The organism is Candidatus Nitrosopumilus sp. bin_6a (genome assembly GCF_054095695.1).
In genome coordinates this window covers 1-108,734 of the sequence record NZ_JBSWSR010000004.1, presented here as the reverse complement: position 1 = coordinate 108,734, position 108,734 = coordinate 1, and the positions used below count along the sequence as shown (strand labels likewise).

The window sequence follows — 108,734 nt, the reverse complement described above, 5'->3', positions numbered from 1 at the left end:
CACCAGACAAATGCATTTGCACATTATGGATATTAGATTTAACGGAACTGCTCCAAAACCCTCTGAAATTCATGATATCTTTACAAATGAATTTGGTGTTGCAACCCTATGGACTGCAAAGGGGACTAAAGATGTAAGGGATTATGCTCAGAACATGGGCTTTAACTTTACAGATACTAACATGATCCACATTCATGCAAACATGACTACCTCTATTGGTGACACTGTGCAAATGATGTATTCTGATGATCAAACAGGCATTGTAATTCCTGAAAACCATATGTTAATGCAAGCAATGTTATTTGGAAAATCCTATTCTGAATCATTTGCACATACAGAATCCATCTTTCACATGAAAGAGAAAAAAGAAAAATTACAAAAACATTTTGCTAAATAGTTTTACTGTTTAATTCGCTCTATTCTTATTTTCACTGGAAGATTTTTTACAACCTTCTCCACAATTATTCTTAGTTTTCCTAATTCTAATTTGTCTCCTTCTTGAGGTATGTCTTGTAATTTTTCATGCAATAATCCGTTTAGCGTACTATAGTCATCTCCCTCTGGCAATTCTGATTTGAAAATCTCGTTGATATCTTCGATTTCAATATCTCCTGTTGTGATTATTGTATCTTTATCTATAGAGTGATATTTTGTTGATTCCGGTAAATCTGTTTCATCTTCAATGTCTCCAAGAATCTCTTCAATCAGATCTTCTAATGTCACTAATCCTTCTACTCCCCCATGCTCGTCTATTACTATTGCCATGTGTGTTTTTCTTCCTTTCATTTCTCTTAACAGTGAGGTAACCATTTTTTCTTGTGAAACAAATACAGGATTTCTTGAAATTTGTTGTAATGTTTTCATCTTGTTGTCTGATTCAAGCTCTCTTAACACATCTCTTACATGAATGAATCCTACAATGTCATCATGGGTTTCACCATAAATAGGAATTCTAGAATGTGAGTTTTGATTAATAATTGGAAGTGCCTCAAACAATAACATTTTTGCAGGAAGCGTCTGCATTTTCATTCTAGGAGTCATCACAGCACGAATTACTGTATCATCAAATTCCAATGCCCTATGCAACAAATCGCGTTCATGTGATTCTAATGCTTCATCTCTATGTCCTTGATCAATTATACCTCTGATTTCATTTTCTGTTAATGCTGGTGGATGGTAGTCGCTTCCAGTGATTTTGATCATCACTCGTGTAATTCTCTCCAATGTCCAAACAATTGGATACATTGCATAACTAAACATCAATAAAATTCCGCTTGAGCGTAGTGCAACTTTAGTGGCATTAGCATTACAATATGTTTTTGGAGTAACTTCCCCAAAAATGATAATCAAAAAAGTCATAATTCCTACGGCAATACCTAATCCACTGTCTCCAAATAATTTTATTGCGACTACAGTTGCCAATGCGGATGAACCTATGTTTACTAAATTATTTCCAAGATTTACAGCTGACATCATCCAACCTGGATTTGATTTGAGTTTTTGAAGTGCTTTGGATCCTCTTCTTTTTTCTTTAAGCAATTGCTCTACAGTAGCTTGAGTGGTTCCTACCAATGATACTTCTAATCCACTAAAAAAACCTGAAAGTCCTATTAATGCTGCTAATGCACTAAGCTCCAACCATAATTCTACCAAGATATGACCCTCATGAAATTTTTAAATTTACATATATTACTCATTTAGTTTTTTTGCACCATCTTTTGGTTGCAATATTTCTACAAACCTTGGATTTAACTCTTAACTTGTTAAAATCAATCTTTTTTAAATTAATTGTATGATTGAGGCTAATTTTTTGGAGGGATTGCAAATCTGTTTTCTGGATTTCTGTGATAGTCTACTGGTATCATTGCATCCTTTTGTCTTCCAGTGAGAATTCCTACTACTATGTCGTCTTTTTTAATTATTTCTTCATCAGTTAATTTTTTAATTCCTACAACTGATGCCCCTGATGCCATTTCACAATCAAAACCATTCAAACCTACAACTGACATACCATCTAGCATCTCAGAATCTGAAACTGTTGTAGCTACTCCATTTGTAAATTCTAAAGCTCGTAGACCTTTTAAGATATTTGCAGGTCTTCCAATCTGAATTGCTGTTGCTTTAGTTTTTGGTTTTAATCCTTCTTTATCCAAATGATCATAATATCTGGAAATTAACTCGGTATTTGGATTCCCTTTGTTCCATCTAAGTTCTTCTCCTTCAAATTTCCCGTTATACAAATCAGATAATGTACTTGCACCTTCTGAATTAATTACTGCAATTCTTGGAATTTTTTTAATCCATCCCCATTCATATAATTCCATTAGTGCTTTACCACAACTTGATGTATTTCCTAAAGCTCCTCCAGGATAAACAATCCAATCGGGAGATTCCCAATCTAAATACTCTAATGCTCTAAACGGAATTGTTTTTTGCCCTTCGATTCTAAACGGATTAATTGAGTTAACTGTATATCCATCATGATTTTGTGCATCATCTAATGATTGTTTTAATGCATCATCAAAATTTCCATCAACCTCTACAATTTGTGCTCCAAATTGATATGCTTGACTAAGCTTTCCTGGAGCAATTTGACCTGCAGGAATATACACATCACAATTCATTCCTTCATTTGCTGCAAACATTCCTGCTGATGCAGAAGTGTTTCCTGTAGATGCACAAACAATTTTTTTTGCACCAATCATTTTTGCATGAGTCACAGCTGTTGCCATACCATTATCTTTGAATGACCCACTAGGATTGTATCCTTCAGGCTGTAACCACAAATTATTATTTGAAATTCCAATGAATTCGGCAGCTTTTGACATGTGATATGGTTTTGATTGCCTGCCTTCTGCCCCGTCAAGAGATACTAGATATTTTGAACATTCCTCCAAATTCTCAGTATCTATTTGGCAAAAGTTTAGTAAATCTCTAAATCTCCAAACTCCACTTTCATTGAAAATGCTGCCTTCTGAATTTCTTCTTTCGTAAAATACTTCTTTGAGAGACGACGATGGTTTGTTTTTGTATTTTACGTCTAACATGTGTCCTTTCTCACATTGAACATTTGTATTTCCAATGGGGTATTCTAATCCGCATTGTGGATCAACACATTTTAGATAAGCATCGCCTTGCATCGTAATTACAGATAATCGGTGATAATTTAAAGGAAATCATGTAAAAATTGTTCAAGTTAAGGTATTTTTGCTAAACTTTAGATTAGATGGAATTTACTTGTAATCATGGTTTCTTACGGGGAACATTTGAAAAAGATTCTTTTACAAACTCTAGAATCATACAATTTTCTAAGGGAAATACAAGACAATCCTGGGGATTTAGATGTCATTAAGAAAGAACTGCTAAAAATTAACGGATTCGTTAAAGTGATGACAAACAATGTTGATGAGTACAAAATCCCTCTATCTGATTTTAAAAAATTAAAGTCTAAACTAAATCATTATTTAGAAAACTACTCCTTTGAACAAGAGATTGAAACTATGGCTTCGTTATATTCTGATGATGCTTACAGAATAAAAAACATGAGATTTAAAATAATTGAAGCCTTGGAAGATAAAAAAATGATTCAAAGCATGGAGGATTTGGTAAATCAACTATGACTAATGACAAAAAATGTATGATTTGTGGATGTCGTGATCATAAAATTTTTGGATGTAATAGACATGCAGCAAAAAAATGCAGTTGCTATAATAATGGAAATTAACTTTGAAATATTATTTTCTTTTAGGACCTGATCTTTCGTGAAAATTCAAACAACATTTACATTCTTTTTGTAAACATTCTGCCTCTTTGTGATGACCACAAATACCGCATTCACAGCTTTTTGACATAATATCCTTTATTCGATTTAGAATATAATTTATCCACCAATTTTTTATGAGTTTAAGGTCAAAATGAGACTATTTTTTAGATTTTGACTTTTTTACAGGTTTACCTTCTAATTCTTTTTTAATTTCTTCTGCTTTATTGTCTACTGCCTTGATTATTTCTTGTATTATGCCATCCAAATCACTATCTTCTGCCTCTGGTTCTACAGTACTTGCAATTTCATTGATCGTGGTAGATATTTCAGAGCTTACATCTTCAAAACTTTCAGGATCCTCATATGCCGCATTGTATAGATTTTTTAGGTTATTTACATGACCTATTACTTGTTCTGTTATCACAATTTTGTAATCTGTTCCATTGACGTCAAATTCTTTTGAACTCATAATGTTTTTTCAATATCTTTTGTTTATAATGTTTTCAGGTAAAAATTAATCATGCTGTATGTAATTTATGTTCTAAAATACTATGTAATCCAGTGCTGAAGCGTCACTGATCAATCTAGTGTGCTTTGAACCTACTATGTAGCCATTTTTGATATCTTCTGCAGGTATCCATCTATTTGTGGAAGTATAATGACGTTTTTCTGCCAATTCTCTTTCTATGGCTTCAATATCAAATTCAGCTTCTTCCACCTGTTGAGTGGTCAAGTGTTTTATAGTAACCAGAATTTTTGTTACTTTAACACGATCTCCAAACTTCCATTTTAATACAGGATTTTCATCAGACACTTCTAGCACTTTGATCTTCATTTGTTTTTTACCAAATGCATCATGGCTGATCAAAACTCTTTCATCAGTAAATTCTTCAAAACTTATTCTTGAATTAACTTCTGCATCTGAGACTGTCTCCAATAGAGATTCGGTAATCTTTTCAGACGATTCGGTATTGGCTCTTTCTTCAGACATACTATTGCTTTACATCTTATCCTTAATAACGATTTGAAGAAATAGTCTAGTTAGGCACTAGTTCGTTGCTTTGTCTTAAATGGCATTTTACATTCTTGTAGTGAAATCTCTTCTCTGACTCCATTAATCTTTGCAAAAAATTTGCCTTCATATGTGCAAACACAATCTGTTATATCTAGAGATTCATCCCAAATTTTGAAATATTCTCGTAGTTCTCTTCCTTCATACTCTCCAACCCCTATTCGTTTTTTTGATAAAAATTTGAATGCCAACAAAACATGTCGTTTTTTGTAAATATCAAATGTTTTAATCCATTCCAGACAACGCTCAATTTGATCTGCCGGAACTGGCAATGATGTACTAGTTCCAGACTTTGCCTCAATAGTGAATATGCTACTATTTTCAGTATTTACGGCTAAAACATCTGGCAATGCAATACTGGGGGATCCTAGCCTAAATGCTTTCCAATCCTTTGTACTGTTGAATCTTTTTACAATGGTATCTTCCCATTGATATCCTCTCTGTCTGCGCGTTCTTGCTGCTTTTTGATTATTTAGTATGGATTTTTCAGTGTTTTTTTGTTTTGTAATGGTTATTGATTCTAATTTTTTTCTCACTGGCATTTTATTCTCCTTTTAGATATAGTAAAGTAGGTAATTATACAATACCCGTTGAAATTAGTTATGTTATCTGTTTTTTATTAATGATAAAGATGATTTTGAACTCTTTTGAAAAGGAACAATAGGCTTAAGTTTTAGATGCATTAGGAAAAAACTTGTAGTTATTTGAAAGATAATTTCCTGACAAAAAAAACTCTGTTGTTGTTATTGAGTGGTGTTGGATTGGTTTTGTTTTGGAGAGGGATTTGGGAAGTGTCTTCAAACTACTTTTCAGAACATGTCAGTCTAATTTTGGGGTTGATAATTTTAATTGCAGTTGCAACCTATGAAAGAAGACAAATCTTTCAGTTTTTTGGTGCCGGAAAGTAGAAGACAGGCAATCACATAAATTCATCTGAAAATCAATAGGATTTTAGACAAATCCTTTGATTCGAAATATTCCTGATTTTGTGGGATCTTATGTTTAAATTTGGAGATGCAAATTGGAGTTGTATCTATTCAGATAGATACTGACAGTTGCAATTTACATAATTTTTTTTAACCTTTTAAAATCTAAAAAATCATGGAATCATCAAATGATTTGATAATTGAAAAGCTTCTAGAACAACGAGATTTGAATTTGAATATGTTAAAACATTTAGATTTTGAATTGATAATGGGTCCTACTGAAAAAGAAGTATGCAATATCAAAATGTTGCAAAATGATACAATTGAAGAATTAAAAAAAATTGAACAAGAAATTGCTTTTTTGACATCTGAAAAATTATAAAATCCAATGAGTTTATCAAACCCAAATAAAGTAAAACATTATGCAAGAACTTGTAAAAAATCTAGTTCGTATCAAACAGATTTTTGCAAAAGGATATGGGGGTAATTCTCACATTCAGGAGGTAATTCCAACTAAAATTTCAGATAAATTTCCAATAGATGTAGATATTTTGAACAATCTTCATGATTTTGCACTTAAAAATCCAATTTATCATAATCACTATGAACAAGAGATAGATGGAATTTCTTGTACTGTTTACGAGGGAGATATTAACGATTATTGGTTAAACAGCATAAAACACGGTTCAAGCTGTCAGCCATTTTATCCGACATGGATAATGTCTGCATTTGTTATGGTTCAGATGGCAAAGCAGTTGGGTTATTCTGAATTGGTGGATATTGGTTCAGGAGATGGACGAATAGCATTCTGTGGAAATATTTTAGAGTTAAATTCTCATAGTATTGAAATTGATGAAGTATTAGTTGAATTACAAAACACCATTTGCAAATCTACAAAACAAAATTTCAATCCTGTATGTCACGACGCATTAGAATTTGATTATTCTTCACTACATCTCAAAAAACCCATATTTTTTATTGGAGGACTTGCTCAAATGGGAGGAGATGTTTTAGCTACAAGTATTATCGATAAAATAAATTCAATTACTAATCTAAAAAACGATACAGGAATTGTGTTTGCAGGAACGAATACAAAACGCCAATTATCTGGTAATTTGGGAAATGGCGGTTGGAGTTCATTAATTGAAAGACATGATCTGAAAGTGGTTGATACTGTATCATTACCTACAATTTGGACATTTGATCAAGATGTTGAAACTCCGTACATATACACTGAATTCAAATAATCTCGAAAAAATAATTTCCATCATGAATTCCACATCTTGATATTTGTACTGATTGTCCTGTCTCTGGGACTGTGGGGGTTTTTGCCATTATTCTGATTGCATTTTCAAATTCAACCAAACAGAAATACTCATCATTTTGACGTGAAAATTCTATGATTTTACCCACAAACGTTCCTTCTTTTAGAAAGACTCTTCCAAAACAATGGTTGCAAAATTCTGATGGGGGCCACACAGTTTTTTTGCATTCTGTACATTCTGGAATGCAAAATATCCCTTCATTTAGTTTTGATTCAAAATTCATGTTTCTAAAATTAATACTGTTGATGATGTAGCTGCAGCTGACATGTTGTGGACTAGCCCTGATTTAGGATTGTCAACTTGTCTTTTACCTGTAATTCCTTGCAGTTGCTGTGTAATTTCAATTGTTTGTGCTATTCCAGTTGCACCTAGTGGATGTCCTGAACCAATTAACCCTCCTCGTGGATTTATTTTATAATTATCTGTACCGTGTAATTCATTAATTATTTGCATCCCGTTACCTTCCTCTGAAAATCCCATAGATTCTAATGCCATAGGTTCACATACAGAAAACGCATCATGGACTTCTGCAACATCTATGTCTTTGATATTTTTGTTTGACATTTTCAGTGCTGTTTGACTTGCCATCTTGGTTGATTCCATTGAAGTAAATGAACTATTTTTAGTAAAACCTGCAGATATTGTTTTTTGACCAATTCCTGTAATCCACACAGGTTTATCTGTAAGTTGTTTTGTTTTTTTCTCAGATGCTAAAATTATGGATGCACTTCCTGTACAAGGCCTTGAACAATCCAATAATCTGAGATCTTCTGTAAGTTTTTTAGAATTTATCACATCATTAACCGTGTATGTTTTCTTTGATAGAGCATTTGGATTTTCTTGTGCCTGTTTATGATTTTTTACAGAAACAATTGCTAATTGTTCATCTGAAATTGAAAATTTTCGTTTGTAAGATTTAGAAAATATGGATGCCCAAAATATAGGATGTTTGTATTCTCCACGAGAGTTATCCCATTCTAATATCTGTCCTGGACTATCATATCTTTCTGCACCCGAAATTAATACCATATCTGCAAGACCTGATGCAATGTAAGAATATGCTGATACGATGGAATTAGTACCTGAATTACAGAGACTCTCAATTGTGTGGGAGATCTTGGGCTGAATGCCTGACATTTCTGAAAGGATTGGAGACAAATATTTTGAATTGTTATTTGTAGACACTAGCACTGCATCTATCTCATTTTTGTTGATTTCAGAATTGTTTCTAAAAATCTCTTTTGTAGAATCTAGTAAAACTGATTCAATTTTTTTATCTCCCTTAGAGAAGGGTGTTATACCATACCCTGCAATACCAACTTTGTTCATATCAATCATCCAAAAATGTTTTTTTAAATAATTTAAAAGAACTCATTGTTTCTCCAATGGGATTAAATTGTAAAATAGGTTGTTCAATTCCTGCATCAATAAAATTTGTCAATTGCACTTTACATTGTTCAGGGGTTCCAGATATCGCTAGAGATTCAAGCATTGAATCAGTTACTAATTCATGATTTGATTTGAACCCTGACTTTTGAAATTCTTCAAAAATATTAGATGTTTCGTTTTGGAATCCATTTTTTGCTAAAAATTCTCTATAAATATTTCCTACAGAAATGTAAAATGCTACAGTCTTTTTTGCACGTTTTACTGCTTCTTCTGAATCTTCTGAAACACAAGTGATTAACTGACATGTGACATCAATTTTTTTCTTTGATTGCATTTTTGCAATTGTTTGTTTCATTTCATTTAGTGGTCTTAGATAAAAAATTACACCATCGCCTATATCCCATGTTAAATTCACCATTTTTTCATTTATGCCTGCAAGATAGATTGGGATTTTCTTTCTTTGTGGCTTGATAAGCAATGTAAAGTTTTTTAATTTGAAAATTTTTCCATCATAATTTACTGGTTCTCCAGATGTAACAAGACGAATTATTTCTACATATTCCCTCATTCTTTGTATTGGTTTTTCAAATTTGTAACCATGAAATGATTCTACAATCGGCATGCTGCTGGTTCCAAGCCCTATGATCAGCCTCCCACTAGACAGGGTATCTGTTGTGGCAGCACCCATAGCAATAGTAGATGGACTCCTAGAATAGATGTTGATAATTGATGAACCTATTTTTTGCGTGGTGGTTCTTGCTGAAACTGCACCCAACATGGAAAAATTCTCCATTCCCCAAGTTTCAGGCACCCAAATGGCATCAGTATTTGTTTTTGAGATTACTTCTGAGCACTGTAGCACCTCATCTATTGATAGTAGTGAGCCCAAACTGCATGCAATACGCATGAAATGCGTATGTCTTTTGGATATTCTAGTGTATCTGTTTTAGTAATAGGTTAATTTTGATTGAGGCGGAAGATTATCAGATCAGAACATAAACTATATCATTGAGTCAACAAACATTCTCAGAAAAACAGGAGAAAAAGACGACCTTTTGGGATTATGCAACTAAATATGCTTCTGTAAGTAAAGACGAATCTTTCGTAGAGGAGTTGGCGTATTGTATGGTTACCTTACACCGTACAGGCGCATAATTTGTAATTTTATTTAATTATTTTATCTATTTCTAAAGCACATTCTTCCATGTCTTTGAAAGAATCTACCGAATACCACTTCGCATTTTTGAATTTCACAGTGTTTAGGATTCCTTTTTTTGCATAATCTGGAAATACTGTTTTCTCAATATCTCCTTTGTTTGGAAGGTCTTTTAGAACTTCTTTTTTTAAATGGTAAATTCCTGCATTCATCCATGTATTCGAAATTTCTTTTTTCTCTCTAAAATTTAGTATCTTGTCATTATCTGTATCTAAAATTCCATATTTTGTTCTTAATTCAATTGCTGCAATTGCGTTTTCCTTTGTTGCAAGTTTTTTTAAATCAATGTTAGTTATCGTGTCTCCATTTATCACAAAAAATGATTTTTCATTAAACATATTTCCTGCTGTTTTAATTGCACCTCCTGTTCCTAAAGGTGATTTTTCTATTGAGAATTTTATTTTGATTCCTAAATCTTTCATGTTTAAATGATTTTCAATCATCTCCTGTTTGTATCCTGTACAAACAATAGCTTCAGTAATTCCAAATTTTTTTAAATATTTTAATTGCCATTCAATTATTGGAATATTTTTGATTGGAATTAGAGGTTTTGGAACATAATCTGTAATCGGTCTTAGTCTTTTACCTCTACCTCCAGCTAAAATAATTGCTTTCATCTAACTGGTTGTATTTTTTTCAGGTTTTATATTTTCAGAATTTACAAGATCTTCCATCTTTTTTGCAAATTCATTGTAGATCTTTTCAAGATCTTTTAATGGCATCTCGATTCCCAATAATTTCATAGTTTTGTTCCATGATTCAATATATTTTTCATCATCAAGACCTTTTCCCAATGTTTCAGCTATAGAATGAACTCCCTCTGTTTTACCTAAAGCGTAAATTGCAATGTCTTTATCAGTTAACATAACATCATTCACTCTCAGTCAAGTAGTAATGTAATTCAGTATAACACTCTACACAATATTCTGCAAAATCAGTATGATCACAGTCGTAGACTTTATTCACATTATTTTCACATTTTGCACAAGTTGGCATAATGTAATTCCTCTAAGATTTTTTTATCTTAATTGCACCTAATGCAATTTGGAAAATTGCTGGAGCAAATAACATTATAGGATTTCTTTCTACACCTTCTGGTGCAGGAGTTCCTACCATTGCAAGGCCTCCAATCAGGATTAAAACACCTGAAACTATAATCAATCCTCCTAATTTTTTTGATGGTTTTTTAAAAGACATGAAAAATGCGATTGTTGGTAAAATAATTGCTGGACCTCCTAGTCCTGCACCTCTTTGCATATCATCTAAGGGTAAAAATCCATCACCGTTTTCACTTCCCATAGTAACGGCGACATCTGCACCATACAAAGCAAGTAATCCGATAGATATTGCTGTAATTATGATGGATGTTTTTAGAAGCATGATTGGATTTGCTATTTACAACTAATAAATCTAATTAGAAGATTTAACTACTATTTTTGGCATCAATATCTGCAGCTTATTCAATAGATCATGAATTGATTCATTATTCATTCCAATAATGTTGACATGTCCTAGTTTTCTCAAAGGCTTTGAAATTTTCTTACCGTACATTTTCAAAAAGACTCCGGATTCAGATATCTCTAGAGGGAGATATTCTCCGGTAAACCCATCACCCCCCAAAATATTGTACATGATGGAATTGTGTTTTAATTTGGTACTTCCTAGTTCCATTCCAAGAATTGCTCTTAGATGTTGCTCAAATTGAGATGTTTCACTAGATTGCAGTGTATGGTGTCCAGAATTGTGAACCCTGGGAGCTATTTCATTAATCATTACTTCATCATTTTTAGTTACAAACATTTCAATGCCAAATATTCCTGCCCCTTTTAACACCGACATTGTTTTTTCAGCTATTTTTTCTGCCTTTTCTGAAATGTTTTTAGAAACTCTAGCAGGAGCTATTGTTTCTCTTAGGATATTTTCTTTATGAATATTTTCAACTAATGGATATGTCTTGATTTGTCCTTTAGTGTTTCGAGATGCAATTACTGAAACTTCCATGGTAAATGGCACGAATTTTTCCAAAAGTAGTGGTTGACCTTTGAAATAATCGTATGCTGTTTGGATTTTGTCTTCAGAATCAATTTTAAAATTACCTCTACCATCATATGCATCTCTACGTGCTTTTAGCATTGCAGGGATGCCGAATTTTTTCAATCCTGTTTTAACATCTTCAATATTTTTTATTTCAATAAATTCTGGAACAGGTATATTATTTTCTAGTAAAAATGATTTTTGTAAAAATTTATCTTGAATAATTTTCAATGTCTCAGGCGAAGGATTAATTTCCGCTTTATCCTCAACAGATTTTAAAACATCACTGTCTCCAGACTCTATTTCATAAGTAATGATGTCTGATTTGTTTGCAAGTTCAATGATTGCTTCTTTGTCTTTAAAATCTCCAATAATTTGTCTGGCTCCAACCTGTGCTGCGGGGCAATTCTCTGTAGGATCCAACACAATTATCTCAGAAATCTCATCAGGCATTTTTTTTGCAGCTTCTGTGATCATCATACCTAATTGACCTCCACCAATAATTCCAAGAATCTTTGACATTGTAATTTGGTATTTTTTGGATTAAAAATATCTAATGTTAGTACAAATAATTTATCAAATTTTTCATAATAGAATTGTTAATTACTCGCTAGTTTTTCCTAATATTATGGCTTATTCTAAAAAACCGCTAGTCGGAATTATCATGGGATCTAGCTCAGATAGTAGAATTATGCAAGCAGCAGCTGAAATTTTAGATGAATATAAAATTAAACATGAAGATCAAATTGTATCTGCACATAGAACTCCTGCCAGATTATCAGAATATGCTAAACATGCTGAAAAAATGGGATTTAAAATAATAATTGCAGGTGCAGGTGGAGCTGCGCATTTACCTGGAATGATTGCATCTCATACAACAATCCCTGTCATTGGTGTTCCAATACTTGTATACAATGATAAACACCCAAAAAAAACAGATACGACAAAATTTTCTGCGTTTGGGGGATTGGATTCATTATTGTCTATTACCGAAATGCCTTCAGGATCTCCTGTTGTTGCTGTAGGTATTAACAAAGCAGGAAATGCAGGGATTTATGCAATGAAGATGCTTGCAAACGAATTTCCAGATTTAAAAAAGAAATTAAAGCAACACAAATCCAATCAACATAATTCAGTTATGAAAGAATCTAATCAGTTAAAGAAACAAGGTCTTTCAAAATTTGCCAAAAGCAAATTTAAGTAAATTATGTTAATAATGTGAATTGAATATTTTTTTCTTTTAGTGCATCAATTAACAATTGAGCTTGCTCTCTACCTTGTGTTTCTAGACTTAATGTCACCCCTGCAGAACCTGCACTGATGGCAGAACTGAGTCTGTCATGAACTACCTCTACAATGTTAGCATTTGCCAAAGTAATTTCATCTACAATTTCTTTGAATGCACCTGGCCTGTCAGGCAATAAAATAGATAATTTGAGCAGGCGCCCCATTCCGGCAAGACCTTTGTCCACTATTTGTCCTAGCAGATACATGTCTACATTTCCTCCTGCCAAAACTGCTACTACCTTTTTTCCAATTGCCGGTTTTTTTGATATTAGATATGCTAAACTTGAAGCACCTGCAGGCTCTACTACAAATTTCATTCTCTCCATCAATAGAAACATTGCTTTGGTGATTTCTACATCATCAACTAGAACTATTTCATCGATGAGTTCTTTGATGATTGAAAATGTTAGTTGTCCTGGAACTTTTACCGAAATGCCGTCTGCTATGGTCCTTTCTCCCCCGCTAGCGGTAATTGATCCTTGTTTCACTGAATCATACATTGCTGGAAATGATTTTGATTGAACTCCTATGACTTTGATTTGAGGATTACTTTCTTTTATTGCAATTAATATTCCTGCTGCCAGTCCTCCTCCTCCTATGGGAAGATAAATTTCATCTACATCTGATAATTCATCTAAAATCTCAAGACCAATCACACCTTGTGCTGCTATGACTTGAGGATCATCAAATGCATGTATCATTGTAGCCCCTGTCTCTTTTGCTATTTCTTTTGCTTTGGACGATGATTCATCATAGTTTACTCCTTCCAAAATTACTTTGGCGCCATACCCTCTTGTTGCTGCAACTTTAGCTGGTGATGCATTTTTTGGCATTACAATGGTACAAGGTATTTTCTCTAACGCTGATGCAAATGCAACTCCTTGCGCATGATTTCCTGCTGATGCTGCAACAACGCCGTGTTTTTTTTCTTCATCTGATAATGATTTGATTTTAAAATATGCCCCTCTAATTTTAAAAGAACCTGTCTTTTGTTGAAATTCTGCTTTTAGGTAGATTTCCGAACCCGTCATCTCACTAAATGTTGGAGAATGAATAAGTGGTGTTTTCCTTATTTCGTGACCTCGTAAGGAATTTGCTGCAAGTATGTCATCATATGATGGATTCATTGGAAATGTTGCTATTGATTTACTGTATTTGACTTCTTCTATACAAAATTTGCATCTTTAGTCAAATTTTATGCGTAAATTATTAGGTATGGCTAAATAGTTGTAAACGGTTCTTCAAAATATATCCAGGAACCGGATCTCCCCTTTGAGATAATTTCTCATTTTCCGGTTTCTTGGTTTATGATTTAATGATAGTTTCTAATTCTGATAAACGTTTCAAGATATTTTCTTTAGTTGAATCAGACATCTTTCTTGGATCAAAAACTCCTTCACGGTTGCCGTTTTTGATAAATTCCAAATCTAGCGATAGTAAACATCCTTCTTCTCCTGCAACTAACCTAGGATCATCGATTAACACATTTGATGTTTGATAAGTTTCAACGAGCAACGAATCAAGTTCTGAGAAAAGTTTAGATTTTTTTTCAGATAGTTCTTGAAAATCAACATTTGCATCCTTTTGAATTTCTGCAAAAACTTTTTCTCTAAACTCATCATTTTCATAAAACACTTCAAATAATTTTTGATGATCAAAATCCTTGTAGCCTAATTCTTTTAGCTTATTTAGAACTATTTGATCACTGTTATCTGAGAATTGCTCTTGTTCATTTTTTGTCAGATCTACAATTTCAGATAGTTCTTTTTGACAATCAATCACTCTCTGAACTGGCTTGTAGTATAGTAAAACATGGAATTGTAATGATAAATGACCGGATAGCAAATAACTGCCTTCCTTAATCTCAAATTTTGTGAAGATTCTTCGGACATCTTGATTGTTAGTGATTGATACATCTTGTACAGACCATTCTTTTAATGAATCATTGATTTTTTGAAAATAATCTGAAATTAATTTTGGATCAAATGTTTTTTGTTCTGTAACTGTTGAATCTCCCATCATAACTTTCACATCGATCATTTTTGTAAAATCTATAATTTTTGGAAGAAATGCTTTTTGAATCGATTCGTTTTTTTCATTCAGCAGTTGGATGAATTCATGGGATGATCTTGAACCTAATCTCACAAAAAATAGAAAATAATTACACTCCTTAAACCTTCATCATTAAATCTAAATAGATTGGATGGGTATTATAGGCATGAATGCCTCTGATACTGCTTGTGACAATTGTGATGGAACTATCATAGAATATTACCATGATGGCTATAGGGGGAGAAGGGGTAAATGTTCTAAATGCAGTACAGATTTTCCCTTGGATTGAGATGAAAAATGGCTGAAAAAACTGAAAAAAAACAAGAATCAGAAAAAAAAGATCAAGGAATTAACGTAGTAGACATGTTGCTTAGTAAAAATAAGAATCAAATCTTAGATTCGGACACTATGATTTTAGAAACTCAAAAACGTGTTTGGGCAGCTCTCAAAAAAGGGTATGAATACAGTGGATTAATCGATGAATCTGAAGCATTTCTGAGAAAAAATGTTTTTTCAAAATTAGACATGGTTGTACTATATGTTGATTTGGTCGGATCTACAACTATGACATTAGAAATGCCTGCAGAAAAAATTGCTATCATCATTAGTTCTTTTTCTCAAGAAATGGCAGCAGTGATCAGACAACATCATGGTTATGTTTTAAAATTTGTAGGAGATGCAGTTGTAGGGTTTTTTGTTGGAGAAGGTATGGTTGCCTCAGATAATGCAGTAACCTGTGCAAAATCAATGATATCTGTAATTCAAAAAGGCATCAACCCTATTTTGAATCAATATGATTATCCTGATTTAATGGTGAAGATTGGATTAGATTTTGGTCAAAACATTGTTGTACGATATGGTGCAGATGTTGTAAACTCTCATGTTGATTTAATGGGACCTGCAATGAATATTGCAGCAAAAATTCAAAATTTGGCAAAACCCAACCAAATCTTAATTGGCCATGATGTCTATCGAAGATTACATCCAAAAACACAAGAGCAGTTTTCATTAATAGTTTGGAAAAAAGATGAATGGAAATATCGCTCCAGAATAACTGGCGACATTTATAATGTATATGAATTCAAAGGATAGTTTGATTTTATGATTATACTGTGAACTTGTCAGGACACTCTACATGTTCATAATGATGTTCTGTGAATTTTTCTTGGACCACATAGATTACAATTTTATGTAGATCTTTTTCTTCAATATCTTTTTTACATTTCAGACATGATTTCTTTGATTGATCCATCTAATCAGCGATCTAAGTAGGGAATCTATAAGGATCTGCGATCAGCTCAATTTGAGCTAAAATGCCTCAAGTTTAACTAAAGAGTATATCAAACGACTAAAGCAAGCCACAAATATAGCAAATATTGATGAATATTATGGATAGTTTAGTAACAAACCACCTTCGTGACCTTTATGGATTAAATCCAAACATCCCTCATTTAGCATTCCAATTTCCGAGATTACCACCAGGCTTGTCAAATCCCATGTTTAAAATTCAAGGAAATCCAATGAAGGAACAATTTTTGCAAGATGCGGATACAATGGCTCAAAAATTGCAAGGATTTCAACACATGTATCAGCAATACGCTGCAGGTTTGCTCAACATGAATTCAACAGTGATTCCGCCAGGACATCCAGCATATACAAGACAAAATTCTATCAAAACACTTCAAACTGAAAATGACAAACTATTAAAAGAAAATCTAGAATTAAAGAAAAAATTAGAAAAAGAAAATAACTCAAAATAAAATACTAGTTCTAAAAATCACGATTAGTCAATAGGCTTATTAATTTCAAAATATAGTTTGATCATGGTCAAAACTCCTGCAGAAAAATGGAAAGATACAGTCGTCAAATATAGAAAACAGTGTCAAAAAATTTTAGAAATATCTGACAGCATACGATATGCAGGTATTGTTAATTCTTATGGAAGAACATTAACTGGAATGATCAAACCCAACCTCAAGCCTCTGTTACAATCAGAAGATTTCAAAAATGAATTGTTTGTAATATCCACATTGATTTCACTTAGGAGAAATTCTGTCAGCACAATTGGAAAGTTAGAACATGTAGTATTACAACATCAAAAAATCACAATTCTGATTTTACAAAAAAATAATGTAACATTCTATGTGTCTATTGATAGAAAAGAAAAAGACTCAGAGAAGATTATCTCTTTAATTAAAAAGACAATCTAAGCTGGTGTGAATCCTTGATATCCGCCTGTTTGTTGATCTTTGTCTTCAAAGATAGGTTCAAACAATGAAATAAGATACTCATCAGGATCTAATATTACTGCATTTTTTCCTGCATCTTTTTCAACAATATCACGATGAATTGTGACTCCTTTTGCTTTTAATTCCTCAACTGCAGACTGTACATCACCTACAAGAAAACCGATGGTAATTCCATTTTCAATGGAACTTCCAGTGTGTTTTTCTGTCAATGATGCTGGATGTAAACTCAATAAAGCACCAGATGTACCCAAATCAACCCAAGACCTTCTTTGATTTCTGATAGGAAGACCGATGATTTCATGGTAAAATTGTAGGGATTTGTCAATGTCTTTAACTGCTAAAATAACATTGCCTACTTTTTTGATGTTCACAGGTATACTAACCAGAAGTTCTTTAAATCCATTGCGTCACTGCACTTCAACCATGGTTTCAGTTCTATCAACACCGCTGATTCTTTGTATTTGATTTGCCACTTCTTTAATCTGAACCAACTGCTCTACATCAATTATGGCTACTGCATCGAATTGACCGCTTGTTGGAAATGAATCTGCAACGGATGGGATTTTCTTTAATCGTGCAGCAATTAGTTTTTTTGGAGATTTTACCAAAATTATTGCTCTTACCATCCCATGTTAACCTCCACTTCAATTAGAGTTTCTGTCGTGACAATATCTTTGATTTTTTTAAAATCAATCACTGTGTTATTAATTTCATCAATATTCCCTTGTAAAAGAACACTGATGTCTGCTCTTCCTGCAACCACCATGATTTGTTTGATGATTTTTCTCTTTTTCTTGAGTATGGCAACTACAGAATCTACTTTTCCTGGTTTTACTGTGATTAAACATAGAGCACGCATGATTATACTACGTCATCCAATCTGATAAAGATTCCTAGTCAAAGGCTTCTTGAGAACGAGATTCTTCAAGATAAGCACGTCTTTCCTCATTGACTTTCTCTTGATCAATTTCAATATCATCATCAACTATGACAATACCCATATCTCCTGAGGACTCCTCAATACTGTTCTTAGTTTTAGCTTTTGTTGCTTTAGCTTTTGTTGCTTTAGCTTTTGTTGCTTTAGCTTTTGTTGCTTTAGCTTTTGTTGCTTTAGCTTTTGTTGCTTTAGCTTTTGTTGCTTTAGCTTTTGTTGCTTTTTTTTCAGGTGCTTTTTTTGTTACTTTCTTTGCTGATTTTTTTTCAACCATGAATGTCGAAAATCAAGAGGTAGGGTGGCTTTTAAAGATTATGCAGAATGAAATTTGCATAAAAACGATCACATATAATCGATCAACTAGACTATCTGAGTCAATAATTGACTCATGACTGGATTTATCATTAATTGATCTGTGCAATTACTATTGGAGGTGAAAAGACATAGCAACATTAGCAGATTATCAAACAATTGGAGATAGTGCATCATTGGTAAAAATAGGTGATCAGTCATTTACAATTACATTTGTAGAAGATTCTGATTATGCTCAGGGTGAAAATATCACTAAAGGAGTAAAGATCACAACTAAAGAAATGTTTGAGATAGACGGAAATCATTTTAACAAATTTCACACAACACGTGTAGCCATAGTTAATAGATTCAAAAATGAGAAACTCCGCGAAGATATCAACATAAAACAAATTCCACTAGGTCCTGTAAAATGCATCTCTGAAAAATCAGCATCTGGAAAAAATTTCTTTAACCTAGTAGATGCATAGTTGGAAACTCTAGAAAGGTTTTCCACCTTTTCTTTATTTCTGAAGAAAAAGGAATAAAATGAAAACCAATACTTGTAAGAGGAATTTCTACTTAATACTATTATAATTTTCAAAAATTACGGACTAATTATGGATAAAACAGTGCCGCGGGCGGGATTTGAACGCGCGACAGCCCGGTCTTCAGCCGAGTGCTCTCCCAGGCTGAGCTACCACGGCACTTAGAAAAAAAGGATAATGTTGAGGAATTAAAGTTTGTCTTTTCAGATCTTCCAAGGAATATCGTCTTTATTTTTTCGTTTATTGATTAGACGCCCCATTACAAAAAACAAATCAGACAACCGATTAAGATATTTGATACAGTTGGAGTTAATTTCGTCTTTTTCACTTAATAGAACTGTTTGTGATTCTGCTCTTCTCACCACCGTTCTTACATAATGCAATTGTGCTGCAGAAATATCGCCACCAGGCAAAATAAAATTGGTAAGAGGAGGCAACTCGGATTCAAATTTATCAATATGATATTCTAACTTTTCAATCATGTCTAATGATACCCTGTTTTTTACATCATTGAGATTGGGATTTGAAAGGTCTGCCCCTACAAGAAATAGATCGTTTTGAATTTCAGTTAAAATAGTTCTAATATCTTCATCCAGTGAATTACTCAACACTACACCTAGAGCCGCATTAGCTTCATCAACAGTACCATAAGAAATGATTCTAGGATGTGATTTTGATATCCTGTAATTTCCTTGCAATCCGGTATTGCCATCATCTCCAGTTTTTGTGTATATTTTCATCACCCTGTTATTTTTGAAATAACTATTATGTGATTCGGATTAACAATATGAAAATTCATTAGTAGAAAACATCTCATTTCATAACATCATGACAATTGATTTTTTCAAAACTGCTGCAAATCTTAAGAAAGTCAAAAGGCAGGGTTGGATAGATAAACTATCTCTAGAACACCCCGAATCAGTAGCTGATCATTCATACTCTATGGCAATAATGGGCATGATACTATCAGATATTGAAAATTGCGATTCTGAAAAAATCTTAAAAATGATTCTACTACATGATTTGGCAGAATCTGAAATTGGAGATTATACTCCAGGACAGATTGCCCCTGAAGAAAAAAGAAATCTGGAAGATAAAACATTTTGTAAAATTTCAGAGAATTTACCTGCGGACATAAAATTACAATACCAAAAAATCTGGGATGAATACCAAGAAAATAATTCGTATGAATCAAAGTTGGTACATCAGATTGACCGCTTGGAGATGGTCCTTCAAGCAACAATATATGAAAATGACGGTCATCGTAAAGAAAATCTATCCTCATTTATTGAATCAGCCAAACAAGACATTACAAATCCTAAACTAAAAGAATTATTTAGAAAGATTCTGGAAAACAATTAGAGATGTCTAATGCTGAAAAGGATGAATTAATTGAGGCACAAAAACAAGTGATTGGAATATTGTTTGAAGTAATTAAAAGACAGCAAGCCAATAGTGATCTTGATGAAGAATATTTTCAGATTATTTCAAAAGAGGAGAAAAATGAGATTCGAATCAAAGAGATTCAAAATGAAAGAGCAGAAAACGCAAAAATTGTAGGCAGATTGCTAGAACAATTAGAAATTTAATTTCCACAACTACAATCATCATCAGATATGATTCTAAGATGGGCTGTTTGTTGATATTTGTCTTGAATATAATTTGCCATATTTACAATTCTGACTCGGGGCTCCTTTGTAGTCCAATGTCCTTCATTTTCAAACCAAAACTCTATTTCGTCAAGATCATATCGCTCATTTTGCTCAACAAGACCTTTGAAGATTAATTTTATCTCCTCAATTTCAGATTCAGATAACTTTGATTTGTCCTCGACCATTGTAGTGATTTCATTTAATTTGATTATTACAGGATTTGTCAGCGGCATGTTTTTTCATACGTTCAGATTCTATAACAATCTTTAGAAGATAAATTGTTATAGCAACCTGATTAATTGAAAATTATGCAGTATTTTCAGGCTTTAAAATTAGGTCAGAAAAGGGTTGCAGAGGCCAGAGAATACCTAAACACTTTGACTGATGGCAAAGCAATGCCTGCACTAGCATTGGTAGACACCAAATCCAATGTATGGAATCCTGTAGGAGAGGAGAACCTCTATGCGTTTGTTGACGAATCATCAGGTTTTGTTTTGACTGATAGTAGTGGATACATTCTTGCACTGGTGGATAAAACAGGGTCATCAAAAACAATAGTTCAAGGAGTGACAAAGCAGCAAAAAGAGATTTTGGAAAAAGCATTTGAAAAAGACAATATTCCAAAATTTGAGGGCAAAGTAATCTTGCCTGTCTAGTCTCAAGAAAAAACGTAAGCTTTAGTTATGATATAGTATCCAGAAATAAAATGGGCAAATTCTCTCAAGAGATTGAAGTCGGAGGTCATTTGATTGACTCGTCAATTTTGACTAAGATCTTTGATAAAATTATGGATCTTCATGGGGAATTTGAGGTAGAAGAGATTGAGATTGGCAAAAAGAAAGGAGATCATTCTTTTGCACGATTACTAGTTACAGGAAAGAACCAAAAACATCTAGATGAAATTTTAGAAACAATTTATCGATTAGGAGCAGTATCAAAAATTCAACAAGAAATCAAGCTAAAAAAATCTCCAAAAAATTATGTAATGCCAGATGATTTTTACAGTACAACAAATAATCACACAAGTATTTTTTACAAAGGGAAATGGATACCAGTGGAAAACATGATGATGGATAAATGCATAGTTGTAAAAGGAAACAGAGCATTTTGTGTCCCAGTAAGAGATGTAAAAAAAGGAGACAGTATAATTGTAGGAGAAAGTGGAATCAAAATTACCCCTCCAGAGCGTCCAAGAGAAGGAGTCAATGTTTTTGAATTTATGGGAAGTTCAAGTTCCAGTGAGAGACCAACTCAACACATTGCAAAAAAAGTGGCCGATGATATTTACAATACAAAGAAAAAGGGAGGAAAAATCGTCATCGTCGGAGGTCCTGCAATTGTACATACAGGAGCAGATGATGCCGTATCTTATTTGATCAAGGCAGGATACATTGACGGAGTATTGGCAGGAAATGCATTAGCAGTTCACGATATAGAATATGCCACTCTGGGCACATCACTTGGAATGAATGTTCATGATGCAACACTTGCTTATCACGGGCATAGAAATCACATGGATACAATCAATGCAGTTTTCAAAGCAGGCTCTATTGCAAACATGGTAAAAAGTAAAAAACTGACCAAGGGAATTATGTATGAATGTGTGAAAAATAATGTTCCATTTGTTTTGGCAGGATCAATTAGAGATGACGGTCCTCTGCCAGATGTAATAACAGATGTTGCACAAGCCCAGCGAGAATACAAAAAAATTCTAAAAGATGCAAGTATGGTGATAATGATTTCAACTATGCTGCATTCTATTGCTACAGGAAACATGTTACCTGCAAATGTCAAAGTGATTGTAGTGGATATCAGCCAGCCAACCGTGACAAAATTAATGGATAGAGGCACTTGGCAAGCTATGGGAATTGTATCTGATGTGGGTGCATTTTTGCCAATGGTTGCACAACAAATCAAGAAAAAGAAATAATCAGGGAAACATTCTAGGATGCCTCAAAACCAAGTCAACTGGACAATTATGGACAGATAAAATAAATGTAAAAATATGACTGAGTGTAAAAAAATATTTTCTTAATTTATTTCAAACAGAATTTTTAGTAAAGGATTACAATGCGTTAGAAATTTTAAATTAGAATTTAACGATTTCGTATAATAAAACTGGATAAATTCTACGCTTTTCTTAAATTGAAAATTTATACATTCATTTTATTAAAAATGAAGAAATATCTCTCATATTCTCTAGGGCTGTTGTTTTTAGGGCTATTAGTCAATCCTGCATTTGGAGAAGTAACTAGTCTTTATACAAACAATGACTCATTTTTGATGGGAGATAAAATTGAATTTTCAGGTACTGTTGAAAAAGAATCTAATGGACTAGTAACAATCGTAATTCGAGATCTAAATAATGAATTTGTGTTGTTAACACAAGCAATGATAAACCATGATGACACTTTTGAAAAGAGTATACAAATAGGGGAAAAATTTACTCAAAACGGAATTTACAACGCAACAGGGTTCATTCTAAACATGACTAGAGGAGTCACCTCAGAATTTAGTGTGTCATTAAACGAATACAAAATAATTGATGAAGCGATTTTAAAAGAGATAGATGATAGTGTAATTGAGAATGCACAAATCACAATTCAAGAAAATGAACAAGATGTTCCATTGGAGAATGTAAAGATCATAAATAGAGATTTTGTTGATTCTAATATAGAACCATCTTATTACGTAAAAAGATATTATTCTGAGCCTGCATACAAGAGTTGGTTTGATAGGAATTATCCTGGACAAACAATTGAAGAAACCGTGGGATACACAGACAATGTAGAAAAAATAAAATCAGCAGTAAATGACATTATGGACAATAAAATTATTCCAGAAGCACAAGCATCGTCAATTGTTACATCTTACCATAATAGTGATGATTCCGATATTGCACAAATTACATTGATTTTAGCCGCATTAGGTATATTATTTGGAGCAGTGTACGGCGTTAAAAGACAAGCAGATAATAATTCAAGACAAATTTCAATTAACAGAAACAGTATAAGAATTCCAAAAATCATCCATCACAAGTTTGATCCTAAAGAGATTCTTGAGACAAGATTGGTCAAAGGTGAAATCACCTTGGAAGAATATGAAAAACTAAAATCAAAATTAGACTAGCTATGAAACAACTGTAGAACTTGGGGTTTCTTGTAAGAAATCCTTTCTCAATTTACCGAAAAAGTCAGCAATCATGTCAAGACCTGCAACTACTTTAGGAGCATTCTTTTTTACAAATTCAATTTTTTCTACACTGGATTTTGGTTTATTATCCAGATAATTTTGATAGACTTTTGCTCCATCATAGTCCACATATGCAATCCTTGCACTAAAATCAGTTCTCTCTAAAACAAGGCTATCGCCGCCAACTATTGCAGTGTGATAAGGGTGGACAATCAAAGATTCAGATAATTTTTGAGATGTAAAGATATTAGCTTTTTGCAAATCAGGGGCATATGAATTAAAATCAGCTAAAAGATAGAAAGTAGCATCAGGCTTTGTTACCTTTACTCCTTCAATTGCAGTAAGAGCATGATGAGTATATTCGCCCATTATTTGATGAATGTTTCTTGTAACTTCAAAATATTCATCCATTTCTTTACTGATTTCAAATCCTGCAACAGCAGCGTGTTGTATTGGAGTTGATACTGCAGTATATTCAGTTGCAAGAATTTTTTTAAACTGTACCCCAAGATTCTCAGCATGTTGTGGAAAAACAACATAGCCCAAACGATACCCGCCAGCAGCGTGTGATTTTGATAGACCATTTGTGATGAATGTTCCTTCAGGATAAATTTTTCCCATACTGACAAATTTTGAAAAATTGTATGTAGTTTGAGCATAAATTTCGTCAGAAATCACCGTAATGTTTTGTTCTCTACATATGTCAGCAATTTCCTCTAGCTCTAATCGGTCATACAATAATCCCGTAGGATTATTTGGATTGTTTAAAATCAATATCTTTTGTCGGTCTTGTAATCTTAATGCTAATTTCTTTAGATCACTTGGAGAGATTTTTTTGTTAGCTCTAGTAGGTAACATATGGTAATTTTTTTTGAGAAATCGAATTTGGGGAAGATAGCCCAACCATGCAGGAGTAGGCAAAATTACAGTCCCGTGTAAAATTTCTAAAAGATTAAAGATCAGTTCTTTTGTTCCAGGGCCAACATAGACTCTTTCAGGGGAGACATCCATGTTGAAATAATGTTTGTTATATTTAGAAATGGCATTTCGCAATTCAATAATTCCGGATATAGGGGCATATGCTCCTTTGTCAGCATTTTTGATTAATGCTTCCTGAATTAATTTAGGGACAGGAAAGGGGGATTGACCAAATGCAAATCCATAAAATCCAAAACTACATTCTGCATGAGGACAGTTTGAATGAAATTCTTGCAAAAAGGTGTTTAATTTGAGATTCTCAGGCATCTCAATGTCTTCTACCTGCTGATCAACTACAAATTTCAATAATACTACCAACAAGGACAGACATTATAAACAAATCTAGAAATAATCAATAACAAATAGATAGATTTCATCAACTCTTTTTTTCAATTTCATCTAGAATCTCAGGATTTTCCAAGGAAGACAAGTCTCCAAGTTCCTGGCCTAACAATTTGGATTTTAATAATCTGCGCATAATTTTTCCTGTTCTGGTTTTTGGAAGATCTGATAATTGAAAAAGTAGTTTCGGTCTTGCCAACTTGCCAATTTTTTCTGCCACATAATCAGAAATTTCAGAGACAGGTAATTTTTCAAAGACATCAGATACAAAAAACACTACAATTGCTTCACCAGTGATATCATCAGGAATTGCAATTGCTGCAGCGTCAGAGATTTTTTCATTGGATATGACAACATGTTCAATTTCAGCAGTAGACATTCGATGACCCGATACGTTAATCACATCATCAGTTCTTCCACGCATATACCAGAGATTATCCTCATCCACATAGACATAATCTCCATGAAACCAAACATCTTTGAATTTAGACCAATATGTTTTCAAATATCTTTCATCATCATTTAACAAACTTCGTGTCATGGCAGGCCAAGGGGATTTTATTATTAAATAACCATTTTTGCCTCTAACAGAATTTTGATTCTCATCTACTACATCCAAATTCATTCCAGGTACTGGAATTCCAACAGTAGATGGTTTTAGTTTCATTCCAGGAAAAACAGACAACATTGCACCACCAATTTCAGTTCCTCCAGAAAGATTCATGATTGGAATTTTTTTATTTCCAACTTTTTCATACAGCCACCACCATGAATCCTCATCAAGGGGTTCACCAGTGGTCGGAATGTTCTTGATTTTATCTAATGAAAATAATTTAGATGGTTCAATATTATTTTTTTTAAACAGTCTTACAGCAGTTGGAGATATCCCAAAGATTGTTGTACCATATTCCGATAACATCCTCCAAATTCTATCAGATGTTGGAAAATCTAATCCCCCATCATAAATCACAGCAGATGCTCCAATCATTAAAAGACCATAGACATTCCATACGAGGCCAGTAATCCAACCAATATCTGCAGGCCAAAATAGCGTATCTTGTGCCTGCAAATCAATAAGATATGCTGCCTGATGTCCAGCAAACACCGAAAATCCACCATGAGTATGAATCACACCTTTTGGTTTGCCTGTAGTGCCAGATGTATACAAGATAAACAAAGGATCCTCAGAATCTAAAATTTCAGTATCACAAAAATCACTCTGAGTAGATACAAGTTTGTCGTAAAAAACAATGTTTTCAGATTCAGCATATTCGTCAATTCCTTTGTATGGTATCAGTATTGTTTTTTCTACAAATGTATCATCAAGTGCAATTTCTATAGATTTTTTTTGAGAAACAGGTTTTCCTTTACGATAAAAACCATCTGAAATTATTAAAAATTTAGCATTACAATCTTTTAGTCGCACATGTAATGATTCTGAACTATATCCAGAAAAAATTACAGTTTGTATTGCACCTATTTTTGCTGCAGCAAGTATAGATAAAATCGCTTCTTCAATCATAGGCAAATAGATTGCAATGACATCACCTTTTTTTCCCCCCATGGACTTTAATCCATTTGCAAGTTTTGAGACTTTTGAATTTAATTCAGAATATGAAATTTTTGATTTTTCGCCATCTTCAGATTCAAAATAATATGCAATTTTTTCAGGAGATTTTTTAGCAAATTTTTCTACAGAAGATTTGTAAAGATTTGTTTTTCCGTCAACAAACCACTTTGACCATGCTATTCCTTTTGAATCATCCAATACTTTTGCGTATGGTTTATCCCAAACTACACCAATGTCTTCATCTACTGATTTCCAATACCACTCTAAATCATTTTTAGATTTATCAGATAAATCATTCAGTGTCAAAAGATTATGCTTTTTCATAAATTTGTAAATATTAGATTCATGGATTTGTTTTTCAGTTGGAATAAATTCAAAATCAGACAAGGTTTCCTTTTTTAGATTATGACACAGTAAAAAGATTTTTTCTTATGAAATATCTATCCCAAGACGTCTAGCGCATGCAATAGCTGATTTACCTACATCTTCATTAATTCCAAATTGAAGTAATTTTTCTGTCCACCCGGTTTGTATCCCCATTGTGTTTTCACGATAATATTCTCTTAAAATCGCGCCTATTTCATCATCTAATCTGTACCTAGTAGCATCATTCATGCCTGCTTGAAGAATGGTAGCATCAGATGTAGCCAGAATTTTGATAAATTCTATATTTTCAAGAGATATTTCAGGCATTAGATACCAATTTGTTTTTTTAATAAATTCAAAGTTAATGTAGGATCTGCCTTTCCCATTGTTTTTTGCATAACTTTGCCCACCAAATAATTAATTGTCTGAGGGTTTGACTTTGTTTGCTCAACAGCTTGTGCCTCTTCAGAGATTACCTGTGTTATAATTCCAGACAATTCTGATTCATCAGAAACATTTCCAAGATCTAGTTCTTTGATTATTATTGACAAATCTTTTCCAGTTTTCAGAATCTCATGTAATGCATTTTTTGATGAATTTCTAGATAGTTTGCCAGACTGTATAGAATCTGCTAGATCTTTTAAATGATGAGATGTCAATTTTGATGCTTCTCGTTTTTCTCTTGTGTCTACTAGTCCCATCAAATCAGTTGTGATGATATTTGCAATCTCTTTTGCATTTGATTCAGTGTGAGAGTCTTCAAATAAATCCGAATAATACTTGTCAGAAGATAACACATTAGCTACCTGTGCAGGAATATTGTATTTTGAAACATATCTTTCTTTTTTAGAGACAATGCTTTCAGGCATTTCAGAAATTAATTTTGTTTTAGTTGCAGGATCAATTGTGACCCATGGGATATCTCCTTCCAAAAAATAACGATAATCCAATTCCTCTTCTTTAGAACGGGATGATACGGTTATCTTTCTTTTGTCATCCCAATGACGTGTTTCTTGGATGATTTCAATTTCACGAGAATGCAAACTTTCTTGCCTAGTGATTTCAAAGTGCACTGCTTTTTCTAAATCATGAAACGAACCAATGTTTTTAATTTCAACTTTTTTTCCTCCTTTGATAGATACATTAGCATCTGCTCTCATCGCACCCTCCAAACTAGGATCTGCAACTCCAAGATTTTCAAGAATATCTGACAAAATATTTAGAAAATCTCGAACTTCTTTAGGAGTTTCAAAATCTGGTTCAGTTACAATTTCTACTAATGGTGTGCCTGCACGATTGTAATCTACTAGAGTTATCTGGTTTTTTGAAGAACTTCCTTCGTAAATTAACCTCCCAGGGTCTTCTTCTAGTTGGATTCTAGTGATATTGATTTTTTTGTCTCCCACCATTACCGAGCCAGTTCCACCGACGCTCGTATTCCCATAGATGTTGAGTTGTGTAATTTGGAAGTTTTTTGGCAAATCAGGATAGAAATAATTTTTTCTAAAGAATGCAATTTTTTCAGGAGTTGAGCAATTTAGAGCCATTGCAATAATTGTTGCTTTTTTTACCGCTTCTTGATTTAATCTAGGCATACTCCCAGGCAATCCAATACATATAGGACATATGTTTTCGTTGATTTCAAATCCACGATAGTTTGCTTTGCATGGGCAAAATAATTTGCTATTTAGATTTGTTAGCTGACAGTGAATTTCTAAACCAATCATGGTCAAAGTGGAACCTCCGGCAAACGTACAGTTTGCTCTAATGCATATGCTGCTTGAAGTAGTTGCTTATCCTGTAAGGTATTTGCCATCAATTGGATTCCGATTGGCAATCCATTTGAAATTGCAAATGGAACAGAAATTGCAGGCTTTCCTGTAAGATTTGCAGTTACAGTGTTAATGTCTACTAAAAATAGGGATATAGGATCATCTATTTTTTCACCCAACTTGAATGGCAATACCGGAACCGTAGGGGAAAGCAAAAGGTCAAATTTTTTAAACGCATCATTGATCTCGTTAGTAAGTTTACTTTTTACTTTTAATGCCTTTAAGAAATATTTTCCAGCTTGTCCTGAAGAGGGTACAAATCCTCCAATTATCATTCTTCTAGTTACCTCAGGACCAAAATTACGTCTGGCCTTTGAGATGTATGAATTAAACTCATAGCCTTCAAGTGGAAAATCATAACCGTATCGTATGTTGTCATATCTTGCAAGATTACTTCCAGCTTCAGTTGCAGTTATTGTGTAATATGCTGCAACTGAATATTTTACCATGTCAAGTGAGATCTCCTCACATATTGCACCCAAACTCTCAAGTTTGGAAATTGCATCTTTTGTTGCAGACAATATGGCAGGGTCTATTCCCTCACCAATCATTTCTTTGATGATGCCAATTTTTTTGCCTTCAATGCCAGAATCTATTCCTGATAGATAGTCTTCATTGTTGTTATCAATTGTAGTGTTGTCATTAGGATCAATTCCTGAAATCATATTTAGCATAAAGGCAGTATCTTTTACTGTTCTAGTCAAAGGGCCAATCTGCTCAATACTGTTAGCATATGAAATTAAACCAAATCTGCTAATCAACCCATAAGTCGGTTTGAATCCTACGGCAGAACAAAAACTTGCAGGATTTCTTACTGACCCACCAGTGTCAGAGCCAAGAGATGCAACACACTCAAATGCGCTAACAGATACCGCACTGCCACCAGAAGAGCCACCTGGAACGCAATCATTATTCCACGGATTTTTGCTGGGACCAAATGCACTAAACTCTGTAGTTAGACCCATTGCAAATTCATCCATGTTTACTTTGCCAATGAATATGGCATCTTGCTGTTTTAGTTTTCTAATCACAGTAGCATCATATGGCGCAATAAAATTTTCAAGCATTTTTGATGCACATGTAGTTTTAGAGTCTTTGATACACAGATTGTCTTTAATTGAAATCGGCATTCCGAAACAGTCTCCAACTTTTTTGCCCGACTTTATTTTTTTGTCAATATCTCTTGCCTGATCAACTGCTTTTTCATTTACAGACAAAAATGCATGAAGTTTATCATCCACATTATGAATCTGCTCTAAGGTTTTTGCAACAAAATCTTCTGCAGACATATTTCCAATTTTTACTTCTTGAATGTAATCAAGAGCAGATATTTTTAGATTCATGAAAACATCTTTGGTGCACGAACGTATGTTCCCTTGTAATGGTTTAGTTTTTCAATCAATTTATCATCAAATGGAATGTATTCATCTTTTCTTAAATTTGAAAGAGAAATTTCAGGCATTGAAATTTCTTCGGATTCTACTCCTGCAGAATCTAAAATATCAAAATAATCAATCATAGCATGTACTTTTTCAATAAACTCTTTATGATCATCAAGATCTATTCTCATTAATTTTGAAACGTGTTCTATTTCTTCTTCAGTTACCATGATGTTTCAGATATTAATGCATTATATTTAATCTAACAAAATACCAAGAAAAGGAATAGTTTAGGCATATGATGAGTCGGAGTCAGGGCAACTCCCTCCAGAACACATCTTTCCAAACATCAGGTATAGGTGATTCATTATCTCCTTTATTAGATGAGGTCATCTTCAAGAGCATTGCCAGTTGTTGTTGTACCAAAATAAATACGCAGTTCTTCACCAGGATCTATACTTTGATCAAGATCGATATATGCTGTAATAGTAGGAGAGTTGATGTTGCACAATCTACAATAAAGAATGTGTTTGGGGAATCATTGTTTATAATATTAATTCTCCACACATCAGGACATAATTGGAAAAAATGACTGGTAAAGTATTGAACAAAATCAAAAAATCCTCCTATAAATAAAATTTAGAATTAGCTCAAAAATTTATGGTGTCAATCTATCAACATCTCTAGGATAGAATGTAGTATCACGAATATTTTCAGTTCCAGTCAAAACCATTATCAATCGCTCAAGACCAATTCCACAACCAGCGTGTGGTGGAACACCATAATCAAAAGCTCCAAGATGATACTCAAATGCATCAGTTTTCATTCCTTTGTTTTTCATTCTATCAGCCAACTCATCACGTTTTTCAATTCTTGTACTTCCAGAAGACAATTCCAAATCACCATACATTAAATCAAAAGATTCAGAAACTTTGGGATTAGATTTGCTATCTTTTACATAGAAAGGTTTTGGGGCAAGAGGCCAATCAGTAATAAAGTAAAATCCATCTAGACCTATTTTTTTTAGATTTGAAGGATACAAGTCATCACCCCATTCTGTTTTTGCACCTGCCTTTTGCATTTTATCTACAAGGTCATCATAAGAATATCTTGGAATAGATTCGGGAACTTTGATTTCTGGAAATCCAGAATCAGGATTTTCTTTAGAATAATCATTTACAGTTTGAATTGAAACTTTGATGATCTCTTCAATTCTATTCATTACATCATTATAATCTACAAATGCTTCTTCCAGATCAATCGATATTGCTTCTGCCAAGTGACGATTAGTTCTGGATGGTTCGGCTCTAAAAATAGGAGCAATTTCAAATACTTTTTCAAAACTCATTGTTAATTGTTCTTTGTATAATTGGGGACTTTGTGCCAAGAATGCCTCTTTGTTATAGTAAAATATTGGAAATAGTGCAGCACCACCTTCAGTAGCAGTAGCAATCATTTTTGGAGTATTGATTTCAACAAAATTTTGATTGTTAAAATAATCTCTAATTGATTTTAGAACTAAACTTCGTGTTTTGAAAATATGTTGTAAAACATCACGTCTAAGATCAATGGGTCTCACCTCAAGTCTAGTATCAATATTTTTGACAGTTTTTACAGTAGGCTCAAATGGAGGAATTTTTTCAACTTCTGAGAAAACTCTCATATCAGTGGGTATTATCTCAAATCCACTTGGTGCTTTTTCAGATGCCTTGACGTTGCCAGTTATTGCAACCGAAGAATGTGCTTTCAATGAAGAAATTTTCTCGCGTATTTCATCAGGACAATCTCCTTTTTTTGCCACAATAGAAAGATCACCGTTTTTGTCACGAATTGTAGCAAAGCTGATGTTCCCATGACCCCGGACAGTCAATATCCAACCCATCACAGTAACTTTAGTGCCATCCATTGCAGAGGTAATTTCATTGGAATAATGAGATCTTCGTAAAGTTCCAAGCTCAGTTTCTATCATAATTTACATTATTCTTGATTTCATGGTGTAATTAATTTTTATACAAAATAATGGACAATTGTATTAATTTTCATAATGCTTATAGCCAGTAAAAAATTCACATCAAAACAAGATGAATTTCCTCATAGCACTGGTTATTGCAATATTCATCATTGTAGGAGTATACGTAGGATATCATGTATCTCAACAAGAAGCCCTTGAAGGCGGAGAAGCTCACAATATTACAGTAGAACTAGAAACTCTAAACGATAATTCAGAATCGGTGCAAATCTTACAAAATCCAGAAATTCGAAAAACAATCCTTTAGAAAGAGCAAAGTCGGATTTATATTAAATTATATCAATTATTGAAAATCATGGTACTTTCAAACAAAGAAAGGATGGTTGCAATTATTTCAAACGGAATAGCCGTTTTTTCATTATTACAGGAACGCGATGAATTGCCAAAAAATACGACAATGTATGATTTTGTGTTAAAAGTCATTCCAGAAAATATTAAATCAGAATTAAGTGTGGAACTGATAGACGAAGTATTCCAGTATGTAACCTCCGCACATAGTTCATAAAGTACAAAGTATTTACAAAAACAGTGACATCCATAGCAACATTAGGCTCTCATTGTTCTCTACAGGTTTTAAAAGGAGCAAAGGATGAAGGCCTCAAAACAATTCTTGTGTGTGAAAAAAAACGTGAAAAATTATACAAAAGATTTCCATTTATCGATGAATTAGTCATAGTAGATTCATTCAAAGAAATACTAGATGAAAAATGCCAGAAAATTCTTGAAGAAAACAATTCTGTTCTAATCCCCCATGGAACATTAATCGCACAAATGAGTTCTGAAGAAATAGAATCAATCAAGACCCCCATATTTGGAAACAAATGGATTCTAAGATGGGAATCAGACAGAGAAATGAAAGAAAAACTCATGAGAGAGGCAAAACTTCCTATGCCAAGACCCGTTACAGAGCCTAAAGATATTGAAAAACTGGTGATTGTAAAAAGGCAGGGAGCTGCAGGAGGAAAAGGGTACTTTATGGCAGCAAATGAAAAAGACTACAATACAAAAAGAAATCAATTGATTTCAGAAGGAATAATTTCTAAAGAAGAAACACTATACATTCAAGAGTATGCAGCAGGTGTTTTAGCTTATTTGACATTTTTCTATTCTCCATTAAAAGAAGAGTTGGAATTCTTTGGAGTTGATCAAAGACACGAATCAGATATTGAAGGGTTGGGAAGAATACCTGCAGAACAACAACTAAAATCAAACAAAGTTCCATCCTTTAACGTCATAGGAAACAGTCCTTTGGTTTTGCGAGAATCGTTATTAGATGAAGTCTATACTATGGGAGAAAATTTTGTAGAAGCTGCTAAAAGAGTGGTTGCACCAGGAATGAACGGACCATTTTGTATAGAAGGAGTTTATGACGAAAATGCCAAGTTCACATCGTTTGAATTTTCAGCAAGAATTGTTGCAGGATCAAATATCTACATGGATGGCTCTCCATATTACTCATTATTATTTAATGAAACAATGAGTATGGGAAAAAGAATCGCCAGAGAAGTAAAAACGGCTACAGAATCAAATCAATTAGATAAAATTACAACATAAAACATTGTTCAGATTTATTTTGTAATCACTTTCATTCCGTGTTGTGATTTTATGATGTATTTGTCTCTGATTTTTACACTAGCCCAATCTATGAACAGAACAGTTACTAGCACCACCAACATGAAGATTGCCGCTTTTCCATATTCAAAGAATTTGATATAATTGATGATGTAGAATCCAATTCCGCCAGCACCAACTAATCCAAGTATGCTAGTTTGACGAACATTGTAATCAAACATGTATAGCATTTGGCTTAACAAATGAGATGCAGATTCGGGGATGACTACATATCGTATAAGTTGCCACTTTGAGACACCGATGGAGTTTACAGCATCCATTGGATCAGAATCAATGGTCTCAATTGCCTCATACTGTAACTTTGCGACAAATCCAACTGTATACATGACAATTGCCAAAACACCTGCAAAAGTTCCAAGACCAACCATAATTACAAACAAAATTGCCCAAAGAATAGAAGGGAATGTTCGTATTGCTGCCAATAAAGCACGAACTGGAGCATAAACATACTTGCTGTTTAGATTTCGTGCTGCCAGCATACTAAGAGGTAAGGCTATTGCAGTACCCACCACAGTTCCAATGAACGCCATTTGAATAGTTTCAAACATTGCCCAAAGTGCTGTCGGAATATACTTTGGCTCTACAAGAAGCATCTCTTCTGCAACAATTGCAAGATTGGGTAACCCTTTAGCAAATTCTAAAGGATTAGCGTCCACATTATATGATGCAACTACAACTAGTGCAATGATAATTCCAATTATAATATTATTTTTTGGTGTCATCTGAATACATCTCCATAATTTCCTCAGTGTTCAAATCCCCTGTTTGAAAGTCAACAATAGTGTCACCTTCAACACCAATTTCTAGAATTTTTCTGCCTTCTTTAATTACTGCAACTCTATTTGCATATTCTAATGCCAATTGCATATCATGATGAACCATGATAGCAGTAAGATTCATTCTTTTTTGAGCATCAGCAATCAAATTCATTATTTCACGTGCAGTGACATGATCTAATTCTGAGACAATCTCATCAGCTAACAAAATAGTAGGTTTTTGCATGAGAGCTCTGGCAATAGCAACGCGACGTTTTTCCCCACCACTTAACATGTATGCTTTTCTGTCTTCTTTTCCAGACAATCCAACAAGAGACATTATTCGTTTTGCTTCTTGGATTTCAGATTCGGGAAATTTTTTAAATAAAGATTGTAGTTTGGTCAATCGAGGTAATGCACCAATCAAAATATTTTCAAGCACAGTGATGTTTTTTACCAATCCCAAACTTTGAGGGATGTAACCCATAGTATGCATCATTTTTTTGAATTTTTTATTATTCATGTTAGGTGTAACATAATCAATTTTAATCGTACCCTTACTTGGAATCATCATACCATTCATCAATTTTAGAAGAGTGGATTTTCCAGAACCTGATTGTCCAACAATGGCATAGTTTGTACCCCTAGATATTGAGAGATTAATTCCTTCCAATGCAAAATTTTTAGAGTCATATGATGTCCACACATTATTCATTTGGATAATTTTATTAGTTGAAATTAATGAAAAAGAAGGGTTTTGGGTCATCTGAATTTGTTTCATTTCGAGAATCCCGGGTTTTATTTGCTCTTGTCGTAATTTGATTTATCAAGAATCAACTGATCAAGTCCTGTCAAAGCATCAATAAAGTCACCAAACTCACCAATATGCATAGTTGTTGTGGTTGGGACTAGAGCTTCTGCACCGTACAAATCCTTCAAAATATGATTATTTTCATCATAATTGAGTTCGATCATTGCATCAACAAGTGCATTTTTGGTAGAATCTGACATGTCAGAGCTTACCATAAACACATGTGATGGAACAGGCCCAATGGTTGTCACGGGTCTCAACTTTGCTTGATCTTTTAATTCAAGATATTTTTGCGGAGCAATATCTGAACCAAATGCAACATCAACGTTTCCATTTAAGAGTAATTCCAATGCAGCTTTGTAACCGCCTGCAAATGTGTAACTTTCAAAGTTCTTTGCCAATGCAGACTCTAAAGCTACTATGTCATCTCCTTCGATGGAAACATAACCTTCGGTAACTAAAGTTCCCATAGGCCTAACAAAACCAGATGAACCAGTAATGCTAGTAAATGCTACTTTTTTGCCAACTGTATCTTCCAATGAATTGATTGAATCATTTTCAGCAAGAGCCCAAACAGTGGCCTGATAGTTTACTTTTCCTGCAACGAGTTCTGCCATCACTGCCTCAGCGCCAGTTCTTTGATGAGTTATCCATGCAGGGCCAGTATCCATAAAGGCTGCATCAATATGACCGAATCTCATTCCTTCAATGATTGTCTCATAATTTGTTGGAACTACGATTTTAACATCTATGCCAAGCTCAGATTCTAGGAATTTTTCCAGTTCTTGAGCCTTTGGAGTCAATTCATCAGCTTTTTCAACAGGAATGAATCCAATGGTCATGGTGTCAATATCCACAGTGTTAGATTCAGATGAAACATTGATGATGCCATTTTCCAACAGAAACGTAATTCCGTTTAGAAAAGTTTCATCATCCAAAGTACCATCTGCCCACCAGCCAGCATTTGTTTTAATCCATTCAGGAACCAAATTTTCTGCTTGTGCAGATTGAGTTAATGGTACAGACAATACACCAAATGCTGCAAAAGCAGCAATCAATGTCAATGTAATTTGTCGTTTCATGATTAACAAAAAATTAGGACAAGCTAAATTATTTAAAGCAAAGCATCATTCCAAACAATCATTCCAAATCTATAGAATGAGAATAAGCCGAGTCTTAAGATAGACAATCAAGAAGATTTTGGATTCGTAGTATTAGAATACAAATTCAAACTAGGCTCCAAATCATCCAAAGTGATTTCAACTTTTCCAATTCTGCTCCGGTACAACTTTATTTTTTTACCCTCTGGGGATATGATGAATTTGTCAACTTCTGCCAAGGCAAGTTCTTCTAATGTAGATAATGTTTTGTATACAGTAGAAAGTGAAATTTTTAATTCATCAGCAATTTGAGTGGCATCTTTTGATTGGTTTTTTACCGAAAATAGCACAGACCTTGTACAGACATTGCTTAAGGACTCGATAATTTTCTGCGTAATATCAAACTCTGATAATTGGATTATGGTAGGTTTTTGCAATCTTGTCACTCAGTTTGGAATTAAAGTAAGAACAGGTTCTGGCTTTCGTATAGAGATATCGGCTTTACTTATTCTGCTTCGATATACCTTGTATTTTCTGCCTTTATCAGACAGCATCCATTTTTCAACTTCAATTAATGTTAATTCCTCAAGATCAGTCAATTTTTTGTATACAGAGCTAAGAGGAATTTTCAGTTTGTCTGATAATTCGGCAGCAGTATTTCCCTTCTTTATTATTGAAAACAAGATTGCACGTGATTCAGAATCAGCTAGAGCTTCTATTACTTTTTGAGTAATATCATATTTTTTTAATTGGGGCAAAGTTAATTTTCGAGACATGTAAACATTTGAAATATTATTGATCTATTTAAACGAGTTGCAGTCATTCTCATTCTAGAGAGTTGGAACAATCAAGTGTAAGGAGTTGTTTCTTTATGAGATTCGAATCTATTCCAAAACAATCCCAAAATTATTCCAACGGATATCCAGAATGAAGAGACACCGAGTACAGACATCAATCTAAATTCATTTACAAAACTCATAGGAGCATTAATTTCATCAGGGTTTTCTGGCATTGCAAAGAAAACTGCAGATATGAAAATACCATAACCGACTAGAGAAATAATTTTTTTATTCTTTTCAAATCTCTTAGATAACTTGTAAAAAGCAACGGCACCTATGCCAGATATTGCAATAAAAGACAAATACAAAATTGCCCTCAGTACAACAGTTTCAGCATCGCCTACAGTTGGAGGATTTGCAGGATATTTGAGAAAAGGTATCAAGTATAAAGTTGCCCACATAATTCCTGCAAGTAATAGAGATTTTTTCACATAATGATTTCCAGGAAGGGAATTCTTAGATAATGCAAATACAATTCCAAAAAGAGACCCTACAGAAACCCCTAAAATTACCCCTGCAAGAATCTGGCCACTTTTTTGCCATACTCTATATCCTTCATATTCTACCCAAAATTCAGGAGTGTCTTCTTCTTCGCCAGATGCAAAGAGATTTTGATTTTCAATTCCAATAGCTTGATCAAGATAGGGTTCCACAATTGCAAAATTTACAGCTCCATGAACAAGTCCAGCAAGAGCACCTGAAATTAAAACAATTGTTAAAAATAGAACCGTTTTCAAAATTAATCACATCTAATGGCAAGGAAAGCCTGCTGCGTGTCTCATATCATGAGTCAATTCATGAATGTAAAGGTCAGTAAATGCTTGTTCACCATATACTAGACTAAAGATGTGTCCTTGGTCAAACCCAACAACAAATAATCCTGCTGCAAATACTATTGCTAATGCAAGAATTCCAAAAGCAGGAATTGTTGATTTAGATTTTGTTGTTAACACTGAACTATTCAATGAATTTCAAATTGTTCATAATTATATAACTTGTTGGATAAATTATCCAATTTATATAATAAATAATGTATTCTGAAACATGAAACAAACAATCAAAATCTTACAAAAAGTTGTAAAAAGAAAAGGATCTAGTAAGACATTATCATTTAGTATTCCTCATATTTTAAAATCAATTTTCCATTTGTCAAATCAAAAATATGTTAGTCGTTCAAATTTTTGTAAAGAAATTCAATTAGGAGAAGGTGCAGTAAAAACACTAATTGGACATATGAAAGAAGAAGGATTAGTAGAGACAATAAAATCAGGTACTTTCCTTACTAAAAAAGGACAAAAAGTTGCAGAGAAATTTTATGATGCAATTCCGGCACAAGGATTTCTAAAGAAATGCGATATTACTAAAGGGAAATTCAATTACGTTATTAGAATCAAAAAGGAATTTGCTTCAAATTTAGGAAACGGAATGCAACAAAGAGATTATGCAATTCTTTACGGTGCATCAGATTCATTAACTCTGAATCATGATAAAAATGAATTTTTCTTCATAGGAGATAAAATGAAATGTTTTGATAATGAAACTGAAGCAAAGAGGGATTTGATAGACAAAGTAAATCCAAATAACGGAGATGTCATAATCATCACATCGTCTGATGATAAATTTGTGGCAGAAATTTCAGCAATCAATACTGCAATATGGACAATAAATAATTAAAATAAGAAATGTTAAGCTAATGGCAAGGAAAGCCTGCTGCGTGTCTCATATCATGAGTCAATTCATGAATGTAAAGGTCAGTAAATGCTTGTTCACCATATACTAGACTAAAGATGTGTCCTTGGTCAAACCCAACAACAAATAATGCTGCTGCAAATACTATTGCTAATGCAAGAATTGCTAGTTTTGAAACACCTGTTTTTGAGACAGTTATTTGCCTTAATTCAGACATAAGAAACATGATTCTCTGTTTATATTAAAACTCTTGGGTGCTGAAAAAAATATCAAATAGTCATGAAAATCTGTTATTATGTGATCTTACAGATTGCTGTTTTCGATATCTTTTCTCCTAGAAAATTCATAAAATGGATCATTTAGGAATAAGGAAAGAGAGTAGTGGATACAAAAATAAAATTTCAGACATCATACAAGGCAAATTAATTGATCTGTATGGTGCAAACGGATACAAATCAATAATGCAAACAATGACAAAAATTTCTGAAAAAACAGAAGATGAAACAATTAGAAATTTTAGAATTATACAAAGCGTTTTTTGAAGGAAAAGAAAGAGAAGAAAAGAGGACAGAAATTAGGATGGTTTTACAAAATCCTATTTAAAAAATTAAGACATAAAAATTAGCGAAGATATTTACTTGAAATAAAGATTGTAACTGCATGGAAAAATTGTACTTGTTGACAATTCCTGTATTGATTGGAGTGTTCACAGGAATGTTCATGGCATATTATCCAGAATCTGAATCATATTCAAATCAAATTACAATAACAAAATTAATTGAAGGTGGGTCTCCAATAATGGGAAATTCAAACGCACCCATCACGATATTGGAGTGGGGAGATTATCAATGTACATTTTGTTACAAATTTCATCAAAATACTTTAGACATAATAGATGAAGATTTTATCAAATCTGGAAAAGTCAAATTAGTGTTCAAAGATTTTCCTCTAAACGGTCCTGATTCATTTTTGGCTGCAGAGGCCACATATTGTGCACAAGATCAAAAAAAATATTGGCAGTATCACAATGAACTATACACAAATTGGGCAGGAGAAAGGACAGGCTGGATTACTAGAGAATCACTCGATACATTTGCAATTACAGTAAATTTGAATTTGAATGAATTTAACAAATGTCTTGATGAACGAAAATATCAAGAAAAAGTAATTTTACTTCATGATTTTGGAAAAGAGATAGGAATTGATGCTACACCATCATTTCTAGTCTTCAATGGTGAAAAAGTTATCAAAATTAGAGGAAATCAACCATTAGAAGTATTTCTTAGAACATTTGATGAATTATGATTTTAAAAAATATCAAAAAGATATATTCGCAAATTAAAGAGTAATTTCAATGCCCAAAATTAACATCGAAAAACAAGATTCAGTGAAAATCTATAAAATTCGAAAAACACTAGAAGAGTTATCTCAAAAATCAGGCAGAGGTACTGAATTAATCACAGTATACATTCCAAAAGGAAAACAATTACATGAAATTATCAGCTCTCTTCAACAAGAGCAAGGAACTGCAGACAACATAAAATCAGACTTGACAAGATCACATGTGGTTGATTCATTAGGCAAAGTCATTCAAAGATTGAAGTTATACAAAAAAACTCCGGATAGAGGACTGGTGATGTTTTGTGGTGCATTACCCCCAGAAGAAGGAGGGCCTCTAGGAAGTGAAGTAGTCAAAGTTTGGGAAATTGATCCACCAAAAGATTTGAATCAGTATCTGTATCGATGTGATGATCATTTTCATGTAGACATTCTAAAAGACATGTTAAAGGACGATAATCTCATAGGATTTCTAGCAATAGATGCAAAAGATGCAGGGTGGGGATTACTACATGGAGATAAAATAGAAGTGTTATCTCAAACGGGATCAGGGGTTGCAGGAAAACATAGACAGGGAGGACAGTCTGCAAAGAGATTTCAGAAATTAAGAGAGATGGAGTTGAGTTATTTCTATAATAGAGTTGCACAGACTACACGTGAATATTTCATTGACATTTATCCAGTCAAAGGATTAATTATTTCAGGTCCGGGACCTACAAAAGAAGATTTCATTAACGGAAATTATCTAGAATACAGATTACAAAACAACATTATCAGTACAATCGATTCATCATATTCAGGGGCAGAAGGAATAAGGGAAGCTTTTGCAAAATCAGCAGACATTCTAGGGGATTTCAGAATGGTAGAAGAGAAAAAATTAGTAGAGGATTTATTCAGAGAAATTAATTCCAACACAGGCAAAGGATCATACGGATTGCAAGAAGTAATAGAATTTTTGAAAAACAATGTTGTTCAGACTTTGCTAATTACAGACAACACAAATCTCCACAGAGTTGAAGGAAAATGTAAAAGATGCAAACACCTTCAAGAAGAAATCCTTGAAAGACCTCTAGTAATTCCAAAAAAAACAGAATTTGTCAACAACCCATGTCCAGGTTGCAAATCAATGGAAGTAGAAGTTAATGAACAAGATATTGTAGACTATCTTGAAATATTGGCATCTAAAACAGGTACTCAACTTGAAGTTATTTCAGGCAGTGCAGAGCATGGAAACATGCTTGCAAGTTTAGGAAAAGTAGGAGCAATTCTAAGATACAATCCAGGACATGCTAAATAAGACTACGAATTTTTTCTGCTAGTTCTGAGAGTTCATGATCACTAGATATTTGTCGTTTAGTCCAAACGGTTCCTTTGCTATTGTATCTAGGAATAATGTGTATGTGGACATGGGGGATGATTTGTTTTGCAGCTCTGCCATTATTTTGTGCCAAACTAAATGCATCTGCTCCAGCAGCATCCAAAATGGCTTTGGCAATTCTTGGCACAAGTGAGAACATATTTCCAACAGCATCAGAAGTCATGTCGGTAATTCTTTCATGGTGTTTTCTTGGAATAACCAAACTATGCCCTACATCAATCGGATATTTGTCTAAAAATGCAACATGGTGTTCGTCTTCATACAAAAAATGCCCATCTCTCTTGCCATCTAAAATATCACAAAAAATACAGCCCATAGAATAAAACCAGTTCTAATTTTATTTATTGTTTCTAATTGACTCTGATCATATTTTATCTAGCCATGATTTCATTAATTATAGAAAGTAAATCCTAAAGATTTAATTTTCTTCTTTTCCACAATGCATGCATCTTTTTGAGGATAATATCTCAAACCACACAAAATCATGAATAAAGCCCTCTTTGCAATTCACATTGTCATTAGATTTGATAACATTACAAAGAGTCTGGTCAAAAACAGTCTCGATCAACATTAACTATTCAGAACAATTTATCAAAAACAGAAATGGTCTTTTTAAAAATCAGATTAAGATATGGTTGATGACGAATGGTTAATTAGGGTACATTTTGATGTGAAATTATCTAATGGGCCGAAAAGAGAGACGAGAGCGTGAAGTAAAACGTGAAAACTATGCTACAAAGCACTCAGCTGAGAAAAAGAAGCAGACATTAATTGCCATCGGTGTTTTATCCGTAATTGCAGTAATTGTAGGGTATGCAGGCTATATGTTTTTGAACATGACTGAGACAGCACCAGGAGGACCAGAAAATGCAGGAGCCTTGGGAAGTGAGCATTCACATGCAGCAATATTGGTGAAAATTTTTGGCGATACATTTGATTTTGACGGTCCAGCTTTTCAAATAAAATCATCTTGGATTCATTTTGAAGGAAGAGATGGAACTACAATTCACAAGCATGCAACGGGAGTCACTCTAGGATATCTCTTTGAAACACTTGCAATAGGTCTTGATGATCAATGTTATGTATTTCCAGACGGAAAGCAATTCTGTACAAATGAAGATTATACACTAAAGTTCTTCATTAATAGAGAACAAGTATCAGACATTAGAGATTATGAAATTCAAGAAGATGATAGAGTGTTGATTGTGTTTGGTGCTGAAACACCTGAAGAAATTGAGGCCTACTTGTTACAACTAGACAATCAAGAATTGATCAAATAAGATCAAGATTCATCTTTTGTGGTAAATGATGATGCACTTTTGTCAAACATCATATAATATCCACACATGCTGCATCGTAAAACTGTCAGTTCAGTTGTAAGGAATTCCTTGTCTTCAAAGCGTCCACTAAGTTTAACATTATCACCGGCAATTTCGGCTTTATTGCTCTTGCATATTGGACATTCAAGGGCTTTTTGTTCCATGAAATAATCCAAAACAGTTACAATTTAAACTCAATGAAAGTTTTCAATTAGAAAATTTCAATAAAGTCTAAATTATACCAATCAAAAATCAACATGTCATGGAAATATCTAGCAAAAATGTCGTAGATGGAACAGCACGTTCTCCACACAGAGCAATGTACAAAGCCATGGGTCTAGATGATAATGATCTTAGTAAACCATTCATCGGAGTTTGTCATACAGGTAATGAGGCAACTCCATGTAACATTTTATTGCCAAAATTGGCAGAAGAGGCAAAAAGAGGAGTTGCAGAAAATGGGGCAACTCCAAGAATGTTTTCAACAATAGCAGTAAGTGATGGAATTGCTATGGGACATGAAGGAATGAAATCATCTTTAATCTCCCGCGAAGTAATTGCAGATTCTATCGAACTAATGGTGAGAGCCCACCAATATGATGGAATTGTAGGAATTGCAGGTTGTGATAAAAGTTTGCCAGGCACAATGATGGCAATGGCCAGATTGAATTTACCTTCGGTCTTCGTATATGGGGGAACGATTATGCCAGGAATTCTTGACGGTAAGGAGCTCACAGTAGTTGATGTGTATGAGGCAGTAGGAGCATATGATGCAGGACAAATTTCCCTAGAGATGTTAAAAAATATTGAAAACACCGCGTGTCCTAGCTCAGGATCATGTGGAGGAATGTTTACTGCAAATACAATGGCATCAATTTCCGAAGCTATTGGTTTGGCATTACCAGGAAGTGCCAGTCCCCCAGCAGAAGATCAACGCAGAAACAAAATGGTATATGATACAGGTGCAGCATGTGCAAAACTACTAGAATTAAACATCAAGCCAAGAGACATTATGACGTATGAAGCATTTGAAAATTCAATTGTAATGTTAAATGCAGTAGGAGGATCAACAAATGGAATTTTGCATCTGTTATCAATGGCAAATGAAGCTGGAGTAAAATTGACTTATGATGATTTTGAGAGAATTAGAAAAAAGACACCACATATTGCAGATATGAAACCTGGTGGCAGTTATGTCATGAATAGTCTTGACAAAATTGGGGGAATTCCATTTGTTCTGAAAAAATTAGCTGCCAAAGGATTACTAAACGGAAATTGTATTACAGTTACAGGTAAAACCATTCAACAGAATCTTGATGCCATGACAATTCCAGAACCAGAACAATCAATCATTAGACCAATTGAGAATCCACTGCATTCAGTAGGAACAGCTGTAGTTCTCAAAGGAACTCTTGCACCAGAAGGAGCAGTCATTAAAACAGCAGGTGTAGAGATGACAAAATTTACAGGCAAAGCCAAAGTGTACGACAGGGAAGAATATGCATTTGATGCAGTAGCCAAAGGAGATGTGGAAGAAGGAGAGGTAGTGGTCATCAGATATGAAGGTCCCAAAGGAGGACCAGGAATGAGAGAAATGCTTGCAACAACAGCGGCACTTGTAGGACAAGGGCTAGGCAAAAAAGTAGCAATGGTAACGGATGGAAGATTTTCAGGAGGAACCAGAGGATTCATGGTAGGCCACGTAGCACCTGAAGCATATGTTGGAGGTCCAATTGCACTAGTAAAAGATGGCGATGAGATTACAATAGACACAGAAACTACTATAATTGATCTTCATGTTTCAGAAGAAGAATTGGCAAAAAGGAGACTCGAATGGAAAAAACCAAAGCCCAATTACACGTCAGGGGCACTTGCAAAATATGCAACACTTGTAGGCTCGGCAGCACATGGGGCAATCACATCTGCAAACCCATAGATGAACAATTTATCCACAAGCTTTATAGATCACGATCTACAATAAACATCAGAGATAACAGAAAGAAAAAATAACTTTTGCTTATGAAATTACTGTTGTCTACTACAGGTCTTCTCTAACGTTTCTATTGATCATACTTTAATTCCAGTGATCAGTTTTTGAGGATTAGTCAGGACAAAAAGCATCATCAAAACACTATTGCAAAAATGAAAAAATATTCTAACAAAAATCGCCAATTCTAATTAAATTTATTTTTTTTTAAACTCTTGACGTCTTTTTTCTGTCTATTGCCACCACCAATGTTATGTCCATGAGGTAATTTCTTAGTCATATCAATTATTTCTCTATAGTTCATGTATACCATTGTAGTTTCAATTCCAACAGGTTTCAATCATCTAGGATTTGAATCTAAATTATTTCTATTTCTTGTCACATAATCACCCTAGAAAAGAAGGGAAAGGTGATATCTATTTGTCAGATTTTGGAGGAGCTTCTTCTTTTTTTGGCTCTTCTTTTTTCTTGTCGTCAGCGACAACTGTTGTTGGGTTATTTTCTTGATTTGTCATGTCTATATAGATAGACACACTCAATATATACCAATGTATCAATCTTTATAGAAAAATAAAAAATCTATAGATTTTCAGGCATGAAATTTGTCAAATACATCAGTATATACCATAGAGAATCAAATAACAACATGTTTAAAAAAATAATTGAAAAAATGAGATTTGGTTCCTGTAAAACAAATACCGCAGACAATGTAGATGTAGTCAAAGAATCCGAAAAGAAACAAGAAGGTAATACAAAGTGAAATACAATTGTGCCAAATGCAGTTTTCAATGGGAAGGAACATCATATACTTTTGATAAGGTTCGAGAACATGAAAAAACTCATCTGCCAAAAAATGAAAACACGTCTAGTCGTTGCAATATATGAGTTGGCAAGAACTAGTATAGTTTCAATAAGAAACAAAATACAAGAATTTAAAATGAAATTGGATTTATTTAATACATTAATTTAATTTGGATGCTAAGAAAAGAGATAAGATGTCTAGAGATAAGGAATTTAAGATACAACTATCAGTAGAAGACATCAACAAATTAGATGATGTAATTAGAGGGATGAGCGATAGTTCAAAATCTATTGAAAAATTAAATGAACTGAAAATTAATACCAAAAACAATCAAAGCACAATCAAGGGACTAAGGTTACTTAATGTATGTACAAATTGTAAAAATAAATTTATTCCAAAAAATAGCATGATTAATGAAAAATTATGTAAATCATGCTTAGAAAAATAATCTAATTTTTCATATTTTTTAACAAAACAAAATTTAGTGCGAACAGATTAATGGAATTGTAGAAATTATGTTCATTTTATTTATGAAATTAATCCATACCAATTACAACATCTACAGCAGGAGTTAAGATGCAAGAGAAGTATGTTCTATCTCTTTCGACATATCAACAGGAATGAATTTGTGACACCGTGTACACTCGTACATATTTTTAAGGCCTGCCATCTTGACTTTGGCTTCATGAGAACATATCTCTTGAGACGTAGTTTGGTATGTCAAAAGAATCTAAACATCCTGCAGGTTTGAAAGTATTCTTTCAAGATCTTGTTTTTTATATCTGAGACTCTTGACGGTTACATCACCTTTAACAAGTGTTGTCGAAAATTTTTCTAACATAAGTTTGTCTTCATTAGAAAGACCTGATTGTGTGATTATTCCATCAAGATCATGATATTTTTGAGAGATTGTTTTTGTGTTTACTTTTTCATCTATGTTTTTTACCAATGAAATCTGATCTGTAAGTTCATCCCTAATTTCATATAGTATTTTTATGACTGAACTTTCACCAATTGATGGATTCTCTTGCTTTCTTTTTATTCTTGCAAACAGATTTTTCAGCATGAATCATAGAACATCTCTTGCTTATTAAGCCAAGAAGTGGTTGACTAGAGTCCGTATCAAATCAACTAGTCTGTATCGGATAAGCAAGATGCAGTATAGATAATCATGTTAAAAAGACTAGTTACAAAATTGAAAGGAAATCAAAACAAGACATCAAAAGACGTAAACACAATCAAAGAACATGAAAAAGAGATGGACCATAATAAAGTATAACTGTAGAGTTTGTAAATACAAATGGGAAGGAAATACTGATACTTTTTACACGGTACTAGATCATGAAAAAACTCATTTGAAAATCAACAAAATTATTTCAACTGAGGTGAGAACATAATGATTACAATAAATGATTTAAAAATATGTGAAAATTGTGGCAACGTGTTTTCAAAAACTATACTGTCTAAAATTGTATACCGTTGTCCTGCATGCAATGTGTGGAAGAAAACTATTGAAGAATAAAATCAAATTCGTCACAGTAAAACTCAAAAAAGAACCACCACGGGGCCGACTCCCATCCGATTTACACTGATTTTTAAAAAGGCAAGATTTGATAAAAATCAAAATTTTGTGCCTAACAGGTTTACTTTTTTGTATATGGCCTATTACATGTGAGTGTATCAAGAATTTACCCAAGGATTATAGTTGAGTTAAAAATCAGTGAATAATAATTATGGATATTTACTCAAGCAAATTTGCCATTATTGTAATAATCGCATTGGTCAGCATCCTTGCATTGCAGGTTATGACAAATAGCAACAACACATCTCAGTTAATTGATTCAGAAACATGCGAGATATACGTGATAGACTCTCATATTAATGCAAAAAAATATCTGAATGAATTTGATCAAAAATGCCTAGATTTCAAAAATCTAAACCCATAGAAAATTAATTAATGAAAATAGTTTCAATAAGACATGGAAGGCCCATCAGAAATAAATTCTGTTTTTTGGAATGAAGAGAAGAAATCTTGGGATTACAAATTAATCAAAGTAGAAGAATACTTTGGATTTACAGAATGTCAACAATGCAGAAAACCAATGTCACATAATGTAAAAACTGGGGGGGAATTCAAAATGGTATATGTCAGATGTGCTTGTGCAGATAGAAAGTAATTGTTCAAACATTATCCATTCCTAAAACATCATAGTATGCCTTTGGGATCATTTGTTGTCCTTTAAAAAATACATTGTTTACTGCAGTATCCAAAACATATGTTTTTGCCCAGTCGTCTTCACTTCTAATCGAACGACCAAATCCTTGCAATATTTTTGTAAGAGTTTGAGAGGTATACCACAAAGGGAATTTATCCATTTTTGCCCTTGTTCTTTTTTCAGTGTAGTTTGGATATGGAACCTTGGCGATGATCTGGAATCGGGATAAATCATCTTTCAGATCAACTCCTTCCCATAATGAAGAAGAAAGCAAAACGCCTGTAGGATCAGTAGCATGTTCTGAGATTACCTCATCTTGTGTTTTCCCATCTTTGTTTTTACTGTGACAAATTCTGATTCTTTGAGTGTTTTTAGGAGACAGATATCTAATAATTTTTTGACAGCGAGGTATAGATGAAGTTAAAATTAATCCTCGCTCATCAGAATGCTTATCCATAATTCGGTCAATCGTTTTAATTACTTCAAGTTCATCCTCTTCAGTAGAACCATAACTCAATCTTCTAATGTTAAGAAGTTCAATGCTTCTATTTTCTATAGGGAATGGAGATTTTGGTGTATCAACAAATGCAACATCATCTTGTCTCAATCCCATGTTTTCACAAAAACTCGACTTGTCTATAGTGGCAGACATGAAAATCTGATATTCTGTTTCAAAAAATGAATTTGCAAATTTTGAGACATCTATAGGTTTTACAGAAATCGTTCTGAAATTACCATTCAAATCTTTGACAGGATTATTTACAATAAAATTATCCTTGTCAGACATAATGTCGATTTTTGCTTGGGCAGATCTGTCATGTCTACGCTCCAATCCCGTAATTAATTCATAATCAGGATTATTTTGAAAGGCAGCACTTTCTTTGATATCCTTTATTTTTTTGGCATAAGAAAAAGCCATATCGTCAGTTAGCTGTATCATTGAATCTAAATCAGTGAAATCATATTTTTCTGAATTGAGATTACATTCATCTACTTGACCACTAAAAATATCAAATCCAACAAACTGAATTATTTGGTCTTCAATTTTGTGAGCCTCATCAAATACAGTTATTTTTCTATCAAGGTATTCTTCAAAGAGTTTTTTGTTAAATTTCATGATAGTAAAAAATGCATGGTAATTCCAAAGAGAGTGTTTTGAAACTAGGGCATCGTACTTTTGCATATAATAATGACAAGAGGGGGAATCCTGAGTATTTTCTTCAACCTGATTTATGGTAGGCTTGAATTTACAAACTTCAAAGACTTCTTTTCCATTTTTGTTGACTCTTTCCTGGCATTCACCCTTATCACAAGTCAACCCCCATCTCATCGCTCTTCTTTCATTGTCAACTTTTTCTGAAGCCATTAATTTTAGACAGGGAAAATTTTGTTTTCCTTTTACTGGTTTTAAAAACGGAATGTCTTTGATGTATTGATCTTGAAGATGTTTTGATGCAGTGACCGTAAAAGAACTATCAAAATAATTAGAAACAGTTGCCCCTACAAGAGATTTGCCAACTCCTGTTGGAGCACACAGAATGATTTTTTTGAATCCAGACTTTAATTTTTCTTCAATTTGTGATAGAATTTCTTTTTGAATATCTCTAGGTGTGAATTGATCTGGAAATTTTTCTAATAAAGACAGGATTACATCTCTTCATGTTCAATATTAAAAGCATGAAGGTTCTTGTGATATCATTGTATTTGTAACTAATTCAATGTCTAGGTTTTCTTTAAAAAAGATCATCGATCAAAAATTCCAAATATAGTTATTATCAATATTAAAAAAATTGACATGGGATTCAAAAAAGGAATTCACAAATGCGTAGAATGTGAAAAGAAAAAGAAAACAAACCCAGAAGACACAGGAATGTGCAGCAAATGCGGGGCAGCAGAAACACGTTTAGAAAAAACAATTTACAAAGAATTACTAGATGATGGTAGTTTCCCATAATTTGACATTATGAATTAAAACATGAAAAAATAAGGACGTCAAATATCTAACAATTTCTGTTCCAATTGATCCATGTTTTCATCTCCACATTGATCCGCACTCTGAGTGGCACAGAATTCTCTTACTTCGACAAATGCATCAAGACATGATTGTAATTCTTCAGAATCAAGATTATCTTTACTACATGCAATCATCATTGCTTCATAGTTTATCGCAAATTGCTCTAACATCCATTTTTGTGTATCCATACTTTCCAATATGTCAAAATCAGATACACTAGTTCCAAAATAAATTATCCCTGCAAGTAGGGGGAGAATTAGAAGGAATTTTAATTTAGATTTCATAATCGTGGACATTATCTTGAAATTCACTAGACCATATTTATACATCAAAATTTAGAACACATATGATCTTAAATACAAATTTCGTTATACTAGATTAGTGTAAGTGAGAGAAAAGAGCGTCGAGACGTCATTCTCTCCTTTGACACGAATTTTCAAAATTGTTAAGAAATTATGTGATAATCACAAATCGGTACTCAGTGTTTTTAATGCAAAATGTCCACACTTTGGACATCGATGTTTTTTCAATAATTCTGAATGACTTTGCATGGACTTTTTAGAATATGTTATGTGTTCCCCGCAATCTTCACACATTCCAGGTATGTCTCCTTTGGGAATCATGTTTCTCTAAATTCTGAGTTGACTTAAGCTTGTCTATTCCCGTCTCATTAAATTTATTTTTGGACTAGGCATTATATTATCAATATAAGGATTGATGATACTTGATATCAAAAAGAGAAACTTGTTTAATATCTAGTATCAACAAGATAAGATATGGAATTATTAGATGACAAAATGCGAGTGTGGACAGATAGTGCGCAATACGTTAAACCAAGCCCAGGAGTATATGTTCTGTATAATAGAAAAAAAGATCCAATATACATCGGATATACAGACAATCTAGAAGAAACATTTGCAAATTATGTGAATACTGAATTTGATGGAAGTGAATGTATGCAAAAAACTTCACTGTACCAAAGAATATTTGATGAAAATCCAAAAGAGGTGCAATTAAGATTGATTGAAGAATTCAAGAAAGAGACTGGAGAGATTCCCAGCTGTAACTCAGAGATCAAAATTGAGACACATTAAAAATTACACTGCATTGCAATGTAGTCTTACTTGATTAATATAAAAAATCACCATGAATTTTCATGTCAAACGCAATAATATATGCCGGTATTGCAATCGGAGTAGCTGCATTGGCAGGAATAATGGTTTATGCACACGATAACCAAGAGAATTATCTTCGAGATGATGCAGTACTGGCACCAGCTGCAGAACAAGGGGTCTTTGAATCAGAATTGGGAATGGTCAAATTGAACAAAGAACAATGGCACGAGGATCCTTTCGGAGATCTTGCAGCAAAAGTTAAAGCAGAAAATGGTAGATAGTCTACTTTAGATTATCATCCATATTATTTTCAAAATTCTCAGATATTAAATTTAGAAGAGTAATCTAGGAATGAGTTTTAAATTCTTCAAGTAAAGCAATTTATCTTAGATATCCGTATTACAGCAATGCATCAATGTTATTACTGTGAACAATTATTTCAATCAAAAGAAGAACTATACGAACATGTAGAAGTGCATTCAGATATCGAACGAAACAAGGAAATAATGGATAGGAAAAAACAGGCTCAAAAAAAATAAACGTTTTAGAATAGACAAAAAAAATAGAGCAAAGGAAAGACTTTTTCCAATTCCTGAGTGGATATAAGAATTAATTTAGCATGAGATATGGATTGGGTTGAAAAAATATTACAAAAATCATGCGACAGAACACTTACCAGAGGAGAAGTATTGCATAGTCTTTTTCACATGATCGAGGTTAATGAAACTACACTAAACCACATACAAACAAACAATACAGATTTCGGTCCAGAACTTGAAGAATTAAAACAAACAGAAATCAGAGATTTGGAATTTCATTTAAAATATTATAGAAGTTTAGTGAATTACATTAATTCGATTCCTGAAAATAAAATAATTGAAAATAGAACTTAATCATCCCAAGATACAGTATATGACACTAATGTGAATTGATTTGATTTTCTTTTTTTCATTCCCCATTCATTTGGAGTGTGGCTAAAATTAAGATCAGGCAGTTCAGACCACTTGAATTTTGGAATCTTTGCAGTTTCCATAACTAAAATTATAAGATAAGCATATAAGAAATCAGACTACACTGCAATGCAAATTATTGTTTTAATTGTTTAAACGTCAAATCATACTCAAATTGGCGTTCAGTATCAACACCATAGTTTGTTTCCTTGTGATATTGTAAAGATTTTTCATCGTATAATTGTTGTAGTTTTTCTACCTCTGCATTAATCATTTTTCCAGAATCTTCTTTTGCAAACTGTTTTCTTTGTTCTTCATTTTTGCCTCTAGTCGGAAAATATTTTCCGTTGAATTGTTCTTGTAATTTGAACATGTTTTCATTTTTAATCAATTCAGCAAGATCAAAATTTCCTTGTTCGTGATGTAATAACGAATCAGAGGCTTCAGTTAATCGCACCCAAGAGAGTAATGGATTAAACTCTGCAAAAAGGCGAATATCCTCAATAAGAAAAACTATCTGATCATCAATTTTTTCAGAATTTACAGTCCAAGTAAATCGGTATTTTATGACACTGTGAGAATCCTCAAAAACTGCAGGATTGGATTCGGCTTGAAAGTCAGACCATTTTAAAGCAAAATCAGGAGACCATTGTAATGTGTTGTCAGCCATGCCAAAGTCTAGTTCATTAAGAATAAAATTATTCGTGTGTGGTTTGAGATTAGTTTGCAGTATTAGGCATACAGATACAGGCAACACTGACATTTAGAAAATCATAGGTTCAGACATATCAAGAATTGAAAATGGATCATTTTTTCAACCCTTTTTGATAAGAATTCAAGACATGTTTTATTTTAAGAATTTTTGAAGACATCAAGCAGTAAGAATTACGAAAGCAAGGTGATTGCGGGTTTGATATCCACACGTAACCCCCAAAGGGCCGATGAAAATGGATAGCAAACTTGCTTGCTTTCTTAATTCCAAACTATTAATTTCAACAAAAACAAGGGATTTTGATGATGACAAAATTTTACATATGGATGGGAATTTCAGTGACTGCGTTAGTTGTAGGATTGGTTTTATTGTTCAGTTAAGAAAAGATTTCAAAATTATGACAATACAATTTAAAATCTGATTAATTTTTTCAATAATATGATTTTGTTGCTCAACATCAATTGCCAGTTTTATCTATGACTAAGTTTCATTTTGGATGAGAATTTTTTAAATAGTCAAATTTTTCTGAATTAGAAAATAACAAAGGATTATTTTTCAATAGGTTTGAAATATTTTGAAATGCAGGACATTCACAATCCACCGAAAATAATTCTTCACATTTAGGGCATTGAATCACAACATGTGTTCCCCAATCACATTCTATATCGTCAATAATCTCAAAATAGACATTTTCATTACATGTACAAAGTAATTGATTTTGAAATTTTTCTTGCTTGTTCACACAAGGGTTAATCTTGAATTAAATATAATTTATTAATAATGTAATTTTCATCAAACTGTATTAATTTGACGGAATGTCCTACATGTAAGCTTGCAATGGAATCTCACTCAACAGATGAATTGATGGAATGTTGTATGAAACAAGTAGGAGAGGGGTTATCGGAAGAAGAAACAGGTATTTGCCCAAACTGTAAACATAACATAAAAAAACATTCAAGTAAAGAATTAGCAGAATGTACACTTGAATTTCTGAAATCTGGAATAAGTAACTAATTAAGATAAGAATAAACTATGGAGAAGAACAGGAATCGTATTGAATCAAACTACACGAAACCTAATTGCAGAATTCTCACCAATGTGGACCAATAGAGAGATTTGGGAATTTGAACAAATTAACGAAGAACTCACATTTGATGCAGTATATGCAGAACCAGGAAAATTTGAATCGTGGAAATCAAAACTATCGTATTCTGATTCAGAAATTCGAGGCATGGTTGTTAGAACATTTGAGAATTTTTTGGACGGAAAAGAGTTATGGATTGCAAATAAAGACAAGGGAAAATTAGAGAAAAAATTTGTCGCATACCTTATGTCAGTCATAGTAGATGTGATGATAGAAGAAGAAATTTGCCTTGATTTTAGAATGGAGAATAATTGTTTAGTGACAACAATTGATGAAAAAGCAGATGTGATAGACTGTAAGGAATTTTTTGAGGAATTTTATCATTTGGCGACAGGGTTCAATTTTGATATAGACACAGGAATTCCAGAAGATGAAACAGAGGCTGAAATCTATCTCACCAGATTGCAAGAAGAGTTTGATGAGAAAATGAAAAGCAAGTTAGGAGATAAATATATGCCAGGTAACAATGATCCGGACACACTTAATGCTAAGGAATAAAACAAGAGAATAGAAAAATAATGTCAGAGAGAAAACCATACAGAAATTTCAAAAAAAGAGAACCTAGTTTGACTACAGAGCAAAAAGTCGAGCAATTTGTTTTAAGAAATTCTAAAAATGGTTATTTTACAAAAGTTTCAACCATATCATACAAATTTGAAATTTCTGAAGACAAGGCATGGAGTATTGTAGGAGAATTACTTTCAAGCGGATTATTTGATTCAATTCATGATGAATATTCTGGAGAAATGAAACTGTGTGAAACTGGAAAGACATATTCAATTTTAGATTTGGAAAGAAAAAGAAAAAGAGACAAATCAAGAGAAATTAAAAAACATTCTAAAAAAAAGCCAACACAAAAAGAAAACTCTTAATTTGAATTTAATTTATAATTAAATTATGGACGATGATAATTTACCTGTACAATGTCATCCAATTTTAAAACCAAAAAAGAAAAAACAAGAGGTAAAAAATGATTCAGTGTAAATTATGTGGTACTCCTTTAGGAAAAGAACCTACAACTGAAGAATTAGAATCCCATTGGAAAAAACATCATAATTGGCATTGGAAAGCAAATAAAGATAAATCTCCTCAAGAGGCATTATTAAAAAAACGTTAACCAATGTCTTGGAATAGCAGTCGTTTATAGCATGCCTTGACTGCTAAACGAAGGCGTCAATAATTATTCAATCTCAAGATATAAAAAAAGAAAGATGTATTTTTCAAACATTTGTTCAATATTGATGAAAAAATGAAATTAATTTTCAGAGTTGGTATCAAGTCATTTATCAATTAAAAACGAGCATGAATTTCATGGATGGTGTATCAAATTGAATGAGGACTTTGCAGAGTATACAGAGTGCATCACATGCAAGCAAGCATTGATCTACTGTGACTGTAATTGTCCATACTGTGGGAAACGTGAAGAGTGTAATTGTGAAATATCACCATTAACAATTACACCATAAATCATTTTTTGAGTAAGATTATTAATTGATGAAAATATGAAATTAAAAATCAATGTTTACAGAAATAATGATGCTAGGAGGATTGTTTTGGTCAGCAACATACATTCTCATAATTAAAAGAGGATTCAAAGACAAGACATTTGGAATGCCCATGGCAGCACTTTGTGCAAATATTTCATGGGAGGCAATCTTTGCATTTTATTCACCACATGACGCTCCACAACTTTATGTAAATTATATTTGGTTTTCTTTAGATGCAATAATTGTTATACAATTTTTAAAATATGGAAAAAGAGAATTTCCAAATATTCCCAAATGGCAATTCATTGCAGCATTTGGATTAGGATTATCTATTGCAATACCAATGATTTTGGGAATTGGTCATGAATTTGCAGATACAAATGGGGTATATGCGGCATTTGGACAAAACCTAATGATGTCAATATTGTTTGTAACAATGTTAATCAACAGAAAGGGGATTAAAGGTCAGTCATTTTATATTGCATTATTCAAAATGATTGGGACTGGGCTGAGCAGTTTTGCATTTTTCACATACAGACCAATTGCACAAGAATCAACATTGTTGCAATTTTGGTTTGTCTCAATTTTCGTATTTGATTTAATCTACACAGTTGGAATTTATCGCAAATGCAAAAAGATTCAAAATCCATTTAAGAGATTTTAAAGATTAAAATTATTTATCAATATTGACGAGATTTTTACAGGATAAAGGGTCATAGAAAACATTATTTTAAGAATTTTCAGAGTAAAGCACATGTCACTGGATATTAACTGGAAAAATAATTTTTACGGGATTTCCTGGGCATATGAAAAAGATAGACTTGTCATATCAACTGTATTTGAGGATAAAAAAGAAGCAATTCAGATTGCCAAAGAAATCGAGGATTGGAGTGACAAGTTTACCAGACTGACAATAATTGAGAAGGATAATGACGAGTTTGCAATTTGTGTGTATCAGGATCCACAAATTTCAAAAAATGACAGCCATTTAGGGTTATTCAGGACAGGGATGAGACAAAGCGGGGGATATGAGCAGGCAAAACCAATGATTGTTGAAAAGCCACCACTATTACAAATTGCATATGCTGCAGATGTTAGAGACATGATGACATATGAGCAAATTTCTAGACTAGTTCCAATGCGAAAATGTCGCATAATATCTGAAAAAGATTTGAAAAAGCAAGAATACTATTACGAAAAAACTGCAAACTCTCAAAATTAAAAAGGTGAGATTCAAAATCAAATTAAGATTCGAATCATCACCAATTATGGTCGGGTAGTATGATTAATACAAATTCAATATAAAGAATCACTAATTGTTACTAAGAAATTACACTGATGAATTGTTCATCTCTGTTAAATAGAAATTTTACCAGAAAATACATGCAAGAAAATAATAATAAATCAAATTGGGAAGAAGTGATAGGACTATCATGTCTCATATCAGAAGAGTAATCATCTAAGCCATATTCCATCATCAGCACAAAATATTTAGAGAAAAAGCTAAAACTACCAGGAAATAGGCATAGAATTCCAAGCCTGTTTCATAATTTGCAATAATCATTTAATGGGTCATCTAGTTATGAAATTTATAATAATTTTAGATTATAAAGAATAAATCCTATTTTGAATAACCACTGACATGCATTGTGATGATAAAAGAACTCTGCATATCTTAAAAGAAGAGATCTACAAATCTTGGGAATTACTTGAAAAGTCAGGATTCAAAGAACAGCAATTATTGGAGGAATTTGGGAATATTGTAACAGAATATTTTGAATACAAATCATCTCAGAATAAAAATCAAAGTTAATTTTTCATACAATTTTTAAGCATTATTTTGACATAAAAAATAATCAAATTGACAATGTTAGATCATACCAAAGAATGCAAGTACAGGATGGATAACGACATGCCGCATACTAATTGTCATTGCCAATGTCATAAAATAATCATGGCAGAGTCTTTGAAAATGCAATCAAGGACTTTTTGATTCAGGATCAAAACTATCAACAATTTCCGTTACGCTTGTAAGTATGGTTTCTTTGATTTGAGTTTGAGTCATTCCAGATTTGTGCATTAGTTTCATTTGATCCATCAAAGAAAAATGAACCCTGCCTTGAAGATAATCAATCAGTCCGAATCCTTTTTTTGGGAATTCAGTTACAAACATATCGTGTTCAGATAATTCTTCAGATTTTTTACTCACAGTACAATTTCATAAAAACCAGTTATAAAATTTCCATAATTTATTAGTCGATATCAAATGGAAACATCATGACAGAATTTGTCCATAAACCATATGACAGAATTTACGTTAGAGACATGATTAAACTCAATCTAGATGATCTAATAGGCATGATGTCATCATTAGAAGCAGCAAATGCCTACTGGGTTGACGGAGTGCTATTTGCCAGTTTTGCCATGACAGAATCAGAAGAGTTGGCTAAAAAAGAGATGCAAAATGAAATGTTCTTGGATAAAATTATTTTTGCAGTTTATGACAAATATACAAAGACCGTAAAATCATCCACCAATCTTGAGATTGGAGTTCTAAATATGCAAAAAAGTAATTTGTATAGAGATTTGATTAAATGGCTAAAAACACAGCCAATTTGGGATGAATAAAAATTAGGATTGATTCCATGAAGGATAGCCACCTTCCAGGGTAACTGCATTAAATCCTTCTTTTACTAGTTCATCAGCTGCAATGTTTCCTCTATAACCAGTTCCGCAATAAGTACAGATTTTTTTGTCCTTTAGATCTTCAATCTGTTTTTTCTTTGCATTTCTAATGCTCAGTCCCAAAGGCATGTGAATAGAGTTCTCAATTTTTCCACTTTCAAGTTCATCAGACTCTCGGACATCAATTATCACAAAATCATTTTTTTGTGATTTTAGATCATTTGCAGTAATTTTGTTTGCCATGAATGATAAACCATTAACTATAATTTATTTCTGTATTTTAATTTGAAAGCAATGAATGGTCCATGTTGATCATCATACATTTGAAGTGAATTTGCTCTTCAGTCAGGTATCCGCATTCATGACAAAAAAATTGATTTGCCTCATTACAAATCTTACATTTTGTATTAACTTCTAGTTCATGCCCACAACGTCTGCATGAATCTTGTTTCATAAGTTAACTTTCATTGAATAGGATTTAAACGGTATGAAAATTAGATTATCCTAATTAGCTTGTGCTAATATGCCAAGGAAAGCAAATTTTTTACAATAAACAATTTGATTTAAAAATCATTTATGGCAGTCACATGTACAACTACTTGGAATACATCTATGATTAATGCAATCTTTACAGCCTTTGCTCCTACCGCTTTTTACTCTTAACCATTCTTTATCCATGCTATAGAACCCTTTGATTCTATAAAGACAGTGAACTTAAGGATGTTGTAATTTATCACAGCAAAAGAATCGGAAAAAATCAAAAAAATAAGGGCCAATACGCTTAAGTTAACAATTCTTACAGTATCAGTATGTCATTATTTTGCAAGCAATGTAACAGTAGACGATTACCAGAACGCCATGAAGCAGAAAAACAGACTATGTGGCTATGCAAAAAATGTAAAAATTTTGTAGGTATGGATGATGTCATCATACGTGAACAAACAGATAAAGAAAGAGAGGAAGTGAGAAGAAAACAAGAAGAATTTGAAAAAACCACTCCTCTTTCAAATGAAAAAAGGGTAAGAAGAAAAGGCGTTAATTGATAAATATTTTTGAAAAATGTAATTTTATTAATTATTTTGAACTAAATTTTCAAGGGATAATCCGTAATATCCATTATCTGCAGATTTCAACGTATTCATCAATTCCATTTTAAGCAATTGTATTTCTTTTTGAGTTTTCATATTATTGAAATAGGAAACCTAAGAGATAACCATCTCCTTTTAATTTCTACAAAGCAACAGCTCGGGATCAATTCATTTTTTTATAATATAATAATTAAAATCAAGCAATATGCTTAAGTTTACAGAAAATTCAAAAAAATAATGAATTTTGATCCAAATTACAAAGCAACACTATTGATTTTAAATGATATAGAGTCAAAAGGACTAATTCAATTTAACAAAGAATATCACGATGAAGAATTTTTTAGAAATTTTATGCAAATCAAAAAAGCATTTTCACATTCAATTAGTGAATTAATTTCTAAACTGGATTCATTTCAAACTAAACAAGACGAGATTAATCTTTTTTTGACTTTTTCTGAATCATCTTATATCAACTTACATTTAGACGCAATAAAGAAATTTCTGAAAATAATAATAAACCCATTAAAACTTGAAGACGGTTTTAATAAAAACACCACATTAGAACAAATGGTAGAAAAAATCTGTAAAAAAATGAATTATTCTGAAAAAATGGAAAACGCCATACATGGATTATTTTTGTTGAATTTCAGCGATGCAGTCACTCAGCAACAGTATAGAATTTTCAAATCCGGGGAAATGATAATTCATCCAGATAATGAAAAAATGAAAAACATATTGAATATCAAAGATTTGACAGACAGATCAATGCAAGCAACAGAGATTCTCGAGGCCATGTTTGATTGGTCAAACGGAAAAACACGAACTATCAATGAAAAACCAGAAATGCTAGATGAAATAGTCAAAGACCTGACAAAGCAAGTACAAGCGTTAGACAAAAAACTCGATAAATTAGCCTAAGTTATTGCAAACTATTCAAATAATATTTCTCTACACGCTCTAGCATTGGTTGAACATAATCATCACACGATTTGATAAATTCTTGTCTAGTGTTCTTTTCACTACTAACTAGAATCACAACTTGGTTGATTTTACGGCCTGTTACTTCCTGAAACATCTGAGCATAGCATGTAGTTTGTAAATAATATTCATACATGTATTCATCAACTTGAGGCTTTCTTTTTGTTTTATAATCAATAATTGAAAGTTCTCCATTGTATTCAGCAATTAAATCACTAGTTCCTGCCACTTGCAATTTATCTGAATACATTCTTTGTTCTATACAAGTTACATCAGAGATATTCTCCAGAAAGGGTTTGAGATTATTAAAATGAGCAATAGGCAGCAAGTCAAATTCTTCTAAAGATAAATTATTGCTCAAATAATCTTCAATAATTTTATGTGATTGTGTTCCCACATCCTGAGCTTGTTTGGTTATGTATTCATGGGCAGGCTCATTTTCTTTCCAAATCGCCAATCCATTTTTTTTATGCTCAGGTGCAGTAGCAGACAAAATCGTGCTAATTGAAGGATAAATTTTATCGAATTTTGTCTGGTACCAATGTCCATCTTCTCTGTCCAAAAGCACAGGCTCCCTAATCTTTAGCATTTGTGCAAAATTTACCAATAAAAATTTCAGAGATTAGCAGTTATTGAATCATTTGAAAAAATACAGATCATTTCATCATTTGTTTAAATTTTTCAAATTCAGATCTAGTTTTTACAAATTGATCAGTAACTATTCTTCTCAAACTAAAGAGATTTTCCATTTTCTCATTGATGATGAAAATAGATTCATCGAAAATTACACAATCTATGAATTCATCATTTGGATAAACAGTATACTCAAAAAAATCAGTATTAGTTTGTATTTTTAGTTTGAATCCCATTAACAATCCCAAATCATCATGCTTGTTCAAAAAACCCATCAAGCAAGCCTTAAGACTAGGATCGTTTGGAAGAGACGTATATCGGGGCTCATTGTCAAGATTTTTATCAATTATGCAAGCAACAGGCTTGCCTTTAGTATGCAAAACAGTAGAATCGTGTGTTAATACAAACTCCTCAGGGTTTGTCATTTTATCTAACGGCATAACAAAACTTTGCAGATTTTATTAATAATTTTTTAATAAAAATTCAAGATTCTTCTTGGTCATCAGGCTCATTAGCCTTGTCTCGAACCTTTTTCATTACACAAAATTTACTCAGTGTTTTTTTCCATCCCATATGATACATACACAATACAGAGTCTTAAGTATGTTTGAAGAGATCTGATTGGTAATCATAGAATATCATATGTTCTTTAATGGTAAATGAATTAAAGATTTCATTCATGAAATTTTGTCAAAATTGTGATACCAGATTGGTGCAGAGTTACGAAGATGTTGGAGGTCCATGGGTATGCCCAAAATGCAATCCAGAAAAAATTCAGATCAAAACTCCAACATATGGAGTAAATTACTCTGGTAGAACAAAACAATGCTCCAAAGGATGTGGTGCGGAAATTTACTGGGATGAAGGATTCAAGTCAGACAGCGGAAAGTTCATTCCAATTGATTCAAGAACAGATGAGCCACACAGATGTGAAGGTCCAGCAGAATCAGGAGAATATTTTCCAGACGAAATTAAAAAATATGCAAGACCAGAGAAAAAAGAAACAGTCACAAAAATTCCAATACCACAAAGTATTCTTTTTGACATAAACAAGATTCCAAAATCACTAATCGACAATGACTATATCATAAGAGAAATAGTTCAAGGTCACAAAGAAGAGTCTCTTGCGCTTATTCACTACGAAAGATTGATTGCACCAGAAGCAGATAAAATTCCAATAGAGTCCTTAAAGGACATACTATCAGAAAACATCATCAAAGGATTAGAAAAATATGGATTCACAGGACTTTTGCCATTTCAGGAAGAATCCATTAGGGAAATTCTCAAAGGAAACAATTCAATAATTTCAGCTCCGACAGGGGCAGGGAAGACAGAAGCATTTGCCATACCTATTCTTCAAAAAATTTCAGAAGATCCAACACCAGGAGTTTTCACTTTGCTAGTATACCCACTAAATGCACTAATTGATGATCAAGTATCAAAAATATCAAATTTAATTCGAAAATGCAAACTAGACAACAGAGTGGGAATATACTCCATTCACGGAGGTCAGAGCACAGAATACAAAGACATGATAATCTCAGATGCAAATGAAAAATCATTAATCATTGCAACAAATTTTGATTTTATCAATTATCACCTAATTTTACAAGATAAGAAATGGAATGAATTATTCAAGAATGCAAAAATCATAGTAATGGATGAGGCCCACTCCTATACGAGTTTTCATGGATCAAACGTATACCACGTTCTAAAAAGAATGAAGCGATACATGGGCAAAGTTCAATTCGTAGGGTCATCAGCAACACTAGACAATTCAAAAGAATTTTTTTCAAACATGTTTGATTTACCTGAAAGTTCATTTTCATATATCAAAAGCGAATTTAGAAGAAAGCAAAACATGCACATGTTTTTCATAATGCCTAGAAAATTTAAACAGAGGACAACAATGGAGATGATATCATCCATATGTTACAAAAACAAATCAATCCAGTTAGTTTTTAGCAATTCTCATAATGATGCTGAATTTCTTGCATCCAATGTTGAAAATGCAAATGATGGAATAAGAATTCAAATTCACAGAGGAGGGCTAGATCAGAGAGACAGAAAATTATACGAATCTCAAATGAAGGCAGGTGAACTTGACGTTCTTTCATGTACTCCAACATTAGAATTGGGAATTGACATAGGACATGTAGATGTGGTAATATCAGCATTCAAAAATGAATTTGATTCATTTATTCAAAGAATTGGAAGAGCGGGACGTATGGGTCAGAAATCATATGCCATATGTGTATTTGATCCTGATGATGCAGCATGTCATTATTTTGCACGCCATATTGATGAATATCTAAAACAAGATCATATCATACCAATCAACAAGAAAAACCCCATCATCTCTGACAAGCATGTAGAGTCAGCAGAGATAGAAGAAATATCTGCCACAGAATCAGATAAATCTCAATTTTTTGATTTTGCAAATAGCATTAACTTACGTGGGGCATCAGGAGAAATTAGCATTTATTATAATTCTAGAAAAATAGGTACCAGAGGAGTTCCTGTAGGATATTATCAACTACATCAAAAGGCAATTTATCACTTTAACAAGCAAAATTATGAAGTAAATTCTCTAATTAAATCTCAAAACGGGGCAAGAGCATACCTTGTAAGATCAAACGAAAAAGGCAAGAGGACAATGCCTATTGTCAAAACAAACATCATTCAGACCTCCGAAGGCAAGGCAAAGCATAGAGATATCACAGTAAAGGATAAAAAAATATCTTTAAGATATGGAATAATTTCTCTAGACAGAACAATTACGGGATATATGAAAGGAAACTATAACGAATCAGCAGACAAATTCACAATGCATAATGGAAGTAGCATATCGGGCTGGAGAAATTTCCACTGGAAATCAAAACACTCAGCAGTAAGCATAACCATACCTTCAGAATTCCTATCAAAATCAGTCCCAAATTCCAAGAGTCCAATTGCCAATGATTCCAGAGTGCATACTATTGCTCATGTACTAGTAAACGCAAGCAAAATCTTAACAAAATCAGAATCTAGCGACATTGATTCATACTATGACAAAGGGATAATCTACTTGTACGACAATTCATCAGATGGATTTAATGGGTGCAGTAAAATTGTTTTTGACGAATTTGAAAAAGTTCTCAATACATCTTTCTCTTTGATAAATGATTGTGATTGTTCAACAGAAAAAAATCAGGATGAAGATTGGGGAGGATGTCCCAAATGTACATTTACTACAGGTTATTGTCAAACCAAAAATAAGGAACTATCAAAGAAAGGAGCAAAAGAATTTCTTATGGCTTTTCAAAAAGACTAGAGGTTTTGTAACAAGGAATTCAAGTCGAAGTTCATTTTCAGTTAATCCAAATTTTTTTAGGGCAGATTTTATTGAATCTGAAATTTCATTGTTTTCGGCATCAATAGTTTCTGAACCAACTAACGCCATGTATCATATTAACGAAATTTCATAATTGAACATTTGTCTCATTTAGATATGACATATTCATTGTAATGAATAATGTACATCACAGAACAAAACAATACCATTAGGCAATGTTTTTGCAATTATAGAATACCCATCCTGTAGACCCTTTCCACAAACATAGCACTCAACTTTACTGACTGAAGTTGATATTTTTCGTGTTTTGAGAATCTGCAAATTATGCATGATTATCATACGATCAGCTAGACTATAAAGGTACCGTACTATACCGTAACATATGCAAGCCTAAAAATCAATAATTTCACATAAAAACAAACAGATCAGAATCACCTCATCACTTTAAATAATAAACCACCAGAATTTTGTTTATGGGTGGACACCTTTGGAAAGACTCAAGCAAAAGTAATACCTCTAGATTTATCTGAAAACCAATTTCAAATTTATAATAAAATTTCAAGAAACTATTCACACTCATTTCTCTTTGAATCCCTTACAGGTCCCGAAGTCCTAGCTGAAACTTCAGTAATGGGTTTTGATCCTAAAACAATTCTCAAAGGATATTCAGATAAAGTAGAAATTATTGAAAACAATGAAACTAAAACCATTCAAACGACAGAGCCATTTACAGAATTAAAAAAATTATTAGGAAAATCAAATGATCAAAGTTATAGATATCTAGGAGGTGCAGTAGGAGTAGTAAACTATGATGCAATAAGACTAGTTGAAAACATTGCAGATACTCACAATTCTCCTCAACCATTAATGGAATTTGGGATTTATGATGATGGAATAATGTACGATAAAATACATGAAAAACTATTCTATTTTTATCATGATGAGAACAGATTTGATAAATTAGTGATAGGCGAAGATTCTTTTGGAGAATTTCATTCAAGCGAAGTAACACCGAACATGGGAGAGAGAAAATATTCTGAAATAGTAAACAAGGCAAAAAAATACATCCATGACGGAGATATTTTCCAAGTTGTATTATCTAGAAAATTTGCATTTGACACATATGGAGATGATTTGACATTATACAAGACACTAAGAAAATTAAATCCATCTCCATACATGTATCATCTAAAACAAGGAACAAAAACAATCATAGGAGCATCTCCAGAAATGCTAGTAAGAATTACAGATGACAAAGTAGAAACATTTCCAATTGCAGGAACCAGAAAAATTACAGATGATGAAGAGAAAAACAAGACATTAGCGGAAGAACTAATCAACGATGAAAAGGAATTAGCGGAACATACCATGCTAGTAGATTTGGGAAGAAATGATATAGGCCGAGTATGCAAATATGGAACCGTTCATCCAGAATCACTAATGGAAATTAAACAATTCAGTCATGTACAACATATTGTTAGTCACGTTGTAGGTAATTTAGCACCTGAAAACGATATGTTTGATGCGTTTCAAGCAGTATTTCCAGCAGGAACCGTGTCAGGTGCGCCAAAGGTCAGAGCCATGCAAATCATTGAAGAATTGGAAACGGAAGCCAGAGGACCATATGCAGGTGCAGTGGGTTATTTTTCTTACAACGGATGCTGTGATTTTGCAATTGCAATCAGAAGCATATTCATCGAGAAGAACAAGGGATTTGTCCAATCAGGAGCAGGTATAGTTTCAGATTCAATTGCAGAAAATGAATTCAAAGAAACAGAGCACAAGGCAGGAGCTATGCTTCAGGCATTAAAGGAGGCATCTAGTTGAAATTTTTGATTATAGACAACTATGATTCATTTGTATACAACATTGCTCAATATTTAGGAGAACTTGGAGTAGAATGTGATGTAATACGTAATGACAAAATTACATTGTCAGAGATTAAAGAAAGAAAGTATGATGCGATAATTATATCTCCAGGTCCAGGCACCCCTGAAGATAGAAAATACTTTGGAGTATGTTCAGATGTAATCAAAAATATGGGAGAAAAAACTCCAATTTTAGGAGTTTGTCTTGGACATCAAGGAATTATAGATGCATTTGGAGGCAAAGTAACTAACGCAGGATGTGTAAGACATGGAAAGACCAGTCCAGTAGATCATACAAATTCAAAATTATTTACAGGTGTAAAAAATCCATTTAGAGCAACCAGATACCATAGTTTAGTCGGAGACAAAACCGTAATTCCAGACATTTTAGAAATAACAGCAACTGCTTCAGATGATGGAGAAGTCATGGCAGTTCAACATAAAGAGTTCTTGATTCAAGGGGTGCAATTTCATCCAGAGTCGATAATGACAGAAGATGGTAAAAAAATTCTAAATAATTTTATCAAACAAGTAAAGGAGAGAAAAAATTGATTTCAGAGTTTATTACAAAATTACAAGAAAAAACAGATCTAACATATGATGAAATGAATCAAGTGATGACAGATGTACTTTCAGGAAAAACAAACGATATTCAAAATGCAGATTTTCTATCCAGTCTCTCAGAAAAAGGAGAAACAGATGATGAATTATTAGGAATGCTTGATAAAATGCAAGAATTTTCACTCAAAATTGAGCCTAAAAATCAAGGGATAGTCATAGATATGTGTGGAACTGGAGGAGACAAACTTCAAACATTCAACGTCTCAACTACAGCATCATTTGTAGTAGCAGCTGCTGGAGGGATTGTTGCCAAACATGGCAACCGTTCAAGTTCAGGGGTTTCTGGAAGTGCAGATATTTTTGAATATTTTGGATATGATTTGAATTTAGAACCTCCAAAAATTGCAGATATTTTAGAAAAATACAACATTTGTTTTATGTTTGCTCAAAAATTTCATCCCGCAATGAGACACGTATCTGTAGCTAGAAAACAACTAGGCAAGAGAACTGCATTTAATTTGCTAGGGCCACTATCAAACCCTGCAGGGGTCAAGAATCAGCTAGTTGGAGTATTCTCTATAGAATATTTAGATAGATTACCATTGATTCTAAAAAGAAAAGGCGCAGAAAATATCATGACAGTAAGGTCAGATGATGGAATGGATGAATTTTCTACCAGTGCAACAAATCGTGTATGCATATTAAAAAATGATAAAGTGTTAATGAATGCAATAGATCCAGAAGTATTAGGATTACATAAATCATCGCTTCAAGACATACAAATTAAAACAAAAGAAGAAGCTGTAAAATCATTTGTAGGAGTGTTAAACAATACTGCAAATCAATCCATGATTGAAACCACAGTATTAAATGCAGCCGGAGGATTAATTGTTGCAAACATTGCCAAAAATTTTGAAGAAGGCGTAGAATTAGCACTAAATACAATAAAAAATGGGAAAGCATTTTCATTATTGGAAAAATTTGTTCAAGATACAGGAGACATTGCAAAACTAAAGGAGATAACCAATGGCTGAAAATATTCTACGAAAACTTGTAAACAATTCTCAAATGGCAATTGATGATGGAGTATATGACATTAATGCAAATTTGGAAAAATCAGATCAAGACTTTATTCACATTATTGAGACAAATACTCATGCAACATTACTAACAGAAGTAAAATTTGCATCTCCGTCCTTAGGAAAAATCAGAACGTTAACTGATCCTGTCAGCATAGCAAACCAAATGATTGCAGGAGGCTCAAAGGCCTTGTCAGTTTTGACTCAACCACATCTTTTTCATGGCTCACCAGAATATTTCATGAAAGTAAGGGAGGCAGTAAAAGTTCCAATGCTCATGAAGGACATTATGATTGATAAAATCCAAATTGATGCAGCAAAGAAGATAGGTGCAGATTTCATGCTAGTCATTCAATCTCTGTATGATCAAAAATTTCTCTCAGAAATTGATGAGTTTATAGACTATGGGCATAAACAAGGATTGAAAATTTTGTTAGAAGTACACACAAAACAAGAACTCAAGAATGCATTAAACACGAAAGCAGACTTGATTGGAATTAACAACAGAAATCTAGACACATTAGAGATTGATCTTAAAACTACAGAAATCATTCTTTCAGGAGAAGAAAAAACAAGGCCAATATTATCAGAAAGCGGAATTAATACACCTGAAGACATACAATATCTAAAAAAGTGCGGAGCAGATGCATTTCTAATAGGCTCAAGCATTATGAAAAGTGATAACATTGAAGAACAAGTAAGAAAACTGGTGAATGCATATTGAAATATCCTAAAGACGGCAGATTTGGAGAATTTGGCGGGAAATACATTCCAGAAACACTAGTGCCTGCAATAGAAGAATTGGAGGAAAATTATCTTAAATTCAAAAATGATAAAAAATTCAAAAAAGAATTAGATTACTATCTCAAAGTCTATGCAGGAAGACCAACACCGTTATACTATGCAAAGAATCTATCTGAGAAAATAGGAGGCGCTAAAATCTATCTCAAACGAGAAGACTTGCTTCATGGAGGAGCTCATAAAATCAACAACACATTAGGACAAGCACTTTTAGCAAAAAAAATGAATAAAAAAAGAATCATTGCAGAAACAGGGGCTGGTCAACACGGAGTAGCTACAGCAATGGCATGTGCAGCATTAGGAATGAAGGCAGAAGTATACATGGGATATAGAGACACAATTAGACAAAAACAAAACGTATTTCGAATGAATATGTTAGGTTGTGAAGTACATCCTGTAAAATCAGGCTCTAAAACTCTCAAGGATGCAATCAATGAAGCAATTCGAGATTGGATTACAAACGTGGAAAATACATACTATTTACTAGGATCTGCAGTGGGACCACATCCGTATCCTGTAATGGTCAGAGACTTTCAAAGTGTCATTGGAAAAGAAATAAAATCACAGATGAAAAAAATTAACAATAAAACACCAGATATTGTAATTGCATGTGTTGGGGGAGGCTCTAATGCAATCGGTACCTTCTATCCATTAGTTGATACAAATGCAGAGATTGTCGGAGTAGAAGCTGCAGGTCACGGATTAAAATCAAAAATGCATTCAGCAACATTGTCTGCAGGAAGTAAAGGAGTGCTACATGGAATGATGACATATTTGTTGCAAGACAAAGAAGGCCAAGTTACAGAAACTCATAGTATTTCAGCAGGATTAGACTATCCAGGAGTTGGCCCAGAGCATTCATACTATAAAGACACTAAACGAGTAAAATACCATTCAGCTACAGATTCAGAAGTCATTGAAGCATTTCTTACATTAACAAGAACCGAAGGAATTATTCCAGCTTTGGAATCATCTCATGCAATTGCAGAAGCTATGAAAGTTGCAAGAAAAAGTAAAAAATCAGAATCGATAGTAGTCACTCTTTCAGGTAGAGGAGATAAAGACATTGAAGAAGTACAAAATTATTTGAGTAAACATGTCAAGAATTAAAGAAAAATTTGCAGAACTGGAGGGTAAAAACCAAAAAGCCCTAATTTCATATATCATGGCAGGATTTCCAAATGAAAAATCAACCATGTCTACTGTTAAAGGATTGATCAAAGGAGGCATAGACATTATAGAATTAGGATTTCCATTTTCAGACCCGCTAGCTGATGGTCCTGTAATTCAAAATGCAAGCACGATATCATTAGAAAAAGGAACAAAGATTGCAAATTTTTTCACTCTTGTAAAAAAAATAAGAAAAGAAACAGACATCCCACTTGTTCTAATGACATATACCAATATTCTATATCACAAAGGATATTCAGAATTTATTGCAGAAGCAAAAAAAGCAGGCATTGATGGATTTATACTTCCAGATATGTCTGTAGAAGAATCAAAAGAATATTTGCAGGCAGCAAAGAACAATGCAGACACAATATTTCTAATATCACCAAATGCAAGCAATGCAAGAATTCAGAAAATATCAAATGCGTCAACAGGATTTTTGTATCTTGTTGCAGTGTTTGGTACTACTGGCGTAAAAACAGGAATTAAAAAATACACAATAGATGCAATCAAACAAGTCAAAAAACAGACCAAAGGTAAAATTCCAATAGGAGTAGGATTTGGAATTTCAACTCCAGACGATGTAAAAAAATACATCAAAGCAGGAGCTGACGCGGTAATAGTTGGAAGCGCATATTTGAAACTAATAGAGAAAACGCCTCAAAACCAACTTGAAACTAAAATTGCAACATTTACAAAAAGTCTCAAAAAACAAACAATTCTCTAATTAAAATATCCGTTAAAGTTGGCGGTCAAGTATACAAATTTTCATCGAGGGGAACTTGATTTCAGTTATGACCGCCTAACTAGATGTGCTCATGTAATATTACACAGGGAAAAATAAAAGAGCAATGTCAGTGATCTCTAAAATTCATTTAGAAATGGAGAAATAAATTTACAAGTATAAAGATCGACAAAACATACAAAAACCAGATACTCGTTTCATTAATGTGCAGACGAAGTTCATTTTTGTCACAGGTGGTGTGATGTCTGGCCTCGGTAAAGGCGTAACAACTTCCTCGATTGCAAAATTATTACAATTGGCGGATCAAAAAGTATCCTGTATCAAAATAGATCCATATCTCAATTATGATGCAGGAACGATGAATCCTGTTGCCCATGGAGAAGTCTTCGTCACAGACGACGGGGGAGAATGTGATATGGATATTGGAAATTATGAAAGATTCCTAAACCAAAATATTCCTAAAAGCCACAATATTACGACAGCCCAAGTTTATTCATCTGTCATAGAGGCAGAACGAAAAGGAGAATATCTAGGAGCATGCGTCCAAATCATCCCCCATATTACAGATGAAATCAAAAACAGAATCACAAAAATTGCAGAAGATGAGAAACTGGACTTTTTGATAGTGGAATGTGGTGGAACTGTAGGAGATATTGAATCATTACCATTTTTAGAAGCATTAAGACAAATGAGAGTTGAAGAAGGACCAGAAAATGTGATTTTTGTGCATGTAACATTAGCGCCATCTTTAGACGTAGTAGGAGAACAAAAAACAAAACCAACTCAACACAGCGTTCAAGAACTCAGAAGAATAGGTATTCAGCCTGATTTTTTGGCAGTTCGATGCACGTTGCCATTAGAAGAAAAGACAAAGAAAAAGATTGCAATGTTTACAAATGTCACAACAAAAGATGTCCTATCATGTCATGATGCAAAATCAATTTTTGAAGTACCGCAGATGTTATACGACCAAGGAATAATGGATTCAATATTTACAAAATTCGGTAAAGTTGGAATGGTTAATGCATCATCCAATTGGGACAAATGGAATAAGATTGCCCAAACCATGGTAAATCATGAAAGCGATAAAGTCAAAATAGCAATGGTAGGCAAATATGTTACATTAACCGATAGTTACGTAAGTGTAAATCATGCACTGAAACATGCAGGAGCAGCAATTGGAAAATCAATAGATATTGATTGGATAGATTCGGAATCAATATCAGATTATAACATATTATCAAACTATGACGGGATTTTAGTTCCAGGGGGATTCGGCACCAGAGGTTCTGAAGGAATTATCAAGACTGCAAATTATGCACGAGAGAAGAACATACCATATCTAGGAATTTGTTTTGGATTCCAACTAGCTGCAATTGCATTTGGAAGAAATGTAATGAAGTTAGAGGATGCAAACTCGACAGAAATCAAAGCAGACACAAAAAATCCAATTGTTGATTTATTGCCAGAACAAAAAGATGTTTCTGATATGGGAGGATCATTGAGATTAGGAGCAAATGATGTAATGATTAAAGAGAATACAGAAGCTAAGAAAATCTATAATGCATCAATTATCAGCAAGCGTCACAGACACAGATATGAGATAAATCAAGACTATATCCCAGAATTTGAGAAAAAAGGATTAATATTTTCAGCAGATAGTGACGGGGGGAAAAGAATGGAGATATTGGAGATTCCAAGTCATAAATTCTACTTAGGAGTTCAATTCCATCCCGAGTTTAACAGTAGGCCAGGCTTTCCTGAAGAATCATTTGCAGCGTTTATCAAAGCTGCATCTGAGAAATGAACTAAAACCTGAAACTATTCTATTTTAGATATTTCATAAATTTTCTGTCTTGCATCGCGAATCGAGATTTTCTTTTTGACATATCCTTTCTTGAGCAAGTGACTCAATGCTAATCGTACAGTTCTATCAGGTAACAATGTCTTGTTTGCCAAATCCTTTTGGGTTAGCGCTCCTTCATACTCTAGAGTTTTAAGTAAAAGTTTAGAGCTTGGCGGCATGCTAAGTAACTCTTCAGCCAAATGAACCTTTTTTGCAAGTGCAGAAATTGCAGTAGAATCTTTTTTGAGACGGATTATTTTTGCAGGAGGGAAAAACTGAGAACATTCTACGGTCTTGTTAACTTTGTATCTATCCAATCCATCTAAAACTACCTCACAATGCAATCTTGCTGAAATATCATCAATCTCAATTGAACTGTCATTTGATACAATTATTGGTCTTCTTGTCACATCTAGAGAATTGACGGAAATTATCTCAAAGACAGCAGAATCTTGAAACAATACAGGGCCACCAGCAGACATTGAATAAGCAGAAGAACCAATTGGAGTAGATACGATAATCCCATCACTGTTATCGTGCCATACCTCTTCACCATTGACACGTAAAGTATGCTCCATGAGCATTGCGCTTTTAGATGAAAATACAGCCACATCATTTAGTACAGGATAAACATTTTTTCCATCAATTTTAACTCCCAGTCTTGGAACTTCTTCAACAGTGTACTTTTGTTTTTTTAATACATTGACATATGATGAGAATTCTCTAAGATCAATTTGTGCCAAAAATCCACTTGATTCACCTTCACTAATTCCAAGGATTGGCAAGGTAGAATCAAATGTTCTATGAAAATAATTACGAACTCCCTTATCACCACCAAGAACAATTATACAATCAGCCTGTTTGTTTTTTGATTTTGATATTGGAAAAGAGTCAATGTCTGAATCATCTAGTATTTTTTTTACAATTTTTGCAGCATTTGTAGTACTTCCAGTTCCATAGATACCTATTTGCATAGAAGAAACAGTCAATTTGCTTCAATAAAAGAATAATGCATCACAAATCTCGAAATTTTACCAGATTGTAAAAATATGAGGCATTATTTTCAATAGCGCCTTTTTTAGGAATTTTTTGCAGGCCAATATTTTTAGATTCTAATGCAGCTTGAGCAGCCCCACCAGCAAAACACAGAGCCCACAAAAAGTCTTTCTCCTTTATCATGGCACAAGTAAATGAAGCGCAGAAAATATCTCCAATTCCAGTAGTGTCATGAATTTGCCTGTTTGGCAACGTAATAGAATAAATTTTATCTTTGACTAACATCGATACATCTGTTTTGTTTGTCAAAATAACATATTGAATTCCTTTTTTTTGCAAAGCCAACATCATTTCATCAGAAGTTCCATTGACAAGTTGTGAAGATTCTTCTGGATTGACTTTGATTGCATTAACATCAGACAAATCAAGATTAGTTTTTTCTAAAAAAATATTATTGGTGGAATCTTTTCTTCTAAGAAATCCCTGAGGATCAACAAAAAGAAAATTTGAATCGTGTTTAATTTTTGTAAATGTTTCATCAGAGATTTCATGGTATATCGGACTGACAATATGACCATCTGCATCAGAAGAAGAATAATCTATTTGTTCACATTCATTTTCTAGTTTGAGTGTTCTATCAGAGCCAGTAATAGAAATGGCAAATTTTGTGGTATTTTTTGAAGATTCAGAATTTGGGAAATGGATATTATGTTCAGACAGATATTGTTTTGGAAAATCAGTACCAAATTTTGTAAATAAATCAACATCAAATTTGAATTGTCTTGCAGTTATTCCACAATAACAAGATGCACCACCAATTTGCTCATAATTATTTCCATCAAGAGTAATAGTATCAATTGCACAGTGAGATATAACGGCTAATTTCATTTCTTTTAATTTTAATAGTGAGGATTTAGTTTTTTGTATTGATTTTTGATTTGCATTCTCGACAGAGAATCTGACCTTTAAGGATCTCCAATTCAACTCCAGATCTAAAGCAAGTATGACACAGACCACGCATATGATACAAAATAAAATAATTTGAACTAAGATTAAAACGTGTGGGATTTTTTCCAAAAATACAGGCAGAAAATAAGAAAAATTGTTCAAATTCTACAAAAATGCTAATCAAGAAAGTACGTTTGGGTATAAAATAACTCCATCAAGTGTTACGTGAAAATACACAGAAGTCCTTTTTTCATTTATGGTTTTTTATTTGTGCTCTTGAATTGAGCTCAAATCAGGCAGAAAATTCCAAAATGGTACCAATTATTGAAAAGAATGTACGTGGTGCTAATATGCAAAAAAAATAACTGAAAATATGAAAATTTTACTTTTTATGATATTTGCTCTGATACCGATTGTATTCATTCCAATCACATTTGCACATGAGCCAGTTTTTGAAGTGGATTATAAAACATCAAAAGACATTTTGAAACTATGTCATTTTTTTTATGAAGAATATTTGTTAACAGGTTCAGAAGATTTCAAGGACCATCACAAACTTTTTCTTAATGCTAGAATTTGCCCCATTTTGTATGAGAATATTGCATGGAACAGCAAACACCCACAAAAAGATCTTGTGTTGATTTTTGAAATTGAAAAGAAACTTGCTGAAAATGCAAATTATCTCAAAGAAAAACATGTGGATGAGCCCAGTTCTATTCCAAAATGGTTTAAAAACAAAGCAAAATTATGGATTGGGTGGGAAATTAAAGATAAAGAATTTTTGAAAGCAATAGAAGAAATTACAAATTTAAGTTTAATCAAGGAATCAGAACAGAACTCAATTCCCAAATGGTTTAAACAAAACACAAAATGGTATTTAGATGAAACAATTTCGGAGCAAGAATTTGCAAACTCAATTAAGTATTTGATAAGAACACACTAAAAAAATAACAAAAATCAAGATGTTATTTGTAAGTGAATTCATCATTAGAAATACATTGCAGAACACCAGTTATGATGATGAGTTTTTTATTTTAGGATCATCTATTTTCACATATGATCGTATTTGAGGCTAGAATCTAAAGTGAGTCAATTGCATCTTGTGCGATTTCAATTAATAATTGACCCTGTTCTTGAGACAAGTTTCCTGTTTTGACAAAGGTGTTTACTTCATTTACAAATGCATTAATCTGTTTTGAAGCAGGCTTTGTCTTTTGAGCATCAATATTCTTTAAAGCATTCTCAAGTTTTGAATTCAATGAATTTACATTTCCCTTGTTTAGTGTGCCGTCATCCTCGAGTTTGTTTATCTCATCAATAATGAAAGACAGCATCATCAGTTAGAAAAATTAGTGTAAAAGATTCTAGATCTTTCTAAAATAAGCACAAAAATGGTACAAATGAGGTTTCCAGATTACCCTCAAGAATATAAGTAGGCAAATTTGCTCACATTCATGCCACTTAAGCGTGCAAGTAGAGGTCGTACAAAAGGAGGAAAAGGATCCTCAGGAGTTGTACAATGTACAAACTGCGGACAAACAGTTCCAAAAGACAAAGCAAAAAAAGTCACATCAAGATTAAATCTAGTTGAGCATACATTAGCAAAAGAGCTTCGTGCACAAGGAGCATACATTGCATCACCAACAGTTCTAAAACATTACTGCATATCATGTGCAATTCATTTTAAGATTCTCAAAATCAGATCAGCAGACAGTAGAAGAAAACGTGGCAAACTACGTTAGTATTATTCTTAAAATCAAATCTTTGAAATTATAATTCATTAATCTGGTTTTTTTGCATGTATTTGGATAGAACAAATTATGTGGAATAACCTACAGTTCTCATGCCAACACATGGCTTGTTTCCTTTACTCCAACATTTACAAGAACAAGAAACGGCTTTACCACTTTCCAAATCTTTAACAACTTTATGGAAAACACCTTCTCTGATTTTTGATTCAATCATTATCGTTTCATATCTATCAGATTGGGGTTCAGAGTTAGCCAACATTATTTGATGATTAATCTAGTAAATTAGTATTATTGATTATTTTTAAAAAAAATAGAGTATGAAATAAGAATTATTCTTTAATATTTTTTGCAGTAAAGATCATTCTTTGAATTAAGGTTATTCCGGCAATAATCACCACGATGACAACCGCATAATCCATAAAGCCTATAATGCCAATTATTGCAATCACCAAAAGTCTTTCAGCCCTTTCACCAATTCCAATTCCTTGAAGTTTAATATTGATAATGTCAGATTTTGCTCTTGCATAGCTAACTAACAAAGACAATGTAATTGCAAGTAAAACAAGATAAGGCTCTGCATATCCACCAATTAAAATTCCTAAAAATATTGCAACCTCAGCGATTTTATCAAACATCGAATCCAGATATTCGCCTTTTTTCGATGTTTTTCCAGTTACACGTGCTACTTGACCATCAACCATGTCAAAAAATCCTGAAACAAGTAACAAAATGCCACCGATAATCAATCCAAATTCAATTCCCATTCCATAAACAACTGCAGAAACAATTGCAAATCCTAGACCAACAAAAGTCCAAAAATTTGCAGATAGCCCCGTCGCTGCAAATCCTTTGCCTATTTTTTCAAGTGTCGGTTTAAGAGCCCCTCGAAGATTGTTTAACACGAAATATCCCCAAAATACCATCTAATAAAGTGAACAGAAAGAAGTAAGACAAAAAAGAATAAAAATTAGTCAGAGGAATAAAAAACAATACAGATATTTAGAATTTGAAAAATTTCATATTATTTCTGAGATAAATTAATGGCAATCAAAGTAGAAATGATTTTTGCTGCAAGAGATGCAGTTGAGCCATTATCATGGTATGGGTTTAGTTCCACAATATCAACCCCAGTTACTTTGGTTTCTTTAAAAACATGAATCATATCAAAAAGTTCTCTGGATGTAACACCAACAGCTTCTGGATTTCCAACGCCAGGAGCATATGCAGGATCTAAAACATCAAGATCAAAACTAGAGTAAACAGAATCAAATGTAGAAACATAATCTTTTAGCAGATCAGGTCCTTTTCCAGCCCTTATTTCTCTATCAGAAATAGTTTTGATTTTGTTTTCAGTAAGAAACTCCAATTCCTCTTTCACAAAAGCACGTGCGCCAACATGTAGAATATTTTCAGAGCCCCTCTCTTCGACGATTCTTCTCAAATATGATGCATGGCTTAGTTTAATGTCAGCAAATTCATCTCTTAAATCATAATGTGCGTCAAAGACAACATATCCAGTTTCCTTTGGAAAACTTGTGTATGTTCCATAAGTGATGGAATGCTCTCCACCTAAAATAAACAATTGTCTTTGTTTTGAAACAAGTTCAGTAGTGATTTTTTTTACCATATCAATCATTTCTGATGCGACAACAGTATGACGAGTATTTCCCAGATCTTCGATATTGACAGTTTCTAAATCAATTCCCAGTTCAGGGTGAAATATCTCAATATTGTTAAACGAATCACGAATGGAGTCTGGGCCAAATCTGCATCCGGGTTTGTAAGAGTGTGTTGCATCAAATGGAATTCCAAAGATTGTAGCTACCGGCTCAGAATTATCATCTGAGGCAGTAATCAGAGGATTTTTGTTCATGTATAAATCAAGAAAACTCATTTTTTACACCATCAAATTAGGTCTCTTTGAGAGATATTTTGGCAGATTCAAACCAGTGAAAGGTTTTCCTCTAGTTTGTTCATTTATTTCATTAATAAAATCATCAAAAGAGATTTCTCGAACATCTCCCGTTTGCCTGTCACGGATGCTAAGATTCTGTGAATTTGCTTCTTTTTCACCAATAACCAGAATGTATCTAATCCACTCTTTTTCTGCTTCACGAATTCTTTTCCCGATGCTTTCATTTCTGTCATCAATGTCAACACGTACATTGTTTATAGAAATTTTTTCAGCAAGAGTTTCAACAAATCCATTAAATTCTTCCTTAAGAGGAATAATTCTGACCTGTGTAGGAGATAACCAAAGAGGGAATTGAGGTTTGCGTCCTTCATAGGAATCTTTAGCTGCTTTTTCTAATAATGCATATATGATTCGCTCAATTGCACCACTAGGAGAGTTGTGCAGTATGATTGGATTTTGTTTCACGTTATTCTCATCAACAAAGTCAATGCCATATCTTTTTCCATTTTCGACATCAATTTGATCTGTGGATAAAGCAGATGCCTTTCCAAGACCGTCAATAAAATTAAACTCCCATTTCAATACAAAGTAAAAGAACTTCTCTTTCCACATTTCAACTAGAACAGGTCGTCCATGTTTTTTGACCAATTCTTCAATTGAAGATCTGTTTTCATTGTAAAAGTCCTCAGTAAATCGAATTGCCATATCATAATCAGTTTCATCTATTCCAAGTTCTTTGAGAACACTTTGAGAAAGGTCAAATCGAATCTTAATTTCATCTATGGCCTGAGGCATATCTTTGCAAAATGCATGGCAATCAGGCATGGTAAATGCCCTTAAACGTCTTAATCCAACTAGTTCACCAGATTGTTCTCTTCTGAAACTATATCGTGTAAGCTCATAGAGTTTGTATGGCAATGTCTTGTAGGATAATTGGTATTCATTTGCCATAAGAAATTGGCCGAAACATGCAGCAAATCTCAAAAAGAGTTTTTTTCCTTCTGAATCTATGTTGTATTGTCTGGCAGGAAATCGATTAAAGTAACTCACCATGCTTGGATGTTCAGAATCATACATGATAGGAGTTTCAACTTCATATCCTCCATATTCTTTAACTCTGTCAGTAACATATCTCTCTATCAAAGATTTGATAAGACGCCCATTTGGAAAAAATCTCATGTTGCCAGAATCAGATGCAGGTTCATAATCAGCTATACCCATTTTTTTCATCAATGCAACATGTGGTGGAGGTTGGTCCACTTTACGAATCTTTGCAGACTCGTATTTTGCTAAAACTTCTAATTTTTTATGTTTTGAAAAATCAAAATCTCCAATGTTTGTCATTGTGCCATCAGGAGAAAGTATTTTCCAATAAGAACGAATTTTAGATTCTCCTTTGAGAGCATCTGAAGTAATTTCATCATCATCTTTTAAACCAGAGGAATCTTTAGTTACAACTTTAGAGCTTTCTGCAAGAGGGTGTCCCTTAACCTGAATTTTATATGACTTTGTCCAACCAAATGGAGAATGAGATACTTCAAGTTCTGATGCACCATCTTCCATCTCTTTAAGTAAATTCATAGCAGTAGAAGGCTTTGCAAGATTTGAACTTAGATGAGCATAAGGATATAACAATAATTTTTTACATCCAATTTTTTCCATGGATGCTTTAATCTGAGATATGGCATTTTGTGCCACTGAAGAGTCATCACCGTTTTCGATTGCTACAAAAACTACTACAAGCTCCTCCAATCGCTGTGTTTGAAGATCATCTATATCCTCGGCAGACTTTATCTCCTTTTTTGTTGGAGTATACTCGATATTATCACAATGAAGTTGCAATATACGCATGTTAAGACATGTTAAAACGGGCATAAATATACGATTCTCAAAAGGGTCAACCATCTACAATTCAGACATATTTTGTGAAGGAATAAAGGAAGATCATAGCAATATTGAAATTTATTCGTAAGTCATAATCACATATGCGGATTAAAAAAAGTGAAAAGAGGCATCAGGAATTACTGAAAGAGAAAAAAGAGTTAGAAAAAAACAGACCCCATGAAATAGAAGAAATGCGAAGATGGAAGCACACCATGGGTAAAATTTTACAAGAATTAGAATTATACAATTAAGAATTCATTTAGAAATAAATCATATCTAAATTCAAATGTACTAGATATGAATTGTCAACATGAATCCGTCAGACGTGTTTAGAAAGAGAAATCTCACAAAAGTCAATTTTGATTATGAAGATTTGATTGGAAGAGATTTTTCAGATTCCAACATGCAAGGAGTAAATCTTAAGAATCGAGACATCCATAATGCAGATTTGAGTTGTTCAGATCTCAGTGAGTCAGATTTGAGTGAAACTATTCTTTTTCATGTCAAATTCAGAGGAGCCGATATGCGAGGAGTAAATCTCTCAAATGCAAAGCTATGGGATGCAGAATTGTATGGGGCCGATTTAAGGAATGCAAACATTAGTGGAGCTGATTTGTTTTATACAGATTTAAGAAATTCAGACTTGGAAAAAGCCAACATGCAAGGAGTAAATCTAAGACATGCGAATTTTACTGGAGCAGTTTTGACATCTGTAGACTTTGCAGGTGCAAATTATGATCAAGATACTTTGCAGACAATCTCAAAAGATGCAAGAAAAGTTTTAGAGAGTCAAGGAAACCAGTGGTAAAACAAAAATTATTTCAATTTTTCCTCTAGTGCAATAACTGAACGTAAAATCAAACCAGATAGCCCCAAATTAGATGTAAGAAATTGTGTTGCCCTCAACAGAGAATCCTCTCCCCTAAAACCTTCATCATAAATCATTTCAATTGAACCTTTGTCAGTCTCTACAAAAGATGTGATCAATGAAAACACACCTAATTCATCATCAATTTTTTCATTATAGAGTCTCAATTCAACTCGGGAGATTTTAAAATCATCTTGTATGAAATTTCCATACGAAAACAATACTTCAACAGAATCAGGAGATCGATTAACTCTCTGAGGATCATACAAGTCAATAATTTTCATGTTGTATTGTTTCATACAGTTCCTAAATAAGTAATGATTACTAGCAGAATATTCAAAGAATTTCAAAAGACTCTTGCGATAGCATTATTTACTGAAAAATTGTTTTTCCAGACATGGATCCTCACAAATTTCATGGCAAAGATATTCCACACATCAAACTAGATCCAAAAATGACGATAGAGGATTTGGTCAATGTTTTTGCAAGTTCAGGATATAACGGAAGACAGCTTGGAGAAGCAGCAAAACTTTATGCAGAGATGATCAAAGAAGATGCAACAATTTGTCTTACAGTTTCAGGAGCAATGACACCTGTAGGATTTGGAGGGATAATTAAAACACTCATTGAAAGAGGATTTGTAGATTGGATAGTTACAACGGGGGCCAATGTCTATCACGAAGATCATTTTGCATGGGGATTGCCAGTAAAACAAGGTAGTTTTGATGTCGACGATATGAAACTCTTTGAGAATGAAATTGTTAGAATTAGAGATGTGTATATCAAATTCCATGAAACATTGGAAGCACAAGATGAATTAGTTCAAAAAATGTTCGGGGAAGATTTTCCAGACAAACCATTTACAACAGCAGAATTTTGTAATTTAATGGGAAAAATCAGTAAAGAAAAATCAAAACATCCAGAAAAAAGTTTCATCACTGCTGCATACGATTATGATGTGCCAGTATACATTTCAACTATGAAAGACTCGTCATTGGCATTAAATTTAGCAGTACATAGGTTACGCGGTAAAGTATACAATATAGATTTTGTACGAGAAATCATAGAACAAGCTGCAATTCTATATGATTCAAAAAAATCAGGGATTTTGGAATTGGGTGGAGGAGTACCAAAGAATACAGCTCAGCAAACAGGGCCACTATTAGATCAAATTCTGAAGAGAGACGACGGAGGACAAGATTACATTATTCAGATTACAGATGCACGTCCAGATACAGGAGGATTATCTGGTGCCACATTACAAGAAGGTAAAAGTTGGGGAAAAGTTCAAGATGCTCATGAAGGAATAGTAACAGTTTATGCCGATGCCACAATAGCTTTTCCAATTCTTGCATTATACGTTCTTAGTAACCAAAAAACAAGAAAACCAAAAAGACTCTACAAAAAATTAAACAAATTATATAATAAATTAAGTGAAGATTATTTCAAAAATCCAGATAATAAAATAGGTAAATCAAAAAAGAAGAACTAGAATTTATCAAATCTAGCGCGTTCAAGATCACGATCGTCTTTAGATTCCTTCTTGTATTCTTTATAGTGCTCTTTACAAAGAACGGTTTTTTTTCCAGTTGAATTTACACGCAATCCTGCGTTTTCAACTTTACTTGTATTAAGAGAACGTGCACCATCTTGTTCACAACCTTCAAAATTGCATTTTGCACCTTTTGATACTATTCCCATACAGAATAATAATCAAGATGTTATTTATACTTGAAAATAGTTTTCAGAATCTTCAGAGAATCATTAATGAAAGGTCAAATAATGGTTCATCGTTTATAAGAGGAATATTTTTTTCTTAATTCATGGGTGGAGCTAAAAAACCAACTGCTGCAAGTAAAGACAAATCTGCAGGGTCTAAAGAAACAAAGAAAAAGAAAGACAAGGGTGAAGGTGGACCAAAGAAAGCAGAGATTACAGTCCAGGTAAATGAGCAGCAAGCATTGAAAATTATTCAAAACTCCAAAGTTGTCACAGTGCAAGATCTTGCAAGACAAACAGGTGTTAAAATTTCTGCAGCAAATGCATTTCTAAAAGAATCTGCAAACAAAGGAATTGTTAAAAGAGTTGGCGGATATTCAGGCCATCATTTGTATCAAGCAGTTTCTTCATAGATACACAATACATCACCAGACTTTGCATCTTTAAGTGATTCAACATTACCACATAGTTTACCAATAGGAGTCATAGTTTTAGCAAACACAGCATCATTTAGAAAAAAACAAACACTTCCAGTAGAAGGTAAAAAGGCCACATCGCCTTTTTTGAATTCAGTTCTTGATCTTTCGATTCCAGAATCAACATTTGTTTCAAAATACAAGATACTTTTTCCCAGAAGATGAGCATGTCCTTCCAAAGGCAAGGATCTCATAATAGTTCCAACAGTTCGGGGAGAAAGGTGACGTTTTAGATCACATGTAATTTTTGCCTTTCCACGAATTTCTAAAATTAGCTGTTTTCTAGAGACTGACGATGTACTCAATTCGTACATTAAAATGATTAGATTATATAACGTTTTAAGAAAATTTTGTTACTTGTCTGATGTTAAAGAACCTGAATTAATTGAAGCTCCACAACCAGAAGAGGATGTTGATGCAGAAATTGAAGAAAACGCAGGATTAAACAAAGCATTAGATACTTATCGAAAATTAATAGACAGAAAAGATCTAGTTGAGCCATTAACTGAAAAAGAACAAGATGCTCTAGAAAAAAGAATTAAAGAAATTGAGGAAAGAGAAATTGTTGAAAAAATAGAAGAGCATGAACCAGTTGAAATTCCTTGTGAAAAAAACAAGATTACAATCGGACCACCAACACTAACAAGATTTGAAAAAGCAAGAATTATGGGAGCAAGAGCTTTGCAATTATCTTTAGGAGCACCACCATTCATCCCAATTCCAAAGACAGCACGAATATCATTAGATATTTCAATGGAAGAGTTGGAACAAAGAGTGATTCCAATTACAATCAGAAGAGTATTGCCAAATGGAGATTATCAAAATATTCCAATCGATTACTTTGAAAAATGAATCAATGGTCGATAAAACTTAAAAGAACATAAAATTTCTAAATATTGAATAATGCTCATGGAAGAGACAACTGAACTGCGTGGTCAAGAGCAGACCGAAAAGTCTGAGACTACAATACAAATTGGAAATTATCCTGTGATGGAAGCAGCTCTTGACGTCTTAACAATTTTGGGTAAAAAAACAAGAGTGATTCTTAAAGCAAAAGGAAACTCAATACCAAATGCAGTAGCAGTTGCAAATATCATTACAGAAAAAATGTTAAAAGGAAATTCCAAAGTAGAGAAAATCAAACTAGATACGACAGAGGCAGCAGGTATTGGGAATATGACCTCAACTATAGAAATTATTTTGGTTAAAAATTAGTAAACACTGCCAGGGCCTTTAAGAAGCATATTTTCACATTCTTTACAAACTTGTTCGTCTATATTAGATTCCAAATTGTGATGTATCTCACAAATCAATAGACTGGATTTGATATAATTGCAGAGTCCAATAAATTTAGACAGACTAGATGGAGTATAAGCCATGTCAGAAGAAAGACTATCACTTAACTCATCAATCATTGTAGCAACTTGTTTTTCTGCTAAGAGTTTTGCAATTAATGAAGGATCACCTCGCGTTCCACGAATATAATTACTGATTGCAGCTTGTGTAACCCCGAGCATTTTAGAAATTTCATCTTCTCGAATGTTATGATCTTCTGCAAGTTTTTTAGCAAGAATTGCTCGTAATGCAGGAATCAAAGTTTTAGATTCAATTTCAGCAGGAAGTAGCATTAATCCTCAAGAATTGGATAAAGAATTTAAAGTTTGCAATAAGATATTTTGGATTTACGCCCCATACTATCAGGCATATCTATTTTAATTTCAAAAATATCAAGAGGGTGTTGGAAAATTTTTCTGATAAAATTTACGAGGTTATGGAAAAAGCATGTAATGAAACCAAATCAGATTTGATTTCATTGTCAGGAGGATTAGATAGTTCAATCATAGCATATTTCCTAAGACAAAGAAAACCAAAAACTGTCACAGTAATTGCAGAAGATTTTGTTTCAACAGATTTGACATATTGTCAAATGATTTCAAAACAGATGGAGTTGCCACTAACAATTTACAATGTAAAAACATCTGAAATATTAGAAGCAATTGAAGAAACCATCAAAATTCTAAAAAACTTTAACGATATTGAGATTCGTAATAATGTTGTCATGTATTTAGCAATAAAATGGGCAAAAGAGAAAGGAGAAAAATCAATCATCACAGGGGATGGGGCTGACGAATTATTTGCAGGGTATAATTTTCTTAAAAATAAATCAGAAGAAGAACTAACAAGAGAAATTAAAAGAATTTGCTCCATAATGCATTTTCCTACACAGAAAATAGGCAAGGCATTAGGGGTTTCTATAGAATCACCTTTTCTAGATGAACAAATGATAAATTTGGCGGAAAAAATCCCAGTAAATCTCAAAGTTAAAAATGAAAATGAAAAAAGATATGGAAAATGGATTCTGCGTAAAACTTTTGAAAAGTATATTCCACAAAAAATTGCATGGAGAGAGAAAGCTCCAATGCAAGAAGGATCAGGAACTGCAGGATTGACAGACTTGTTTAATTCAATAATAGGCGAAGAACAATTCGTTGAAAAGAAACTAACAGTTGAGAAAACAGACAATGTTGTTATTAGAAGTAGAGAATCAATGCATTATTATGAAATTTTTAAAAAACTATTTGGAAGTCCAGTAGATCCTAAATCAGATGAAGTTTGTCCATATTGTAAGTACAACATAGGAAAATCAAAATTTTGCAGGATGTGTGGTGCTTTCCCCATCTAATTATTTTTATATTTACGCGGTTTTTTGATGAAAATTTTTCTGCATCCATTACAACAAAAATAGAATTTTTTTCCATCATGATCATGAATTAATGCTAGTTCCTCATCAAGTTCAATTCCACATACAGGATCTATTGGCACAAACTTTCCACTTTCAAATTCTATTTATAGATTCATCTAAAGAGAATTGAATGCGTAGACGCTTGTAAATGAATTATTGTATCATAAAATGTCAATTCTGATAGCATTATACGGTAAATTCTAGAAGAGGAGATTTTCTTTTATGTATGACATCAGATGGGGTGTTCAAAATATGTTCAACATCAGAAGGAATTATAGGATCCATTCCTGGATTAAAGGAATTCTCAACGATTGTGTCAATTTCTTGAGCTAATTCAGATATTGCCAAATAATCATACTCGAGTTTCTTGTCAAATTACATGTAATCAACTTAGACATCATTATCAATTAAGAAGATCAAAATGTTCTAAAACGGGAAATAAAATCTGTCTATGATTGAACTATTTTTAGAATTTTTTTAGGCAATGCGCCATAATCAGTATCAGGTTCTGATACGACATATAAAATATCATCATTAATTATTACACTTATCGCAAGTGCACGTTCACGAGAAGCCATTGCAAAATTTACAGGTCCAAGCTGTTTATCAAATTCCTTTCTCATTTTAACACGTAATGCAAGTTCCATGAAAATCATTTCATCATCCTTTTCACTTTCCAAGGGTTCGACATTTTCTTTCATTCCACCTGCAACTAAACGACCACGTTCATTAATAAGGCCAGCAAATCGAATTTTAGGATCTATGTTCAACACAGAATTGCAAATTTTGGTATAATCGTAAATTTTAGAAGACAAATCTAACTCTGTTTGAATCTAAATATCACTTATTTATTATCTTTATACAATTTTTTATGGCTAATAATTATGTAGTTAATCGTTTTACTAATGCAAGAAAATCAACTTCAGACATAGGGGCAATTTTTAGAATTTCCAGATTTTCAGATACATGTTCAGAAGATTTCTGACCTACAAGAGGTGCTAAAACTCCAGGAGTTGAGCGAATAAACTGCAATGCACGTAATGAGGGTTTCAAATCATCGAATTCAGGCATTACACCAGGCTGCAGTAATCGACCTTGCATGAAAGGAACACTAGTGAAGACACCAATTCCCAACATCACTGCAGACTCTAAAATTGAAACTTGTTTATCTCCAAGGGTTTGATTTTTTGAAAGTAATGCTTGATCAAAATTCATGTTGTAAGGCAATTGAATAAATCTAAAGCCATGATTCTCCCCACCAACTTTTTTTGCAAGATTAACAGTTTCCTCTAGTGAAAGATATTGAGGATTTTCTTTTGTAACTCGAAAACATTCCCAAGTTGCCATCCCATAAAATTTGATTTTCCCTTCTTTTCTTTTTTGTTCATACATTTCAAAGACAGACTCAAGATTTTTCATGAATTGTTCTTTTGATACATCTTTTATTTGTCCTTCAACTGCATTGTGTAAATACATTAAATCAATTGTCCCCACTCCAAGATTATCTAAACTTCTATCTAGCTGATCTGAAAGATATGGAACAGTCATACAATGATAGCCAGAGGTCACATCGCCTTCCTTGAGAATTCCTTTGTCAGTATATTCCTGTTTAACATACTCCCAAAAACCTAATTTGACATCAGCATCGTTAGTAAGATAGCCATTTTTCGAACTCAGGAAAATTTGATCACGTGTGATTTTACCGTCTTTAATTAATTCGTCAATTGCCTTTCCAACAGAACGTTCTGCTTTTTGAGAACGATAATTAATTGCAGTGTCAATTACATTAACTCCAGATAAAATAGATTGTTTTACTGCAGATGTAACTAATTCATCAGTTTTAGAATCTGGATCACCTAGATATGTACCAACACCGATATTGGAGATATGAAGATCTTGAAAAGTTCTAAAATTATCTGGGTTCACGCCTAAATTTTCAAGAAATTTTTCTGTACCTTCAGAGCTGGCACAACCTGAAATCATATTTTTTGAGATCCGTTACTAAATTTATGTCTAAAGTGTCAAATAGGAATTAAAAATCCAAGAATAAACAAAAGACCAGTAATTCTTCCAAACAATAATGTCGTAGACATGTAGGGGATTAGATTGTCAATGGAATCATAATTTTTCTGTAGACCGAAACCAGACTTTATCATTAATGGAATAGTAAAAAAACTCATCAAAGACAAAATAGGAAGCATGTGAGTAACAACTCCAAAAATAATTGCCAAGTAGGAGATTAGCGGAAAAATCCAAAATAATTTTGCTCCTTTTTGTTTACCAACTGCAATTACCAAAGTTTTCCTGCCTTTTGATTTATCAGCATCATGATCAGGAAAAGACGCGATAAAAAGCACTAAAGAAGACAAAGAACCAACAACAATCCCTGCCAGGACGGATTCAGAAGATATTTGGCCTGACTGAATAAATAAAGTTCCAACAACAATCAGGGCACCTTTTACAGCAACAAAAAATTCACCTAATCCAGAGTCGACAATTTTTGTAGAGTAAAAATAGATAGACAGTATTGCAAATCCCAAAATGATTGCTATAATAATTCCATCAGTGATTACAAAATAGCCCCCAATAACAGTACCCAGAATTAAAAACGCAATTCCTGCACGATAAACAGAAGAGGGTTTGAGTAATCCTTCAGGAAGTACACCAGTACCACCACTCATTTTTGTTCTTGTTGTTTTAGTATCAATACCTCGTTTGAAATCCCAAAAATCATTTAACAAATCAACACTTGCATGAAGTGCCATTACACCAGCAAAAGTCAAAAGCGCATCAAATACATCCAATGACGAGGTTTGCCACCAATTTAATGACAATCCAACTGAAACGGCAATTACAGACGCCAATAGGAATCTTACGCGTATAACACGAAACCAAACAGATATCACATCAACACTAGTAATTTTCAGTATAATATTCATGAGTTTAGGAACAAAATCTGTTTATATGAAAACAAGATGAAAAATGGGTGTGATCATAGGTGAAATTTCAGATAAAGACAAGAAAATAGAGTTGAAGGTAGAAATTTACTGTACAAATTGTGGTAAAAAAGTTCCAAGCGGATTAAAAGCAGGAGAAATATTTTCAAAAACAGAGGAATTCAAAATAGAGTTAAAAGAATTTATGAAAAATTATCTTTGTGGAATTTGCAGAGATAAAAAAAGAGTAACAAAACTAAAGAGTCAGAATTCCTCGTCCTCTTCCCAAGACCATTAAAAACATCAGATGTTAAAAATTTTGTAAAGACAGAATGAAAATATCATCATAATATATTCATAAATTTGAGTGTACCATTTTTAGAAATCGTTAAAAGGAACTTATTCCCAAAAATGGGAATGGCAATAGAAATCTATGACGAAAACAAGATTAGAGATCTTCCAGAAGGTCAAAGGTTTTCCACATGTGAACACATCATAAAAAACGACAGTGATGAATCTAAACGATGGGATGCAGTTTGGTTAATTGGAGAAAAGGCTAAAGAGCATGTTCACATTATTAGGTTGGATTGGTGCAGGCTAGAATGTTATTTCACAGATTAACAATCCCCACTATTTACAATACAAAAGAAAAACAGATTCAAAGACGAATCATATTTTAGTATACCATAAGATATCTGAATCTTAGAATGAACTTAGAATTAATTATGTAATTGAATTGTTAAATCAATGAATCATCACTGACTTCTATGGGTTTTCTTCCCATAAAACCAGAATCTTTCTCATGCCAAAATTTGATTTCAGTTTCACCGTATTTCCAGCATAGCCAAACTTCGTCTTTAAATCGTTTAGAGGGAAAATCCAGTAATCCCTGTTCTATGCTTTTGACCACCACGCCTGTGTTTTCCAATATTTCGACAGACTCATAGAATTTTGTGATTGCAGTGTTTAGGCGCTGTTTGATGTTAACATAAGATTCTAAGGAATTTGTAGTAGACATGCTAATTTGCAATTCTTGCTCTATTTTCTTAACTTCGTTATTTTTTGCTAAAGCATATTCAAATTTTTTTATCACATCAGGTAATGCATCATTTGCTTCATTTGGGGTAAAAAAAGCGAACATATGTATTCTTCAAAAATAGAGATTAAAAATCTTGGGTGCAGATTTATTAAGAAATATCTCATTAGAAATATTATGAGTGAAGAGCAATTAGAAGAAATAATTTTACAGACAATTAACGGGGCTGTTGCCACAATTCCTGCATATATGGAAGAAATTAATCAAAATAAAGAAACACTGAAGGTAGAAGATCCCAAAGAATTTGTTTACGGAATTGTTATGGGAATGGCATTAGGAATGAGTGGAGCTATACTCAGTGCGCAAAAAGAGATGCCAACGGCAGAAGATCAAATCAAAGTCAGAGACATAGTATACAAACACATTCCAGAAATCAGAGAACGAATTTTCAATTGATCGAATTTAATCAGAATGAAATAAATTTTCTAGATTCACTAGAAGAAGCAAGAATAGCAACATCACATAGAGACATTCCACATGTCAAACCAGTTTCATTTGCAAGAATAGAGAATGACATAATCATTGCAACAGATTACAACACAAGGACATATGCAAATATCAAGTTTAATCAGAATGTAGGAATTGTGATTGACATTTACAAATCAGGAGGACACAAGGCAATATGCATTCAAGGTAAAACAAAAGTCATCAAAAATGGAGAAGAATTCAAAAAAATTTACAATATTTTTTACAAAAAATTTCAATGGGTAAGAAAAGATCCTTGGAAAGAAAACGAATCTCCTTTTTTGAAAATCATCCCCAGAACAAAAGTTAGTTGGGGTTTAGATTAGAGAACAATTTTCTGTTCGATTTGTGAAAGAAAAGATTGAATCGAAAGAGGTTTTCTCAATATAGCATGAATACCAAAATTTAATAATTTTTGTGAACTCATCAGTAGGCCACTGACAATTACAACTTTAGATAATTCTGAGGATTTTCTTGATTTTAAATCTAAAAGAAAATCAATACGCCATACATGGGCATACACATATCAAGTAAAATCAAATCATATTCTTTGTATATTGTTAATTCCAAACCAGTCCTTCCATCAAGTCTGAAATCAGTTCATTTCATTACATACAATGAAATCAAATTAAGCAAAAAATAGAATATTTTCTTATATAATCATCAAATTGTCATTAATTCAAAATAAAGTGGAATAATTTTGAAAATTTCCTAAAATGGGACGTTTAATATAGGATAATCATATAAAGTATGAATATATGAGAAGAGAGAGCCTGATTAATTGGAGAATGCAAACATGACTAATTGTATAGTAATAGAAGATGATGAAAACATCATAGAACTAATTTGTGATATTTTAGAAATTATCAAGATAGACGTACTTGCAAAAGGAAATAATGGCAAAGAGGCAATAGAATTATATGAAAAACACAAACCAGATTTAGTATTCACAGATTTATCAATGCCAGGATTTGATGGACTATATGCAATAGAAAACATCAAAGCTAAAAACCCAAATGCAAGAATAATTGTAATAACAGGAAACCCAAATGAGGACGACAAATACATTTTAGATTTATTGGAAATACCAATCATAATCAAACCATTTGGTATCAACGTGTTAAAGCAAACAATAAAGCAAATCTCTTCTACAAGAACATTACCAACAAATCCATTAGAAATAAAATACAAATTTGTAGACAAGTATGATTACTACACATGCATAGTAAATTATGAACAATACATGAATTTTAGAAAATTACCAATTATACAAGAATGTGAAATAATAAAAAAGAGTAGTAAAAATATAGAATAGAAAAAAGATGAAATGGAAAAAGCATTAACCAGTGCAAAAAGAAATGACATCACACAGATTCAGGAATTATCCCAAGTGCTTACTGACGGAGGAACAAGATACTAGCAATAGTATCAAGTAATAAACATCATGACAGACATTGATCAATTATTTGCAGCAGCAATTGAAAAAACAATACAAGAGAATCTTGGAGACACAACATTTCACAGCATTCAAAATAGGTTGTTTGAAAAATATGGAATATCAATAACAGAGTCCATAAAAGATTTTGAGAAGATAGATTCAGTTTTAACAGAATTTTTTGGTTCAGGTGCAAAAGGTTTAGAGAAGAGATTCTTAGATAATATTTGTACAATTAAATCTAAAAAAGACAAAATCGAAAAAAGATTCACCATATTAAATTCAGAAATCAATCAATCCATCATCAAAGCATTCAGTGACGATGAAATGTCAAAAATTCTCAATGCTTCAATAGGCGAACCATGTGCCATATCAGAGATTTTAGAAAAATTGGAAATTCCAAAGACCTCAGGGTATAGAAAAATCAATTTTTTGATAAACAAAGGTCTGTTAATCAAAGTAGGACATGAATTTACAGAGAATAGACGAACTGTGGATAAATACAAATCATTGTTCGATAATGTAAATATCGATTTTAACAACAAGATCATTGTAAGCGTTCAGTTTACGCCAGAGATCATAATGAAAAGCTCAGTTCTTCAGACAATATACAATAAATAAATTTCTAGACTAAAACAAAATTATTTCAAACCTTTTTCCAAGACCTCGTTGATGATTCTTGAAAAGCTAACAGTTGAAGAAGATTCCTTTATTTTTTTTGCCTGTAATGCTCTTAATTTTTTTGCAATATCACTATTAAGCATAATTGTTAATCTTTCTGCCATACAGAATTTAGAGCATAAGAGTATTTCAACATTTAGAGATTCTATATTTACAAACATGTCAAAGAACATAGAATATTCCCGTTTATGGAAATGATGTTTGTCAAAAAAGATGCAATACTTTGATAGTCATGGAAAGATATATCACAATAGTACATACATGAAAAAATATGAACAAAATAAAGTGCTCACACATACTAGTTGAAAAACAAAGTGAATCATTGGCAATTTTAGAGAAAATCAAAAATGGCGAAAAATTTGGAAAATTAGCTAAAGAGTTTTCAACAGATAAAGGAAGTGGGAAAAAAGAAGGAAATTTAGGATATTTTACCAAAGGGATGATGGTCAAACCATTTGAAGATGTAGCGTTCAAACTCCAAGTTGGAGAAATTTCAGATCCAGTAAAAACAGAATTTGGGTATCACATCATCAAAAGACTAGGATGATTTAGATAATTTTGATTGTTTTATCTTCTCAAAATCATCATTGATTTTCTGACTAATTTTCTCAGTCTTTAATGATCTCTTTATGAAACTTTTTCTCTTTTCGGATTAAACCTTTCATTTCTTTAGATTTGTCAAGATTTATCATCAAATTATCATGTAAAGGAAAAGACTTTCAACAGCATTATCATTATCAATTTCAATACCTAAAAAACCAAAACAAAATACACAACATTTTTTTCAGTAAGTAATTTAAAATCAACATGGTTTTAACAGCCAAAATGTTAGATGAAATTTTAGATAATCTTGATACATCTATAGAAAACTTGGCAAGAGAATCGTTTGGAAATTTTGAGGGACCCGGAGGATTTGAGGAAATCCAAGTATTTCTTCAAAGCCAATTTGACATAAGATTAGAAAATAGTCTTGCTGTAAAAAATAGCAGCATTCATCATTTAGAATCAGGAATGAAAAATAAAATCATTCAAAGAAAACAATTGATAATTAATAGAATTAGCAAACAATACAAAAATTAAAGAAATGCATCCAGACCTTGTTTTTTGGATTCAGCGTGTTGATTTTTTTCTAAAACTTGAGTCATTTTATCTCCCATGGATTTGGCAGCAGTTATTTTTCTTTTCCCAATCCAATAGTAAGTTTCATCAATAGTATTTTTTGCAATTAGAACTACTAGTTTACCAATATCTTTTCGGCCAGTTCTTCCTCGCCTTTGAATAAATCTTACAGAACTAGGGACATTGTCATAAAAGATTACCTGGTTTACTTCTGCAATATCCAAACCTTCTTCGCCTACACGAGTGGCAACTAATACTTGGAACAATCCATCACGGAATTTTTGCACTGTTTCGATTTGTTTTTTTTGTTTTAATCCTGTATCGCCTGCCTTTCCAATCAAGATTCCAGCACTGATCCCCAATTCAGTCAATTTGTTGAAAATTAAATCTACAGAATCGCGATAACTAGTAAAAATCAAAGCTTTGCCAGGAACAGAATCAATAATTTCCTTTAATTTAGGAATTTTTGAATGTTCGATTCCATGTGCCTGTGCTTCTTTTGCCAATTCTATTGCTTTTGTGAAATTAGGATCAAGTTCAAACAAATCCTTTACGCCCACACCTTTTTTTGCTTTAGTCCGTTCACAGAATTTTAAAAAAGGAGTAATCCCATGAGCTTCAAGCATACTTAATGCATAATGAATTCGGATGGCAGTAAAAAGAGGCTTTGCAGAACGCCTATTTTGATTTAATACAAATTGTCTAATTCGTAATAATGCAGAAAGAGATTGTTGTTCAGCTAGACGAATTCCATTTTTTCTTAACAAATCATATCGTTCATCTAATGCAGTTTTTAACAATGTTTGAATTATTTTTAGTTCAGGTGGGAGTTCTACATTAATCCACTCAGTATTAGTTTCTTGAGTATAGGGTTTTACATCGAGACTATCTTCTGTTTTTTCTGCAACTCTGGAAATTCTTAGTTTTGTCAAGATTTCAGTAGCTTTTTCTTTTTCACTAGGCAGTGTTGCTGTCATTCCAACAATTCGAGCAGGACTATTTTCAAACCATTTAGCAATTCCAGAATAAGCATAATCTCCAATGGTTCTATGAACTTCGTCAAATACTACAAGACTAAATTGATCTGGAGAAACTATTTCACGATTCAAATCATTTCTAGCAATTTCAGGAGTAGCACAAACAACGCTATTATTCCATAACTTTGTTCTTTTTTGGATTGTGTCTTCGCCAGTAATAATAGAAATATCATCTAAGGTCAGATTATTTTTTAAAAATTCATAATGTTGATTTACTAAAACTCTAGTTGGAGCTAAAAACAGAATACCACCAGACCCCTTTGTCAAATATTCAGAAATGACATGTAATGCAACTGCAGTTTTTCCTAGACCAGTAGGTAAAACAACTATACAATTTTCTGAAATTGCTTGATTTGCAAGATCAATTTGATAATCCCTTTTTTCTATAGAATCTTGTTTAACATATTTTTTTTTAATAAATTCAGTCATTTGTCAATTAAAGAATAAGATTTATTGATTTTATGCTTTCGTGTAACAAAAAACTATCCACCACTCAACAATAGATAAAGAATTCATGAAAAATAGGCACGAAATATTCAAAATTTCGACATAAGTAATTTTTGAATCTCAAAAATAGGTATTTTGATCATCTATGTCTAAACCCGAATCATCATCTGAGGAAACAGAGAGGGTGAGGAAACTCAAAGAAGAGTTACAGACAGGGTATTTGGAATTAGCTATAAAGAAAGAGAATTATAAAAAGAATAAAAAAAATCAAAACAAAAATTGATGTTTAAAAAACAATCAAAATACAGAATAGCCAATCATCAAAAAATTTGAGACATATTTTTGATCGCAATTAAATCTACACCAGCGTGATCCATATATGGAGCAGGTTAACAGAATTTGTATGAGTTCTTTTGATAGACCAAACTGGGATGAATATTTTATGTTACAAGCAGAACTTGCCAAACTTCGTTCAAATTGTATGACAAGGCAAGTTGGGGCAGTAATTGTAAGAAACCACAGACAACTGGCAACAGGATATAATGGAACACCACCAGGAATCAAAAATTGTTTTGAAGGAGGATGTAAAAGATGTCAGTTGAGAATGGAAGGGAAAATAGAATCAGGGGCATCATTAGACAGATGTTTGTGCAACCATGCAGAAGCAAATGCAATCATGCATTGTGCAATTCTAGGAATAGAAGCAGGTATAGAAGGAGCGGTTCTATACACGACGTTTGTCCCATGTTTGGAATGCACAAAAATGGCAATCACTATAGGAATTAGAAAATTTGTTTGTCTTGACGCATATCCTGAAACAGATTATGATTTGCTAAAAGAAGCAGGAGTGGAAGTGATCAGTCTAGATAAAAATAAAATTAGAAAATGGGCAAAAGCACTAGTAAGCGAATACAGTAATTCAGAGTGAGAAAATGCAAGTAAGTTTGCCAGATACTAAGAAAATTGAATCAATGCCGGCATCAATGTTAGTGTCAGCAACATATGACAACATTTCAAAATCAGCTGTTTTAAAATTCTATGATCCAGAATCTAAAAAATTATTCTTGTGGAAAGATGAAACAGAACATAAACCATATTGTTATTCAAGGTTATCTCCAGATGAATTAGATTTTCTCCAAGAGAGAGATGATATTTTAGAAATCAAATCAGTTCAAAGATATGATTTAATGAAAGATAAAGAAATAGACATGTCAAAAATTACTGTTGCAGATCCTTTAGCAATTGGTGGGACTGCAGGAGACAAAAGCATAAGAAATGTGATTGAAACGTGGGAATCAGATATCAAATATTATGAAAATTATCTGTATGATAGAAAATTAATTGTTGGTAAATACTATGAAGTTACAAATGGAGAGCTAAAACCACATGATCTAGAAATTTCCGATGAAGTAAAACTTGCATTGAAAAGTTTGTTGTGGGATAAAGTAGATAGTGAAAGTATGGTTGATGCAGAAGAATTTAAAAAATATATTTCAGAATGGGCAGATTTGCTAAACCAACCAATACCAAAAATAAAAAGACTTAGTGTAGACATTGAAGTAGAAGCAGAGATAGGACGTATTCCTGATCCAAAACTTGCAGAAAAAAAAGTCACCGCAATCGGATTGAAAGGAACGGACGGATTTGATCAGATTTTTGTGCTCAAAACAGAAGGAACTGAAGAAGGGACAAACGAGTTAGAGCAGAGTATCAAAGTCACATTTTATGAATTAGATAAAGAAAAAGAAATGATTCAAGATGCATTTGAAATAATGAAGACATTTCCATTTGTGCTTACATACAACGGAGATGAATTTGATTTGCCATATCTTTACAATAGAGCAGAAAGATTAGGAGTAAAAAACTCAGAAAATCCACTATACATGATGAGAGATTCTGCAACATTGAAAGAAGGAGTTCATCTTGATTTGTACAAAGTTCTTTCAAACAGATCATTTCAAATTTACGCATTTAGTCAAAAATACACTGATTTTTCTCTAAACAGCGTATCAAAAGCATTGTTAGGCAAAGAAAAAATAGATTATGGATTAGAATTTGACGAGTTATCCCTCTATCAGACTGCAAATTATTGTTACAATGATGCTCTTCTAACATACGAGTTAACCAGTTTCAACAAAGATTTGATGATGGATCTACTTGTAATCATTGCAAGAATTGGGAGAATGCCAATTGATGATATTGCAAGAATGGGAGTGTCGCAGTGGATTAGGAGTTTATTGTATTATGAACATAGACGAAGAAATTGTTTAATTCCAAAGCGAGAAGAATTGCAAAGAAGATCAGAAGGAGTAATGTCTGATGCAGTAATCAAAGACAAAAAATATCGGGGAGGACTAGTTGTAGAACCAAAAGAAGGAATTCATTTTGATGTGGTTGTGATGGATTTTGCAAGTCTATATCCAAGCATCATCAAAGTCAGAAATCTATCTTATGAAACAGTAAGATGCCCTCATGAAGAATGCAAGAAGAATACAATTCCAGGAACAAATCATTGGGCATGTACAAAGAAAAACGGTTTAACATCGATGATTATCGGCTCGTTGAGGGATTTGAGGGTGAATTATTACAAGAGTTTATCAAAAAAAGAGACATTAACGGATGATCAAAGACAGCAATATACAGTAGTCAGTCAAGCACTCAAAGTAATTCTAAATGCCAGCTATGGGGTAATGGGAGCTGAAATATTTCCACTTTATTTCCTACCAGTAGCAGAAGCTACGACTGCAATTGGAAGATATACAATTTTAGAAACAATCAAAAAATGTGAAGATACAGGTATTGAAGTTCTATACGGAGACACAGATTCGTTATTTATCAAAAATCCAACTAAAGAGCAAATTCAGATTGTAATAGAGCAAGCAAAAAAAGAACACGGTGTAGATTTAGAGATAGATAAGACATACAGGTATTGTGTACTAAGTAATAGAAAGAAAAACTATCTAGGAGTAACAAAGGATGGCAAAGTAGATGTCAAAGGATTAACAGGGAAAAAATCACACACGCCTGCATTCATCAAAAATTTGTTTTATGAATTAATTGATGTTTTATCAAGAGTTCAAACGATAGAAGACTTTGTAAAAGCAAAACAAGAAATCACTGAAAAAATTGCAACGTGTGGTAAAAAAGTGGAAGCAAAAGAGATCCCATTAAAAGACTTGACATTTAATGTAATGTTAAGCAAGTCACCGTCAGAATATGTAAAAACAATTCCTCAACACATAAGAGCAGCTAAGCAATTAGAATCAATCAGAGAAATAAAAAAAGGAGACAAAATTTCATTTATCAAAATACTAAACAAGCCAGGTGTGAAGCCAGTAGAGCTGGCAAAAAAAGAAGAGATTGATTCTAAAAAATACATGGAATTTATGGAGTCAACATTAGAGCAAATAACATCCTCGATGGATTTGGATTTTGATACAATGTTAGGAAAACCAAAGCAAACAGGATTAGATGAATTCTTTTGGAGTTAATGTGAAAAATGGAAGTTGATGGAACACTTCTAACACTGTTAGGAATAGCAGCAGGAATTTTAATTTTAATGGGATGGGTTGAACAAATCTACAAAGGATACAAGACTAAAAGACTCAAGGATGTTTCCAAATTTTTAATGATTTTCATCGCAGTCGGTTCAATATTGTGGCTAATTTATGGCATCATTGTTGAGGACATATTCATAATTGGAACAAATACGTCAGGATTGATTCTGATGATAATTGTTTTAGGGATGAAAAGAAGATACGACATTCAAGCCAAAACACCATAATCAAGGAATAAATACAATACAGAAAATTTCAAAAAAAGATGTTTGTAATTAATTGTAAAAACTATGAAGAGATTGCAGGAGACAAAATAGTAAAATTTGTAAAAACAGCAGAAAAGATTTCTAAAAAATATAAAATAAAAATAGCAATATCACCACCACAGCATCTAATTGGCACAGTGTCAAATAGTTCAATTCCAATTTTTGCTCAACATGTTGATGACTCAAAAGTTGGAAGCACCACAGGATTTATGATTCCAGAATTATTAAAAAAATCCAAAGTCAAAGGATCATTGATCAATCACAGCGAACATAGAATTTCAAGTAAAGAAATCGAAAAATTAATTGTAAAATTAAAAGAATTAAAAATGATATCAATTTTGTGTGTAAAAGATGTTGCAGAAGTCAAAAAATATGCAAGATTAAATCCAGATTATATTGCAATAGAACCTCCAGAGTTAATTGGATCTGGTAAAGCAGTGTCTAAAGAAAAACCAGAATTGATTACCAAGGCAGCAGAAGCAGTAAAGAATGCAAAAAATAATACAAAATTACTTTGCGGTGCAGGGATTGTATCAGGCGAAGACGTCTCAAAAGCAATAGAGTTAGGATCAAAAGGAATTCTAGTAGCAAGCGGGATCATAAAAGCAAAGAATTGGGACAAGATAATGACAGATTTTGCCAAGTCAATGGTTTAATACCCCCTTTCTAAGATTGGTTAATCGTAAAAATGAAACCAGTGTATGCGTTTGAAGAAGCAGATAGTAAAAAAAGAATGCTTCTAGGTGGAAAAGGAGCAGGATTAAGCGAAATGACTCGGCTGAAACTACCTGTGCCACCAGGATTTACAATTACAACCGAAGTTTGTAACAAATATTATGAAAATGACAGAAAATTGCCAAAAGATGTCATGCCAGCAGTAATGAAAAATATTGCTAAAATGGAAAAAAAGACAGGCAAAAAATGGAATTCGACTAAAAACCCATTATTAGTATCAGTTCGTTCTGGCGCAGCAATCTCAATGCCAGGAATGATGGACACAATTTTGAATTTAGGGTTAAATGAAAAAACGGTAGAAGGTTTTGCCGAACAAACTAAAAACCCACGATTTTCATGGGATTCATATCGAAGATTTATCCAATTATTTGGAAAAGTAGTATTTGGTGTAAATGATGAGAAATTTGATCATGTATTAGATGCTGCAAAATCCAAACAAGGGGTTACAGACGATAGTAAATTAAACGTAGAATCACTAAAATCAATAGTATACGAATACAAAAAAATTTGTGAAGAACACACCAAAAGGAAATTTCCAGATACGCCTGATGAACAACTAGTGTTATCCATAGAAGCTGTTTTCAAAAGTTGGATGGGTGAGAGAGCAATTGTTTATCGTGAAAAAAATAACATTACAAAAGATATCGCTAATGGGACTGCAGTGAATGTAGTTACAATGGTTTTTGGAAATATGGGAGATGACAGTGCAACAGGAGTAGTATTTACAAGAAATGGACATAATGGTAAAAAAGAGATAGAAGGAGAATACCTCATCAATGCGCAAGGAGAAGATGTTGTTGCAGGAGTAAGAACAGGAAAGAGCATCGAGATGTTGAAAAAAGACATGCCAAAATCATATAAAGAATTAAGCAGCGCATGTGCCAAATTAGAAAAACATTTCAGAGAACCTCAAGATATAGAATTCACTATTGAGCAGGGGAAATTTTACTTATTACAAACCAGAACTGCAAAAATGAGTGCAGCAGCATTAGTAAAAACTTCAGTAGATATGGTAAAAGAAAAATTAATTGATAAAAATAAAGCACTTACAAGAATTCCTGCACAACAATTAGAGGCATTATTGCATAGAACAATGGATGAATCAAAAATTAAAAATTTTAAACAGTTGGCAAAAGGAATTGCAGCATCCCCAGGAGCTGCAAGTGGCATAGTGATATTCGATGTGAAAAAAGCAATAGAGCTAGGAGATACAGGCAAAAAGATCATCCTAGTAAGAAAAGAAACAAAACCAGAAGATGTGCCTGCATTCTTTTCATCAGAAGGAATTTTGACTAGTTTAGGAGGTAAATCATCTCATGCAGCAATTGTTTCAAGAGGAATGGGCAAACCATGTATTGTAGGATGCCCAGAATTGAAAATTAATTATGAAACTAACACATGTACTGCAAACGGAATAACGATCAATGAAGGAGATACAATTTCTATTGATGGAAGTGCAGGCACTGTATTTGTCGGAGAAGTTCCAACAGTAGAACCAAAAGTCACAAAAGACTTTGAACAAATTTTAGACTGGGCCCAAAAGGCAAAAAAAATAGGAATTAGAGCAAATGCAGATACCCCAGAAGGAGCAAAACTTGCAAGACAGTTTGGAGGCCAAGGAATTGGATTGTGCAGAACAGAAAGAATGTTCAACGGTAGTGATAGAATCAACTTGTTTGTAGAAATGATAATGGCTGAAAACATTGAAGAAAGAAGCAAGATATTGAAAAAATTAGGCCAACTACAAAAAAGTGACTTTATGGAAATTCTCAAAGCCATGGAAGGTTATGAAGTGACAATCAGACTACTAGATCCACCATTACATGAATTCTTGCCAAACCCAGAAGAACTAGTTGAAAAAATTCAAAAGTTAGAATCAAAAGGTGATACAAATGAAATCAATCAAGCAAAAATAGTTCTAAAAAGAGCAAGGGAGCTTGCAGAGATTAATCCTATGATGGGACATAGAGGAGTTAGAGTAGGAATTACATATCCTGAAATCTATGAAATGCAAATTCGTGCAGTCTTTGAAGCACTAGTAGAATTGACAAAGAAAAAAGTAAAGGCACATCCTCAAATCATGATTCCACAAATTAGCAGCATTGCAGAGCTAAACCACATCAAGAAAATTTATGATTCCATAAAGAAAGAGATAGAATCAGAACACAAAATGAAACTAAAGATAAACTTTGGAACTATGATCGAAGTTGTAAGAGCAGCACTAACGGCAAATGAACTTGCAACTACTGCAGAATTTTTCAGTTTTGGTACAAATGACCTCACACAAGGAACATTTAGTTTCAGCAGAGAAGATGTTGAAGGAAAATTCCTTCCTGAATATATGGAAAAAGAACTTCTAGAGAGAAACCCATTCCAGTCAATTGATGTAAACGGTGTAGGTAGCCTGATAAAAATGGGTGTGGCAGCAGGAAGAAGTCTCAGACCAAATATGGAGGTAGGAATATGTGGAGAACATGGAGGAGATCCTAGTTCAATCAAATTCTGCCATAATGCAGGCCTAAGTTATGTCAGTGCATCACCCCATAGAATTCCTATTGCAATAGTTGCAGCAGCACAAGCAGCTATTGAGGAACCAAAAACCAAATCAAAGAAAAAGAGAAAATAAATTTTTAAATTAATCATAATAATCTCATAGTCAATTGCTACCTAGAATTGATTCAATCAAACAGATTAGACAGAAAATAGGCATCACCCAGAAGAAACTTGCCGCAATGACAGGAGTGAGTACATCCATGATTAACCAAATAGAATCAGGAAGAAGTCAGCCAAGTTATGAAACAGCAAAGAAGATTTTTGAGAGTCTCACGCAATTAGAAGGAGAATCATCATCCCATACAGCAGGAGATTTCTGTAGTAAAGACATTGTTAAACTAAAACCCACAAACACATTACATGACGCAATCAAGAAAATGCATCAATTGTCAATTAGTCAGATTCCTGTTTTTGATAATTCTGATGTAGTAGGAGTGGTATCAGAAGATGGGATTGTAAAGCATCTTGCAGATTTGGGGGAAGCAGAATTGAAAAAAGCAAAATTGGCAGACACGATGGATTCGGTGCCACCCATAGTGGATTTTGATACACCTGCAAACGTACTAGTCCCGTTAATCAGATATTCAAAATGCATCCTAGTTTCAAAAAAATCAAAAATCATCGGAATAATTACAGCATCAGACACTTTGAAAATGATGGAATGACTATTCTTTAGGATGGGAACAAAGTTCTGCCAAAACACCATGAAGTGATTTTGGATGAATGAAAGTGACTTTAGTTCCTGCAGAACCCGGTCTAATTTTTCCTAAGAATTGAATTCCGCAACCCTCCATTCTTTCAACTTCACCTTCAATATTATCAGTATCTAATGCCATATGATGTAATCCCTGTCCTTTTTTATCCAAGAATTTTTTGATTGGGCTTTCATCGTTTGTAGGTTGCATTAACTCCACTCTAGCATTCTCTAGATGTAAAATTGCAACTTTGACACCTTCAGATTCAACTGTTTCAAATTCAATGTCATCTACACCCAAAGCTTGTTGGTAAATCTTGGCAGATTCTTCAACGTCATTTACTGCAATAGCAATATGATCAATTTTCATCTAAAATACTTCTTTAACATGCAGTATTAATGGATTTATTTTATATGGAATTTTAAAGGATTAAACTAATTTTCAAAAATCCATGACTTTACTGAATTCAATAAAGAATAATGAGAAAAAATGAGAAAGAAATCAGTAAAAAAGATTATTTTGTTTTAGTTTTTTCGGATTTCTTTGTTTCTTTCTTAGCTTTGTTTGAGGTTTTACTCATGTTGCAGTATATTTACACTATATAATAAAACAGAAATTAGTTGACTTTATTCTGAATTAGATCAATTATTCAGAATATCATAATCATGAATTAAAACACTACTTGCTCGTTCAATGTTGTAGGTAAAACCAAGCTGAGAGACACCCAAAACCAAATTAATTATTCTGTGTAATGAACCAGCAAAGTTTTATCCATGACGGGATGAACTGCTATAATTTTTTCATTTTTTTCTGCTAAAAAATCATTTACTACATCCTGAAGAAAAACTCCCGGTTTTAATTCATTAGCATCAAAATATTTTATTTTGTGAACCATATGTAATGTGAAGGGATACTAAGATATAACAATAAAGAAATGCTATTTTTCTTTAATGGAAAATCCACAATGATTACATAATTCATGTTCTGAAACAAGATACTGCAAACCACAATTTGAACAAATTACATAGTTTTCCATATAGATTAAATCAAAGAGACTCATAAGAACTACTTGTTTGGTGAGCACTAATCTGTACAAGATTTACATCCACAATCAAACATGCCAGCTTTGCCCATGCATTGATCATGATGTTCGTTATAGCATTTATTGCAAATAACCATTTTTAGTTCCACTGATGTGAGTTTTTTCATGGTCAAGCACTTTGTAAAAAGTATCTGAATATCCATCCCATTTGAATTTACAATTTCTACAAGAGTATTTCATTTTATTTTGTTAAATCCTCTTTTTTCTTTTCAGACTCTTTGAATGCATTTACATCGTCTGTTGTTTTGGTTTTACAAGAACCAAATTTCAGTTTTTCAATTATTTTTTTAAACATACTTCCATTAGATTCTCGATGGTATAAACTGGCGTATTGATATTATTTCATGACTGATTTTCCTAAATACTAGTGTAACATACAACAGTATGAATTGTCATAAAATTAGTGAACCACATGTTTGGAGGTATTCCAAACACAACAGAATCCGTAGATATCTAAAGTGCAAATCCAGAATCCAGATCACGGAAAAAGAATATCATCTCAAATGGGGCATACACGAAAAAATTTCAAAATAGACTCCACACAGTAAAAGAGATCAATAATCTATAGAAAACATATTCATGAAAGGTCTAATTAAAAGACCTCTTTTGGACGATACTCTCCAAATACTTCTCTGAAAGTATTGCTGATTTCACCAGTTGTTGCAAAGGCTTTAGCAGCAGTAACGATGTATGGCATGAGGTTTTCTTCAGTGTCAGCTGCACTCTTCATTGCAGATAATGCCTTTTCTAATTTCTTTGAGTCTCTTTCAGCACGTAATTTTTTGAGTGCTTTCTTCTGTTGTACTTCTATTCTACCATCAATTCTCAATAATTCTGGTTGTTCTTCTTCTTCAGCATATTTGTTAACACCCACAATAATTCGTTCACCATCATCAGTTTCTTTTTTAAGTCGGTAGGCATTTGCCCTAATTTCAGACTGGAAGAAACCTTTCTCAATTGCTTTTACAGACCCGCCCATTTTTTGGATTTTTTTCAGATATTTCCATACGCCATCCTCAATCTGATCACATAGTTCCTCAAGATAGTAAGAACCAGCGAGAGGATCAGCAGTCTTTGTAATTCCACTTTCATGTGCAACAATTTGTTGAGTTCTAAGAGCAATTTTTGCAGATTCCTGAGTAGGAAGAGCAAGTGCTTCATCTCTAGAATTAGTATGTAATGATTGTGTGCCACCAGCGACAGCTGCCATAGTTTGAATGGCAACCCTGACAATGTTATTGTTAGGTTGCTGAGCAGTCAAAGATTCGCCACTAGTTTGAGTATGGAATTTTAATTGTAATGAACGAGGGTTTTTTGCATGAAACATTTCTTTTAATATTTTTGCATAAACTTTTCTTGCAACTCTAAACTTTGCAACTTCTTCAAAGAACTCTATAGTACAACAAAAGAAGAATGAGAGTCGAGGTGCAAAGTCATCAATTTTTAATCCTTTATCAATACAAGTTTGAATGTATGCTATTGCATTTGCCAAAGTAAATGCAACTTCTTGTGTGGCAGTACATCCAGCTTCTCTCATATGATATCCAGAAATTGAAACAGGATACCATGAAGGAACTTTTTCTGCACAAAACTCAATCATATCACCGATTAATCGCATTGATGGTTGTGGAGGATAGATGTAGGTATTTCTTGCAATGTATTCTTTGAGGATATCATTTTGTGTAGTTCCACGCAGTTCGGTGCTTTTGAAGCCTTGTGATTCCCCTACTGCAATATAATATGCAAGTAACGTAGATGCAGTAGAGTTAATCGTCATTGATGAACTCACTTTGCCTAATGGAATACCATCAAAAGCAGTCATCATATCTTTGATTGATGTGATTGATACACCAACTTTTCCAACTTCGCCTTCAGCTTGAGGGGAATCAGAATCATACCCAATTTGAGTAGGTAAATCAAATGCCATACTTAATCCAGTCTGACCCTTTTCAAGCATGAATTTGAATCGCTCATTTGTAAGCTTGGCATCACCAAATCCAGAATATTGTCTCATGGTCCAGAATCGTTCACGGAACATTTCGGGGTGAATTCCCCTAGTGAAAGGATATTTTCCTGAATCCTCTACAGGTCTCTTTTTGGTGGATTTTTGATAAATACGTTTTACTGGAAAAGAAGAATCTGTGAAAATCTTCTTTTCAGTAGTTTTAGTTTTGGATGATTTTTTTGCAGCCATGATATCACTTTAACAAAGATTTTGTGATTTTATCTCCTGCTTGAAATGGATCAATGTCTTTTGATTGTAATTTTTTAAGATATTTTGAAAATGTTTTATCAGAAACCAGCATATCATCAATCTTCTCTTTTATGTTATTTAAAACAATATCTTTTAGTTCGGCCTCAAGACGCTCGTTATTTTTAATATCTTTAAATTTCTTTTTAGATTTCATCAAATCTTTCAAAGTTTTTGCAAAAACAGTAATTCCAGAATTTTTTTTGACAGATGTTTTCAGAATTATAGGGTTTCTATCAGAATCTCCAATAAAATCACGTACTGCGTCAAAAAGTTGGTTGGTTCCACTAAGATCACTTTTGTTAACAAGATAGATATCTCCAATTTCAGTTAAACCTGCTTTGATAGTCTGAATGCTGTCACCAGTATTTGGATTAAAAACAACAACAGTGATATCAGCAATGTTTGAAATTTCTACTTCTGTTTGGCCAGCACCTACACTTTCAATAATTATGGGATTGAATCCAGCATATTCTAAAACACGGATGCTATTTCGCAAAGAACGAGAAACAGCTCCAGTTGCACCTCTTGATGCAATACTTCTGATATATGTACCAGAATCTGTAGATTCACTCATTCTAACTCTATCTCCCAGTATTGCACCTCCTGTGACATGGCTTGTAGGATCAACTGCCAAGACGGCAGGTTTTGTGCCTAATTTTTTTAAAGCCATGGCAGTTTTGTTAATCAATGAACTTTTACCAGCTCCTGCAGGTCCAGTAATACCAATAATCGAAGAGGTTCCACTATCTTTGAAGATTTTCTGTAATAGTTTTTTTGCTTCAGTTTGATCATTTTCAACAATAGTTATTGCTTTAGCAATTGCGCCACGTTTACCTTTTTTGAGATCAGCGAGTAAATCCACGATACAGTAAATGATTCACAGGTGCAATAAAATCTTGTGTACTATTATTTACTTAACGGAATATAGGCACAATGGGGTTTAAAATAATAATCAAGAGTGAAAGTCAAGACGTACAGTAATCTAGATACTGGTATCTCTAACTCTCAAAAATAATTAGAACACTTGATCTTTAAACCTTTACTATTGAATAAAAAATGAATCCCCTCTTATTTTGAGTTTAGAATCTAAATGGCATCTTCATTCCATTCTTTAGTCCATCTAAGAATCCAATAATAATTCAATGGAAAAATAAAGTAAAGCAATAATGCCATGAAAGAAAATTCCGAGAATTGCATTTCATTATTGAAGTGTTTGAAGTTAATGATGATATTTCATCTGTTAGAAACTATGTTTTTTGGGATAAACGCCCATGAATCTAATTCATAAATTCAGATAGTTTCATCTAGTTTATGAGGGCATTTACCAATTTTACCTTTAGCAGAATTACAATTAATACAAAGAACTTGATAGCCTTTAGGGAAATTCTCACGTTTAAGGAATTGATAGAAAATCTTACTGCTAAAACTTCTAGAATGTCCATGATGTTTCCTACCTAATTTATGATCAATAGATAATCCATCTATGTTATCAAATCCACAACAACTGCAACAAGGTTTTCCATTACTGTACTTTTCCATTACATCAGATTTTAGCTTATGACCATACCTATTTTCTCGAATTGTAGCCTTGTTAGTTGATTTTTTATCTTTTCTTCGTTTTTTAACTTCTTTAATCATATTACAATTATAACACAATACACGATAACCTGACGGAAAATTATCTTTTTTCAGTATTCTGTATAACGCACTTGATGATGTTTCTCTATTATGTCCATACTCTTTTCTTGGTTTAATATGGTCTATTGTCATAAAGGCTATTTTATTTTCCTTACATTCCTTACACTCAATTTTTCCTTTTGAGTAATGATTAAGGCATAGCATTTTATTTTTTTGATATGTTTCTTTTGATGCTTGATTGTTTTCTTCTCGATGAGATTTACGCCATTGATTTAGATATTCAATAATAGAATCATGATTTTTTATTCGATATTGTTTTGCATCTTCAAGAATTTTAGGTTTATTTTTCAGATAGTATATTTTTGAATTATTCTTTAGTTTAATTTTATTTTTCTCACGATATTCTTTCCTGTATTCTTTCTCTCTCTTAGGATCTTTGAATGGCATTACTTTCTATTCTATCTAAGATTCAACTTAAGCATATTGAAAAATATCTGAAACAGTATTTTCATTCAGTAAACGTAAACTTAATGCGCATAACGGTCATTCGGGAAAACCTTGTAGAAAGTGCGGGGTTCCGTTCAAGGTAGGCGATGATATGTTTCGTAAGAAAAACCCGTATAGACATTATCATTTAGAATGTTGGAAGGCTTTGTATCAATGACTAAGCGCTGTTGTCAAAATGGAACCTATTATCAGTGCAAATGATGTTAATTGTAAATCTCCATCAAAATCTTGCATATACCCATAAACTTGCCAAACTTTCTTTGTTGATTTACGGTGATTGATTCCTCTTCCTCTCTTTGTCCATACTTTACCTACTGAAATTGGGAAAAATTTGTCTAGTTTGTAAAGTGCTGACTGGATGTTTTCAATTTCCTAATGCTAACTTGGAATAATTAGTAGAGATAGTTATTAA

152 protein-coding genes and 1 tRNA gene (1 of these 153 running past the window's edge) are annotated in these 108,734 nt (G+C 33.0%); 73 read left to right on the top strand and 80 right to left on the bottom strand.

The genetic code is table 11. The annotated features are described in order from the left end of the window. Positions 1–397, top strand: the final stretch of a protein-coding gene (locus tag ACW9XA_RS05635) for a type II glyceraldehyde-3-phosphate dehydrogenase (RefSeq protein WP_457763399.1). The gene continues 650 nt to the left of window position 1, outside the view; only the last 397 of its 1,047 coding nucleotides appear in the window; its start codon lies beyond the left edge, outside the window; the stop codon is at positions 395–397. Positions 398–399: 2 nt separating this feature from the next. Here ACW9XA_RS05635 and ACW9XA_RS05630 read toward each other — a convergent pair whose 3' ends face one another. Together ACW9XA_RS05630 and thrC are read right to left on the bottom strand one after the other, a co-directional pair. Further along, positions 400–1,653 (bottom strand): hemolysin family protein, encoded by a 1,254-nt coding sequence (locus ACW9XA_RS05630; RefSeq protein WP_457763398.1) that lies wholly within the window; start codon positions 1,651–1,653, stop codon positions 400–402. A 149-nt stretch (positions 1,654–1,802) separates the two neighbouring features. Further along, positions 1,803–3,140, bottom strand: coding sequence for a threonine synthase (gene thrC / locus ACW9XA_RS05625; protein ID WP_457763397.1), 1,338 nt, complete (start codon positions 3,138–3,140; stop codon positions 1,803–1,805). 105 nt (positions 3,141–3,245) lie between these two features. On the opposite strand from thrC, the gene ACW9XA_RS05620 reads away from it, so the two are divergent. Beyond that, positions 3,246–3,620, top strand: coding sequence for a hypothetical protein (locus ACW9XA_RS05620; protein ID WP_457763396.1), 375 nt, complete (start codon positions 3,246–3,248; stop codon positions 3,618–3,620). Between the two features lie 300 nt (positions 3,621–3,920). On the opposite strand, the gene ACW9XA_RS05615 is transcribed toward ACW9XA_RS05620, so the two are convergent. From ACW9XA_RS05615 to ACW9XA_RS05600, 4 genes are all read right to left on the bottom strand, one after another. Further along, positions 3,921–4,232, bottom strand: a complete 312-nt coding sequence (locus ACW9XA_RS05615) for a hypothetical protein (RefSeq protein ID WP_457763395.1) — start codon at positions 4,230–4,232, stop codon at positions 3,921–3,923. Between the two features lie 72 nt (positions 4,233–4,304). Continuing rightward, the gene (locus ACW9XA_RS05610) at positions 4,305–4,754 is read right to left on the bottom strand and encodes a hypothetical protein (RefSeq protein WP_457763394.1); all 450 of its coding nucleotides are present in this window, start codon (positions 4,752–4,754) and stop codon (positions 4,305–4,307) included. Positions 4,755–4,804: 50 nt separating this feature from the next. Beyond that, positions 4,805–5,377, bottom strand: coding sequence for a resolvase (locus ACW9XA_RS05605; RefSeq protein WP_457763393.1), 573 nt, complete (start codon positions 5,375–5,377; stop codon positions 4,805–4,807). Positions 5,378–5,654: 277 nt separating this feature from the next. Beyond that, positions 5,655–5,768, bottom strand: coding sequence for a hypothetical protein (locus ACW9XA_RS05600; RefSeq protein ID WP_457763392.1), 114 nt, complete (start codon positions 5,766–5,768; stop codon positions 5,655–5,657). Between the two features lie 168 nt (positions 5,769–5,936). On the opposite strand from ACW9XA_RS05600, the gene ACW9XA_RS05595 reads away from it, so the two are divergent. Both ACW9XA_RS05595 and ACW9XA_RS05590 read left to right on the top strand, forming a co-directional pair. Continuing rightward, positions 5,937–6,143 carry a hypothetical protein gene (locus tag ACW9XA_RS05595; protein ID WP_457763391.1) on the top strand — a complete coding sequence of 69 codons (207 nt, stop codon included), beginning with the start codon at positions 5,937–5,939 and terminating at the stop codon, positions 6,141–6,143. A gap of 40 nt (positions 6,144–6,183) precedes the next feature. Then, positions 6,184–7,008 carry a hypothetical protein gene (locus ACW9XA_RS05590; protein ID WP_457763390.1) on the top strand — a complete coding sequence of 275 codons (825 nt, stop codon included), beginning with the start codon at positions 6,184–6,186 and terminating at the stop codon, positions 7,006–7,008. Here ACW9XA_RS05590 and ACW9XA_RS05585 read toward each other — a convergent pair. The 8 genes from ACW9XA_RS05585 to ACW9XA_RS05550 form a co-directional block, all read right to left on the bottom strand. Further along, positions 7,001–7,309, bottom strand: coding sequence for a zinc ribbon domain-containing protein (locus ACW9XA_RS05585; protein ID WP_457763389.1), 309 nt, complete (start codon positions 7,307–7,309; stop codon positions 7,001–7,003). The genes ACW9XA_RS05590 and ACW9XA_RS05585 overlap by 8 nt on opposite strands. Continuing rightward, positions 7,306–8,415, bottom strand: coding sequence for a thiolase C-terminal domain-containing protein (locus tag ACW9XA_RS05580; RefSeq protein ID WP_457763388.1), 1,110 nt, complete (start codon positions 8,413–8,415; stop codon positions 7,306–7,308). The genes ACW9XA_RS05585 and ACW9XA_RS05580 overlap by 4 nt, the downstream gene beginning before the upstream one ends. Position 8,416: 1 nt before the next feature. Then, positions 8,417–9,382: an LLM class flavin-dependent oxidoreductase gene (locus tag ACW9XA_RS05575; protein WP_457763387.1), complete on the bottom strand. Its 966-nt coding sequence runs from the start codon at positions 9,380–9,382 to the stop codon at positions 8,417–8,419. A gap of 257 nt (positions 9,383–9,639) precedes the next feature. Then, on the bottom strand, positions 9,640–10,308 hold the full coding sequence (locus tag ACW9XA_RS05570) for a nucleotidyltransferase family protein (protein WP_457763386.1): 669 nt from the start codon (positions 10,306–10,308) through the stop codon (positions 9,640–9,642). Beyond that, a complete protein-coding gene (locus ACW9XA_RS05565) occupies positions 10,309–10,557 on the bottom strand; it encodes a hypothetical protein (protein WP_457763385.1) in 249 nt (82 codons plus the stop codon). A 4-nt stretch (positions 10,558–10,561) separates the two neighbouring features. Further along, a complete protein-coding gene (locus ACW9XA_RS05560; RefSeq protein ID WP_457763384.1) occupies positions 10,562–10,687 on the bottom strand; it encodes a hypothetical protein in 126 nt (41 codons plus the stop codon). A 12-nt stretch (positions 10,688–10,699) separates the two neighbouring features. Then, the gene (locus tag ACW9XA_RS05555) at positions 10,700–11,071 is read right to left on the bottom strand and encodes a hypothetical protein (protein ID WP_457763383.1); all 372 of its coding nucleotides are present in this window, start codon (positions 11,069–11,071) and stop codon (positions 10,700–10,702) included. Positions 11,072–11,101: 30 nt separating this feature from the next. Then, positions 11,102–12,247: a 5-(carboxyamino)imidazole ribonucleotide synthase gene (locus ACW9XA_RS05550; protein WP_457763382.1), complete on the bottom strand. Its 1,146-nt coding sequence runs from the start codon at positions 12,245–12,247 to the stop codon at positions 11,102–11,104. Between the two features lie 106 nt (positions 12,248–12,353). Here ACW9XA_RS05550 and purE point away from each other — a divergent pair, with 106 nt between their 5' ends. Then, entirely contained in the window at positions 12,354–12,929 is a 576-nt protein-coding gene (purE, locus tag ACW9XA_RS05545; protein WP_457763381.1) for a 5-(carboxyamino)imidazole ribonucleotide mutase, read from the top strand. A gap of 1 nt (position 12,930) precedes the next feature. On the opposite strand, the gene ilvA is transcribed toward purE, so the two are convergent. Both ilvA and ACW9XA_RS05535 read right to left on the bottom strand, forming a co-directional pair. Then, positions 12,931–14,139, bottom strand: coding sequence for a threonine ammonia-lyase (ilvA, locus tag ACW9XA_RS05540; RefSeq protein ID WP_457763380.1), 1,209 nt, complete (start codon positions 14,137–14,139; stop codon positions 12,931–12,933). A 178-nt stretch (positions 14,140–14,317) separates the two neighbouring features. Continuing rightward, a complete protein-coding gene (locus ACW9XA_RS05535; RefSeq protein ID WP_457763379.1) occupies positions 14,318–15,157 on the bottom strand; it encodes a hypothetical protein in 840 nt (279 codons plus the stop codon). A gap of 204 nt (positions 15,158–15,361) precedes the next feature. On the opposite strand from ACW9XA_RS05535, the gene ACW9XA_RS05530 reads away from it, so the two are divergent. Beyond that, the gene (locus ACW9XA_RS05530; protein ID WP_457763378.1) at positions 15,362–16,156 is read left to right on the top strand and encodes an adenylate/guanylate cyclase domain-containing protein; all 795 of its coding nucleotides are present in this window, start codon (positions 15,362–15,364) and stop codon (positions 16,154–16,156) included. 13 nt (positions 16,157–16,169) lie between these two features. On the opposite strand, the gene ACW9XA_RS05525 is transcribed toward ACW9XA_RS05530, so the two are convergent. After that, on the bottom strand, positions 16,170–16,316 hold the full coding sequence (locus ACW9XA_RS05525; protein WP_457763377.1) for a hypothetical protein: 147 nt from the start codon (positions 16,314–16,316) through the stop codon (positions 16,170–16,172). Between the two features lie 136 nt (positions 16,317–16,452). Between ACW9XA_RS05525 and ACW9XA_RS05520 the strand changes: the two genes are divergently transcribed. Both ACW9XA_RS05520 and ACW9XA_RS05515 read left to right on the top strand, forming a co-directional pair. Continuing rightward, positions 16,453–16,824 (top strand): hypothetical protein, encoded by a 372-nt coding sequence (locus tag ACW9XA_RS05520; RefSeq protein ID WP_457763376.1) that lies wholly within the window; start codon positions 16,453–16,455, stop codon positions 16,822–16,824. A gap of 63 nt (positions 16,825–16,887) precedes the next feature. Then, a complete protein-coding gene (locus ACW9XA_RS05515) occupies positions 16,888–17,274 on the top strand; it encodes a hypothetical protein (protein WP_457763375.1) in 387 nt (128 codons plus the stop codon). Here ACW9XA_RS05515 and ACW9XA_RS05510 read toward each other — a convergent pair. From ACW9XA_RS05510 to ACW9XA_RS05495, 4 genes are read right to left on the bottom strand one after another with little or no spacing between them, the layout of a single operon-like run. Next, positions 17,271–17,684, bottom strand: a complete 414-nt coding sequence (locus ACW9XA_RS05510) for a VOC family protein (protein WP_457763374.1) — start codon at positions 17,682–17,684, stop codon at positions 17,271–17,273. The genes ACW9XA_RS05515 and ACW9XA_RS05510 overlap by 4 nt on opposite strands. A 36-nt stretch (positions 17,685–17,720) precedes the next feature. After that, positions 17,721–17,939, bottom strand: coding sequence for an Lrp/AsnC ligand binding domain-containing protein (locus ACW9XA_RS05505; protein WP_457763373.1), 219 nt, complete (start codon positions 17,937–17,939; stop codon positions 17,721–17,723). After that, entirely contained in the window at positions 17,933–18,172 is a 240-nt protein-coding gene (locus tag ACW9XA_RS05500) for a hypothetical protein (protein WP_457763372.1), read from the bottom strand. Before ACW9XA_RS05500 ends, ACW9XA_RS05505 begins: the two co-directional genes overlap by 7 nt. A 34-nt stretch (positions 18,173–18,206) precedes the next feature. Continuing rightward, positions 18,207–18,521, bottom strand: coding sequence for a hypothetical protein (locus ACW9XA_RS05495; RefSeq protein ID WP_457763371.1), 315 nt, complete (start codon positions 18,519–18,521; stop codon positions 18,207–18,209). A gap of 214 nt (positions 18,522–18,735) precedes the next feature. Here ACW9XA_RS05495 and ACW9XA_RS05490 point away from each other — a divergent pair, with 214 nt between their 5' ends. Next, positions 18,736–19,026: a hypothetical protein gene (locus ACW9XA_RS05490; RefSeq protein ID WP_457763370.1), complete on the top strand. Its 291-nt coding sequence runs from the start codon at positions 18,736–18,738 to the stop codon at positions 19,024–19,026. A gap of 142 nt (positions 19,027–19,168) precedes the next feature. On the opposite strand, the gene ACW9XA_RS05485 is transcribed toward ACW9XA_RS05490, so the two are convergent. Next, positions 19,169–19,242: transfer RNA gene (locus ACW9XA_RS05485), tRNA-Phe, on the bottom strand. Positions 19,243–19,286: 44 nt separating this feature from the next. Beyond that, entirely contained in the window at positions 19,287–19,823 is a 537-nt protein-coding gene (locus ACW9XA_RS05480) for a cob(I)yrinic acid a,c-diamide adenosyltransferase (RefSeq protein WP_457763369.1), read from the bottom strand. 88 nt (positions 19,824–19,911) lie between these two features. On the opposite strand from ACW9XA_RS05480, the gene ACW9XA_RS05475 reads away from it, so the two are divergent. Both ACW9XA_RS05475 and ACW9XA_RS05470 read left to right on the top strand, forming a co-directional pair. Then, positions 19,912–20,445 (top strand): HD domain-containing protein, encoded by a 534-nt coding sequence (locus tag ACW9XA_RS05475; RefSeq protein WP_457763368.1) that lies wholly within the window; start codon positions 19,912–19,914, stop codon positions 20,443–20,445. 2 nt (positions 20,446–20,447) lie between these two features. After that, on the top strand, positions 20,448–20,672 hold the full coding sequence (locus tag ACW9XA_RS05470; RefSeq protein WP_457763367.1) for a hydrolase: 225 nt from the start codon (positions 20,448–20,450) through the stop codon (positions 20,670–20,672). Here the strand turns inward: ACW9XA_RS05470 and ACW9XA_RS05465 are convergent. After that, positions 20,669–20,968 carry a hypothetical protein gene (locus ACW9XA_RS05465; protein ID WP_457763366.1) on the bottom strand — a complete coding sequence of 100 codons (300 nt, stop codon included), beginning with the start codon at positions 20,966–20,968 and terminating at the stop codon, positions 20,669–20,671. The genes ACW9XA_RS05470 and ACW9XA_RS05465 overlap by 4 nt on opposite strands. 75 nt (positions 20,969–21,043) lie before the next feature. Here ACW9XA_RS05465 and ACW9XA_RS05460 point away from each other — a divergent pair, with 75 nt between their 5' ends. From ACW9XA_RS05460 to ACW9XA_RS05450, 3 genes are all read left to right on the top strand, one after another. Further along, on the top strand, positions 21,044–21,391 hold the full coding sequence (locus tag ACW9XA_RS05460; protein WP_457763365.1) for a hypothetical protein: 348 nt from the start codon (positions 21,044–21,046) through the stop codon (positions 21,389–21,391). Positions 21,392–21,441: 50 nt separating this feature from the next. Next, a complete protein-coding gene (locus ACW9XA_RS05455; protein ID WP_457763364.1) occupies positions 21,442–22,665 on the top strand; it encodes an ornithine cyclodeaminase, nickel-pincer nucleotide-dependent in 1,224 nt (407 codons plus the stop codon). Positions 22,666–22,910: 245 nt separating this feature from the next. Continuing rightward, complete coding sequence (locus ACW9XA_RS05450) at positions 22,911–23,864, top strand: SHOCT domain-containing protein (protein ID WP_457763363.1); 954 nt, start codon at positions 22,911–22,913, stop codon at positions 23,862–23,864. Here the strand turns inward: ACW9XA_RS05450 and ACW9XA_RS05445 are convergent, their stop codons facing one another. From ACW9XA_RS05445 to aspS, 7 genes are all read right to left on the bottom strand, one after another. Further along, the gene (locus ACW9XA_RS05445; RefSeq protein WP_457763362.1) at positions 23,865–25,211 is read right to left on the bottom strand and encodes a pyridoxal phosphate-dependent aminotransferase; all 1,347 of its coding nucleotides are present in this window, start codon (positions 25,209–25,211) and stop codon (positions 23,865–23,867) included. 70 nt (positions 25,212–25,281) lie between these two features. Next, positions 25,282–27,204 (bottom strand): AMP-binding protein, encoded by a 1,923-nt coding sequence (locus tag ACW9XA_RS05440; RefSeq protein ID WP_457763361.1) that lies wholly within the window; start codon positions 27,202–27,204, stop codon positions 25,282–25,284. A 42-nt stretch (positions 27,205–27,246) separates the two neighbouring features. After that, positions 27,247–27,510 carry a hypothetical protein gene (locus tag ACW9XA_RS05435; protein WP_457763360.1) on the bottom strand — a complete coding sequence of 88 codons (264 nt, stop codon included), beginning with the start codon at positions 27,508–27,510 and terminating at the stop codon, positions 27,247–27,249. Further along, positions 27,510–28,916, bottom strand: coding sequence for an Asp-tRNA(Asn)/Glu-tRNA(Gln) amidotransferase subunit GatB (gatB, locus tag ACW9XA_RS05430; RefSeq protein WP_457763359.1), 1,407 nt, complete (start codon positions 28,914–28,916; stop codon positions 27,510–27,512). The genes ACW9XA_RS05435 and gatB overlap by 1 nt, the downstream gene beginning before the upstream one ends. Continuing rightward, complete coding sequence (gene gatA / locus ACW9XA_RS05425; RefSeq protein WP_457763358.1) at positions 28,913–30,358, bottom strand: Asp-tRNA(Asn)/Glu-tRNA(Gln) amidotransferase subunit GatA; 1,446 nt, start codon at positions 30,356–30,358, stop codon at positions 28,913–28,915. Before gatA ends, gatB begins: the two co-directional genes overlap by 4 nt. After that, a complete protein-coding gene (locus ACW9XA_RS05420) occupies positions 30,355–30,624 on the bottom strand; it encodes an Asp-tRNA(Asn)/Glu-tRNA(Gln) amidotransferase subunit GatC (protein ID WP_457763357.1) in 270 nt (89 codons plus the stop codon). Before ACW9XA_RS05420 ends, gatA begins: the two co-directional genes overlap by 4 nt. A gap of 428 nt (positions 30,625–31,052) precedes the next feature. Then, complete coding sequence (gene aspS, locus ACW9XA_RS05415) at positions 31,053–32,363, bottom strand: aspartate--tRNA(Asn) ligase (protein WP_457763356.1); 1,311 nt, start codon at positions 32,361–32,363, stop codon at positions 31,053–31,055. Between the two features lie 112 nt (positions 32,364–32,475). On the opposite strand from aspS, the gene ACW9XA_RS05410 reads away from it, so the two are divergent. The 3 genes from ACW9XA_RS05410 to ACW9XA_RS05400 are packed head-to-tail and all read left to right on the top strand — an operon-like array spanning position 32,476 to position 33,977. Then, positions 32,476–32,670 (top strand): hypothetical protein, encoded by a 195-nt coding sequence (locus ACW9XA_RS05410; protein ID WP_457763355.1) that lies wholly within the window; start codon positions 32,476–32,478, stop codon positions 32,668–32,670. 48 nt (positions 32,671–32,718) lie between these two features. Further along, the gene (locus ACW9XA_RS05405) at positions 32,719–32,928 is read left to right on the top strand and encodes a hypothetical protein (protein WP_457763354.1); all 210 of its coding nucleotides are present in this window, start codon (positions 32,719–32,721) and stop codon (positions 32,926–32,928) included. 23 nt (positions 32,929–32,951) lie between these two features. Beyond that, positions 32,952–33,977 carry a DUF1297 domain-containing protein gene (locus ACW9XA_RS05400; protein ID WP_457763353.1) on the top strand — a complete coding sequence of 342 codons (1,026 nt, stop codon included), beginning with the start codon at positions 32,952–32,954 and terminating at the stop codon, positions 33,975–33,977. A gap of 14 nt (positions 33,978–33,991) precedes the next feature. On the opposite strand, the gene phnE is transcribed toward ACW9XA_RS05400, so the two are convergent. From phnE to ACW9XA_RS05365, 7 genes are all read right to left on the bottom strand, one after another. Then, entirely contained in the window at positions 33,992–34,777 is a 786-nt protein-coding gene (gene phnE / locus ACW9XA_RS05395) for a phosphonate ABC transporter, permease protein PhnE (RefSeq protein WP_457763352.1), read from the bottom strand. Then, positions 34,761–35,591 carry a phosphonate ABC transporter ATP-binding protein gene (locus ACW9XA_RS05390; RefSeq protein ID WP_457763351.1) on the bottom strand — a complete coding sequence of 277 codons (831 nt, stop codon included), beginning with the start codon at positions 35,589–35,591 and terminating at the stop codon, positions 34,761–34,763. Before ACW9XA_RS05390 ends, phnE begins: the two co-directional genes overlap by 17 nt. A 17-nt stretch (positions 35,592–35,608) precedes the next feature. After that, positions 35,609–36,703: a phosphate/phosphite/phosphonate ABC transporter substrate-binding protein gene (locus ACW9XA_RS05385; RefSeq protein WP_457763350.1), complete on the bottom strand. Its 1,095-nt coding sequence runs from the start codon at positions 36,701–36,703 to the stop codon at positions 35,609–35,611. A 107-nt stretch (positions 36,704–36,810) separates the two neighbouring features. After that, positions 36,811–37,158 (bottom strand): helix-turn-helix domain-containing protein, encoded by a 348-nt coding sequence (locus ACW9XA_RS05380; protein ID WP_300324935.1) that lies wholly within the window; start codon positions 37,156–37,158, stop codon positions 36,811–36,813. 9 nt (positions 37,159–37,167) lie between these two features. Beyond that, positions 37,168–37,497 (bottom strand): ArsR/SmtB family transcription factor, encoded by a 330-nt coding sequence (locus ACW9XA_RS05375; protein ID WP_026090124.1) that lies wholly within the window; start codon positions 37,495–37,497, stop codon positions 37,168–37,170. Positions 37,498–37,568: 71 nt separating this feature from the next. Then, entirely contained in the window at positions 37,569–38,297 is a 729-nt protein-coding gene (locus ACW9XA_RS05370) for a CbtA family protein (RefSeq protein WP_457763349.1), read from the bottom strand. Between the two features lie 12 nt (positions 38,298–38,309). Further along, positions 38,310–38,525 carry a CbtB domain-containing protein gene (locus tag ACW9XA_RS05365; RefSeq protein WP_457763348.1) on the bottom strand — a complete coding sequence of 72 codons (216 nt, stop codon included), beginning with the start codon at positions 38,523–38,525 and terminating at the stop codon, positions 38,310–38,312. A gap of 79 nt (positions 38,526–38,604) precedes the next feature. Between ACW9XA_RS05365 and ACW9XA_RS05360 the strand changes: the two genes are divergently transcribed. Beyond that, entirely contained in the window at positions 38,605–39,234 is a 630-nt protein-coding gene (locus tag ACW9XA_RS05360; RefSeq protein WP_457763347.1) for a DUF4443 domain-containing protein, read from the top strand. 16 nt (positions 39,235–39,250) lie between these two features. On the opposite strand, the gene ACW9XA_RS05355 is transcribed toward ACW9XA_RS05360, so the two are convergent. After that, complete coding sequence (locus ACW9XA_RS05355) at positions 39,251–39,466, bottom strand: CbtB domain-containing protein (protein ID WP_457763346.1); 216 nt, start codon at positions 39,464–39,466, stop codon at positions 39,251–39,253. A gap of 133 nt (positions 39,467–39,599) precedes the next feature. Here ACW9XA_RS05355 and ACW9XA_RS05350 point away from each other — a divergent pair, with 133 nt between their 5' ends. The 3 genes from ACW9XA_RS05350 (at position 39,600) to prf1 (ending at position 41,884) form a co-directional block, all read left to right on the top strand. Next, positions 39,600–39,791 carry a hypothetical protein gene (locus tag ACW9XA_RS05350; RefSeq protein WP_457763345.1) on the top strand — a complete coding sequence of 64 codons (192 nt, stop codon included), beginning with the start codon at positions 39,600–39,602 and terminating at the stop codon, positions 39,789–39,791. Between the two features lie 118 nt (positions 39,792–39,909). After that, positions 39,910–40,554 carry a DsbA family protein gene (locus ACW9XA_RS05345; protein WP_457763344.1) on the top strand — a complete coding sequence of 215 codons (645 nt, stop codon included), beginning with the start codon at positions 39,910–39,912 and terminating at the stop codon, positions 40,552–40,554. A 49-nt stretch (positions 40,555–40,603) separates the two neighbouring features. Further along, positions 40,604–41,884, top strand: a complete 1,281-nt coding sequence (gene prf1, locus ACW9XA_RS05340; protein WP_457763343.1) for a peptide chain release factor aRF-1 — start codon at positions 40,604–40,606, stop codon at positions 41,882–41,884. Here the strand turns inward: prf1 and ACW9XA_RS05335 are convergent. Further along, on the bottom strand, positions 41,877–42,281 hold the full coding sequence (locus ACW9XA_RS05335) for an HIT domain-containing protein (RefSeq protein ID WP_457763342.1): 405 nt from the start codon (positions 42,279–42,281) through the stop codon (positions 41,877–41,879). The two genes, prf1 and ACW9XA_RS05335, sit on opposite strands and share 8 nt — an antisense overlap. Before the next feature lie 367 nt (positions 42,282–42,648). Between ACW9XA_RS05335 and ACW9XA_RS05330 the strand changes: the two genes are divergently transcribed. Further along, complete coding sequence (locus ACW9XA_RS05330) at positions 42,649–43,245, top strand: protein-disulfide isomerase (protein WP_300324966.1); 597 nt, start codon at positions 42,649–42,651, stop codon at positions 43,243–43,245. A gap of 2 nt (positions 43,246–43,247) precedes the next feature. Here ACW9XA_RS05330 and ACW9XA_RS05325 read toward each other — a convergent pair whose 3' ends face one another. Continuing rightward, on the bottom strand, positions 43,248–43,448 hold the full coding sequence (locus ACW9XA_RS05325) for a hypothetical protein (protein WP_300324968.1): 201 nt from the start codon (positions 43,446–43,448) through the stop codon (positions 43,248–43,250). A gap of 98 nt (positions 43,449–43,546) precedes the next feature. On the opposite strand from ACW9XA_RS05325, the gene ilvD reads away from it, so the two are divergent. Further along, complete coding sequence (ilvD, locus tag ACW9XA_RS05320) at positions 43,547–45,220, top strand: dihydroxy-acid dehydratase (protein ID WP_457763341.1); 1,674 nt, start codon at positions 43,547–43,549, stop codon at positions 45,218–45,220. Between the two features lie 238 nt (positions 45,221–45,458). On the opposite strand, the gene ACW9XA_RS05315 is transcribed toward ilvD, so the two are convergent. After that, positions 45,459–45,611 (bottom strand): hypothetical protein, encoded by a 153-nt coding sequence (locus ACW9XA_RS05315; protein ID WP_457763340.1) that lies wholly within the window; start codon positions 45,609–45,611, stop codon positions 45,459–45,461. Between the two features lie 655 nt (positions 45,612–46,266). Here ACW9XA_RS05315 and ACW9XA_RS05310 point away from each other — a divergent pair. After that, the gene (locus ACW9XA_RS05310) at positions 46,267–46,521 is read left to right on the top strand and encodes a hypothetical protein (RefSeq protein ID WP_457763339.1); all 255 of its coding nucleotides are present in this window, start codon (positions 46,267–46,269) and stop codon (positions 46,519–46,521) included. Positions 46,522–46,803: 282 nt separating this feature from the next. Here the strand turns inward: ACW9XA_RS05310 and ACW9XA_RS05305 are convergent, their stop codons facing one another. Continuing rightward, positions 46,804–47,139: a hypothetical protein gene (locus ACW9XA_RS05305; RefSeq protein ID WP_457763338.1), complete on the bottom strand. Its 336-nt coding sequence runs from the start codon at positions 47,137–47,139 to the stop codon at positions 46,804–46,806. 330 nt (positions 47,140–47,469) lie between these two features. On the opposite strand from ACW9XA_RS05305, the gene ACW9XA_RS05300 reads away from it, so the two are divergent. From ACW9XA_RS05300 to ACW9XA_RS05290, 3 genes are all read left to right on the top strand, one after another. Continuing rightward, positions 47,470–47,595 (top strand): hypothetical protein, encoded by a 126-nt coding sequence (locus ACW9XA_RS05300; protein WP_457763337.1) that lies wholly within the window; start codon positions 47,470–47,472, stop codon positions 47,593–47,595. A 211-nt stretch (positions 47,596–47,806) separates the two neighbouring features. Continuing rightward, the gene (locus ACW9XA_RS05295; RefSeq protein WP_457763336.1) at positions 47,807–48,019 is read left to right on the top strand and encodes a hypothetical protein; all 213 of its coding nucleotides are present in this window, start codon (positions 47,807–47,809) and stop codon (positions 48,017–48,019) included. A gap of 33 nt (positions 48,020–48,052) precedes the next feature. Further along, the gene (locus ACW9XA_RS05290; RefSeq protein ID WP_457763335.1) at positions 48,053–48,250 is read left to right on the top strand and encodes a hypothetical protein; all 198 of its coding nucleotides are present in this window, start codon (positions 48,053–48,055) and stop codon (positions 48,248–48,250) included. Positions 48,251–48,254: 4 nt separating this feature from the next. Here the strand turns inward: ACW9XA_RS05290 and ACW9XA_RS05285 are convergent, their stop codons facing one another. Beyond that, on the bottom strand, positions 48,255–49,937 hold the full coding sequence (locus ACW9XA_RS05285) for a helicase C-terminal domain-containing protein (RefSeq protein ID WP_457763410.1): 1,683 nt from the start codon (positions 49,935–49,937) through the stop codon (positions 48,255–48,257). 147 nt (positions 49,938–50,084) lie between these two features. Here ACW9XA_RS05285 and ACW9XA_RS05280 point away from each other — a divergent pair, with 147 nt between their 5' ends. Continuing rightward, positions 50,085–50,243 (top strand): hypothetical protein, encoded by a 159-nt coding sequence (locus ACW9XA_RS05280; RefSeq protein ID WP_300324625.1) that lies wholly within the window; start codon positions 50,085–50,087, stop codon positions 50,241–50,243. Positions 50,244–50,281: 38 nt separating this feature from the next. On the opposite strand, the gene ACW9XA_RS05275 is transcribed toward ACW9XA_RS05280, so the two are convergent. Continuing rightward, entirely contained in the window at positions 50,282–50,587 is a 306-nt protein-coding gene (locus ACW9XA_RS05275) for a hypothetical protein (RefSeq protein ID WP_457763334.1), read from the bottom strand. Between the two features lie 180 nt (positions 50,588–50,767). Beyond that, positions 50,768–50,926 carry a hypothetical protein gene (locus ACW9XA_RS05270; RefSeq protein WP_457763333.1) on the bottom strand — a complete coding sequence of 53 codons (159 nt, stop codon included), beginning with the start codon at positions 50,924–50,926 and terminating at the stop codon, positions 50,768–50,770. A 153-nt stretch (positions 50,927–51,079) separates the two neighbouring features. On the opposite strand from ACW9XA_RS05270, the gene ACW9XA_RS05265 reads away from it, so the two are divergent. From ACW9XA_RS05265 to ACW9XA_RS05250, 4 genes are all read left to right on the top strand, one after another. After that, the gene (locus ACW9XA_RS05265; RefSeq protein ID WP_457763332.1) at positions 51,080–51,397 is read left to right on the top strand and encodes a hypothetical protein; all 318 of its coding nucleotides are present in this window, start codon (positions 51,080–51,082) and stop codon (positions 51,395–51,397) included. A 62-nt stretch (positions 51,398–51,459) separates the two neighbouring features. Continuing rightward, positions 51,460–51,699 carry a hypothetical protein gene (locus ACW9XA_RS05260; RefSeq protein WP_457763331.1) on the top strand — a complete coding sequence of 80 codons (240 nt, stop codon included), beginning with the start codon at positions 51,460–51,462 and terminating at the stop codon, positions 51,697–51,699. A 126-nt stretch (positions 51,700–51,825) separates the two neighbouring features. Next, a complete protein-coding gene (locus ACW9XA_RS05255) occupies positions 51,826–51,957 on the top strand; it encodes a hypothetical protein (RefSeq protein WP_457763330.1) in 132 nt (43 codons plus the stop codon). 87 nt (positions 51,958–52,044) lie between these two features. Next, positions 52,045–52,311, top strand: coding sequence for a hypothetical protein (locus ACW9XA_RS05250; RefSeq protein ID WP_457763329.1), 267 nt, complete (start codon positions 52,045–52,047; stop codon positions 52,309–52,311). On the opposite strand, the gene ACW9XA_RS05245 is transcribed toward ACW9XA_RS05250, so the two are convergent. The 3 genes from ACW9XA_RS05245 to ACW9XA_RS05235 form a co-directional block, all read right to left on the bottom strand. Further along, complete coding sequence (locus ACW9XA_RS05245) at positions 52,308–52,451, bottom strand: hypothetical protein (RefSeq protein ID WP_457763328.1); 144 nt, start codon at positions 52,449–52,451, stop codon at positions 52,308–52,310. The two genes, ACW9XA_RS05250 and ACW9XA_RS05245, sit on opposite strands and share 4 nt — an antisense overlap. A 53-nt stretch (positions 52,452–52,504) precedes the next feature. Then, complete coding sequence (locus ACW9XA_RS05240; RefSeq protein WP_457763327.1) at positions 52,505–53,131, bottom strand: hypothetical protein; 627 nt, start codon at positions 53,129–53,131, stop codon at positions 52,505–52,507. Between the two features lie 436 nt (positions 53,132–53,567). After that, a complete protein-coding gene (locus tag ACW9XA_RS05235; RefSeq protein WP_457763326.1) occupies positions 53,568–53,822 on the bottom strand; it encodes a hypothetical protein in 255 nt (84 codons plus the stop codon). Positions 53,823–53,956: 134 nt separating this feature from the next. Here ACW9XA_RS05235 and ACW9XA_RS05230 point away from each other — a divergent pair, with 134 nt between their 5' ends. The 7 genes from ACW9XA_RS05230 (at position 53,957) to ACW9XA_RS05200 (ending at position 57,524) form a co-directional block, all read left to right on the top strand. Continuing rightward, positions 53,957–54,094 (top strand): hypothetical protein, encoded by a 138-nt coding sequence (locus ACW9XA_RS05230; RefSeq protein ID WP_457763325.1) that lies wholly within the window; start codon positions 53,957–53,959, stop codon positions 54,092–54,094. Positions 54,095–54,134: 40 nt separating this feature from the next. Beyond that, positions 54,135–54,722, top strand: a complete 588-nt coding sequence (locus ACW9XA_RS05225) for a hypothetical protein (RefSeq protein WP_457763324.1) — start codon at positions 54,135–54,137, stop codon at positions 54,720–54,722. 20 nt (positions 54,723–54,742) lie between these two features. Beyond that, positions 54,743–55,096, top strand: a complete 354-nt coding sequence (locus ACW9XA_RS05220; protein WP_457763323.1) for a hypothetical protein — start codon at positions 54,743–54,745, stop codon at positions 55,094–55,096. Between the two features lie 98 nt (positions 55,097–55,194). Then, positions 55,195–55,341, top strand: coding sequence for a hypothetical protein (locus ACW9XA_RS05215; RefSeq protein WP_457763322.1), 147 nt, complete (start codon positions 55,195–55,197; stop codon positions 55,339–55,341). Between the two features lie 401 nt (positions 55,342–55,742). Then, positions 55,743–56,375, top strand: coding sequence for a transmembrane-type terpene cyclase (locus ACW9XA_RS05210; protein ID WP_457763321.1), 633 nt, complete (start codon positions 55,743–55,745; stop codon positions 56,373–56,375). Positions 56,376–56,465: 90 nt separating this feature from the next. After that, entirely contained in the window at positions 56,466–56,933 is a 468-nt protein-coding gene (locus ACW9XA_RS05205; RefSeq protein WP_457763320.1) for a hypothetical protein, read from the top strand. Between the two features lie 420 nt (positions 56,934–57,353). After that, positions 57,354–57,524 carry a hypothetical protein gene (locus ACW9XA_RS05200; protein ID WP_457763319.1) on the top strand — a complete coding sequence of 57 codons (171 nt, stop codon included), beginning with the start codon at positions 57,354–57,356 and terminating at the stop codon, positions 57,522–57,524. Between the two features lie 165 nt (positions 57,525–57,689). Here the strand turns inward: ACW9XA_RS05200 and ACW9XA_RS05195 are convergent, their stop codons facing one another. After that, a complete protein-coding gene (locus tag ACW9XA_RS05195) occupies positions 57,690–57,920 on the bottom strand; it encodes a hypothetical protein (RefSeq protein WP_457763318.1) in 231 nt (76 codons plus the stop codon). A gap of 68 nt (positions 57,921–57,988) precedes the next feature. On the opposite strand from ACW9XA_RS05195, the gene ACW9XA_RS05190 reads away from it, so the two are divergent. Next, the gene (locus tag ACW9XA_RS05190) at positions 57,989–58,339 is read left to right on the top strand and encodes a hypothetical protein (RefSeq protein WP_457763317.1); all 351 of its coding nucleotides are present in this window, start codon (positions 57,989–57,991) and stop codon (positions 58,337–58,339) included. Between the two features lie 3 nt (positions 58,340–58,342). On the opposite strand, the gene ACW9XA_RS05185 is transcribed toward ACW9XA_RS05190, so the two are convergent. Beyond that, the gene (locus tag ACW9XA_RS05185; RefSeq protein ID WP_457763316.1) at positions 58,343–58,639 is read right to left on the bottom strand and encodes a rhodanese-like domain-containing protein; all 297 of its coding nucleotides are present in this window, start codon (positions 58,637–58,639) and stop codon (positions 58,343–58,345) included. Between the two features lie 566 nt (positions 58,640–59,205). Between ACW9XA_RS05185 and ACW9XA_RS05180 the strand changes: the two genes are divergently transcribed. Both ACW9XA_RS05180 and ACW9XA_RS05175 read left to right on the top strand, forming a co-directional pair. Continuing rightward, positions 59,206–59,439 (top strand): hypothetical protein, encoded by a 234-nt coding sequence (locus ACW9XA_RS05180; protein WP_457763315.1) that lies wholly within the window; start codon positions 59,206–59,208, stop codon positions 59,437–59,439. Positions 59,440–59,721: 282 nt separating this feature from the next. Continuing rightward, positions 59,722–60,402, top strand: coding sequence for a hypothetical protein (locus ACW9XA_RS05175; RefSeq protein WP_457763314.1), 681 nt, complete (start codon positions 59,722–59,724; stop codon positions 60,400–60,402). 1 nt (position 60,403) lies between these two features. On the opposite strand, the gene ACW9XA_RS05170 is transcribed toward ACW9XA_RS05175, so the two are convergent. Beyond that, complete coding sequence (locus ACW9XA_RS05170; RefSeq protein WP_457763313.1) at positions 60,404–61,069, bottom strand: PD-(D/E)XK nuclease family protein; 666 nt, start codon at positions 61,067–61,069, stop codon at positions 60,404–60,406. 49 nt (positions 61,070–61,118) lie between these two features. Next, positions 61,119–61,535, bottom strand: coding sequence for a hypothetical protein (locus ACW9XA_RS05165; protein ID WP_457763312.1), 417 nt, complete (start codon positions 61,533–61,535; stop codon positions 61,119–61,121). Positions 61,536–61,807: 272 nt separating this feature from the next. On the opposite strand from ACW9XA_RS05165, the gene ACW9XA_RS05160 reads away from it, so the two are divergent. Next, positions 61,808–64,408, top strand: coding sequence for a DEAD/DEAH box helicase (locus ACW9XA_RS05160; protein WP_457763409.1), 2,601 nt, complete (start codon positions 61,808–61,810; stop codon positions 64,406–64,408). Here ACW9XA_RS05160 and ACW9XA_RS05155 read toward each other — a convergent pair. Both ACW9XA_RS05155 and ACW9XA_RS05150 read right to left on the bottom strand, forming a co-directional pair. Further along, the gene (locus tag ACW9XA_RS05155; RefSeq protein WP_457763311.1) at positions 64,361–64,537 is read right to left on the bottom strand and encodes a hypothetical protein; all 177 of its coding nucleotides are present in this window, start codon (positions 64,535–64,537) and stop codon (positions 64,361–64,363) included. The two genes, ACW9XA_RS05160 and ACW9XA_RS05155, sit on opposite strands and share 48 nt — an antisense overlap. Positions 64,538–64,594: 57 nt before the next feature. Continuing rightward, positions 64,595–64,759, bottom strand: coding sequence for a hypothetical protein (locus ACW9XA_RS05150; protein ID WP_457763310.1), 165 nt, complete (start codon positions 64,757–64,759; stop codon positions 64,595–64,597). Between the two features lie 147 nt (positions 64,760–64,906). Here ACW9XA_RS05150 and ACW9XA_RS05145 point away from each other — a divergent pair, with 147 nt between their 5' ends. The 7 genes from ACW9XA_RS05145 to pyrG all read left to right on the top strand — a co-directional run bounded on the left by ACW9XA_RS05145 (position 64,907) and on the right by pyrG (position 72,460). Then, a complete protein-coding gene (locus tag ACW9XA_RS05145) occupies positions 64,907–66,256 on the top strand; it encodes an anthranilate synthase component I family protein (protein WP_457763309.1) in 1,350 nt (449 codons plus the stop codon). Then, entirely contained in the window at positions 66,253–66,849 is a 597-nt protein-coding gene (locus tag ACW9XA_RS05140) for an anthranilate synthase component II (RefSeq protein WP_457763308.1), read from the top strand. The genes ACW9XA_RS05145 and ACW9XA_RS05140 overlap by 4 nt, the downstream gene beginning before the upstream one ends. After that, the gene (gene trpD / locus ACW9XA_RS05135) at positions 66,846–67,892 is read left to right on the top strand and encodes an anthranilate phosphoribosyltransferase (RefSeq protein ID WP_457763307.1); all 1,047 of its coding nucleotides are present in this window, start codon (positions 66,846–66,848) and stop codon (positions 67,890–67,892) included. Before ACW9XA_RS05140 ends, trpD begins: the two co-directional genes overlap by 4 nt. Beyond that, positions 67,885–68,661, top strand: coding sequence for an indole-3-glycerol phosphate synthase TrpC (locus ACW9XA_RS05130; RefSeq protein WP_457763306.1), 777 nt, complete (start codon positions 67,885–67,887; stop codon positions 68,659–68,661). Before trpD ends, ACW9XA_RS05130 begins: the two co-directional genes overlap by 8 nt. Then, positions 68,658–69,848: a tryptophan synthase subunit beta gene (gene trpB / locus ACW9XA_RS05125; RefSeq protein WP_457763305.1), complete on the top strand. Its 1,191-nt coding sequence runs from the start codon at positions 68,658–68,660 to the stop codon at positions 69,846–69,848. The genes ACW9XA_RS05130 and trpB overlap by 4 nt, the downstream gene beginning before the upstream one ends. Further along, on the top strand, positions 69,835–70,635 hold the full coding sequence (gene trpA / locus ACW9XA_RS05120) for a tryptophan synthase subunit alpha (protein WP_457763304.1): 801 nt from the start codon (positions 69,835–69,837) through the stop codon (positions 70,633–70,635). Before trpB ends, trpA begins: the two co-directional genes overlap by 14 nt. Positions 70,636–70,858: 223 nt before the next feature. Next, positions 70,859–72,460 carry a glutamine hydrolyzing CTP synthase gene (gene pyrG / locus ACW9XA_RS05115; protein WP_457763303.1) on the top strand — a complete coding sequence of 534 codons (1,602 nt, stop codon included), beginning with the start codon at positions 70,859–70,861 and terminating at the stop codon, positions 72,458–72,460. A 14-nt stretch (positions 72,461–72,474) separates the two neighbouring features. On the opposite strand, the gene ACW9XA_RS05110 is transcribed toward pyrG, so the two are convergent. Next, positions 72,475–73,473, bottom strand: a complete 999-nt coding sequence (locus tag ACW9XA_RS05110) for an NAD(+)/NADH kinase (protein WP_457763302.1) — start codon at positions 73,471–73,473, stop codon at positions 72,475–72,477. 40 nt (positions 73,474–73,513) lie between these two features. After that, the gene (locus ACW9XA_RS05105) at positions 73,514–74,383 is read right to left on the bottom strand and encodes a PfkB family carbohydrate kinase (RefSeq protein ID WP_457763301.1); all 870 of its coding nucleotides are present in this window, start codon (positions 74,381–74,383) and stop codon (positions 73,514–73,516) included. 433 nt (positions 74,384–74,816) lie between these two features. Here ACW9XA_RS05105 and ACW9XA_RS05100 point away from each other — a divergent pair, with 433 nt between their 5' ends. Further along, positions 74,817–75,386: a hypothetical protein gene (locus ACW9XA_RS05100; RefSeq protein WP_457763300.1), complete on the top strand. Its 570-nt coding sequence runs from the start codon at positions 74,817–74,819 to the stop codon at positions 75,384–75,386. A 136-nt stretch (positions 75,387–75,522) separates the two neighbouring features. On the opposite strand, the gene ACW9XA_RS05095 is transcribed toward ACW9XA_RS05100, so the two are convergent. After that, positions 75,523–75,780, bottom strand: coding sequence for an FIMAH domain-containing protein (locus ACW9XA_RS05095; protein ID WP_457763299.1), 258 nt, complete (start codon positions 75,778–75,780; stop codon positions 75,523–75,525). Between the two features lie 117 nt (positions 75,781–75,897). Between ACW9XA_RS05095 and ACW9XA_RS05090 the strand changes: the two genes are divergently transcribed. Then, positions 75,898–76,185: a 30S ribosomal protein S26e gene (locus ACW9XA_RS05090; RefSeq protein WP_014965206.1), complete on the top strand. Its 288-nt coding sequence runs from the start codon at positions 75,898–75,900 to the stop codon at positions 76,183–76,185. A 76-nt stretch (positions 76,186–76,261) separates the two neighbouring features. Here the strand turns inward: ACW9XA_RS05090 and ACW9XA_RS05085 are convergent, their stop codons facing one another. From ACW9XA_RS05085 to ACW9XA_RS05070, 4 genes are all read right to left on the bottom strand, one after another. Further along, entirely contained in the window at positions 76,262–76,453 is a 192-nt protein-coding gene (locus ACW9XA_RS05085; RefSeq protein ID WP_457763298.1) for a hypothetical protein, read from the bottom strand. A gap of 70 nt (positions 76,454–76,523) precedes the next feature. Continuing rightward, entirely contained in the window at positions 76,524–77,096 is a 573-nt protein-coding gene (locus tag ACW9XA_RS05080; protein ID WP_457763297.1) for a CDP-alcohol phosphatidyltransferase family protein, read from the bottom strand. 119 nt (positions 77,097–77,215) lie between these two features. Continuing rightward, a complete protein-coding gene (gene speB / locus ACW9XA_RS05075; RefSeq protein WP_457763296.1) occupies positions 77,216–78,088 on the bottom strand; it encodes an agmatinase in 873 nt (290 codons plus the stop codon). A gap of 3 nt (positions 78,089–78,091) precedes the next feature. Then, on the bottom strand, positions 78,092–79,960 hold the full coding sequence (locus tag ACW9XA_RS05070) for a threonine--tRNA ligase (protein WP_457763295.1): 1,869 nt from the start codon (positions 79,958–79,960) through the stop codon (positions 78,092–78,094). A gap of 134 nt (positions 79,961–80,094) precedes the next feature. On the opposite strand from ACW9XA_RS05070, the gene ACW9XA_RS05065 reads away from it, so the two are divergent. Both ACW9XA_RS05065 and ACW9XA_RS05060 read left to right on the top strand, forming a co-directional pair. Then, positions 80,095–80,244: a hypothetical protein gene (locus tag ACW9XA_RS05065; RefSeq protein ID WP_457763294.1), complete on the top strand. Its 150-nt coding sequence runs from the start codon at positions 80,095–80,097 to the stop codon at positions 80,242–80,244. A 59-nt stretch (positions 80,245–80,303) separates the two neighbouring features. After that, entirely contained in the window at positions 80,304–80,801 is a 498-nt protein-coding gene (locus tag ACW9XA_RS05060; protein ID WP_457763293.1) for a pentapeptide repeat-containing protein, read from the top strand. An 8-nt stretch (positions 80,802–80,809) separates the two neighbouring features. On the opposite strand, the gene ACW9XA_RS05055 is transcribed toward ACW9XA_RS05060, so the two are convergent. Beyond that, positions 80,810–81,145 carry a hypothetical protein gene (locus tag ACW9XA_RS05055; RefSeq protein ID WP_457763292.1) on the bottom strand — a complete coding sequence of 112 codons (336 nt, stop codon included), beginning with the start codon at positions 81,143–81,145 and terminating at the stop codon, positions 80,810–80,812. Positions 81,146–81,258: 113 nt separating this feature from the next. Between ACW9XA_RS05055 and ACW9XA_RS05050 the strand changes: the two genes are divergently transcribed. Beyond that, positions 81,259–82,353 (top strand): homospermidine biosynthesis protein, encoded by a 1,095-nt coding sequence (locus ACW9XA_RS05050; RefSeq protein WP_457763291.1) that lies wholly within the window; start codon positions 81,259–81,261, stop codon positions 82,351–82,353. Here ACW9XA_RS05050 and ACW9XA_RS05045 read toward each other — a convergent pair. Next, positions 82,350–82,562: a hypothetical protein gene (locus ACW9XA_RS05045; protein ID WP_457763290.1), complete on the bottom strand. Its 213-nt coding sequence runs from the start codon at positions 82,560–82,562 to the stop codon at positions 82,350–82,352. The two genes, ACW9XA_RS05050 and ACW9XA_RS05045, sit on opposite strands and share 4 nt — an antisense overlap. A 122-nt stretch (positions 82,563–82,684) precedes the next feature. On the opposite strand from ACW9XA_RS05045, the gene ACW9XA_RS05040 reads away from it, so the two are divergent. Beyond that, entirely contained in the window at positions 82,685–82,993 is a 309-nt protein-coding gene (locus tag ACW9XA_RS05040; RefSeq protein ID WP_457763289.1) for a MarR family transcriptional regulator, read from the top strand. On the opposite strand, the gene ACW9XA_RS05035 is transcribed toward ACW9XA_RS05040, so the two are convergent. Beyond that, on the bottom strand, positions 82,975–83,370 hold the full coding sequence (locus tag ACW9XA_RS05035; RefSeq protein WP_457763288.1) for a cyclophilin-like fold protein: 396 nt from the start codon (positions 83,368–83,370) through the stop codon (positions 82,975–82,977). The genes ACW9XA_RS05040 and ACW9XA_RS05035 overlap by 19 nt on opposite strands. Before the next feature lie 43 nt (positions 83,371–83,413). On the opposite strand from ACW9XA_RS05035, the gene ACW9XA_RS05030 reads away from it, so the two are divergent. Beyond that, positions 83,414–83,908: a DNA-directed RNA polymerase subunit K gene (locus ACW9XA_RS05030; RefSeq protein WP_457763287.1), complete on the top strand. Its 495-nt coding sequence runs from the start codon at positions 83,414–83,416 to the stop codon at positions 83,906–83,908. 51 nt (positions 83,909–83,959) lie between these two features. After that, positions 83,960–84,271 carry a DNA-binding protein gene (locus ACW9XA_RS05025; RefSeq protein WP_457763286.1) on the top strand — a complete coding sequence of 104 codons (312 nt, stop codon included), beginning with the start codon at positions 83,960–83,962 and terminating at the stop codon, positions 84,269–84,271. On the opposite strand, the gene ACW9XA_RS05020 is transcribed toward ACW9XA_RS05025, so the two are convergent. Continuing rightward, entirely contained in the window at positions 84,268–84,684 is a 417-nt protein-coding gene (locus ACW9XA_RS05020) for a transcriptional regulator (protein WP_014965218.1), read from the bottom strand. The genes ACW9XA_RS05025 and ACW9XA_RS05020 overlap by 4 nt on opposite strands. A 110-nt stretch (positions 84,685–84,794) precedes the next feature. On the opposite strand from ACW9XA_RS05020, the gene ACW9XA_RS05015 reads away from it, so the two are divergent. Next, entirely contained in the window at positions 84,795–85,739 is a 945-nt protein-coding gene (locus ACW9XA_RS05015; RefSeq protein WP_457763285.1) for an asparagine synthase C-terminal domain-containing protein, read from the top strand. Here the strand turns inward: ACW9XA_RS05015 and ACW9XA_RS05010 are convergent. From ACW9XA_RS05010 to ACW9XA_RS04990, 5 genes are all read right to left on the bottom strand, one after another. Then, the gene (locus tag ACW9XA_RS05010) at positions 85,736–85,879 is read right to left on the bottom strand and encodes a YHS domain-containing protein (protein ID WP_457763284.1); all 144 of its coding nucleotides are present in this window, start codon (positions 85,877–85,879) and stop codon (positions 85,736–85,738) included. The two genes, ACW9XA_RS05015 and ACW9XA_RS05010, sit on opposite strands and share 4 nt — an antisense overlap. A 106-nt stretch (positions 85,880–85,985) precedes the next feature. Beyond that, complete coding sequence (locus tag ACW9XA_RS05005; protein WP_457763283.1) at positions 85,986–86,147, bottom strand: hypothetical protein; 162 nt, start codon at positions 86,145–86,147, stop codon at positions 85,986–85,988. Between the two features lie 101 nt (positions 86,148–86,248). Then, a complete protein-coding gene (locus ACW9XA_RS05000; protein ID WP_457763282.1) occupies positions 86,249–86,614 on the bottom strand; it encodes a DUF6659 family protein in 366 nt (121 codons plus the stop codon). A 67-nt stretch (positions 86,615–86,681) separates the two neighbouring features. Beyond that, complete coding sequence (locus ACW9XA_RS04995; RefSeq protein ID WP_457763281.1) at positions 86,682–87,782, bottom strand: aldo/keto reductase; 1,101 nt, start codon at positions 87,780–87,782, stop codon at positions 86,682–86,684. Positions 87,783–87,820: 38 nt separating this feature from the next. Further along, a complete protein-coding gene (locus tag ACW9XA_RS04990; protein ID WP_457763408.1) occupies positions 87,821–88,705 on the bottom strand; it encodes a UbiA family prenyltransferase in 885 nt (294 codons plus the stop codon). Positions 88,706–88,787: 82 nt separating this feature from the next. Between ACW9XA_RS04990 and ACW9XA_RS04985 the strand changes: the two genes are divergently transcribed. Further along, positions 88,788–89,033: a hypothetical protein gene (locus ACW9XA_RS04985; RefSeq protein ID WP_457763280.1), complete on the top strand. Its 246-nt coding sequence runs from the start codon at positions 88,788–88,790 to the stop codon at positions 89,031–89,033. Positions 89,034–89,152: 119 nt separating this feature from the next. After that, a complete protein-coding gene (locus ACW9XA_RS04980) occupies positions 89,153–89,356 on the top strand; it encodes a hypothetical protein (RefSeq protein WP_457763279.1) in 204 nt (67 codons plus the stop codon). A gap of 118 nt (positions 89,357–89,474) precedes the next feature. Here the strand turns inward: ACW9XA_RS04980 and ACW9XA_RS04975 are convergent, their stop codons facing one another. Then, entirely contained in the window at positions 89,475–89,876 is a 402-nt protein-coding gene (locus ACW9XA_RS04975; RefSeq protein ID WP_457763278.1) for a DUF2203 family protein, read from the bottom strand. Positions 89,877–89,948: 72 nt separating this feature from the next. Here ACW9XA_RS04975 and ACW9XA_RS04970 point away from each other — a divergent pair, with 72 nt between their 5' ends. The 4 genes from ACW9XA_RS04970 to ACW9XA_RS04955 all read left to right on the top strand — a co-directional run bounded on the left by ACW9XA_RS04970 (position 89,949) and on the right by ACW9XA_RS04955 (position 92,352). Beyond that, the gene (locus tag ACW9XA_RS04970) at positions 89,949–90,227 is read left to right on the top strand and encodes a hypothetical protein (RefSeq protein WP_457763277.1); all 279 of its coding nucleotides are present in this window, start codon (positions 89,949–89,951) and stop codon (positions 90,225–90,227) included. Beyond that, positions 90,224–90,622 carry a pyridoxamine 5'-phosphate oxidase family protein gene (locus ACW9XA_RS04965; protein ID WP_457763276.1) on the top strand — a complete coding sequence of 133 codons (399 nt, stop codon included), beginning with the start codon at positions 90,224–90,226 and terminating at the stop codon, positions 90,620–90,622. Before ACW9XA_RS04970 ends, ACW9XA_RS04965 begins: the two co-directional genes overlap by 4 nt. A 470-nt stretch (positions 90,623–91,092) precedes the next feature. Next, complete coding sequence (locus tag ACW9XA_RS04960; RefSeq protein ID WP_457763275.1) at positions 91,093–91,611, top strand: response regulator; 519 nt, start codon at positions 91,093–91,095, stop codon at positions 91,609–91,611. 129 nt (positions 91,612–91,740) lie between these two features. After that, positions 91,741–92,352 (top strand): transcriptional regulator, encoded by a 612-nt coding sequence (locus ACW9XA_RS04955; protein WP_457763274.1) that lies wholly within the window; start codon positions 91,741–91,743, stop codon positions 92,350–92,352. A 20-nt stretch (positions 92,353–92,372) separates the two neighbouring features. Here ACW9XA_RS04955 and ACW9XA_RS04950 read toward each other — a convergent pair whose 3' ends face one another. Further along, on the bottom strand, positions 92,373–92,516 hold the full coding sequence (locus ACW9XA_RS04950; RefSeq protein ID WP_014965249.1) for a hypothetical protein: 144 nt from the start codon (positions 92,514–92,516) through the stop codon (positions 92,373–92,375). A 167-nt stretch (positions 92,517–92,683) separates the two neighbouring features. Here ACW9XA_RS04950 and ACW9XA_RS04945 point away from each other — a divergent pair, with 167 nt between their 5' ends. Both ACW9XA_RS04945 and ACW9XA_RS04940 read left to right on the top strand, forming a co-directional pair. Continuing rightward, positions 92,684–92,959 (top strand): peptidylprolyl isomerase, encoded by a 276-nt coding sequence (locus ACW9XA_RS04945; protein ID WP_457763273.1) that lies wholly within the window; start codon positions 92,684–92,686, stop codon positions 92,957–92,959. Between the two features lie 260 nt (positions 92,960–93,219). Next, on the top strand, positions 93,220–93,492 hold the full coding sequence (locus tag ACW9XA_RS04940) for a hypothetical protein (RefSeq protein WP_457763272.1): 273 nt from the start codon (positions 93,220–93,222) through the stop codon (positions 93,490–93,492). Here the strand turns inward: ACW9XA_RS04940 and ACW9XA_RS04935 are convergent. After that, on the bottom strand, positions 93,489–94,997 hold the full coding sequence (locus tag ACW9XA_RS04935; protein WP_457763271.1) for a DEAD/DEAH box helicase: 1,509 nt from the start codon (positions 94,995–94,997) through the stop codon (positions 93,489–93,491). The two genes, ACW9XA_RS04940 and ACW9XA_RS04935, sit on opposite strands and share 4 nt — an antisense overlap. Positions 94,998–95,418: 421 nt before the next feature. On the opposite strand from ACW9XA_RS04935, the gene ACW9XA_RS04930 reads away from it, so the two are divergent. From ACW9XA_RS04930 to ACW9XA_RS04905, 6 genes are read left to right on the top strand one after another with little or no spacing between them, the layout of a single operon-like run. Next, the gene (locus ACW9XA_RS04930; RefSeq protein ID WP_457763270.1) at positions 95,419–95,943 is read left to right on the top strand and encodes a deoxycytidylate deaminase; all 525 of its coding nucleotides are present in this window, start codon (positions 95,419–95,421) and stop codon (positions 95,941–95,943) included. A gap of 4 nt (positions 95,944–95,947) precedes the next feature. Beyond that, positions 95,948–98,506, top strand: a complete 2,559-nt coding sequence (locus tag ACW9XA_RS04925) for a DNA-directed DNA polymerase I (protein ID WP_457763269.1) — start codon at positions 95,948–95,950, stop codon at positions 98,504–98,506. Between the two features lie 8 nt (positions 98,507–98,514). Further along, positions 98,515–98,799, top strand: a complete 285-nt coding sequence (locus tag ACW9XA_RS04920; protein ID WP_457763268.1) for a SemiSWEET family sugar transporter — start codon at positions 98,515–98,517, stop codon at positions 98,797–98,799. Between the two features lie 38 nt (positions 98,800–98,837). Next, the gene (tpiA, locus tag ACW9XA_RS04915; RefSeq protein WP_457763267.1) at positions 98,838–99,494 is read left to right on the top strand and encodes a triose-phosphate isomerase; all 657 of its coding nucleotides are present in this window, start codon (positions 98,838–98,840) and stop codon (positions 99,492–99,494) included. A gap of 32 nt (positions 99,495–99,526) precedes the next feature. Next, entirely contained in the window at positions 99,527–102,199 is a 2,673-nt protein-coding gene (gene ppdK, locus ACW9XA_RS04910; protein ID WP_457763266.1) for a pyruvate, phosphate dikinase, read from the top strand. A 34-nt stretch (positions 102,200–102,233) separates the two neighbouring features. Further along, entirely contained in the window at positions 102,234–102,791 is a 558-nt protein-coding gene (locus ACW9XA_RS04905) for a CBS domain-containing protein (RefSeq protein WP_457763265.1), read from the top strand. Here ACW9XA_RS04905 and mce read toward each other — a convergent pair whose 3' ends face one another. The 6 genes from mce to ACW9XA_RS04875 form a co-directional block, all read right to left on the bottom strand. Further along, on the bottom strand, positions 102,792–103,190 hold the full coding sequence (gene mce / locus ACW9XA_RS04900; RefSeq protein WP_457763264.1) for a methylmalonyl-CoA epimerase: 399 nt from the start codon (positions 103,188–103,190) through the stop codon (positions 102,792–102,794). 370 nt (positions 103,191–103,560) lie between these two features. Beyond that, positions 103,561–103,716, bottom strand: a complete 156-nt coding sequence (locus ACW9XA_RS04895) for a hypothetical protein (RefSeq protein WP_300327096.1) — start codon at positions 103,714–103,716, stop codon at positions 103,561–103,563. Positions 103,717–103,904: 188 nt separating this feature from the next. Continuing rightward, positions 103,905–104,030, bottom strand: coding sequence for a hypothetical protein (locus tag ACW9XA_RS04890; RefSeq protein ID WP_457763263.1), 126 nt, complete (start codon positions 104,028–104,030; stop codon positions 103,905–103,907). A gap of 485 nt (positions 104,031–104,515) precedes the next feature. Next, on the bottom strand, positions 104,516–106,117 hold the full coding sequence (locus tag ACW9XA_RS04885) for an acyl-CoA mutase large subunit family protein (protein ID WP_457763262.1): 1,602 nt from the start codon (positions 106,115–106,117) through the stop codon (positions 104,516–104,518). A gap of 4 nt (positions 106,118–106,121) precedes the next feature. Beyond that, positions 106,122–107,042, bottom strand: coding sequence for a methylmalonyl Co-A mutase-associated GTPase MeaB (meaB, locus tag ACW9XA_RS04880; protein WP_457763407.1), 921 nt, complete (start codon positions 107,040–107,042; stop codon positions 106,122–106,124). A 425-nt stretch (positions 107,043–107,467) separates the two neighbouring features. Further along, positions 107,468–108,262, bottom strand: coding sequence for a hypothetical protein (locus tag ACW9XA_RS04875; RefSeq protein WP_457763261.1), 795 nt, complete (start codon positions 108,260–108,262; stop codon positions 107,468–107,470). Positions 108,263–108,734 lie beyond the last annotated feature (472 nt).

Bases quoted from the DNA above. Each gene is read 5' to 3' on its own strand.
- thrC (WP_457763397.1), bottom strand. From the start codon at position 3,140: ATGCAAGGCGATGCTTATCTAAAATGTGTTGATCCACAATGCGGATTA.
- ACW9XA_RS05620 (WP_457763396.1), top strand. From the start codon at position 3,246: ATGGTTTCTTACGGGGAACATTTGAAAAAGATTCTTTTACAAACTCTA.
- ACW9XA_RS05615 (WP_457763395.1), bottom strand. From the start codon at position 4,232: ATGAGTTCAAAAGAATTTGACGTCAATGGAACAGATTACAAAATTGTG.
- ACW9XA_RS05610 (WP_457763394.1), bottom strand. From the start codon at position 4,754: ATGTCTGAAGAAAGAGCCAATACCGAATCGTCTGAAAAGATTACCGAA.
- ACW9XA_RS05605 (WP_457763393.1), bottom strand. From the start codon at position 5,377: ATGCCAGTGAGAAAAAAATTAGAATCAATAACCATTACAAAACAAAAA.
- ACW9XA_RS05600 (WP_457763392.1), bottom strand. From the start codon at position 5,768: ATGAATTTATGTGATTGCCTGTCTTCTACTTTCCGGCACCAAAAAACT.
- ACW9XA_RS05595 (WP_457763391.1), top strand. From the start codon at position 5,937: ATGGAATCATCAAATGATTTGATAATTGAAAAGCTTCTAGAACAACGA.
- ACW9XA_RS05590 (WP_457763390.1), top strand. From the start codon at position 6,184: ATGCAAGAACTTGTAAAAAATCTAGTTCGTATCAAACAGATTTTTGCA.
- ACW9XA_RS05585 (WP_457763389.1), bottom strand. From the start codon at position 7,309: ATGAATTTTGAATCAAAACTAAATGAAGGGATATTTTGCATTCCAGAA.
- ACW9XA_RS05580 (WP_457763388.1), bottom strand. From the start codon at position 8,415: ATGAACAAAGTTGGTATTGCAGGGTATGGTATAACACCCTTCTCTAAG.
- ACW9XA_RS05575 (WP_457763387.1), bottom strand. From the start codon at position 9,382: ATGCGTATTGCATGCAGTTTGGGCTCACTACTATCAATAGATGAGGTG.
- ACW9XA_RS05570 (WP_457763386.1), bottom strand. From the start codon at position 10,308: ATGAAAGCAATTATTTTAGCTGGAGGTAGAGGTAAAAGACTAAGACCG.
- ACW9XA_RS05565 (WP_457763385.1), bottom strand. From the start codon at position 10,557: ATGTTAACTGATAAAGACATTGCAATTTACGCTTTAGGTAAAACAGAG.
- ACW9XA_RS05560 (WP_457763384.1), bottom strand. From the start codon at position 10,687: ATGCCAACTTGTGCAAAATGTGAAAATAATGTGAATAAAGTCTACGAC.
- ACW9XA_RS05555 (WP_457763383.1), bottom strand. From the start codon at position 11,071: ATGCTTCTAAAAACATCCATCATAATTACAGCAATATCTATCGGATTA.
- ACW9XA_RS05550 (WP_457763382.1), bottom strand. From the start codon at position 12,247: ATGTCAAAGATTCTTGGAATTATTGGTGGAGGTCAATTAGGTATGATG.
- purE (WP_457763381.1), top strand. From the start codon at position 12,354: ATGGCTTATTCTAAAAAACCGCTAGTCGGAATTATCATGGGATCTAGC.
- ilvA (WP_457763380.1), bottom strand. From the start codon at position 14,139: ATGAATCCATCATATGATGACATACTTGCAGCAAATTCCTTACGAGGT.
- ACW9XA_RS05530 (WP_457763378.1), top strand. From the start codon at position 15,362: ATGGCTGAAAAAACTGAAAAAAAACAAGAATCAGAAAAAAAAGATCAA.
- ACW9XA_RS05525 (WP_457763377.1), bottom strand. From the start codon at position 16,316: ATGGATCAATCAAAGAAATCATGTCTGAAATGTAAAAAAGATATTGAA.
- ACW9XA_RS05520 (WP_457763376.1), top strand. From the start codon at position 16,453: ATGGATAGTTTAGTAACAAACCACCTTCGTGACCTTTATGGATTAAAT.
- ACW9XA_RS05515 (WP_457763375.1), top strand. From the start codon at position 16,888: ATGGTCAAAACTCCTGCAGAAAAATGGAAAGATACAGTCGTCAAATAT.
- ACW9XA_RS05505 (WP_457763373.1), bottom strand. From the start codon at position 17,939: ATGGTAAGAGCAATAATTTTGGTAAAATCTCCAAAAAAACTAATTGCT.
- ACW9XA_RS05500 (WP_457763372.1), bottom strand. From the start codon at position 18,172: ATGCGTGCTCTATGTTTAATCACAGTAAAACCAGGAAAAGTAGATTCT.
- ACW9XA_RS05495 (WP_457763371.1), bottom strand. From the start codon at position 18,521: ATGGTTGAAAAAAAATCAGCAAAGAAAGTAACAAAAAAAGCACCTGAA.
- ACW9XA_RS05480 (WP_457763369.1), bottom strand. From the start codon at position 19,823: ATGAAAATATACACAAAAACTGGAGATGATGGCAATACCGGATTGCAA.
- ACW9XA_RS05475 (WP_457763368.1), top strand. From the start codon at position 19,912: ATGACAATTGATTTTTTCAAAACTGCTGCAAATCTTAAGAAAGTCAAA.
- ACW9XA_RS05470 (WP_457763367.1), top strand. From the start codon at position 20,448: ATGTCTAATGCTGAAAAGGATGAATTAATTGAGGCACAAAAACAAGTG.
- ACW9XA_RS05465 (WP_457763366.1), bottom strand. From the start codon at position 20,968: ATGCCGCTGACAAATCCTGTAATAATCAAATTAAATGAAATCACTACA.
- ACW9XA_RS05460 (WP_457763365.1), top strand. From the start codon at position 21,044: ATGCAGTATTTTCAGGCTTTAAAATTAGGTCAGAAAAGGGTTGCAGAG.
- ACW9XA_RS05455 (WP_457763364.1), top strand. From the start codon at position 21,442: ATGGGCAAATTCTCTCAAGAGATTGAAGTCGGAGGTCATTTGATTGAC.
- ACW9XA_RS05450 (WP_457763363.1), top strand. From the start codon at position 22,911: ATGAAGAAATATCTCTCATATTCTCTAGGGCTGTTGTTTTTAGGGCTA.
- ACW9XA_RS05435 (WP_457763360.1), bottom strand. From the start codon at position 27,510: ATGCCTGAAATATCTCTTGAAAATATAGAATTTATCAAAATTCTGGCT.
- gatA (WP_457763358.1), bottom strand. From the start codon at position 30,358: ATGAATCTAAAAATATCTGCTCTTGATTACATTCAAGAAGTAAAAATT.
- ACW9XA_RS05420 (WP_457763357.1), bottom strand. From the start codon at position 30,624: ATGGTAACTGAAGAAGAAATAGAACACGTTTCAAAATTAATGAGAATA.
- aspS (WP_457763356.1), bottom strand. From the start codon at position 32,363: ATGATAGAAACTGAGCTTGGAACTTTACGAAGATCTCATTATTCCAAT.
- ACW9XA_RS05410 (WP_457763355.1), top strand. From the start codon at position 32,476: ATGAATTTCCTCATAGCACTGGTTATTGCAATATTCATCATTGTAGGA.
- ACW9XA_RS05405 (WP_457763354.1), top strand. From the start codon at position 32,719: ATGGTACTTTCAAACAAAGAAAGGATGGTTGCAATTATTTCAAACGGA.
- phnE (WP_457763352.1), bottom strand. From the start codon at position 34,777: ATGACACCAAAAAATAATATTATAATTGGAATTATCATTGCACTAGTT.
- ACW9XA_RS05390 (WP_457763351.1), bottom strand. From the start codon at position 35,591: ATGAAACAAATTCAGATGACCCAAAACCCTTCTTTTTCATTAATTTCA.
- ACW9XA_RS05385 (WP_457763350.1), bottom strand. From the start codon at position 36,703: ATGAAACGACAAATTACATTGACATTGATTGCTGCTTTTGCAGCATTT.
- ACW9XA_RS05375 (WP_026090124.1), bottom strand. From the start codon at position 37,497: ATGTCTCGAAAATTAACTTTGCCCCAATTAAAAAAATATGATATTACT.
- ACW9XA_RS05360 (WP_457763347.1), top strand. From the start codon at position 38,605: ATGAAACAAACAATCAAAATCTTACAAAAAGTTGTAAAAAGAAAAGGA.
- ACW9XA_RS05355 (WP_457763346.1), bottom strand. From the start codon at position 39,466: ATGTCTGAATTAAGGCAAATAACTGTCTCAAAAACAGGTGTTTCAAAA.
- ACW9XA_RS05350 (WP_457763345.1), top strand. From the start codon at position 39,600: ATGGATCATTTAGGAATAAGGAAAGAGAGTAGTGGATACAAAAATAAA.
- ACW9XA_RS05345 (WP_457763344.1), top strand. From the start codon at position 39,910: ATGGAAAAATTGTACTTGTTGACAATTCCTGTATTGATTGGAGTGTTC.
- prf1 (WP_457763343.1), top strand. From the start codon at position 40,604: ATGCCCAAAATTAACATCGAAAAACAAGATTCAGTGAAAATCTATAAA.
- ACW9XA_RS05335 (WP_457763342.1), bottom strand. From the start codon at position 42,281: ATGGGCTGTATTTTTTGTGATATTTTAGATGGCAAGAGAGATGGGCAT.
- ACW9XA_RS05330 (WP_300324966.1), top strand. From the start codon at position 42,649: ATGGGCCGAAAAGAGAGACGAGAGCGTGAAGTAAAACGTGAAAACTAT.
- ACW9XA_RS05325 (WP_300324968.1), bottom strand. From the start codon at position 43,448: ATGGAACAAAAAGCCCTTGAATGTCCAATATGCAAGAGCAATAAAGCC.
- ilvD (WP_457763341.1), top strand. From the start codon at position 43,547: ATGGAAATATCTAGCAAAAATGTCGTAGATGGAACAGCACGTTCTCCA.
- ACW9XA_RS05310 (WP_457763339.1), top strand. From the start codon at position 46,267: ATGTCTAGAGATAAGGAATTTAAGATACAACTATCAGTAGAAGACATC.
- ACW9XA_RS05305 (WP_457763338.1), bottom strand. From the start codon at position 47,139: ATGCTGAAAAATCTGTTTGCAAGAATAAAAAGAAAGCAAGAGAATCCA.
- ACW9XA_RS05300 (WP_457763337.1), top strand. From the start codon at position 47,470: ATGATTACAATAAATGATTTAAAAATATGTGAAAATTGTGGCAACGTG.
- ACW9XA_RS05295 (WP_457763336.1), top strand. From the start codon at position 47,807: ATGGATATTTACTCAAGCAAATTTGCCATTATTGTAATAATCGCATTG.
- ACW9XA_RS05290 (WP_457763335.1), top strand. From the start codon at position 48,053: ATGGAAGGCCCATCAGAAATAAATTCTGTTTTTTGGAATGAAGAGAAG.
- ACW9XA_RS05280 (WP_300324625.1), top strand. From the start codon at position 50,085: ATGGGATTCAAAAAAGGAATTCACAAATGCGTAGAATGTGAAAAGAAA.
- ACW9XA_RS05275 (WP_457763334.1), bottom strand. From the start codon at position 50,587: ATGAAATCTAAATTAAAATTCCTTCTAATTCTCCCCCTACTTGCAGGG.
- ACW9XA_RS05270 (WP_457763333.1), bottom strand. From the start codon at position 50,926: ATGATTCCCAAAGGAGACATACCTGGAATGTGTGAAGATTGCGGGGAA.
- ACW9XA_RS05265 (WP_457763332.1), top strand. From the start codon at position 51,080: ATGGAATTATTAGATGACAAAATGCGAGTGTGGACAGATAGTGCGCAA.
- ACW9XA_RS05260 (WP_457763331.1), top strand. From the start codon at position 51,460: ATGTCAAACGCAATAATATATGCCGGTATTGCAATCGGAGTAGCTGCA.
- ACW9XA_RS05255 (WP_457763330.1), top strand. From the start codon at position 51,826: ATGCATCAATGTTATTACTGTGAACAATTATTTCAATCAAAAGAAGAA.
- ACW9XA_RS05250 (WP_457763329.1), top strand. From the start codon at position 52,045: ATGGATTGGGTTGAAAAAATATTACAAAAATCATGCGACAGAACACTT.
- ACW9XA_RS05245 (WP_457763328.1), bottom strand. From the start codon at position 52,451: ATGGAAACTGCAAAGATTCCAAAATTCAAGTGGTCTGAACTGCCTGAT.
- ACW9XA_RS05240 (WP_457763327.1), bottom strand. From the start codon at position 53,131: ATGTCAGTGTTGCCTGTATCTGTATGCCTAATACTGCAAACTAATCTC.
- ACW9XA_RS05230 (WP_457763325.1), top strand. From the start codon at position 53,957: ATGAAACAAGTAGGAGAGGGGTTATCGGAAGAAGAAACAGGTATTTGC.
- ACW9XA_RS05220 (WP_457763323.1), top strand. From the start codon at position 54,743: ATGTCAGAGAGAAAACCATACAGAAATTTCAAAAAAAGAGAACCTAGT.
- ACW9XA_RS05215 (WP_457763322.1), top strand. From the start codon at position 55,195: ATGATTCAGTGTAAATTATGTGGTACTCCTTTAGGAAAAGAACCTACA.
- ACW9XA_RS05210 (WP_457763321.1), top strand. From the start codon at position 55,743: ATGTTTACAGAAATAATGATGCTAGGAGGATTGTTTTGGTCAGCAACA.
- ACW9XA_RS05205 (WP_457763320.1), top strand. From the start codon at position 56,466: ATGTCACTGGATATTAACTGGAAAAATAATTTTTACGGGATTTCCTGG.
- ACW9XA_RS05200 (WP_457763319.1), top strand. From the start codon at position 57,354: ATGCATTGTGATGATAAAAGAACTCTGCATATCTTAAAAGAAGAGATC.
- ACW9XA_RS05190 (WP_457763317.1), top strand. From the start codon at position 57,989: ATGACAGAATTTGTCCATAAACCATATGACAGAATTTACGTTAGAGAC.
- ACW9XA_RS05185 (WP_457763316.1), bottom strand. From the start codon at position 58,639: ATGGCAAACAAAATTACTGCAAATGATCTAAAATCACAAAAAAATGAT.
- ACW9XA_RS05180 (WP_457763315.1), top strand. From the start codon at position 59,206: ATGTCATTATTTTGCAAGCAATGTAACAGTAGACGATTACCAGAACGC.
- ACW9XA_RS05175 (WP_457763314.1), top strand. From the start codon at position 59,722: ATGAATTTTGATCCAAATTACAAAGCAACACTATTGATTTTAAATGAT.
- ACW9XA_RS05165 (WP_457763312.1), bottom strand. From the start codon at position 61,535: ATGCCGTTAGATAAAATGACAAACCCTGAGGAGTTTGTATTAACACAC.
- ACW9XA_RS05155 (WP_457763311.1), bottom strand. From the start codon at position 64,537: ATGGCGTTAGTTGGTTCAGAAACTATTGATGCCGAAAACAATGAAATT.
- ACW9XA_RS05150 (WP_457763310.1), bottom strand. From the start codon at position 64,759: ATGCATAATTTGCAGATTCTCAAAACACGAAAAATATCAACTTCAGTC.
- ACW9XA_RS05130 (WP_457763306.1), top strand. From the start codon at position 67,885: ATGGCTGAAAATATTCTACGAAAACTTGTAAACAATTCTCAAATGGCA.
- trpA (WP_457763304.1), top strand. From the start codon at position 69,835: ATGTCAAGAATTAAAGAAAAATTTGCAGAACTGGAGGGTAAAAACCAA.
- ACW9XA_RS05110 (WP_457763302.1), bottom strand. From the start codon at position 73,473: ATGCAAATAGGTATCTATGGAACTGGAAGTACTACAAATGCTGCAAAA.
- ACW9XA_RS05105 (WP_457763301.1), bottom strand. From the start codon at position 74,383: ATGAAATTAGCCGTTATATCTCACTGTGCAATTGATACTATTACTCTT.
- ACW9XA_RS05100 (WP_457763300.1), top strand. From the start codon at position 74,817: ATGAAAATTTTACTTTTTATGATATTTGCTCTGATACCGATTGTATTC.
- ACW9XA_RS05095 (WP_457763299.1), bottom strand. From the start codon at position 75,780: ATGATGCTGTCTTTCATTATTGATGAGATAAACAAACTCGAGGATGAC.
- ACW9XA_RS05090 (WP_014965206.1), top strand. From the start codon at position 75,898: ATGCCACTTAAGCGTGCAAGTAGAGGTCGTACAAAAGGAGGAAAAGGA.
- ACW9XA_RS05085 (WP_457763298.1), bottom strand. From the start codon at position 76,453: ATGTTGGCTAACTCTGAACCCCAATCTGATAGATATGAAACGATAATG.
- speB (WP_457763296.1), bottom strand. From the start codon at position 78,088: ATGAGTTTTCTTGATTTATACATGAACAAAAATCCTCTGATTACTGCC.
- ACW9XA_RS05070 (WP_457763295.1), bottom strand. From the start codon at position 79,960: ATGCGTATATTGCAACTTCATTGTGATAATATCGAGTATACTCCAACA.
- ACW9XA_RS05065 (WP_457763294.1), top strand. From the start codon at position 80,095: ATGCGGATTAAAAAAAGTGAAAAGAGGCATCAGGAATTACTGAAAGAG.
- ACW9XA_RS05060 (WP_457763293.1), top strand. From the start codon at position 80,304: ATGAATCCGTCAGACGTGTTTAGAAAGAGAAATCTCACAAAAGTCAAT.
- ACW9XA_RS05055 (WP_457763292.1), bottom strand. From the start codon at position 81,145: ATGAAAATTATTGACTTGTATGATCCTCAGAGAGTTAATCGATCTCCT.
- ACW9XA_RS05050 (WP_457763291.1), top strand. From the start codon at position 81,259: ATGGATCCTCACAAATTTCATGGCAAAGATATTCCACACATCAAACTA.
- ACW9XA_RS05045 (WP_457763290.1), bottom strand. From the start codon at position 82,562: ATGGGAATAGTATCAAAAGGTGCAAAATGCAATTTTGAAGGTTGTGAA.
- ACW9XA_RS05040 (WP_457763289.1), top strand. From the start codon at position 82,685: ATGGGTGGAGCTAAAAAACCAACTGCTGCAAGTAAAGACAAATCTGCA.
- ACW9XA_RS05035 (WP_457763288.1), bottom strand. From the start codon at position 83,370: ATGTACGAATTGAGTACATCGTCAGTCTCTAGAAAACAGCTAATTTTA.
- ACW9XA_RS05025 (WP_457763286.1), top strand. From the start codon at position 83,960: ATGCTCATGGAAGAGACAACTGAACTGCGTGGTCAAGAGCAGACCGAA.
- ACW9XA_RS05020 (WP_014965218.1), bottom strand. From the start codon at position 84,684: ATGCTACTTCCTGCTGAAATTGAATCTAAAACTTTGATTCCTGCATTA.
- ACW9XA_RS04995 (WP_457763281.1), bottom strand. From the start codon at position 87,782: ATGATTTCAGGTTGTGCCAGCTCTGAAGGTACAGAAAAATTTCTTGAA.
- ACW9XA_RS04980 (WP_457763279.1), top strand. From the start codon at position 89,153: ATGGCAATAGAAATCTATGACGAAAACAAGATTAGAGATCTTCCAGAA.
- ACW9XA_RS04975 (WP_457763278.1), bottom strand. From the start codon at position 89,876: ATGTTCGCTTTTTTTACCCCAAATGAAGCAAATGATGCATTACCTGAT.
- ACW9XA_RS04970 (WP_457763277.1), top strand. From the start codon at position 89,949: ATGAGTGAAGAGCAATTAGAAGAAATAATTTTACAGACAATTAACGGG.
- ACW9XA_RS04960 (WP_457763275.1), top strand. From the start codon at position 91,093: ATGACTAATTGTATAGTAATAGAAGATGATGAAAACATCATAGAACTA.
- ACW9XA_RS04955 (WP_457763274.1), top strand. From the start codon at position 91,741: ATGACAGACATTGATCAATTATTTGCAGCAGCAATTGAAAAAACAATA.
- ACW9XA_RS04950 (WP_014965249.1), bottom strand. From the start codon at position 92,516: ATGGCAGAAAGATTAACAATTATGCTTAATAGTGATATTGCAAAAAAA.
- ACW9XA_RS04945 (WP_457763273.1), top strand. From the start codon at position 92,684: ATGAACAAAATAAAGTGCTCACACATACTAGTTGAAAAACAAAGTGAA.
- ACW9XA_RS04940 (WP_457763272.1), top strand. From the start codon at position 93,220: ATGGTTTTAACAGCCAAAATGTTAGATGAAATTTTAGATAATCTTGAT.
- ACW9XA_RS04935 (WP_457763271.1), bottom strand. From the start codon at position 94,997: ATGACTGAATTTATTAAAAAAAAATATGTTAAACAAGATTCTATAGAA.
- ACW9XA_RS04930 (WP_457763270.1), top strand. From the start codon at position 95,419: ATGAGTTCTTTTGATAGACCAAACTGGGATGAATATTTTATGTTACAA.
- ACW9XA_RS04925 (WP_457763269.1), top strand. From the start codon at position 95,948: ATGCAAGTAAGTTTGCCAGATACTAAGAAAATTGAATCAATGCCGGCA.
- ACW9XA_RS04920 (WP_457763268.1), top strand. From the start codon at position 98,515: ATGGAAGTTGATGGAACACTTCTAACACTGTTAGGAATAGCAGCAGGA.
- tpiA (WP_457763267.1), top strand. From the start codon at position 98,838: ATGTTTGTAATTAATTGTAAAAACTATGAAGAGATTGCAGGAGACAAA.
- ppdK (WP_457763266.1), top strand. From the start codon at position 99,527: ATGAAACCAGTGTATGCGTTTGAAGAAGCAGATAGTAAAAAAAGAATG.
- mce (WP_457763264.1), bottom strand. From the start codon at position 103,190: ATGAAAATTGATCATATTGCTATTGCAGTAAATGACGTTGAAGAATCT.
- ACW9XA_RS04895 (WP_300327096.1), bottom strand. From the start codon at position 103,716: ATGGTTCACAAAATAAAATATTTTGATGCTAATGAATTAAAACCGGGA.
- ACW9XA_RS04890 (WP_457763263.1), bottom strand. From the start codon at position 104,030: ATGAAAAAACTCACATCAGTGGAACTAAAAATGGTTATTTGCAATAAA.
- ACW9XA_RS04885 (WP_457763262.1), bottom strand. From the start codon at position 106,117: ATGGCTGCAAAAAAATCATCCAAAACTAAAACTACTGAAAAGAAGATT.
- ACW9XA_RS04875 (WP_457763261.1), bottom strand. From the start codon at position 108,262: ATGCCATTCAAAGATCCTAAGAGAGAGAAAGAATACAGGAAAGAATAT.